Annotated in this window: 104 protein-coding genes and 3 pseudogenes (2 of these 107 only partly in view); 56 read left to right on the forward strand and 51 right to left on the reverse strand. The window is 74.8% G+C overall.

Annotated features, from left to right (window positions below; translation table 11 throughout):
• The 4 genes in view from NXY84_RS21000 to NXY84_RS21015 are tightly spaced (at most 55 nt apart) and all read left to right on the forward strand, a layout consistent with a single transcriptional unit that may run on beyond the window.
• Positions 1-1,018, forward strand: partial view of an alcohol dehydrogenase catalytic domain-containing protein gene (locus tag NXY84_RS21000; RefSeq protein WP_258724974.1) — the 3' portion only. 125 nt of this gene lie to the left of the window's left edge; only the last 1,018 of its 1,143 coding nucleotides appear in the window; its start codon lies off the left edge, out of view; it ends in the stop codon at positions 1,016-1,018.
• A complete protein-coding gene (gene fabG / locus NXY84_RS21005) occupies positions 1,015-1,770 on the forward strand; it encodes a 3-oxoacyl-ACP reductase FabG (RefSeq protein WP_258724975.1) in 756 nt (251 codons plus the stop codon). The genes NXY84_RS21000 and fabG overlap by 4 nt, the downstream gene beginning before the upstream one ends.
• Entirely contained in the window at positions 1,767-2,228 is a 462-nt protein-coding gene (locus NXY84_RS21010; protein ID WP_258724976.1) for a MaoC family dehydratase, read from the forward strand. Before fabG ends, NXY84_RS21010 begins: the two co-directional genes overlap by 4 nt.
• A gap of 55 nt (positions 2,229-2,283) precedes the next feature.
• Positions 2,284-2,664, forward strand: a complete 381-nt coding sequence (locus tag NXY84_RS21015) for a DUF6221 family protein (protein WP_258724978.1) — start codon at positions 2,284-2,286, stop codon at positions 2,662-2,664.
• A gap of 141 nt (positions 2,665-2,805) precedes the next feature.
• Here the strand turns inward: NXY84_RS21015 and NXY84_RS21020 are convergent, their stop codons facing one another.
• Positions 2,806-4,029, reverse strand: coding sequence for an acetyl-CoA C-acetyltransferase (locus NXY84_RS21020; protein ID WP_258724979.1), 1,224 nt, complete (start codon positions 4,027-4,029; stop codon positions 2,806-2,808).
• A 64-nt stretch (positions 4,030-4,093) separates the two neighbouring features.
• Positions 4,094-5,443 (reverse strand): acyl-CoA dehydrogenase family protein, encoded by a 1,350-nt coding sequence (locus NXY84_RS21025; protein ID WP_396126349.1) that lies wholly within the window; start codon positions 5,441-5,443, stop codon positions 4,094-4,096.
• Between the two features lie 123 nt (positions 5,444-5,566).
• Here NXY84_RS21025 and NXY84_RS21030 point away from each other — a divergent pair, with 123 nt between their 5' ends.
• From NXY84_RS21030 to NXY84_RS21095, 14 genes are all read left to right on the forward strand, one after another.
• Positions 5,567-6,217: a QsdR family transcriptional regulator gene (locus NXY84_RS21030; protein WP_258724980.1), complete on the forward strand. Its 651-nt coding sequence runs from the start codon at positions 5,567-5,569 to the stop codon at positions 6,215-6,217.
• Complete coding sequence (locus NXY84_RS21035) at positions 6,214-6,621, forward strand: acyl-CoA thioesterase (RefSeq protein WP_258724981.1); 408 nt, start codon at positions 6,214-6,216, stop codon at positions 6,619-6,621. The genes NXY84_RS21030 and NXY84_RS21035 overlap by 4 nt, the downstream gene beginning before the upstream one ends.
• A gap of 105 nt (positions 6,622-6,726) precedes the next feature.
• Positions 6,727-7,668, forward strand: coding sequence for a phosphatase PAP2 family protein (locus NXY84_RS21040; protein WP_258724982.1), 942 nt, complete (start codon positions 6,727-6,729; stop codon positions 7,666-7,668).
• Positions 7,669-7,705: 37 nt separating this feature from the next.
• Positions 7,706-8,413, forward strand: a complete 708-nt coding sequence (locus tag NXY84_RS21045) for a DUF1361 domain-containing protein (RefSeq protein ID WP_258724983.1) — start codon at positions 7,706-7,708, stop codon at positions 8,411-8,413.
• A 50-nt stretch (positions 8,414-8,463) separates the two neighbouring features.
• The gene (locus tag NXY84_RS21050) at positions 8,464-8,889 is read left to right on the forward strand and encodes a MarR family winged helix-turn-helix transcriptional regulator (RefSeq protein ID WP_258724984.1); all 426 of its coding nucleotides are present in this window, start codon (positions 8,464-8,466) and stop codon (positions 8,887-8,889) included.
• Between the two features lie 9 nt (positions 8,890-8,898).
• Complete coding sequence (locus NXY84_RS21055; protein ID WP_258724985.1) at positions 8,899-9,366, forward strand: hypothetical protein; 468 nt, start codon at positions 8,899-8,901, stop codon at positions 9,364-9,366.
• On the forward strand, positions 9,363-9,626 hold the full coding sequence (locus NXY84_RS21060) for a hypothetical protein (protein ID WP_258724986.1): 264 nt from the start codon (positions 9,363-9,365) through the stop codon (positions 9,624-9,626). The genes NXY84_RS21055 and NXY84_RS21060 overlap by 4 nt, the downstream gene beginning before the upstream one ends.
• A 77-nt stretch (positions 9,627-9,703) precedes the next feature.
• Positions 9,704-10,060, forward strand: coding sequence for an iron chaperone (locus NXY84_RS21065; RefSeq protein WP_258724987.1), 357 nt, complete (start codon positions 9,704-9,706; stop codon positions 10,058-10,060).
• Positions 10,061-10,218: 158 nt separating this feature from the next.
• Positions 10,219-10,776, forward strand: coding sequence for a dihydrofolate reductase family protein (locus NXY84_RS21070; protein WP_258724988.1), 558 nt, complete (start codon positions 10,219-10,221; stop codon positions 10,774-10,776).
• Positions 10,769-11,497 (forward strand): TetR/AcrR family transcriptional regulator, encoded by a 729-nt coding sequence (locus NXY84_RS21075; protein ID WP_258724989.1) that lies wholly within the window; start codon positions 10,769-10,771, stop codon positions 11,495-11,497. The genes NXY84_RS21070 and NXY84_RS21075 overlap by 8 nt, the downstream gene beginning before the upstream one ends.
• Before the next feature lie 169 nt (positions 11,498-11,666).
• Complete coding sequence (locus tag NXY84_RS21080) at positions 11,667-12,800, forward strand: phosphotransferase family protein (protein ID WP_258724990.1); 1,134 nt, start codon at positions 11,667-11,669, stop codon at positions 12,798-12,800.
• Positions 12,801-12,811: 11 nt separating this feature from the next.
• Positions 12,812-14,023: an acyl-CoA dehydrogenase family protein gene (locus tag NXY84_RS21085; protein WP_258724992.1), complete on the forward strand. Its 1,212-nt coding sequence runs from the start codon at positions 12,812-12,814 to the stop codon at positions 14,021-14,023.
• 93 nt (positions 14,024-14,116) lie between these two features.
• Positions 14,117-15,721, forward strand: a complete 1,605-nt coding sequence (locus NXY84_RS21090; protein ID WP_396126350.1) for an AMP-binding protein — start codon at positions 14,117-14,119, stop codon at positions 15,719-15,721.
• Between the two features lie 130 nt (positions 15,722-15,851).
• Complete coding sequence (locus NXY84_RS21095; RefSeq protein ID WP_258724993.1) at positions 15,852-15,986, forward strand: hypothetical protein; 135 nt, start codon at positions 15,852-15,854, stop codon at positions 15,984-15,986.
• A gap of 51 nt (positions 15,987-16,037) precedes the next feature.
• On the opposite strand, the gene NXY84_RS21100 is transcribed toward NXY84_RS21095, so the two are convergent.
• Positions 16,038-16,499, reverse strand: coding sequence for a hypothetical protein (locus NXY84_RS21100; RefSeq protein WP_258724994.1), 462 nt, complete (start codon positions 16,497-16,499; stop codon positions 16,038-16,040).
• 281 nt (positions 16,500-16,780) lie between these two features.
• Between NXY84_RS21100 and NXY84_RS21105 the strand changes: the two genes are divergently transcribed.
• The 3 genes from NXY84_RS21105 to NXY84_RS21115 all read left to right on the forward strand — a co-directional run bounded on the left by NXY84_RS21105 (position 16,781) and on the right by NXY84_RS21115 (position 19,702).
• Positions 16,781-17,977: a DUF418 domain-containing protein gene (locus NXY84_RS21105; RefSeq protein ID WP_258724995.1), complete on the forward strand. Its 1,197-nt coding sequence runs from the start codon at positions 16,781-16,783 to the stop codon at positions 17,975-17,977.
• Between the two features lie 109 nt (positions 17,978-18,086).
• On the forward strand, positions 18,087-19,331 hold the full coding sequence (locus NXY84_RS21110) for a low temperature requirement protein A (RefSeq protein ID WP_258724996.1): 1,245 nt from the start codon (positions 18,087-18,089) through the stop codon (positions 19,329-19,331).
• A 5-nt stretch (positions 19,332-19,336) separates the two neighbouring features.
• A complete protein-coding gene (locus tag NXY84_RS21115; RefSeq protein ID WP_258724997.1) occupies positions 19,337-19,702 on the forward strand; it encodes a DUF2568 domain-containing protein in 366 nt (121 codons plus the stop codon).
• Between the two features lie 28 nt (positions 19,703-19,730).
• Here the strand turns inward: NXY84_RS21115 and NXY84_RS21120 are convergent, their stop codons facing one another.
• Entirely contained in the window at positions 19,731-22,904 is a 3,174-nt protein-coding gene (locus tag NXY84_RS21120; protein ID WP_258724998.1) for an efflux RND transporter permease subunit, read from the reverse strand.
• A 166-nt stretch (positions 22,905-23,070) separates the two neighbouring features.
• On the opposite strand from NXY84_RS21120, the gene NXY84_RS21125 reads away from it, so the two are divergent.
• Positions 23,071-23,538, forward strand: a complete 468-nt coding sequence (locus NXY84_RS21125; RefSeq protein ID WP_258724999.1) for a MarR family winged helix-turn-helix transcriptional regulator — start codon at positions 23,071-23,073, stop codon at positions 23,536-23,538.
• 76 nt (positions 23,539-23,614) lie between these two features.
• Here the strand turns inward: NXY84_RS21125 and NXY84_RS21905 are convergent, their stop codons facing one another.
• Together NXY84_RS21905 and NXY84_RS21910 are read right to left on the reverse strand one after the other, a co-directional pair.
• The gene (locus NXY84_RS21905; protein WP_396126409.1) at positions 23,615-23,905 is read right to left on the reverse strand and encodes a hypothetical protein; all 291 of its coding nucleotides are present in this window, start codon (positions 23,903-23,905) and stop codon (positions 23,615-23,617) included.
• 58 nt (positions 23,906-23,963) lie between these two features.
• Positions 23,964-24,467: pseudogene (locus tag NXY84_RS21910) on the reverse strand (helix-turn-helix domain-containing protein); the annotation flags it as partial.
• A gap of 101 nt (positions 24,468-24,568) precedes the next feature.
• On the opposite strand from NXY84_RS21910, the gene NXY84_RS21135 reads away from it, so the two are divergent.
• Entirely contained in the window at positions 24,569-25,351 is a 783-nt protein-coding gene (locus tag NXY84_RS21135) for an SDR family oxidoreductase (protein WP_258725000.1), read from the forward strand.
• Positions 25,352-25,496: 145 nt separating this feature from the next.
• On the opposite strand, the gene NXY84_RS21140 is transcribed toward NXY84_RS21135, so the two are convergent.
• The 14 genes from NXY84_RS21140 to NXY84_RS21205 form a co-directional block, all read right to left on the reverse strand.
• Positions 25,497-26,105, reverse strand: a complete 609-nt coding sequence (locus tag NXY84_RS21140; RefSeq protein ID WP_258725001.1) for a dihydrofolate reductase family protein — start codon at positions 26,103-26,105, stop codon at positions 25,497-25,499.
• Between the two features lie 183 nt (positions 26,106-26,288).
• Positions 26,289-28,322: a sigma-70 family RNA polymerase sigma factor gene (locus tag NXY84_RS21145; protein WP_258725002.1), complete on the reverse strand. Its 2,034-nt coding sequence runs from the start codon at positions 28,320-28,322 to the stop codon at positions 26,289-26,291.
• A 111-nt stretch (positions 28,323-28,433) separates the two neighbouring features.
• Positions 28,434-28,703, reverse strand: coding sequence for a hypothetical protein (locus NXY84_RS21150; RefSeq protein WP_258725003.1), 270 nt, complete (start codon positions 28,701-28,703; stop codon positions 28,434-28,436).
• 17 nt (positions 28,704-28,720) lie between these two features.
• Positions 28,721-30,868 (reverse strand): putative bifunctional diguanylate cyclase/phosphodiesterase, encoded by a 2,148-nt coding sequence (locus NXY84_RS21155; RefSeq protein WP_258725004.1) that lies wholly within the window; start codon positions 30,866-30,868, stop codon positions 28,721-28,723.
• A 237-nt stretch (positions 30,869-31,105) separates the two neighbouring features.
• Entirely contained in the window at positions 31,106-32,398 is a 1,293-nt protein-coding gene (locus tag NXY84_RS21160; RefSeq protein ID WP_258725005.1) for an ABC transporter substrate-binding protein, read from the reverse strand.
• Entirely contained in the window at positions 32,395-33,513 is a 1,119-nt protein-coding gene (locus tag NXY84_RS21165; protein WP_258725006.1) for an ABC transporter permease subunit, read from the reverse strand. The genes NXY84_RS21160 and NXY84_RS21165 overlap by 4 nt, the downstream gene beginning before the upstream one ends.
• Entirely contained in the window at positions 33,510-34,388 is an 879-nt protein-coding gene (locus tag NXY84_RS21170) for a branched-chain amino acid ABC transporter permease (protein ID WP_258725007.1), read from the reverse strand. The genes NXY84_RS21165 and NXY84_RS21170 overlap by 4 nt, the downstream gene beginning before the upstream one ends.
• On the reverse strand, positions 34,388-35,104 hold the full coding sequence (locus tag NXY84_RS21175) for an ABC transporter ATP-binding protein (protein ID WP_258725008.1): 717 nt from the start codon (positions 35,102-35,104) through the stop codon (positions 34,388-34,390). Before NXY84_RS21175 ends, NXY84_RS21170 begins: the two co-directional genes overlap by 1 nt.
• A complete protein-coding gene (locus tag NXY84_RS21180) occupies positions 35,101-35,859 on the reverse strand; it encodes an ABC transporter ATP-binding protein (protein WP_258725009.1) in 759 nt (252 codons plus the stop codon). The genes NXY84_RS21175 and NXY84_RS21180 overlap by 4 nt, the downstream gene beginning before the upstream one ends.
• A 165-nt stretch (positions 35,860-36,024) precedes the next feature.
• Entirely contained in the window at positions 36,025-36,309 is a 285-nt protein-coding gene (locus NXY84_RS21185; protein WP_258725010.1) for a hypothetical protein, read from the reverse strand.
• Between the two features lie 100 nt (positions 36,310-36,409).
• Positions 36,410-37,141: a glucose 1-dehydrogenase gene (locus NXY84_RS21190; RefSeq protein ID WP_258725011.1), complete on the reverse strand. Its 732-nt coding sequence runs from the start codon at positions 37,139-37,141 to the stop codon at positions 36,410-36,412.
• 134 nt (positions 37,142-37,275) lie between these two features.
• The gene (locus tag NXY84_RS21195; RefSeq protein ID WP_258725012.1) at positions 37,276-38,256 is read right to left on the reverse strand and encodes an NADPH:quinone oxidoreductase family protein; all 981 of its coding nucleotides are present in this window, start codon (positions 38,254-38,256) and stop codon (positions 37,276-37,278) included.
• Between the two features lie 5 nt (positions 38,257-38,261).
• Complete coding sequence (locus NXY84_RS21200) at positions 38,262-38,909, reverse strand: TetR/AcrR family transcriptional regulator (protein WP_258725013.1); 648 nt, start codon at positions 38,907-38,909, stop codon at positions 38,262-38,264.
• Positions 38,910-38,919: 10 nt separating this feature from the next.
• Positions 38,920-39,672, reverse strand: coding sequence for an SDR family oxidoreductase (locus NXY84_RS21205; protein ID WP_258725014.1), 753 nt, complete (start codon positions 39,670-39,672; stop codon positions 38,920-38,922).
• 381 nt (positions 39,673-40,053) lie between these two features.
• On the opposite strand from NXY84_RS21205, the gene NXY84_RS21210 reads away from it, so the two are divergent.
• Positions 40,054-40,932: an oxygenase MpaB family protein gene (locus NXY84_RS21210; RefSeq protein WP_258725016.1), complete on the forward strand. Its 879-nt coding sequence runs from the start codon at positions 40,054-40,056 to the stop codon at positions 40,930-40,932.
• A gap of 372 nt (positions 40,933-41,304) precedes the next feature.
• Positions 41,305-42,594, forward strand: coding sequence for an alkaline phosphatase (locus NXY84_RS21215; RefSeq protein WP_258725017.1), 1,290 nt, complete (start codon positions 41,305-41,307; stop codon positions 42,592-42,594).
• Positions 42,595-42,713: 119 nt separating this feature from the next.
• Here NXY84_RS21215 and NXY84_RS21220 read toward each other — a convergent pair whose 3' ends face one another.
• The 3 genes from NXY84_RS21220 to NXY84_RS21230 form a co-directional block, all read right to left on the reverse strand.
• The gene (locus NXY84_RS21220) at positions 42,714-44,270 is read right to left on the reverse strand and encodes a PQQ-like beta-propeller repeat protein (RefSeq protein WP_258725018.1); all 1,557 of its coding nucleotides are present in this window, start codon (positions 44,268-44,270) and stop codon (positions 42,714-42,716) included.
• A 169-nt stretch (positions 44,271-44,439) separates the two neighbouring features.
• Complete coding sequence (locus tag NXY84_RS21225) at positions 44,440-47,187, reverse strand: beta-glucosidase (RefSeq protein WP_258725019.1); 2,748 nt, start codon at positions 47,185-47,187, stop codon at positions 44,440-44,442.
• Positions 47,188-47,451: 264 nt separating this feature from the next.
• Positions 47,452-48,729 carry a glycosyltransferase gene (locus NXY84_RS21230; protein WP_258725020.1) on the reverse strand — a complete coding sequence of 426 codons (1,278 nt, stop codon included), beginning with the start codon at positions 48,727-48,729 and terminating at the stop codon, positions 47,452-47,454.
• 152 nt (positions 48,730-48,881) lie between these two features.
• Here NXY84_RS21230 and NXY84_RS21915 point away from each other — a divergent pair, with 152 nt between their 5' ends.
• Positions 48,882-49,340, forward strand: coding sequence for a hypothetical protein (locus NXY84_RS21915; RefSeq protein ID WP_396126410.1), 459 nt, complete (start codon positions 48,882-48,884; stop codon positions 49,338-49,340).
• On the opposite strand, the gene NXY84_RS21240 is transcribed toward NXY84_RS21915, so the two are convergent.
• Entirely contained in the window at positions 49,309-49,710 is a 402-nt protein-coding gene (locus NXY84_RS21240) for an SRPBCC family protein (protein WP_258725022.1), read from the reverse strand. The two genes, NXY84_RS21915 and NXY84_RS21240, sit on opposite strands and share 32 nt — an antisense overlap.
• 192 nt (positions 49,711-49,902) lie before the next feature.
• On the opposite strand from NXY84_RS21240, the gene NXY84_RS21245 reads away from it, so the two are divergent.
• Complete coding sequence (locus NXY84_RS21245) at positions 49,903-51,417, forward strand: cellulose binding domain-containing protein (RefSeq protein WP_258725023.1); 1,515 nt, start codon at positions 49,903-49,905, stop codon at positions 51,415-51,417.
• Here the strand turns inward: NXY84_RS21245 and NXY84_RS21250 are convergent.
• Positions 51,365-52,336 carry an oxidoreductase gene (locus NXY84_RS21250; protein WP_258725024.1) on the reverse strand — a complete coding sequence of 324 codons (972 nt, stop codon included), beginning with the start codon at positions 52,334-52,336 and terminating at the stop codon, positions 51,365-51,367. The genes NXY84_RS21245 and NXY84_RS21250 overlap by 53 nt on opposite strands.
• 132 nt (positions 52,337-52,468) lie before the next feature.
• Here NXY84_RS21250 and NXY84_RS21255 point away from each other — a divergent pair, with 132 nt between their 5' ends.
• Positions 52,469-53,344 carry a helix-turn-helix transcriptional regulator gene (locus tag NXY84_RS21255; RefSeq protein ID WP_258725025.1) on the forward strand — a complete coding sequence of 292 codons (876 nt, stop codon included), beginning with the start codon at positions 52,469-52,471 and terminating at the stop codon, positions 53,342-53,344.
• 58 nt (positions 53,345-53,402) lie between these two features.
• On the opposite strand, the gene NXY84_RS21260 is transcribed toward NXY84_RS21255, so the two are convergent.
• Entirely contained in the window at positions 53,403-54,050 is a 648-nt protein-coding gene (locus NXY84_RS21260; protein ID WP_258725026.1) for a DUF4870 domain-containing protein, read from the reverse strand.
• 131 nt (positions 54,051-54,181) lie between these two features.
• Here NXY84_RS21260 and NXY84_RS21265 point away from each other — a divergent pair, with 131 nt between their 5' ends.
• Genes NXY84_RS21265 through NXY84_RS21275 form a run of 3 tightly spaced genes read left to right on the forward strand, consistent with a single transcriptional unit; the run spans position 54,182 to position 56,706 of the window.
• Positions 54,182-55,111, forward strand: coding sequence for an ABC transporter ATP-binding protein (locus tag NXY84_RS21265; RefSeq protein WP_396126351.1), 930 nt, complete (start codon positions 54,182-54,184; stop codon positions 55,109-55,111).
• Positions 55,112-55,113: 2 nt separating this feature from the next.
• Entirely contained in the window at positions 55,114-55,878 is a 765-nt protein-coding gene (locus NXY84_RS21270) for an ABC transporter permease (RefSeq protein WP_258725027.1), read from the forward strand.
• Between the two features lie 15 nt (positions 55,879-55,893).
• Positions 55,894-56,706, forward strand: coding sequence for a MerR family transcriptional regulator (locus tag NXY84_RS21275; RefSeq protein WP_258725028.1), 813 nt, complete (start codon positions 55,894-55,896; stop codon positions 56,704-56,706).
• Positions 56,707-56,799: 93 nt separating this feature from the next.
• On the opposite strand, the gene NXY84_RS21280 is transcribed toward NXY84_RS21275, so the two are convergent.
• Both NXY84_RS21280 and NXY84_RS21285 read right to left on the reverse strand, forming a co-directional pair.
• On the reverse strand, positions 56,800-57,036 hold the full coding sequence (locus tag NXY84_RS21280; protein ID WP_258725029.1) for a hypothetical protein: 237 nt from the start codon (positions 57,034-57,036) through the stop codon (positions 56,800-56,802).
• A 39-nt stretch (positions 57,037-57,075) separates the two neighbouring features.
• Positions 57,076-57,714: a VanZ family protein gene (locus tag NXY84_RS21285; protein ID WP_258725030.1), complete on the reverse strand. Its 639-nt coding sequence runs from the start codon at positions 57,712-57,714 to the stop codon at positions 57,076-57,078.
• A gap of 143 nt (positions 57,715-57,857) precedes the next feature.
• On the opposite strand from NXY84_RS21285, the gene NXY84_RS21290 reads away from it, so the two are divergent.
• Both NXY84_RS21290 and NXY84_RS21295 read left to right on the forward strand, forming a co-directional pair.
• Entirely contained in the window at positions 57,858-58,562 is a 705-nt protein-coding gene (locus tag NXY84_RS21290) for a response regulator transcription factor (RefSeq protein WP_258725031.1), read from the forward strand.
• Positions 58,555-59,631, forward strand: a complete 1,077-nt coding sequence (locus tag NXY84_RS21295) for a sensor histidine kinase (RefSeq protein WP_258725032.1) — start codon at positions 58,555-58,557, stop codon at positions 59,629-59,631. The genes NXY84_RS21290 and NXY84_RS21295 overlap by 8 nt, the downstream gene beginning before the upstream one ends.
• A gap of 3 nt (positions 59,632-59,634) precedes the next feature.
• Here the strand turns inward: NXY84_RS21295 and NXY84_RS21300 are convergent, their stop codons facing one another.
• Both NXY84_RS21300 and NXY84_RS21305 read right to left on the reverse strand, forming a co-directional pair.
• A complete protein-coding gene (locus tag NXY84_RS21300) occupies positions 59,635-60,960 on the reverse strand; it encodes a glycoside hydrolase family 3 N-terminal domain-containing protein (protein ID WP_258725033.1) in 1,326 nt (441 codons plus the stop codon).
• A 134-nt stretch (positions 60,961-61,094) separates the two neighbouring features.
• Positions 61,095-61,220 (reverse strand): hypothetical protein, encoded by a 126-nt coding sequence (locus NXY84_RS21305; protein WP_258725034.1) that lies wholly within the window; start codon positions 61,218-61,220, stop codon positions 61,095-61,097.
• A 266-nt stretch (positions 61,221-61,486) separates the two neighbouring features.
• On the opposite strand from NXY84_RS21305, the gene NXY84_RS21310 reads away from it, so the two are divergent.
• The 5 genes from NXY84_RS21310 to NXY84_RS21330 all read left to right on the forward strand — a co-directional run bounded on the left by NXY84_RS21310 (position 61,487) and on the right by NXY84_RS21330 (position 65,562).
• Positions 61,487-62,584: a lytic polysaccharide monooxygenase gene (locus tag NXY84_RS21310; protein ID WP_258725035.1), complete on the forward strand. Its 1,098-nt coding sequence runs from the start codon at positions 61,487-61,489 to the stop codon at positions 62,582-62,584.
• Between the two features lie 121 nt (positions 62,585-62,705).
• Positions 62,706-63,284 (forward strand): winged helix-turn-helix domain-containing protein, encoded by a 579-nt coding sequence (locus tag NXY84_RS21315; protein WP_258725036.1) that lies wholly within the window; start codon positions 62,706-62,708, stop codon positions 63,282-63,284.
• Complete coding sequence (locus NXY84_RS21320) at positions 63,281-64,072, forward strand: SRPBCC family protein (protein ID WP_258725037.1); 792 nt, start codon at positions 63,281-63,283, stop codon at positions 64,070-64,072. Before NXY84_RS21315 ends, NXY84_RS21320 begins: the two co-directional genes overlap by 4 nt.
• A gap of 49 nt (positions 64,073-64,121) precedes the next feature.
• Entirely contained in the window at positions 64,122-64,979 is an 858-nt protein-coding gene (locus NXY84_RS21325) for an MBL fold metallo-hydrolase (protein WP_258725038.1), read from the forward strand.
• Between the two features lie 4 nt (positions 64,980-64,983).
• Positions 64,984-65,562, forward strand: a complete 579-nt coding sequence (locus tag NXY84_RS21330) for a dihydrofolate reductase family protein (protein ID WP_258725039.1) — start codon at positions 64,984-64,986, stop codon at positions 65,560-65,562.
• 79 nt (positions 65,563-65,641) lie between these two features.
• On the opposite strand, the gene NXY84_RS21335 is transcribed toward NXY84_RS21330, so the two are convergent.
• Positions 65,642-66,373, reverse strand: coding sequence for a dienelactone hydrolase family protein (locus NXY84_RS21335; RefSeq protein ID WP_258725040.1), 732 nt, complete (start codon positions 66,371-66,373; stop codon positions 65,642-65,644).
• 253 nt (positions 66,374-66,626) lie between these two features.
• On the opposite strand from NXY84_RS21335, the gene NXY84_RS21340 reads away from it, so the two are divergent.
• From NXY84_RS21340 to NXY84_RS21350, 3 genes are all read left to right on the forward strand, one after another.
• Positions 66,627-67,625, forward strand: a complete 999-nt coding sequence (locus tag NXY84_RS21340; protein WP_258725041.1) for a serine hydrolase domain-containing protein — start codon at positions 66,627-66,629, stop codon at positions 67,623-67,625.
• An 80-nt stretch (positions 67,626-67,705) separates the two neighbouring features.
• A complete protein-coding gene (locus tag NXY84_RS21345; protein WP_258725042.1) occupies positions 67,706-68,065 on the forward strand; it encodes an ArsR/SmtB family transcription factor in 360 nt (119 codons plus the stop codon).
• On the forward strand, positions 68,062-68,616 hold the full coding sequence (locus NXY84_RS21350) for an SRPBCC family protein (RefSeq protein ID WP_258725043.1): 555 nt from the start codon (positions 68,062-68,064) through the stop codon (positions 68,614-68,616). The genes NXY84_RS21345 and NXY84_RS21350 overlap by 4 nt, the downstream gene beginning before the upstream one ends.
• Positions 68,617-68,714: 98 nt before the next feature.
• On the opposite strand, the gene NXY84_RS21355 is transcribed toward NXY84_RS21350, so the two are convergent.
• Positions 68,715-69,875 carry an ALF repeat-containing protein gene (locus NXY84_RS21355; RefSeq protein WP_258725044.1) on the reverse strand — a complete coding sequence of 387 codons (1,161 nt, stop codon included), beginning with the start codon at positions 69,873-69,875 and terminating at the stop codon, positions 68,715-68,717.
• Between the two features lie 339 nt (positions 69,876-70,214).
• Positions 70,215-72,071: an endo-1,4-beta-xylanase gene (locus tag NXY84_RS21360; protein WP_258725045.1), complete on the reverse strand. Its 1,857-nt coding sequence runs from the start codon at positions 72,069-72,071 to the stop codon at positions 70,215-70,217.
• A gap of 436 nt (positions 72,072-72,507) precedes the next feature.
• On the opposite strand from NXY84_RS21360, the gene NXY84_RS21365 reads away from it, so the two are divergent.
• The 4 genes and pseudogenes from NXY84_RS21365 (at position 72,508) to NXY84_RS21380 (ending at position 78,359) form a co-directional block, all read left to right on the forward strand.
• Positions 72,508-73,692 (forward strand): endo-1,4-beta-xylanase, encoded by a 1,185-nt coding sequence (locus tag NXY84_RS21365; protein ID WP_258725046.1) that lies wholly within the window; start codon positions 72,508-72,510, stop codon positions 73,690-73,692.
• A 218-nt stretch (positions 73,693-73,910) separates the two neighbouring features.
• On the forward strand, positions 73,911-75,827 hold the full coding sequence (locus NXY84_RS21370) for an adenylyl cyclase (RefSeq protein WP_258725047.1): 1,917 nt from the start codon (positions 73,911-73,913) through the stop codon (positions 75,825-75,827).
• A 559-nt stretch (positions 75,828-76,386) separates the two neighbouring features.
• Positions 76,387-76,905: pseudogene (locus NXY84_RS21375) on the forward strand (RICIN domain-containing protein); the annotation flags it as partial.
• Positions 76,906-77,072: 167 nt separating this feature from the next.
• Positions 77,073-78,359, forward strand: coding sequence for a family 43 glycosylhydrolase (locus NXY84_RS21380; protein ID WP_258727293.1), 1,287 nt, complete (start codon positions 77,073-77,075; stop codon positions 78,357-78,359).
• Between the two features lie 40 nt (positions 78,360-78,399).
• Here the strand turns inward: NXY84_RS21380 and NXY84_RS21385 are convergent, their stop codons facing one another.
• A complete protein-coding gene (locus NXY84_RS21385) occupies positions 78,400-79,188 on the reverse strand; it encodes a GbsR/MarR family transcriptional regulator (protein ID WP_258725048.1) in 789 nt (262 codons plus the stop codon).
• Between the two features lie 229 nt (positions 79,189-79,417).
• Here NXY84_RS21385 and NXY84_RS21390 point away from each other — a divergent pair, with 229 nt between their 5' ends.
• Positions 79,418-80,080: a DUF4097 family beta strand repeat-containing protein gene (locus NXY84_RS21390; protein ID WP_258725049.1), complete on the forward strand. Its 663-nt coding sequence runs from the start codon at positions 79,418-79,420 to the stop codon at positions 80,078-80,080.
• Positions 80,081-80,357: 277 nt separating this feature from the next.
• Positions 80,358-81,980: a hypothetical protein gene (locus tag NXY84_RS21395; protein ID WP_258725050.1), complete on the forward strand. Its 1,623-nt coding sequence runs from the start codon at positions 80,358-80,360 to the stop codon at positions 81,978-81,980.
• 18 nt (positions 81,981-81,998) lie between these two features.
• Here the strand turns inward: NXY84_RS21395 and NXY84_RS21400 are convergent, their stop codons facing one another.
• The 3 genes from NXY84_RS21400 to NXY84_RS21410 all read right to left on the reverse strand — a co-directional run bounded on the left by NXY84_RS21400 (position 81,999) and on the right by NXY84_RS21410 (position 84,936).
• Complete coding sequence (locus NXY84_RS21400) at positions 81,999-82,964, reverse strand: helix-turn-helix transcriptional regulator (RefSeq protein ID WP_258725051.1); 966 nt, start codon at positions 82,962-82,964, stop codon at positions 81,999-82,001.
• A 119-nt stretch (positions 82,965-83,083) separates the two neighbouring features.
• Positions 83,084-83,689: a response regulator transcription factor gene (locus NXY84_RS21405; protein WP_258725052.1), complete on the reverse strand. Its 606-nt coding sequence runs from the start codon at positions 83,687-83,689 to the stop codon at positions 83,084-83,086.
• Positions 83,686-84,936, reverse strand: a complete 1,251-nt coding sequence (locus NXY84_RS21410) for a sensor histidine kinase (RefSeq protein WP_258725053.1) — start codon at positions 84,934-84,936, stop codon at positions 83,686-83,688. Before NXY84_RS21410 ends, NXY84_RS21405 begins: the two co-directional genes overlap by 4 nt.
• 109 nt (positions 84,937-85,045) lie before the next feature.
• Between NXY84_RS21410 and NXY84_RS21415 the strand changes: the two genes are divergently transcribed.
• Complete coding sequence (locus tag NXY84_RS21415; protein ID WP_258725054.1) at positions 85,046-85,930, forward strand: hypothetical protein; 885 nt, start codon at positions 85,046-85,048, stop codon at positions 85,928-85,930.
• A gap of 68 nt (positions 85,931-85,998) precedes the next feature.
• Here NXY84_RS21415 and NXY84_RS21420 read toward each other — a convergent pair whose 3' ends face one another.
• The 6 genes from NXY84_RS21420 to NXY84_RS21445 form a co-directional block, all read right to left on the reverse strand.
• On the reverse strand, positions 85,999-88,674 hold the full coding sequence (locus tag NXY84_RS21420) for a glycoside hydrolase family 32 protein (protein ID WP_258725055.1): 2,676 nt from the start codon (positions 88,672-88,674) through the stop codon (positions 85,999-86,001).
• Between the two features lie 4 nt (positions 88,675-88,678).
• A complete protein-coding gene (locus NXY84_RS21425) occupies positions 88,679-89,671 on the reverse strand; it encodes a glycosyl hydrolase family 32 (protein WP_258725056.1) in 993 nt (330 codons plus the stop codon).
• A gap of 4 nt (positions 89,672-89,675) precedes the next feature.
• Positions 89,676-90,635, reverse strand: a complete 960-nt coding sequence (locus NXY84_RS21430) for a carbohydrate ABC transporter permease (protein WP_396126352.1) — start codon at positions 90,633-90,635, stop codon at positions 89,676-89,678.
• 2 nt (positions 90,636-90,637) lie between these two features.
• Positions 90,638-91,606 carry a carbohydrate ABC transporter permease gene (locus tag NXY84_RS21435; RefSeq protein WP_258725057.1) on the reverse strand — a complete coding sequence of 323 codons (969 nt, stop codon included), beginning with the start codon at positions 91,604-91,606 and terminating at the stop codon, positions 90,638-90,640.
• A 63-nt stretch (positions 91,607-91,669) separates the two neighbouring features.
• Positions 91,670-92,929, reverse strand: a complete 1,260-nt coding sequence (locus tag NXY84_RS21440; protein ID WP_258725058.1) for a sugar ABC transporter substrate-binding protein — start codon at positions 92,927-92,929, stop codon at positions 91,670-91,672.
• A 138-nt stretch (positions 92,930-93,067) separates the two neighbouring features.
• Positions 93,068-94,099, reverse strand: coding sequence for a LacI family DNA-binding transcriptional regulator (locus NXY84_RS21445; protein ID WP_258725059.1), 1,032 nt, complete (start codon positions 94,097-94,099; stop codon positions 93,068-93,070).
• A 403-nt stretch (positions 94,100-94,502) separates the two neighbouring features.
• On the opposite strand from NXY84_RS21445, the gene NXY84_RS21450 reads away from it, so the two are divergent.
• The 4 genes and pseudogenes from NXY84_RS21450 to NXY84_RS21465 all read left to right on the forward strand — a co-directional run bounded on the left by NXY84_RS21450 (position 94,503) and on the right by NXY84_RS21465 (position 97,751).
• Complete coding sequence (locus tag NXY84_RS21450; RefSeq protein WP_258725060.1) at positions 94,503-94,691, forward strand: hypothetical protein; 189 nt, start codon at positions 94,503-94,505, stop codon at positions 94,689-94,691.
• Between the two features lie 12 nt (positions 94,692-94,703).
• Positions 94,704-95,705 (forward strand): annotated as a pseudogene (locus NXY84_RS21455) (MFS transporter); the annotation flags it as partial.
• Positions 95,702-96,247 (forward strand): cyclophilin-like fold protein, encoded by a 546-nt coding sequence (locus tag NXY84_RS21460; protein WP_258725061.1) that lies wholly within the window; start codon positions 95,702-95,704, stop codon positions 96,245-96,247. The pseudogene NXY84_RS21455 and the gene NXY84_RS21460, both read left to right, overlap by 4 nt.
• A gap of 181 nt (positions 96,248-96,428) precedes the next feature.
• Positions 96,429-97,751 carry an FAD-binding oxidoreductase gene (locus NXY84_RS21465; RefSeq protein WP_258725062.1) on the forward strand — a complete coding sequence of 441 codons (1,323 nt, stop codon included), beginning with the start codon at positions 96,429-96,431 and terminating at the stop codon, positions 97,749-97,751.
• A gap of 162 nt (positions 97,752-97,913) precedes the next feature.
• Here NXY84_RS21465 and NXY84_RS21470 read toward each other — a convergent pair whose 3' ends face one another.
• Positions 97,914-98,282: a hypothetical protein gene (locus NXY84_RS21470; protein ID WP_258725063.1), complete on the reverse strand. Its 369-nt coding sequence runs from the start codon at positions 98,280-98,282 to the stop codon at positions 97,914-97,916.
• A gap of 163 nt (positions 98,283-98,445) precedes the next feature.
• Between NXY84_RS21470 and NXY84_RS21475 the strand changes: the two genes are divergently transcribed.
• Positions 98,446-100,014 carry a choice-of-anchor A family protein gene (locus NXY84_RS21475; RefSeq protein WP_258725064.1) on the forward strand — a complete coding sequence of 523 codons (1,569 nt, stop codon included), beginning with the start codon at positions 98,446-98,448 and terminating at the stop codon, positions 100,012-100,014.
• Between the two features lie 36 nt (positions 100,015-100,050).
• On the opposite strand, the gene NXY84_RS21480 is transcribed toward NXY84_RS21475, so the two are convergent.
• Positions 100,051-100,800 (reverse strand): TetR/AcrR family transcriptional regulator, encoded by a 750-nt coding sequence (locus NXY84_RS21480; RefSeq protein WP_258725065.1) that lies wholly within the window; start codon positions 100,798-100,800, stop codon positions 100,051-100,053.
• Between the two features lie 215 nt (positions 100,801-101,015).
• Positions 101,016-101,456 (reverse strand): hypothetical protein, encoded by a 441-nt coding sequence (locus NXY84_RS21485; protein WP_258725066.1) that lies wholly within the window; start codon positions 101,454-101,456, stop codon positions 101,016-101,018.
• Between the two features lie 133 nt (positions 101,457-101,589).
• On the opposite strand from NXY84_RS21485, the gene NXY84_RS21490 reads away from it, so the two are divergent.
• Positions 101,590-102,297, forward strand: coding sequence for a pyridoxal 5'-phosphate synthase (locus tag NXY84_RS21490; protein WP_258725067.1), 708 nt, complete (start codon positions 101,590-101,592; stop codon positions 102,295-102,297).
• Positions 102,298-102,473: 176 nt separating this feature from the next.
• On the opposite strand, the gene NXY84_RS21495 is transcribed toward NXY84_RS21490, so the two are convergent.
• Together NXY84_RS21495 and NXY84_RS21500 are read right to left on the reverse strand one after the other, a co-directional pair.
• A complete protein-coding gene (locus tag NXY84_RS21495; protein ID WP_258725068.1) occupies positions 102,474-103,334 on the reverse strand; it encodes a hypothetical protein in 861 nt (286 codons plus the stop codon).
• 86 nt (positions 103,335-103,420) lie between these two features.
• Entirely contained in the window at positions 103,421-104,326 is a 906-nt protein-coding gene (locus NXY84_RS21500) for a hypothetical protein (protein WP_258725069.1), read from the reverse strand.
• A 131-nt stretch (positions 104,327-104,457) separates the two neighbouring features.
• Between NXY84_RS21500 and NXY84_RS21505 the strand changes: the two genes are divergently transcribed.
• Complete coding sequence (locus tag NXY84_RS21505; protein WP_258725070.1) at positions 104,458-105,213, forward strand: spermidine synthase; 756 nt, start codon at positions 104,458-104,460, stop codon at positions 105,211-105,213.
• A 22-nt stretch (positions 105,214-105,235) separates the two neighbouring features.
• Here the strand turns inward: NXY84_RS21505 and NXY84_RS21510 are convergent, their stop codons facing one another.
• Entirely contained in the window at positions 105,236-105,841 is a 606-nt protein-coding gene (locus tag NXY84_RS21510) for a hypothetical protein (RefSeq protein WP_258725071.1), read from the reverse strand.
• 23 nt (positions 105,842-105,864) lie between these two features.
• Entirely contained in the window at positions 105,865-106,941 is a 1,077-nt protein-coding gene (locus tag NXY84_RS21515; protein ID WP_258725072.1) for an OmpA family protein, read from the reverse strand.
• 496 nt (positions 106,942-107,437) lie between these two features.
• Here NXY84_RS21515 and NXY84_RS21520 point away from each other — a divergent pair, with 496 nt between their 5' ends.
• Complete coding sequence (locus tag NXY84_RS21520; protein ID WP_258725074.1) at positions 107,438-111,595, forward strand: family 16 glycoside hydrolase; 4,158 nt, start codon at positions 107,438-107,440, stop codon at positions 111,593-111,595.
• A 197-nt stretch (positions 111,596-111,792) separates the two neighbouring features.
• Here the strand turns inward: NXY84_RS21520 and NXY84_RS21525 are convergent, their stop codons facing one another.
• A protein-coding gene (locus NXY84_RS21525) for a protein adenylyltransferase SelO (RefSeq protein WP_258725075.1) crosses the window boundary here: on the reverse strand, positions 111,793-113,138 show its 3' portion. 118 nt of this gene lie beyond the right edge of the window; the window shows 1,346 of its 1,464 coding nt (coding positions 119-1,464); its start codon lies beyond the right edge, outside the window; it ends in the stop codon at positions 111,793-111,795.

Below are 113,138 nucleotides of genomic sequence, written 5' to 3' on the forward strand. Positions count from 1 at the left end.
CGAGGCCGCGGGCGTGTGCCACTCGGACCTGTCCGTCGTCGACGGCAGCCGCGTCCGCCCGGTGCCGATGCTGCTCGGCCACGAGGCCGCCGGGGTCGTCGCCGCGCTCGGCGACAGCCCCGGCGCCGCGCTCGGCACGGGCGTCGACGACCTCGCTCTCGGCGACCGCGTCGTGCTCACGTTCCTGCCCCGCTGCGGTGCGTGCCCCGCGTGCGCGACCGACGGCCGCCTCCCGTGCGGCCCGGGCAGCGCGGCCAACGCCGCCGGGACCCTCGTCGGCGGCGGCACGCGGCTGCACCGCGACGGCTCCCCCGTGCACCACCACCTCGGCGTCTCGGCGTTCGCGTCGCACGCCGTCGTCAGCCGCACGTCGGTCGTACGCGTCGACCCCGACGTCCCGCCCGACGTCGCGGCCCTGCTCGGCTGCGCGGTGCTCACCGGCGGCGGCGCGGTCGTCAACGCCGGACGGCCCCGGCCCGGGGAGACGGTCGTCGTCGTCGGGCTCGGCGGTGTCGGCATGGCCGCGCTGCTCGTGGCCGTGGCGCTCGGGCACGACGTCGTCGGCGTCGACCCGGTGCCGGAGAAGCTCGCGACGGCCGTGGAGCTAGGAGCCGCCGCCGCGCACACCCCCGCCGACGCGCTCGACCGCGGCGTGCGCGCGCCCGTCGTCGTCGAGGCCGCCGGGTCCGTGCGCGCGTTCGAGACCGCGCTCGCCCTGACCTCCCCGGGCGGCACCACCGTGACCGTCGGGCTGCCGTCCCCCGACGCGCGCGCTGCCGTCTCGCCGCTCACGCTCACCGCCGAGGCCCGCACGGTCATCGGCTCCTACCTCGGGTCTGCCGTGCCCGCGCGCGACATCCCCGCGTACGTCGACCTGTGGCGCGCGGGCCGCCTCCCGCTCGAGCGGCTCGTGTCCTCCCGGGTCACGCTCGACGGCCTCGACTCCGCCATGGACCGCCTCGCGGCCGGTGGCGAGCTCCGCCAGCTCCTCACGTTCGACGAAGGGACCACCCCGTGACGACTGCCCGCACCGCCCTCGTGACCGGCGCCGCCCGCGGCATCGGCGCCGCGACCGCCCGCCGGCTCGCCGCCGACGGGTACGGGGTCGCCGTGCTCGACCTGCGCGAGGCCGACGCGGAGGCCACCGCAGCCGCGATCCGGGAGTCGGGCGGCACCGCGCTCGCCGTGGGCGCCGACGTGGCCGACGAGGACGCGGTCACCGCCGCCGTCGCGCGCGTCGCCGACGAGCTCGGGCCGCCGACCGTCCTGGTCAACAACGCGGGGATCCTCCGCGACAACCTGCTGTTCAAGATGTCGGCCGACGACTGGGACGCCGTCCTCTCGGTGCACCTGCGCGGCGCGTTCCTCGTGAGCCGCGCGGTGCAGCAGCACCAGGTCGCGGCGCGCTGGGGACGGGTCGTCAACCTCTCGAGCACGTCGGCGCTCGGCAACCGCGGCCAGGCGAACTACGCCGCCGCGAAGGCCGGGATGCAGGGGTTCACCAAGACGCTCGCGATCGAGCTCGGGCCGTTCGGCGTCACGGTGAACGCCGTGGCGCCGGGCGTCATCGAGACCGACATGATGCGCGCCGTGGCCGACCGCACCGGGGTGCCGTACGCCGACCTGCTCGCCGCGGCCGCGAAGGACGTCCCGGTGCGCCGGGTCGGGCAGCCCGAGGACGTGGCCGCCGCCGTCTCGTTCTTCTGCTCCGAGGGCGCGTCGTACGTGTCCGGCCAGGTCCTCTACGTCGCCGGGGGGCCGCGCGCATGACCGCCATCACCGTCGCCTCGCCCGCGTCCCTCGGCAGCGCCGTGGGGCGGTCCGCCACCGGGGAGTGGCGGGTCGTGGACCAGGGGCGCATCGACCTGTTCGCCGACGCGACCGACGACCACCAGTGGATCCACGTCGACCCCGAGCGCGCCGCCGCCGAGTCGCCGTTCGGCGGGCCCGTCGCGCACGGCTTCCTCACGCTCGCGCTGGTCCCCGCGCTCACCGCCGGGCTGCTCGACGTGGGCGGGACCGCGATGGTCGTCAACTACGGGCTCGACCGCGTGCGGTTCCTGCAGCCCGTGCTCGCGGGGTCGCGCGTCCGGGCGACGACGGTGGTCGAGAGCGCCGAGCCGACCGCGCAGGGCGTGCGCGTGTCGTCGACCGTGACCGTCGAGATCGAGGGTGCACAGCGGCCGGCGCTCGTGGCGCGGACCATCGCGCTGTTCGTGCCGGCCTGACTCGCGCGCCGCGCGCCCGGTCCGGCACACGGTCCGGGGAGCGAGGATGGCGGGCATGGAGCTCACGGACTTCCTGCTCGCGCGGCTCGACGAGGACGAGGACGACGCCCGGGGACGTCGCGCGGCCGGCGCCTCTGCCCGCGCCGGCGCGCCGGTCCTGGCCGGCCCGTCCGGATCGGCCGGCTCGCCGGAGCGGGTGCTCGCCGGCTGCGCCGCGCAGCGGCACGTCGTGGACGCCTACCGCGCGGTCACGGCCGAGAGCGCCGCGGCGGTCGCGGCGGGGATCCCGTTCGTCGGCGTCGACACGCTCGCGGCGGCCGAGTCGACGATGGCGTCGATGCAGCTCGTCGCCGCCTCGACCTACGACCGCGTGCTGCGCTGGTACGCCGAGGTGCACGCCGACCACCCGGACTACCGGGAGGAGTGGCGTCCGTGACGCACCGCCCGGAGAGCGGTCGACCGGGCCGTCGAGGGTCGCCGCCTGGTCCGCTGCGCACGGGAGCGCCGTCCCGTCATCGGCACGCCGGCCGCCCGCGTCGAGGCCCGGACGGCCGCCGCTCCGGCGACCCGCGGCCGCTCAGGAGAGTCGCTCGACCACCATCGCCATGCCCTGCCCTCCGCCGACGCACATCGTCTCGAGCCCGAGCGTCCCGTCACGCTCCTGCAGGCCGTGCAGCAGCGTGCTCGTGAGCCGGGCGCCGGTCATGCCGAACGGGTGGCCGACGGCGATCGCGCCGCCGTGCACGTTGAGCCGGTCGAGATCGATGCCGAGCTCGCGTGCGGACGGCAGGACCTGCGCGGCGAACGCCTCGTTGAGCTCGACGAGGTCGATGTCGCCGATCGAGAGTCCGGCGAGCGCGAGCGCCCGCCGGCTGGCCTCGACCGGGCCCAGGCCCATGACCTCGGGCGACAGCGCGCTCACGCCGGTCGAGACGATGCGCGCGAGCGGCGTCAGGCTGAGCTCGTCGACGACCCGGTCGCTGACCACGACGACCGCGGCGGCGCCGTCGTTGAGCGGGCAGCAGTTGCCGGCGGTGACGGTGCCGTCGGGCCGGAACACGGGGTCCAGGGCGGAGAGCGCCTCGACGGTGACGCCCGCGCGGGGACCGTCGTCGCGCGACACGACCGTGCCGTCCGCGAGCGTGACCGGCGTGATGTCCCGCTCCCAGAAGCCGCTCGCGATCGCCGCCTCCGCGCGGTTCTGGCTCGACGCGGCGTACTCGTCCTGGTCGCGGCGGGTGGTGCCGGTGCGCTGGGCGACGTTCTCGGCCGTCTGACCCATCGCGACGTAGACGTCGGGCAGCTCGCCGTCGTCCCGCGGGTCGTGCCACGTGCTGCCGCCCTTCGCGGACCGGGCGGTGCGCTCGACGGCCTCCGCGAACACCGGGTTGGTCAGGTCCTCGCCGGGGACGAAGTCGCTCGACCCGCGGGCCGCGTGGCTGACCGACTCGACGCCCGCGGACACGAACACGTCACCCTCGCCGGCCTTGATCGCGTGGAACGCCATGCGCGTGGTCTGCAGGCTCGACGAGCAGTACCGGTTCACGGTCGTGCCGGGCACGGTGTCGAGCCCGAGCAGCACCGCGACGACCCGCGCCATGTTCATGCCCTGCTCGCCGCCGGGCATGCCGCAGCCGAGCAGGAGGTCGTCGACGCGTGCGGGGTCGAGCCCCGGCACCTGGTCGAGCGCGGCGCGGACCATCGCCGCGGCGAGGTCGTCGGGGCGCAGGCTGCGCAGCGAGCCCTTGAACGCGCGGCCGATGGGTGAGCGGGCGGTGGCGACGACGTAGGCCTCGGGCATGGCGGGCGGTCCTCTCGTGGACGACGACGGGACGGACGGGCGGTCTCTCAGGGGGCGGTGGCGGTCAGACGAACGCGCTGACCCCGGTGATCGCGCGGCCGACGATGAGGTTGTTCATGTCGCGGGTGCCCTCGAAGGAGTAGACGGCCTCCGCGTCGGCGAAGAACTTGGCGACCCCGTGGTCGAGCACGATGCCGTTGCCGCCGAGCAGCTCGCGGCACCACGCGACGGTCTCGCGCATGCGGCTCGTCGCGAACCCCTTGGCGAGCGCGGCGTGCTCGTCGCCCTGGCGGCCCTGGTCCTGCAGGCGCGAGACCTGCAGGCACAGCGCGATGCTCGCGGTGATGTTGCCGAGGCACTGCGCGAGCCGGTCCTGCACGAGCTGGAACGAGGCGAGCGGCCGGCCGAACTGCCGGCGCTCGGCGACGTACCGGACCGCGGCCTCGTACGCGCCGACGGAGACGCCGACGGCCTGCCAGGCGACCTCGGCGCGCGTGAGCCGCAGCACGAGCGCCACCTCGCGGAACGAGTGGATGTTCGGCAGGCGGTCCGCCTCGTCGACCCGGACGCCGTCGAGCGTGATGTCGGCGTTCTGCACGATCCGCAGCGCCTGCTTGCGCTCGATCTTCGTGGTCGTGAACCCGGGGGTCCCGCGGCGGACGAGGAAGCCCTTGACCTGGTTGTCGGCGACGTCGCGCGCCCAGATGACGACGACGTCGGCGAACGTCGCGTTGCCGATCCAGCGCTTGGCGCCGTTCAGCACCCACGTGTCGCCGTGGCGCTCGGCGGTCGTGCGCAGGCCCTTCGAGGAGTCGGAGCCGGACAGCGGCTCGGTCAGGCCGAACGCGCCGATGAGCTCCCCGCGGCCCATGGGCGGCAGCCACTGCGCGCGCTGCTCGGGCGAGCCGCCGATCGCGATCGAGCTCATCGACAGCCCGCTCTGCACGCCGACGAACGTCGCCGTCGACGGGTCGACCCGCCCGAGCTCGAGCGCCGCCCAGCCGCGCCACACGGCGCTGTTCTCGAAGCGCTGGGTCTCGGGCCAGCTCGCGCCGAACATCCCGAGCTCGGCGAGCCCGGGGATGATCTGCGTCGGGAACTCGGCGCGGTCCCAGTAGTCGGTCGCGATGGGCCGGACCTCGCGCTCCATGAAGTCGCGCAGGCGCAGCGACGCGTCGAGCTCGACCGGGGTGAGCTCGTCCTGGAACGCGTAGAAGTCGGCGGCGAGACGGTCGGTGCCGGGCACGGTGGGTGCTCCGGCGGCCGGGCCGGCCGTCGCGGTCGCTGCGGCGCTCGTCGTGGCGGTCCCGGCCTCGGCGCCGTGGACGACGGCCCCTTCGACGGTGGCGCCGTCGGCCTCGGGCGCGGCGGTGCTCTCCGTGGCGGCGTGGTGCGTCGTGGCGGTGTCGGTCATCTCGGCCCTCGATCGTCGTCGATCGGCGCGCTGCGCCCCGGTGCGCACGCGTCCCCTCGCCAGGGTTGCATCATTCGCGAGACTGTTGCAACCCCCTCCACGACCGGGGTTAGAGTGCGGCGCATGACGGTCCCCACGCACCGGAGCACGCTCGCGCGGGTCGGCACCGCGGTCGCGCCGTCCTGGCTGTCCGAGCGCCTCGAGGACGGCGCGCACGAGGACGCCGTCCGGGCGTTCCGGTTCGCCCGCGAGACGTTCATCGCCGGTGAGCGCATCGACATGGGCCGGCTCGCGGCCCGGCTCGGGGTCGACCGCACGTCGCTGTTCCGCTGGGTCGGCAACCGCGACGCGCTGCTGTCCGAGGTGCTGTGGTCGCTCGCCGTCCCGACCCTCGAGCAGGCCGACGTCGCGACGCACGGGCGCTCCGGCGCCGACCGGGTCGTCGCGATCCTCACCTCGTTCGCGCACGACCTCATCACCGCCGACTACTTCCGCTCGTTCCTGCGCCGTGAGCCCGCGCGGGCCCTGCGCCTGCTCACGACCGACGGCAGCGAGATCCAGCGCCGTTACGTCGCGGTCGTCGAGCAGCTCGTGCGCCAGGAGCTCGGCGACCGACCGTTCGGGCGCGACATCGCCCCGGCCGACCTCGCCTACCTGCTCGTGCGCGTCTCGGAGTCGTTCACGTACGCCGACCTCATCACGGGCGACGCGCCGAGCGCCGAGCGCGCCCGCGCCGCGTTCGACCTCGTCCTGCGCCCCGAGGAGCCCCGATGACCTACGGCCACCACGCACCGTTCCCGACGCGCTGGAACGACAACGACCAGTACGGCCACGTCAACAACACCGTCTACTACGAGGCGATGGACACGACGGTGAACGTCTGGATGATCGGCGCCGGGCTCGACCCGCTGGACGGCGACCGCATCGCGTTCTGCGTCTCGTCGTCGTGCGACTTCCGGGCCCCCGCGTCGTTCCCGGAGCCGCTCGCGGTCGGCCTGCGCGCGGGGCGCGTGGGGACGACGAGCGTCACGTGGGAGCTCGGCATCCTGCGCGCGGACGACCCCGAGCCGATCGCGACCGGGCGGTTCGTGCACGTGTTCGTCGACCGGGACTCGCGCCGCCCCGCACCGATCCCTGAGCCGATCCGCGCGGCGATCGAGCGGGACCTCGTGGTCTGACGCGCAGCCCGGGACCCGCACGTCGGGCAGCTCGGCGTCGGACCACCGACACGCCGACGTCTCGTGGCTGTGGCACCCGGCAGGAGTCCTCGACAGACTGGCGCCGTGACCACGGGACCCAGGACGGTCGAGCGGGAGCAGGGCACCAGGCCGTCCGGACGCGACCCGCGGCGTCGCTGGTGGGTCCTCGTGGGCGTCGGGACCGCGGTGCTCCTCGCCTCGTACGTCGGGTTCGTGCTGACCGCGCCGGGGCAGGCGCTGGAGAACGCGGCGCTGCGCGGGGCCGACCAGGTCCCCGAACGGAGCCTCGCCGAGTCCGACCAGGCGCTCGCCGGGATCACGGTCGTCTCGCTGGGGCTCGCGTGCGTGCTCGTCGCGGTCGTGGGGCTCGCGCGGCGCTCGGTGCCGCTGGCGGCTGCGGCGGTCGGGACGATCGTCGCCGGGCAGGTCGTCACCCAGGGCCTCAAGCGCGTCGTGCTGCCGCGCCCGGCGCTCGTCGAGGCCTCCGAGGCCTACACCGGCAACAGCTTCCCGAGCGGACACACCACGATCGCGCTCACCGTGCTCGCCGCGGCGCTGCTGCTCGCGACGTGGCGCACACGCGGCGTGGTGATGTTCGTCGTGGCGTCCTGGGCGGTCGCGATCGCCGGGTACACGTTGGAGTCGAAGTGGCACCGCCTCAGCGACACGCTCGGCTCGGCCGGGGTGACGCTCGTGATCGCGTCGCTCGCAGCGCTGTGGCTGCACCGGCGCGGGCTCGTGCGTGCGGTCGAGCTGCCGCGCCACCGCGCCCGGATCGTTCTCGTGGTCGCCCCGCTCGCTCTCGGCGCGGTCGTGTCGCTCGCGCTCGGCGTGCTCCTGCTGGTGGCGTCGAGCGACGTGCTCGGGCGCGACCCGGTCGTGGAGTACAACGTGTACCTCGCGCTGCAGTCGCTCGCCGCCTTCGGGTCCGGCGCGACCGTCCTGCTGCTGTGGTGGAGCTGGCACCGGCTCGAGGTCGTGGCGCCCTCACGCCGGGCAACCGCCGTGCCGGGCGACGGTGCATGAGACGCCGTCCTCCACCGCCCCGGGGCGGTGAGCGCGCGTGCTGGACAGCCTGATCCTCGGGGTCCTCGGCATGGACGTGTTCGCCGTGGTGCTCGTCGTCGCCCGGTCACGGGCCTTCCGCACGCGGCTGTACCGCCCCATGCTGCTGAACGTCGTCCTGTGCGCGGCGCCGCTGGTGGTCCTGGTGCTCGGCTGGGGCGCGGCACTCGTCGTGCGCGTCGCGGGGGGCCCGGACTGGGCGATGTGGGCGGTCGCCGGTGTCACGACGCTCGTCTGGCTGCTCCTCCTGCCGAACGCCGGGTACCTCGTGACCGAGCTCAACCTCAGCCACCGCCGCGAGGGCGACGGCGTGCCGATGTGGTTCGACATCGCGCTCGTCATCAGCCTGGCGATGGCCGGCGTGCTCACCACGGTGCTCAACGTGTTCACCCTGCACGCCGGCTACGCGATCCTCCGGCACGGTGACCACGCGGCCGGGCTGCAGACGGCCGACGGGCGCGTCGTGGTCGGGGTCCTGCTGCTCCTGGTGTCGCTCGGGATGTACCTGGGCCGGTACCTGCGCCTGAACAGCTGGGACGTGACCCACCCGCGCGCGCTGGTCCGCAGGCTGTACGGCCACGTGGTGACCGAGCGGCACGCGGGTGCGCTCGTCGGGTTCTGCGTCACGCACACCGTGTTCTTCGCGCTCATGTACCTCGTCGTCGTCGGGCCGGTCGTCGCCGGGCTCGTCGCGGTGGAGCGGTGAGCACGGACGGCGGATCGCCCCGCGCGAGGACCCGCGCCTAGCCTGCTCGCATGGCCCAGGAGCTCAGGTTCAGTCCCACCGTGACGCTGCTGACGGTCGGCAGGGTCTGGGATGCGGCCCTCGCCGAGGCGCTGAAGCCGCTGGGCCTGACGACCCGCAAGTACGGGCTCCTCGGCCACATCCGCGGGACGCCCGGGATCTCGTTCAGCGAGCTCGCGCGGCGCTCCCGGATCACGGTGCAGAGCGCGCACACCGCCGTCGCGGCGTTCACCGCGGCGGGGCTCGTCGAGGACGCCACGGCGCACGCCGGGAGCGCGTCGAGCCTGCGCGTCACCGAGGCGGGCGAGCGGCTGCTCGCGGACGCCGGCGCGCGGGTCGCGGCGCTCGACGCCCGGATGGCCGAGGCGCACCCGAGCCTCGTGGACGCGCTGCGCGACGACTTCGAGGCGACGGTGAGGCGCGCCACCTTCAGTTAGACTGAAGGTATGGAACGCTTCCTCCTGGCGGCGCACGTCGTCGCGGGCATCCTCTTCGTCGGGCCCGTGGCCGTCACCACGAGCCTCTTCCCGCGCTACGCCCCGGTGCCGGCCGGCGCCCACGCCGCCGCCGACGACGGCCCACCCCACGACGGTCGCAGCGCCGCCGTCGCGCACGTCCTGCACCGCGTGACCCGGCTGTACGGGACGCTCGCGCTCGCGGTCCCGCTCGTCGGGCTCGTGCTCGCGGCGGTGCAGGGCCGCCTGACCGAGGTCTGGATCGTCGCGGCGATGGTGCTCACGGCGCTCGCCGGCGGCCTGCTCGCCCTGCGCATCACGCCGATGCAGCAGGACGCGCTGCGGACCCCGGACGACGGCACGCGCCTGCGATCGCTGCGCGGGCTCGCCGGGGCGTTCAACGTGGTCTGGGTCGTCGTCGTGGTGCTCATGGTCGTTCGGCCGGGACACGACGCGTGAGGCCGCTGCTGCGCGCGCTCGAGGTGCTGTCCGCGCTCGAGACCGTGACCGTGCTCGTGCTGCTGGGCAACCTCGCGACGGTGCACGCGGACGCGGTGACGTCGACGCTCGGCCCGGTGCACGGCTCGCTCTATCTCGCGGTGGCGACCACCGCGCTGCTCGGCCGGGACCTCCTGCCGCGCACGCGCGTCCTGGCGCTGGTGCCGGCGGTCGGTGGTGTGCTGACGCTCGTCAACGTCCGGCGCGAGGCGCGCCGGTGACCTCGGCGCGGGACCCTGGCGAAGCGGCGCCCGTGCTCGGCACGATGGGACGCACACCCTCGCAGGGAGAGGCAGCCATGACGACGCCCGCCGACCACGACGCCTACATCGCCGCGGCGCCCGAGCCGTTCCGGCCCGCGCTGACTCGGCTGCGCGCGCTCCTGGCCCGCGCCCTGCCGGACGCGGAGGAGATCGTGGCCTACGACATGCCCGGGTTCCGGGTCGACGGCTCGGTCGTCGCGAGCTACGCGGCGTTCAGCAAGCAGTGCGGGCTGTACGTCCTCCCGGGGGCCGTCTCGGCGCTCGCGGACGAGATCGCGGCCGCCGGCCTGAAGGCGACCAAGACCGGCATCACGTTCACGCCGCGCAAGCCGATCCCGGACGACCTCGTCGAGCGGCTCGCGCGGACGTCGCGGGAGGACGTCGGGGCCTGACGGCCGGCCACACGAGGCTCCACGCCCGGCCCCCGCCCGGCTCACGCCCTCGGCAGCACCACGACCGCGTGCGAGGGGGTAGCGCGGGCGGCACAACTGCGTCTACCGTAAACCGTATCCGGCGGACGCAGAGGTCCGCCCCACGGAGAGGGCCACCCATGCGCACGACCGTCGCCACCGTGTACGCCTCGCTCGACGGGGTCATCGACCACCCCGAGAAGTGGTCGCTCCCGTACTTCAACGAGCAGGCCGCCGCCTACCAGACCGAGCTGCTGAGCCGCAGCGACGTCCTGCTGCAGGGCCGGCGGACGTACGAGGGCTTCACCCCGTACTGGAACAGCCCGTCGGACGACGCCTACAACCACCGGATGTACGAGATCCCCAAGCTCCTGGTGTCGCGGACGCTGACCGAGGGGACCTGGCACAACACCGTCACCGTCACCGACGACCCGGTCGCGGCGGTCGAGAAGCTCCGGATCGACGGCGACGGCCACATCCTGACCTACGGGTTCGGGTCGATCGCGTACGCGCTGGCGGAGGCGGGGCTGCTCGACGAGGTGCACGTCTGGGTGCACCCCGTCCTGGCCCGGACCGCCGACCCGGAGGACCTGCTCTTCAGCCCGGGGGACCAGCTCCTCCGCTTCACGCACGCCGGGGCGACGACCCTCGACACCGGCGTCACGATCCTGCGGCTCGTCGCGGAGCCACGTGCCTGACCGTCCCGACGACGCCCGCACCGCCCCGCACGAGGGCCTCGCCCGGCTGCTCTGGGGCGAGCCCGTCCTCCCGGCGCGCGGGCCGCGCCCCTCGCTCGACCTCGCGCGCATCGCCGCGGAGACCATCACCGTGGCGGACGCCGACGGTCTGCACGCCGTGTCGATGCAGAAGGTCGCGGACCGCCTCGGCGTCTCGAAGATGGCGCTGTACCGGTACGTCGGGAGCAAGGACGAGCTCGTCGCCGTCGCGGTCGAGCAGGCCGTCGGCGTGCCGCCCGAGGTGGGGGCGGACGACGACTGGCGGGCCGCGACGGCGGCGTGGGGGGCCGAGCTCCGGGAGACCTGGCTCGCGCACCCGTGGCTCCCGGCAGCGACGATCGGCAACCGCGTGATGGGGCCGCGCGAGATCGCGTGGAGCGAGGCCGCCGCAGCGGCGCTCGCGAGCAGCGGGCTGACGGGGGACGCGCTCCGGGCGGTCATCACCCTGCTCTTCTCGCACACGCGGTCGACGCTGTCGCGCGAGCTCACGGGGACGCAGTACTGGACGACCGCCGACGACGTCGGGGCGGAGATGCGCGTGCTGCTGCGCGAGAGCGGCTCGGCGTTCCCGCGGATCCGCGCGGCGGAGGCCGCCGGCGTCGCCGGGTTCGACACGTGGCGCTTCGGCCTCGACGTGATCCTCGACGGCGTCGCGGCTCGGGTGCCCGACGCACGGGGGTAGCCCCCGCGTCGCTGAGCCGCTCGGCCCCGCGGCACACCGCACCGCACCGCGCTGCCCTCACCGCGCGGAGCAGAGCGAGCAGGGCCGAGCGTCACCAGGCATACCGACTGTCCGGTATGCTGCTCGGGACGGGCGCCGGCGCCCGTCCCGAGCACGGAGGTGGCAGCGCATGACGCAGCCGGTCCCGGACACCGCCGCCGCGGCCGTCCCCGCGCTGCCCCAGCCGCCCGCGCTGCGCACCCCGGACCGCTCCCGGCCCGCCGACCCGCCCGGCCTCGACGTCGCCCGCCTCGACGCCTGGCTCCGCCGCACGCACCCCGACCTCGCGACCGGCGAGCCCCTGCGCGCGACCCTGTTCGCGGGCGGCCGCAGCAACCTCACGTACCGGGTCGACGGAGCGCGCGTCCCGCTCGTGCTGCGCCGACCCCCGCTGGGCCACGTGCAGGAGACCGCGCACGACATGGCCCGCGAGCACCGCGTGATCCACGCGCTCGGCGGCACCCGCGTCCCCGTCCCCGCGACCGTGGACCTCGTCGACGACACGGACGGCAGCGCCGGGACGGGGACGCCGTTCTTCGTCATGGAGCGGGTCGAGGGCGAGGCGATCTCCGACCCCGCGCAGAACGCCGCCTACTCCCCCGCCGAGCTCCGGGCCGTGAGCCTCGAGCTCGGGGAGCTGCTCGCCGAGCTGCACACCCTCGACCCCGCGTCCGTCGGGCTCGCGGACCTCGGCCGCCCCGACGGCTACCTGGGCCGGCAGCTGCACCGCTGGGGCCGGCAGTACGACGGCTCCCGGTCGCGTGACCTCCCCGCGCTCGACGCGCTGCAGGAGCGCCTGCGCGAGCACGTGCCCGAGACGGTGCGGACGGGACTCGTGCACGGGGACTACCGCCTCGACAACGCGCTCGTCTCCCGGGCGGGCGGCGTGCACGTCGCCGCCGTGCTCGACTGGGAGATGGCCACGCTCGGGGACGCCGCCGTCGACCTCGGCATGCTCGGCCTGTACTGGGACATCCGCCGGATCGCGCCGCCCGACGGCCTGACCGCGAGCGCCGTCGACCCCGCCGCGGGGTACCCGGACTTCGCCGAGCTCGCCGACGCGTACGCCGCCCGGCTGGGCTCGCCGGTCCCCGACCTGTCCTGGTACCGCGCGTTCGCCGCGTACAAGCTCGCGGTGATCCTCGAGGGCGTGCACTTCCGGTTCAGGGCGGGCGAGACCGTGGGCGAGGGCTTCGACGCGATCGGCGCGATGGTCCTCCCGCTGGCCGACGAGGGCCTCGCGCGCCTCGACGGCGCGAGCTGAAAGGGGCGGGCGTGGACTTCGCGTACGACGAGCGGACCCGGGACGTCCTCGCGCGCACGCGCCCGTTCCTCGACGAGCACGTCCTGCCCGCCGAGCCGGTGCTCGACGCGCAGGTGGCCGCCACGCCGGACGAGTGGGGCCCGCGCCCGGTGGTCCGCGAGCTGCAGGAGGTCGCGCGGGCGCAGGGCCTGTGGAACCTGTTCCTGCCCGGGCCGCGCGGCGCGGGGCTGACGAACCTGCAGTACGCGCCGGTGGCGGAGGCGCTCGGTCGCAGCCCGCGCCTGGGTCCCGTCGCGACGAACTGCGCGGCGCCCGACACCGGCAACATGGAGCTCCTCGCGGAGTTCGGCACCCCCGAGCAGCAGGAGCGCTGGCTCGAGCCGCTGCTCGCCGCCGAGACCCGCTCGGCGTTCTGCATGACCGAGCCCGGCGCCGCGTCGTCGGACGCCACGCAGATCGCGACCCGCATCCGCCGCGACGGCGACCACCTCGTCGTCACGGGCCGCAAGTGGTGGTCGACGGGCGCGATGAACCCCGGCGCGACGCTGCTCGTCGTCATGGGCGCCACCGACCCCGACGCGCCGCGGCACCGGCAGCAGAGCATGGTGCTCGTCCCGCGCGACACCCCGGGCGTGCGGGTCGTGCGCCCGCTCACCGTGCTCGGCTACGACGACCGGGACCACGGCGGGCACGCCGAGATCGCGTTCGAGGACGTGCGCGTGCCCGCGTCGGCGCTGCTCGGCGGCGAGGGCGACGGGTTCGCGATCGCGCAGGCCCGGCTCGGACCGGGCCGCATCCACCACTGCATGCGCGCGCTCGGCATGGCGGAGCGCGCGCTCGACCTCGTCCGCGAGCGCGCCGCGTCCCGCTCGCCGTTCGGCCGCCCGCTCGCCGAGCAGGGCGTCGTCCGGGAGTGGGCCGCGGAGTCGCGCATCCAGGTCGAGGCGCTGCGGCTGCTCGTGCTCAAGACGGCCTGGCTCATGGACACGGTCGGCAACCGCGCGGCGATGACCGAGATCCAGGCGATCAAGATCGCGGTCCCGCGCGCGGTGCAGCAGGTCGTGGACCGCGCGATCCAGGTGTTCGGCGCGGCCGGGCTCTCCGACGACCAGCCCCTCGCCGCGATGTACGCCGCGGCGCGGTCGCTGCGGATCGCCGACGGGCCCGACGAGGTCCACCTCTCCTCGCTCGGGAAGGCGGAGCTCCGACCACGCCCGACGTGACGGACCCCGCTCGACACGACCGCACCGCACCGCTCGCCCCGCACTCCCCCGCCGAAGTCACGCCGAAGTCACCGCACGCGAAGGGACCCCGAGATGACCGCCGAGCTCGACCCGATCCTCACCGGCCCCGGCCACGGCACGCTGTCCGTCGCCGCGATCCTCGCCGAGACCGCCCGCCGCCACCCGGACCGGGTCGCGTTCCACGTCGGCGACGCGGCGCTGGCGTACGGCCCGCTGTGGGACCGCACGCGCGCGTACGCCGGCGCGCTGCGGGACCGCGGCGTCGGCCCGGGCGACCGCGTCGCGATGCTCGTGCCGAACGTGCCCGACTTCGCGCGCGTCTACTACGCGGTCCTGTCGCTCGGCGCGGTCGTCGTGCCCGTGCACCTGCTGTTCAAGGCGCAGGAGATCGAGTACGTGCTGGGCGACAGCGACGCGACGCTGCTCGTCGCGGCGGCCCCGATGCTCGGTGAGGCGCTGCCCGCCGCGGCGGCGGCCGGCGTCCCCGTCGTGACCGTCCTGGTCCCCGACGCGCACGTCGCCGCGGTCCCTGCGCCCCGCCTGGAGGACGAGGCCGACGCCGCCGAGCCGGTCCGCACGTACGCGTCGGTGAACCCGCTCGCCCCGGCGACGGTCCTGTACACGAGCGGCACGACGGGCCGTCCCAAGGGCGCGGTCGCCTCGCACCTGGCCCTCGTCGAGCAGGTGCACGTCACGCTCCTCGACACCGCGGACGTCCAGCCGGACGACGTGGTCTTCGGCGGGCTGCCGTTCTTCCACACCTTCGGCCAGTCGGCGGTGCTCAACACCGCGTTCCGCCGCGGCGCCGCGATCGTGCTGCTCCCCCGGTTCGACGCCGACGAGGCGCTCGCGCTGCTCGTCAAGCACCGCGCGACCGTGTTCACGGCCGTCCCGACGATGTTCCTCGGCATGGTCCAGGCCGCCGCGCGCACGCCGGACCGGCCGCCGCTCAAGTACGCGGTCTCGGGCGGCGCCGCGCTGCCGGTCGCGCTGCTCGAGGCGTTCGCGGCGGCGTTCGGCGCCGAGGTGCACGAGGGCTACGGCCTCACGGAGACGGCGCCGACCGTGTCGTTCAACTACGTCGGCGAGCCGATCCGGCCGGGCACCGTCGGGCGACCGCTGTGGGGCGTCGACGTGGAGATCGCGGACTCCGAGGTCGAGGGCCGGATCGAGCTGCTCGGGCCGGGCGAGCTCGGCGAGGTCGTCGTGCGCGGGCACAACCTGTTCAAGGGCTACCTGGGCAACCCGGAGGCGACCGCGGCCGCCGTCGTCGACGGCTGGTTCCGGACCGGCGACCTCGGCACCGTCGACGCCGAGGGCATCGTCACGATCGTCGACCGCAAGAAGGACATGATCGTCCGCAACGGCTACAACGTGTACCCGAGCGAGGTCGAGGACGCGATGGTGCGCCACCCGGCAGTCGCGCAGGCCGCGGTGTTCGGCGTCGCGGACGAGGCGCACGGCCAGGAGGTCCACGCCGCCGTCGTCCTCATGCCGGGCCGCACCGCGACCGCGCAGGAGATCGTCGACTTCACGCGCGAGCGGATCGCCGCCTACAAGTACCCGCGCGTCGTGCACCTCGTCGAGACGCTGCCGCTCGGCGGCTCCGGCAAGGTGCTGAAGCGCGAGCTCGTCGCGCAGTACTCGACGCCGACCGGCGAGCGCGTCCCGGGCTGACCGGCGCCCGCTGAAGGGGCGCACCGACAGGGCCTGTCGGCGTCGCGGCGCGCGCCGTAGCGTCGTCGCGAGCCGGCCGCACGCGCACCACCCCGGCGCGGCCGGCACCCGTACCGCGAAGGAGTGCCCGATGAAGATCGTCCCCAGCTCGGCCGGCGACCCGACCGCGACCGGCAGAGGTCCCGCCGAGTGGTTCACCCGCAGCGTGTACATCGACGCTGTCGCCACCCCCAGCCCGCCGTCGCGGTCTGGGGCGAGCACGTGACCGACGCGGAGTACGCGGCGGAGCCGGAGGGGCGCTGAACGCCAACGCGGGTCAAGGCCCGAGGTGAGGCACGCTCGCACGGCCGGGCTGGTCGCGCGGGCTCCCCCGGAGCGCGGACACCACGCCACCCGCCGCGGCGGTCAGCCACCCGACGAGCCCGCCGGCGAGCAGCATCCCCGGCAGGAAGGTCTGCGGCCGGTACGGGGAGTCGGTGCCCGGTTCAGGCAGTGCCGTGGTGTGGGCGTAGACCACGAGCCACGCGCAGGTCAGGACCGTGCCGGCGACGAGAGCGGTTCGTGTCGCCCTCTGCACGCGAGTGCGCGGTTCCCGCCACACGGGGCGCAGCAGCGATCGCCGGGTGCGGACCCGGTCGACCGCGGAGACGGCCATCAGCACGAGCCCCGCGACCAGGAGCGCTTCTCCCGAGCGGTCCAGCAGCGTGTCGACCACGCTCGACCTGAGCCCACCGCCGGCCGCTCGCAGGTCCCCGCCGTAGACGAGAGCCGTCTGCACCCTCGTCAGTCGACCGAGCACCCACGCGCTCAGCGCGCCTCCCAGGCAGGTGAGTCCGAGGCCCAGAGCCCGGCTGTCGACGGCCTTCACCCCCACCCCCTGGCGACCTCGTGGACCGGCGAGCGACCACCGTCTCACGTCGGCCGAGCACGGGGGCGGCGTCCGTCGACCTGGGTACGGCGCGCCGCACACGTCATCAGAACGACCGACGACGGTGGGCGACCCACCGCGCCAGGGTCGTCGTCGTGCCCGACGCCCCGCTCCCCGGAGGTGCTCCGACGATGCCCACCGCCCTCGCCGCGCCCACGACCACACCCGCCCGGATCACGTCCCTGGACGTCCTGCGCGGCGTCGCGATCCTGGGCACGTTCGCCTCGAACGCGTGGCTGTTCGCCCACCCGGGCGGGCCCACCGCCTGGTTCGCCGGCGGCGGGCCGGCGCCGGACGTCGTCGAGACGGCGCTCCGGACGCTGGCCAACGGCAAGTTCCTCGCCCTGCTCACGCTCCTGTTCGGCGTCGGCATCGAGCTGCAGTACCGCTCGGCGGTGCGTCGCGGCGCGCGGTGGCCGGGCCGGTACCCGGTGCGGGCGGGGATCCTGTTCGTCGAGGGGCTCGTGCACTACGTGCTCGTCTTCGAGTTCGACGTCCTCATGGGGTACGCGGTCGCGTCGCTCCTGGTGGCCTACCTCGTGGGGCGCAGCGACCGGGTGGTGCGCGCGTGGATGGCGGTGGTCGGCGGCCTCTACCTCCTCGGCATCGGGGCCGTCACGGCGCTGCTGCTCGTGCTGCCGGGTGGGCCGGAGGTGCCGGAGCCGGCCACGGCGTCCACGGCGAGCTGGTGGGCGCAGGTGCTCGTGCGGCTCGACAGCGCCGGGCTCTACCGGATCGAGCTCGTCCTGATCGTGCCGTCCGCCACCGTGCTGTTCCTCCTGGGGTCGCGGCTGGTGCGCGCGGGTGCCCTCGCCGACACCCCGGACGGCGAGCGCATCCGCCGCCGGCTCATGGTGCTCGGCTTCGGGGTCGGGGCGCCGCTGAACCTGCTGACCGCGTTCGCCGGCCCGGCCTGGCTGCTCGTCGACCGGTACGTGCTCCCGCCGCTGATCGCCCTCGGCCTGCTCGGGCTGATCACCGGCATCGTCCTGCGCAGCCGCGGCGGTGCACCACGGCGCGCGGTCGCCGCCGTCGGCCGGACCGCGCTGTCCTGCTACGTGCTCCAGAACGTGCTCGCGAGCGTCCTCTGCTACGACTGGGGCCTCGGGCTCGCCACCCGGTTCGCCGACGCGCGGCCCTGGTGGGTGGTGGGTCTGTGGGCCGCGGTCTCGCTGGCGCTCGTGCTGTTCGCGACCCTCTGGCTGCGTCGCTTCGAGCGCGGACCGCTCGAGCTGGTCGTGCAGCGGGTCTACGCCCGGCCCGCGCGGCCTGCGCCGTCACCCACCGGAGCCGGGCTCGCGGACGCGGTCCGGCAGGAGCACCACTGACCGGTCGCCGCGCGGGCCCGCAGGTCGCTCCGGGGTGATGCGCGACGGTCCGGCACCGCTACGTTGGGTCCGATTCGTCCCGATCCCCCCGAGGAAGACGGTGACCCGGATGGTCGAGGCAACGGCGCAGTCCGGCTGGTCGAGGTTCGCCCGGGTCCGCGGGACCGGCCCGGGCCACGGTGTCACGACGCTCGAGCTGTTCTTCGACCTGGTGTTCGTGTTCGGGTTCGTCCAGGTCACGCAGCTGCTGAGCGACGAGCCGACGGCGACGGGCGCCCTGCGCGGGCTCGTCGTGTTCGCGCTGCTGTGGTGGGTGTGGTGCTCGTACGCGTGGCTTGGCAACCAGGCGCAGGCCGACGAGGGCACCGTGCGGCTGACGATGCTGCTCGCGACCGGCGTCATGTTCGTCATGGCGCTGACCATCCCCGAGTCGTTCGTCGACCTGCCCGGCGGGCTCTTCGGACCGCTCGTCTTCGCGGGCTGCTTCGCCGCCGTCCGGCTGCTCCACCTCGCGAGCTACCTCGTCGCGGCCGGGGACGACGCCGTCCTGCGGCGGCAGATCCTCACGACGGCGGTCCCGGTCGTCCTCGCGAGCGGGCTGCTCGCCCTCGGTGCGGTGCTCGGGCCGCCCGCGCAGACCTGGGTGTGGGCGCTGGCCCTCGTCGTCGACTACGTCGGGATCTGGGTGACGAACACCGCCGGCTGGCGGCTGCACAGCGCCCGGCACTTCGCGGAGCGCTTCGGCCTCGTCGTCATCGTCGCGCTCGGGGAGTCGATCGTGTCCGTCGGGGTGGGCGTCGCCGAGCACGCCGTCTCGTGGCCGGTGATCGTCGGCTCCGCGTTCGGCATCACGACCGTCGTCGCGATGTGGTGGCTCTACTTCGACGTCGCGACCCACGTGGGCGAGCACGCGCTCGCGCAGGCCGACGACGCGGGGCGCAGCCGGCTGGCGGCGGACGCCTACACGTACCTGCACTTCCCGATCGTCGGCTCCGTGCTGTTCGTCGCGCTCGGCCTCAAGAAGGCGATGAGCTACGTCTCGGACCCCGAGCACCACACGCTCAGCGAGCCGTTGAGCGGCATGCCGCTGCTCAGCCTCTACGTCGGGGCCGCCGTCTACGTCGTCGGCCACGCGGCCTTCCTGCGCCGCACCGGTGGCCGCTGGGCGGTCCGGCACCTCGTCGCCGCCGGGGTCGTGCTCGCGCTGCTCCCGCTCGCCGCGCGCCTGCCGGCGCTCGCGGCGATGGCGCTCGTCGCGGCGGTCCTCGCCGGCCTGGTCGTGCTCGACCTCTCGAGCCTCGGGCAGCGACGCGACCAGATCCGCCACGGCCACACGCCGGCCCCGGCGGAGTGATCCCGGTGCCCGCGCCGAGGTCTCCCTCGCCCGCCGACGTCGGTGCCCTCGCGGTGGCGGCGTTCGCGGGTGAGCTCGTCCTGCTCGTGCTCGTCGCCGTGTCGGGCTGGCGCGCGGGCGGCGGTGGGCTGCCGTCGGTTCTGCTCTCCGTGGCGCTCGTCGCAGCCGTCGTGACGGTCTGGGGGCGGTGGGTCGCGCCCCGCAGCCCGCGTCGGCTCGGCCGGTGGGGACGCTGGCGGGTCGTCAGCGCCCTCGTGCTCGCGAACGTGGTGCTCGCCGCCGCGACGGAGGGGCCGGTCGTCCCGGCCGTCCTCCTCGCCGGACCGATGTCGTGGCTCTTCAGCCGCCCGGAGCGCGCAGAGCCCGCCTGACCCGGCGGCGGGGTGCGTCCGCGGCGCGCTAGTCGCGCACCGCAGCCACGGCGTCCGGCGTCGCCGACTCGTCCGCGGCCGCCGCCGGGGCAGCGTGCCGCCCCGCCCGCCGAGCCGTCCGCCGGTCCGCGCGCCGCTCCTTGCGCCGCTCGACCAGCACGTACAGCGCGGGGACGACCAGCAGCGTGAGCAGCGTCGACGAGATCAGGCCGCCGATCACGACGAGCGCGAGCGGCTTGCTGATGAACGCCCCGCCGCCCGTGAGCCCGAGGGCCATGGGCGTCAGCGCGAACACCGTCGCGAGCGCCGTCATGACGATCGGGCGCAGGCGCTTGCGGGCACCCTCGCGCACGGCGTCGTCGAGCGACCGGCCGCGCTCGCGGTACTGGTTGATGAGGTCGATGAGCACGATCGCGTTCGACACGACGATGCCGACCAGCATCAGCGCCCCGATCAGCGCCGGGACCCCGAGCGGCGTCCCGCTGACGAGCAGCGCGGCGATCGCACCGGTCGCGGCGAACGGCACCGAGACGAGCAGGATGAGCGGCTGCACGAGCGAGCCGAACGTCGCCACCATGACGACGTAGACGATCGCGATCGCGACGAGCAGCGCCAGGCCGAGGTCCGCGAACGCGTCCTGCTGCTGGCTCGCGACGCCGCCGACCTCGACGTCGACACCGGCCGGGAGGTCGAGCCCGTCGACCGCAGCCTGGAGCTCAGCCGTGAGGGAGCCGACGTCCTGGGTCGCCGGGGTGACCCGGACCGTCGCGGACCGCTCGCCGTCGACGCGCGTCACCGACGTCGGCACCTGCACGGCCTCGACCGCGGCGACGTCGGTCAGCGGCACGAGGCCCTGCGCCGACGGGACGACGAGCGCCTCGATCCCGGCGCGCGTCGCGGGCGCGGCGCCCGAGGACACGACGACCTCGAGCGGGCCGTCGCCCAGGTCGAGCTCGCCGATCGTGCGGGCGGGGTTCATCGCCGCGGCGACGACACCCGAGACGACGGTCTCGGAGAGGCCGAGCGCGGCGGCCGCCTCACGGTCGACCGTGACCTGCAGGACCTCCTGCTCGCCCGCGAGGTCGTTCGCGACCTCCGCGGCTCCCTCGACGTCGCGGACCGCGTCGTGCACGGACTCGGCGGCCGCCGCGAGGTCGTCGCGGTCGGTGGCCCGGACGGCGATGTCGACCGTCGAGGAGCCGAAGCCGCCCTCGCTGCCCGCGACGTTGATCGCGGTGACGGGCGCCGCGACGAGCGGCTCGACCGCCTCGCGGACATCGTCCTGCGCGGCCACCCCGTCGGCGTCGCCGTCGAGCGTGATCGCGAACGACGCCGAGGGCGTGCTGCCGCCGCCGCTGAACGCCGCCGCGGCCGCGTCGCCGGTGCCGACGGTCGTCTGCACGCTCTCGACCGCGTCGACCCCTGCCAGGGCGTCCTCGACCTCGCGCGCGGCCGCGTCCTGCGCCGCGAGCGACGTGCCGACCTCGAACCGCTGCGTCACCGTGACGGTGTTCTGTCCGCTGTCGCCGATGAAGTTCGTCTCGAGGCGCGGCACGAGGCCGAGGGTCCCGACGAGCACGACGACGGCGACGCCGATCGTGACCCAGGGGCGCCGCAGCGCCGCGGCGAGCGACGGCACGTACGCGCGCTGCCACAGGCCACGCCGCTCCTTCGCCTCGGCCGCCTCCCGCGCGCTCGCAGCGCCGTCCTCGGTGCCGTCGGCGCTGCGCGGCGAGCGCACGAACCAGTACGCCAGCACCGGCACGATCGTCAGCGCGACGAGCAGCGACGCGAGCATGGCGATGGCCACGGTCACGGCGAACGGCCGGAACAGCTCGCCGACCATGCCGCCGACGAGCGCGATGGGCAGGAACACCGCGACGGTCGAGATGGTCGAGGCGGCGATGGCCCCGCCGACCTCGCGCACCGCGGTCAGGATCGCGGCGGTCTTCTCCTCGCCGTAGGACAGGTGCCGCTTGATGTTCTCGATGACGACGATCGCGTCGTCGACCACGCGCCCGATCGAGATCGTCAGGGCGCCGAGCGTGAGGATGTTGAGCGTGTACCCGGTCGCGTTCATGACGATGAACGTCACCGCGAGCGACAGCGGGATCGACACCGCGGAGACGAGCGTCGAGCGCAGCGACGCCAGGAACACGAGGATCACGACGACCGCGAACACGAGCCCGAGGCCGCCCTCGGTCGCGAGCCCCTCGATGGACTCCTCGATGAACGGCGCCTGGTCGAACACGACCGCGGTGCGCGCGCCCTCGGCCTCGAGCGCGGGGCCGAGGTCCGCGAGCACGTCCTGCACGGCGTGCGAGACGTCGACGGTGTTGCCGTCGGGGGTCTTGGTGATCGCGACGCCGAGCGCCGGGGAGCCGTCGAGCCGCGAGTACGACGTCGGGTCCTCGGGGGTGACCGTGACGGTCGCGACGTCGCCGAGCGTGCCGGCGCCGAGCGGGAGGGCCGCGAGGTCCTCGACGGACCCGAGGCGCGAGCCGGCCTGCACCGAGTAGGTCCGGTCGCCCTCGGTGAGCGTGCCGACGGGCAGCACGACGCCGTAGTCGGCGAGCAGGTCGGGGACGGCGGTCGGGTCGACGCCCGCGACGGCCACGCGCGCGGCGTCGAGCTCGACGAGCACCTGGTCGGCGGTCCCGCCGGTCACGGCGACCGTGCGGACGCCCTCGATGTCCTCGAGCGCGGGCACCACGACGGTCTCGATGGTCGCGGCGAGCGCGCTCGTGCCGGAGTCGCCGCCCTCGTCGGACGCCGCCGCGAGCTGGATCACGGGCAGGTCGTCGAGCGAGCCGGTGATGACGGTCGGCTCGACGTCCTCGGGCAGCTGGGTCTGCAGGCGCGAGATCGCGGTCTGCAGGCGCTGCGTCGCGGCGTCCAGGTCGGTGCCGTACTCGAGCTCGATGGTGGTCAGGCCGAGCCCCGTCGAGGCGGTCGACGTGATCGCCTCGATGTCCGGGATCGAACGGACCGCGGCCTCCACGGGCTCGACGACCCCCTGCTCGACGACCTCGGGCGAGGACCCCGGGTAGACGGAGACGACGACCGCGACGGGCAGCTGCAGCGACGGGATGAGCTCCTGCTTGAGCTGGCCGACGCCGAGGACCCCGAAGACGGCGATGGCGAGCGTCGCGAGCGCGACGACGGCGCGGTTCGCCAGGGACAGTCGGGCGAGTCGGAACACGGGAGGCCTCCAGGGGCACGACGGCGCACGGGACGTGCCGGCAGACGACGGGCGGACGACGGGCGGACGACGGGCAGGGCGGACGGGGCGGTCGACGCGCGGCATCCTCGGCGCAGTCGTTAGCCTAACGCGAAGCATCCCGCCGGTGTTCCCGTAGCCTCGCCCCATGACCGACGATCCGCGCGCCGACCTCGTCGCCCAGTTCGCCGAGGCGCACGCGGCCCTGGACGACGCGTTCCTCACGTCCCGGCTGCGCCCGCTGCTCGAGACCACGCTGACCGTCCAGCAGCTCCGCGCGCTCGGGCTCGTCGCGACCGGCGGCGCGACCACGACGCACGCGCTCGCCGAGGCCCTCGACGTCTCGGCGGCCACCGTCTCCGGGATCGTCGACCGGCTCGTCGGCGCCGGCATGGTCGAGCGGCACACCGACCCGCACGACGGCCGCGTGCGCCCGCTCGCCCCGACCGACGCCGGCACCGCGACCCTGCGCCACCTGCTCACCTCGCCCATGGACGACGAGATCCAGGTGCTCGCCGCGCTCGACGTCGACGACCTGCGGGCGCTCGTGCGCGGCATGTGGGCGCTGGCCGAGGCGGCCCGCCGGCTCGTGCCGCAGGCCCCGCCCACCGCCTGACGAGCCCGTCCGACCGGGGCGGGCGAAGCCTCGCCTCCGACTTGCTCAGCCGCCCGGGGCAGGCAGCCGCGGGCCGCTACCCCGAGCCGCCCGCGAACTCCTGGGTCCCGAGCACCCGCAGCAGGCGTAGCTTGCCCTCGGCCTCGCTGCGCGGCGCGGCGGTGAGCACGAGCAGCGTCTGCGAGCCGTCCTCGGTGAAGAGCGCCTGGCAGTCCACCTCGACCGGCCCGACCTCCGCGTGGACCAGCACCTTGTGGTCCTCGAACCGGCGCGCGACCTCGTGCGCGTCCCACAGCCGCTCGAACTCCGGGCTCCGGCGCAGCAGCTCGCGCACGAGCTCGCCGGCCGGGGAGTCGGCCCCGCTCACCCCGTACGTCACCCCGCAGCGACGCGACCTGCGCGCGGCTCTGCCGGTCCCGGTCGTCCTCGGGGTAGTGCAGTCGCTCGGTGTCCGGGTGCACGAACCAGCGGTAGATGCTGCTGCGCTCCCAGCCGGTCAGGCCGTCGACGTCGCCGAGCAGGGCCCGCGCGAGGTCGTTCTGCACGAGCGTGCGGCCGAGCGCGTCGAGCACGAGGGCCGGGGTGTCGGTGAGCCGGTCGAGCACGCGCAGCAGGCCCGGCGCCACGTAGTCCTCGGTCGCCGCGCGGTCCGGCGGGCTGTGCCCCGCGACCCGGTACAGGTAGTCGCGCTCGTCCGGCGTGAGGCGCAGCGCCCGCGCGAGCGCGGCGAGGATCTGCGTGCTGGGCTGCGGTGCGCGCCGCTGCTCGAGGCGGGCGTAGTAGTCGGTCGACATGACCGCGAGCTGCGCGACCTCCTCGCGGCGCAGACCGGGGGCCCGCCGGCGCACGCCGGGGCCGAGGCCGACGTCACCGGGCCGGAGCGCCTCCCGGTGCCGCAGCAGGAAGTCGGCCAGGGCGTCGCGGTCCATCCGTGCAGTATCGACGCGGCGGCGCGGCCCGAGCCAGGGATCGCCGGTCCCCCGATGAGCGCTCCCTGGTGGGCCCGGCGCGCCCGGCCAAGACTCGGAGCATGGACATCACCGGAAACACCGTCTTCATCCCCGGCGCCACCAGCGGGATCGGCCTCGCCCTCGCGCTCGCCCTGCACGCCCGGGGCAACGAGGTGATCATCGGGGGCCGCCGCACCGAGCTGCTCGCCGAGATCACGGCCGAGCACCCCGGCCTGCACGCCTACGCGATCGACACCACGGACCCGGTGAGCATCGCGACCGTCGCCCGGCAGGTCGTCGCCGCGCACCCCGACCTCAACGTGCTGATCCCGATGGCGGGGGTCATGCGCGTGGAGGACTGGACGCACCCGGCGGGCTTCCTCGCCTCGGCGGAGCAGACCGTCACCACCAACCTGCTCGGCCCGGTCCGGTTGATCGCCGCGTTCGTCGAGCACCTGCTCACGCGCCCCGCCGCGACGATCATGACCGTCTCCTCGGGCCTCGCGTTCACCCCGCTGCGGGCGACCCCGAGCTACAACGCCAGCAAGGCCGCGATCCACATGCTCAGCGAGTCGCTGCGGCTCCAGCTCGCCGGCACGAGCGTCCAGGTGCTCGAGCTCGAGCCGCCGTCGGTCGCGACCGACCTGATGCCCGGCCAGCGGGACAGCGCGATCGCGATGCCGCTCGACGACTTCGTCGCGGAGGTGCTCCAGCTCGTCGAGACGCAGCCCGACGCGACCGAGATCCAGGTCGAGAACGTCAAGTTCCTCCGCTACGGGGAGGCCCGCGGCGACTACGACCAGGTCGTCGCGACGATCAACGCCCACGACCCGCACGGCACGGCGGACGCCGGGGCGGCGTGACGCGGCGGCCGAGCGCACGACGGCTCGGCCGGGTGTGCGTGCACGACCGGCCGAACCGTGCGGTCCGAGCCGTTCGCCCCGGAGCCGCCCCCGCTCCGGCGTCCTGTCCGCGGCCCGCGCGCCCCGGGCCGGCTCGGCGCGCCTCTCAGCCCTCCGCGCCGCCCGAGTCCGCCGTCTCGTCCGGCGCGGCGGGCAGCTCGGCGGGCGCGTAGACCAGCCGCACGACGCCCGTCGGGTAGACGTCCGAGCTCACCAGGCGCAGCGGGTAGATCGCGTCGCCCTCGTCGAACAGCCGCTCGCCCTTGCGGGCCGCGACCGGGTGCACGAGCAGGCGGAGCTCGTCGACCAGATTCGCCGCGAGGAGCTGCCGCACGACCGAGACCGACCCCGGGACCACGATCTTGCCGAGGCCCGGCTCGGCCTTGAGCGCCGTCACCGCCTCGACCAGGTCGCCCTGGGCCTTCTCGACGTTGCGCCACCCGAGGTCGTGGCTCCCGCGCGTGGCGACGACCTTGCGGGTGTCGCCGAGCGTCTTGGCAAACTCGGCATCCTCCCCGCCGGCGGCCTCCCGGTCGGGCCACGCGCCCGCGAAGCTGTCGTACGTGACCCGGCCGAGCAGCAGCACGTCGGCACCCTCGTAGTCCTCCCCCACGGCGGCGCCCATGCGCTCGTCGAAGTACGGGAAGTGCCACGCCGGGTCGATCTCGACGACGCCGTCGAGCGAGCTGAACAGGGTCGAGACGATGGTTGCCATCCGGCGTTCCTCCAGGTCCTCGCGCCCGCACCGTGCGGACGCTCCCGCATGAGACCGTACGGGGCGGCGGTCCTCATCGGTCCGCCACGATCCACGTCGGCCGACCGTGTCGGCGGCCGGTCTCGACGGGCTCGTCCCGGACGCCTCCCGACCCCGCGCGGCACCCGTCCGCTCGGACCGTCCTCACCCCGCCGCGCGGTACGCCCGCCCGGCCTCGGTCGGCGTCGCGGCGTCGGTGTACAGCCCGAACGCGGCGCTGTCCCCGACCGCCGGCAACCCGAACCACGCGTACCGCTCGACGTAGGGCCGCGCCTCCATGCCGGCCGTCGAGCCCTCGATGAACGCGGCGAGCTGCGGCCCGGTCGGGTACCGCGGGCTCCCGCCGAAGTTCATCAGCCCGTACTCGGTGACCCAGACCGGCAGCCCGTAGCGCTCGTGCACCGCGTCGACGTACCCGAGGAAGTGCCCGACGGCGGCGTCGCTGAAGTCGGAGCCGTACCAGTGCAGCGTGATGAAGTCGACGCGCCGGCCCTCCGCCCGCGCGCCGGTCATGAACCGGTCGAGCCAGCCGCCCGGGGTGTCGCCGCCCCACGCGACCGCGGGGCTGCCGAGCCGCATCCCGGTGGCCTCGAGCCGGGGCCAGGCCGCGAGCGCCTCCTCGACGCTCATGCCGGACTGCTCGGCGAGGTCGGGCTCGTTGAAGCCCAGCAGCGTCGTGCCCTCGGCGGCGGCCCGCGCGAGCGTCGCGTCGGTCACGGAGTCGCGCCCCCAGATCATCGGCACGAACTCGACGCCGTCCGGCCCGGGCATGCTCGCGTTCGAGTCCGACCAGTTGTAGTACCAGCCCGCGCCGACGTCGCCGAGCGCCCCGCTGATGCCGTCGAACTGCCAGGTCGCGACGCCCTTCTTGGCCGACGCCGCGGCGACGGGCGCCGGTTCCGGGGCGGGCGGCGCGGGCTGCTCGACGGGCGGCGCCGGGGTCTCGACGGGCGGCTCGAGGACCGCGGGCGGGACGAGCGCGGGGTCGGGCGCGGGTGCTGTCGGCGTCGGCGCCGGCTCGCTCGGGGCCGGGGACGACGTCGCCGCGACCACGGTCTCGGGTGCCGGCTCTCGCTCGCCGACGGCCACCGCGGTCCCGACCCCGGCGACCGCGGACGTGGTCAGCGCCGCGACGAGCACGCCGCGCCCGACCCGCGTGCCCGCGGCGACCGCGAGCTTGGCCGCGAGCCCGTGCCCCGGCGCCGCGTGCGTCCCCGCGTGCCCGAGCGCGCCTCCCACGGACTGCCCGGGCGCCTGCGCGAGCGCCGCGGCGTCGACCGGCGTCGAGCCCGGCGGGACGACCGACGCGTCGAGCGGCGTCGAGCCCGGCGGGACCACCGACGCGTCGACCGTCGGCGCGGGCGATCCACCCGGCGCGACGGCGGGCAGGCCCGGGACCAGCCCGTCCCGCAGCACCGCCAGCGTGAGCGGCACCGGCACGAGCCCGAGGCCGACGAGCAGCCGGTCGGCCGCGACGAGCCCGTGCCACGCGGGCGCGCACTGCAGGCACTCGCGGGTGTGCCGCGCGACGCGCTTGCGCCACAGCGGCGCCGGGCGCCCGTCCCACCCGGCGGTGACCGCGAGCAGCTCGGCGCACGGCGGGGTCGCGGCGAGGGCCCGGACCACGACGCGCGCGGTCTCGAGCTGGCCCTTCATGCGCTGCACCCGGACCGCCGCGTGCGCGCGCGTGACGTCGAGCGCGTCGACGATCTCGTCGCGGGTGAGCTCGCCCGACGCCTCGAGCCACCACAGCGCGAGCAGCTCGCGGTCGTCCTGGTCGAGCCAGCGCGTCGCCTCCGCGGTCTCGCGCCGCTGGCCGGAGAGCTCGAGGCGGACGATCGCGAGGTCGGTGAAGTCCGCACCGGGGTCGCCGTCGACCCCGTCGTCGGGCAGCGCGTCCGGGGCCGCCCCCCGCGCGCGGTGCCGGTCGCGCACCTGCCGGACGGCGATCGCGACGAGCCAGGACCGGAACGCCTCGGGGTCGCGCAGGTCGCCGAGACCCCGCAGCGCGCGCAGCATCGTCTCCTGCACCACGTCGTCGACGTCGGCGTGCCCGCGCAGCGCCCGACCGACGACCGAGTACACGAGCGGCAGGTACCCGGCGACGAGCCGGTCGACCGCCTCCGGGTCGCCGGCGCGCGCGGCGACGACCGTCCCGGTGTCCGGGGTGGGCTGCATGGTGGGACCTCTCCGTGGGGCATCGATCATCGCGCGGTCCGGGGCGTGCACCGGCCACACGGAGGGAGACCACCCGGACGGGGGCGGATAACGGAAACGTCCGCCGCGCGGTCAGCCCTCCTGCGGCACGGTCCCGTCGTCGTCCGCCCGCCCGTCCGACGCGTGCCGCTGCTGCCACGCCCACGCGAGCAGCCACGCCCCGCCGGCCACCGCTGCCCAGGACACGAGGCGCACGCCGCCCCACGTGAGGAACCCGAGCAGGTCGTGACCCCACTGCCCCTGCTGCGGCCGCCAGTACGCCAGCACGAGCGCGAGGAGCACCAGCAGCACGCCCCCGGCTCCCGCACCCACAGCCCGAAACCCCGTCCGTCCCCTGGTCATGCGGGTGAGTATGCCGGTCACCACGGCCCCTTGAGCGCGAACCGGCTCTCCCACGCGACCGCCTCGGCGGGCTCAGGCCGGGCGAGCAGGAACCCCGTCGCCGCGTCGGCCCCGACGGCGGAGATCGCGTCGAGCTGCTCGGGCGTCTCGATGCCCTCCGCGATGACGTGCGCGCCGATCGAGTGCGCGAGGCGGACGATGCCGTCGACGACGGCCCGGCCCTTGGGCGTCCCGGTCGCGAGCACGAACGAGCGGTCGACCTTGATGACGTCGACGGGGGCCTGCGCGAGGCGCGAGAGCGAGCTGTAGCCCGTCCCGAAGTCGTCGATCGCGACGGCGACCCCGAGGCGCCGCACGGCCTCGAGGTGCGCGACCAGCCGGCCGTCGTCCATCGCCTGCTCGGTGACCTCGATGCCGAGCCGGTCGGCGGCGACGCCCGCCTCGTCGAGCCGGCGCGCGAGGAGGTCCGCCAGGCCGGGCAGCGCGAGCTGGCGCGGCGAGACGTTGACCCACACGCGCACACCGGGCCGGTCGGACCACCGCGCGATCTGCTCGACCGCACGAGCCACGACCTGCGCCCCGAGCGCCACGATGAGCCCGGACTCCTCGGCGACCGGGATGAACTCCGCCGGCGGCACGAGCCCGGGACCGCGGCCGCTCCACCGGGCGAGCGCCTCGACGTGCGCGACGCCGGGGCGGCGCCCGAGGCCGAACGCCGGCTGGTAGTGCAGCACGAGGCCGTCGCCGGCGGTGAGCCCTCGCCGCAGCTCGAGCTCGGTCGCGACGCGCTGGACGGTCTGCTGGTGGAGGACCTCGTCGAACCACGTGAACCCGTCGCGCCCGCCGGCCTTGACCCGGTGCAGGGCCGCGTCGGCCTCGCGCAGCAGCGTGTCGATCTCGTCGGCCCCGTGCGCGTGCGCGAGGCCGATGCTCGCCGTGACGGGGAGCAGCGTGCTGCCGATGACCACGGGCTCGTCGCCGGAGTCGACGATGCGCCGCGCGAGCGCCTCGGCCGCGGTGGCGGACGCCCCCGGCAGGACGACGACGAACTCGTCGCCGCCGAACCGCGCGAGCAGGTCCCGCGGCCCGATGAGCTCGCGCAGCCGCTCCGCGACGGCGCTGAGCACCTGGTCCCCGGCGACGTGGCCCAGGGTGTCGTTGACGAGCTTGAACCGGTCCAGGTCGATGAACAGCAGGACCAGGCCGGGGGCGGACGCCTCGCCGTCGCCGAGCCGGCGGACCTCGCGCAGCAGACCCCAGCGGTTGAGGAGCCCGGTCACGGTGTCGTGCGTGGCGTGCTCGGTGAGCACGCGCTGCGCCTCCTCGGCCGCCGCGCGGGCCTCCTCCGCGGCGGCGCGGGCCGCCTGCTGCCGGGCGAGCAGTTCCTCGCGCTCCCGCTGCGCGGCGTGCCGCTCGACGATGTCCCGGAAGTACACGCACATGCCGCCGCTCGGGAGCCGGTGGGCGCGAACCTCGCAGCGGATCCGCTCCGGCCCGTAGGAGCCCTCGAACTCGACGGGCTCGCCGGTCGCCAGGACGTGCCGGTACGACACCTCGAGCCGGGAGCCGAGGAGCTGCGGGAAGACCTCCCAGAAGACGCGGCCGAGCACGTCGCCGCGCTCGACGCCCATGATCCGCTCGCCCTGCCGGTTGACGTACGAGAACCGCCAGTCGTCGTCGAGCGCGAAGTAGCCCTCGCTGATGGTCTCGAGCAGGTCGATGACGGTGGCCGCAGCACGCCGCGCGTCCTCCGCGCGCTCGACGGCCTCGGCGACGTGGGTCAGGTCCCGGAACAGCACGATCGCGGTGTCCGCGGTGACCACGGCGGAGGACAGGTCGACCGGGAACGTCGACCCGTCGGCCCGGCGGGCCCGCAGCTCGCCCTGGAACCAGCCCTCGGCGTTGCGGACCGCCACGGCGCGCTCCCAGCGCTCGTCGGCTGGGTCGATCACCCCGACCCGGCCGAGCCCGCGGAGCTCGGGCTCCGAGCGCCCGAGCATCCGGCAGGCGGCGGGGTTGGCGGCGAGGATGTCGCCCCTCGGGCTCGTGAGGACGAGCCCGTCGGTGCTGCGCTCGAACAGCGCGGCGTACGCCTCCGCGTGCACGTGCCACGCGGGTGGCGAGCCCGCTCGCTCGTCGCCCTCGTCCGCGGCAGCGCCGGACATGTGACCCCCCAGTCATGTCCCCGGCGCGCACGAGCTCCCCGCGACCGCGCCCCCCGGAAGCGCCCGAGGACGCCCCGCGGCCAGGGGCGGGACGCCCACGGCCTGCCTCAAGGATGCCGCACGCGGGCACGACCGTCCGCCGGTGCGGGGTCGCGGGCAGCCGCGACCCGGCACGGGAGGTGCGCCGCAGGGGTCCGGGGAAGCGCAGCGACCGAGCGCGACGGCCGCCCGCGCTGCTCACGGCTGGGGCACGCCCTCGTCCTCGAGCGGCACCGGCTCGCCGTCGAACGGGGTGACCGGCCCGTCGCCCCGGTCGGTCGTCCACGTGCTGCCGACGTAGTCCTGCACGCCGTCGTCGACCACGGTGATGCCCACGCCGCCGAACGCCGCGTGGCTGTCCGCCGAGAACTGCAGCGGCACGATCCCGTTCCCCACGACGTCGCCGGACTCGAGCGCCTCGACGAGGCTCTCGCGCGTCGGGTCCTCCCCGGCCCGGGCGAGCGCCTCCGCGAACGTGTACGCCACGGACATCCCGTAGACCGTGTTGCCCGTGAAGGGGGCGCCGTCGTTGTACTCGTCGTTGACGCGGCGGAACAGCTCGACCCAGGGGTCGTCGGGGCTGAACGGCAGGTAGTTGGTGCTCACGAAGCCCTGCAGCAGGGCCGGGCCGACCTCCTCGCCGAGGTAGCCGACGAGCGTCGGGTAGTCGCCGCCCGACGACGACGAGACCCACTGCGCGCGGTAGCCCATCTTCGCGGCGGTGCCGAGAGCGAGCGCCGTGAAGCCGTTGACGGTCGCGAGGAAGTTCACGGTGCAGCCGGCGGCCTGCATCGCGCCGACCTGCGCCGTGACGTCCTGGTTCGAGACCGAGTACGTCTGCGTGCTCGCGAGCTCGCCGAGCACGGTGGTCAGGCCCGCCGTGAAGTCCGTGCCGAAGTCGTCGTCCTGCCCGAGGACGCAGAACACCGCATCGTCGTACGTCTCCTGCGCGTGGTGCGCGAGGACCTTGCCCTCCGTCACGTAGTCGGCGTTGAACGCGAACGTCCACGGGTGCGCCTCGGGGTCGTCCCACGCGGGGCTGCCCGACGCGACGAACAGGTCGGGCACGCCGTTCTCGTTGAGGTAGTCGACGACCGAGCCGTGCGTGGGCGTGCCGAGGCCGTTGACGACCGCGAGCACCTGGTCCTCCTGCACGAGCTCGCGGACGACGGTCTGGGTCGTCGCCGGGTTGTAGGCGTCGTCCTTGACGACGTACTCGATGGTGCGGCCGTGGATGCCGCCCTGGTCGTTGAGGTAGTCGAAGTACGCGGAGGCGGCCGCGGAGATCGACGCGTACCCGGCGGCGGCGGGCCCGGTCAGCGGTGCGTGCGTGCCGATCGTCACGGTCTCCTCCGCGACGCCCGGGGAGGCCGCGGGCGTGCTGCAGGCGGTGAGCGGCACGACCGCGACGAGCGCGAGGGTGCCGGCGGTGCGGGCCAGGTGCGTGCGCGTGGGGCGCGTGCGGGTGCGGAGCTGCGACATCGTCGTCATCCCTCGGTCGGTGTGCGGACGGGTTCTCTGGGGGTGCTGGGGGTGGTCGGGAGGGCGGCGGGCGGGTCGTCCGTGGGCCGGGGCGCGGCTGCTCCCCGGAGGGAACGACGGGTGCGACGCCGGGCACGGGCCGCTGTCAGCGCGCCGGCGAGACCGCCCGGTGCGCCCGCGACGAGCACGATGAGCAGCAGCCCGAAGACGAGCGACGCGAGCGTCCCGTCGAGGCGCTGCACGACGGCGGCGGGCAGCGGCAGGGCGTCGGTCGCGGCGCCCACGAGCCAGGGCAGCAGCACGACGAGCACCGCGCCGAGCGCGGCACCGAGCAGGCTCCCGAGCCCGCCCACGACGACCGCGACGAGCAGCAGCAGCGACAGCGCGAGCGGGAACGCCCCGGGCGAGACGGACTGCGTGACGAACACGAGCACCGCGCCGCCGAGGCCGGCGGTCACCGCGCTGGCCGCGAACGCGAGGACCTTGACCCGCGCCGGCACGATCCCGGCGAGCGCCGCCGCGACCTCGTCGTCCCGCACCGCGCGCATCCGCAGCCCGGCGCGCCCGTCGCGCAGCAGCACGAGCCCGGTGACGGCGACCGCCGCGACGGCGAGCGCGACCCACGCCTGCCACTGCTCGAGCGCGATCAGGCTCCGGAGCGGACCGGGCACGCCGTCGAACGCCGTGCGCACGCCGCGGTCGCCCTGCAGCGCGGGCACGCTCGCGGCGACCGCCGGCACGGCGACGACGAGAGTGAGCGTGAGCCCGGCGAGGTACGGCCCGTGCAGCCGCGCCCCCGCGAGCCCGAGCAGGAGCCCGACGACGCCGGACACCACGACGGCCCCCGCGACACCCCCGAGGAACCGCGCGACGCCGTCGACGCCGGCCCCGGTCAGCGCGTTCACCGTGAGCGCGTACCCGTAGCCGCCCGCGGCCATCAGCGCGGCGTGCCCGAGCGAGAGCTGCCCGCTGAGCCCGACGAGCACCGTCAGCCCCGCCGTCGCGCACAGGTACGCGGCGACGAGGGCGAGCTGGTAGTTGCGGAACGGGTCGAGCAGGAACGTCGCCCCGATCGCCAGCACGAGCCCGCCCGCGGCGAGCAGGAGCGTCCGGCGCGCGCTCATGCGAGCCTCGCCTCGGCCTGGGCGAACAGCCCCGACGGTCGCACCAGCAGGACCACCACGAGCAGCGCGAGCACCGCGACGGGCGCGAGCGTCGAGCCGAGGTACCCGGTCACGACGCTCGTCACGACCCCGACCGTGAGCCCGCCGAGCAGGGCGCCGCCCGGCGAGTCGAGCCCGCCGACCACCGCGACGGTGAACGCCGAGACGAACAGCATGTCCGCCGCGTGCGGGTTGAGCCCGAGCTCGTTCGGCACCGCGAGCAGCGCGGCGAGCGACGCGGCGGCCGCAGCGAGCACCCACCCGAGCGTCCGCATCCGCGCGACCCGCACCCCGAGCAGCCGGGACACCTCGGGCTCGAACGCCGCCGCGCGCAGCTGCAGCCCGAGCGACGTCCGCACGAACAGCAGCCGCAGCGCGCCGAGCAGCCCGAGCGCGACCACGACGACGAACAGGTCGTAGGGCGAGAGCAGCGGCACCCCGCCGACCTGCACGGGCCGGTCGCTGAACGGCGGCGGCACGGGCTCGTGCTCCTGCCCGAACACGATGCCGAGCAGCGACTGCAGCACGACGACGAGCCCGATCGCGAGGATCACGCCCGAGAGCGGCGAGCGCGGCGACGCGAACCGCAGCACCCCGCGCTCGACGACGAGGCCGAGCAGGCCGCCCGCGACGACGGTGGCGACGAGCCCCCACCACCAGCTCCCGGTCACCCCGATCACGGCGACCCCGACGTAGACGCCGACGACGGCCATCGCGCCCGCCGCGAAGTTGACGATGCGCGTCGCCCGCCAGATCAGCACGAGCGAGAGGGCGAACAGCGCGAGCACCGTGCCGCGGGCGACCCCGGTGCCGAGCAGGAACACGAGCCGGTCCATCAGAACCCCAGGTAGGCGTGTCGGAGGGTCTCGTCGCCCGCGAGCTCGACCGCGGGGCGGTCGGCGACGACCTCGCCGAGCCCGAGGACGACGCCGCGGTCGGCCACGGACAGCGCGCCCGCGACGTTCTGCTCGGCGAGCAGGACGGTGAGGCCGGTGCGGTCGCACAGCTCGCGCAGCACGCGCATGATCTGCGCGACGACGAGCGGCGCCAGGCCGAGCGACGGCTCGTCGAGCAGCAGCACGCGGGGGCGGGCGACGAGCGCGCGGGCGATCGCGAGCATCTGGCGCTCGCCGCCCGAGAGCTGGTGGCCGAGGCTCGTGCGGCGCCGCGCGAGCGGCTCGAACAGCTCCTCCATCTCGGCGAGCGCGGCGCGCAGGTCCGCGGGGTCACGCCGCCACAGCCCGCCGAGGCGCAGGTTCTCCTCGACGGTGAGCTCGGTGATGACGCCGCGCCCCTCGGGCACCTGCGCGAGCCCGGCGCGCACGCGGTCCTCGACGCCGACGCCGGCGAGGTCGCGCCCGTGCAGGTGCACCGTGCCCGCGGTCGGGGTGAGCAGCCCGGACACGGTCCGCAGGAGCGTCGTCTTGCCGGCGCCGTTGCCGCCGACGAGCGCGACCACGGCGCCCTCGTCGACCTCGAACGAGACCCCGTGCAGCACGGGCGCCCCGCCGTGCCCGACGACGACCCCCCGCAGGGCCAGCGCCGCGGTCACCGGGTCACCTCGATCCCGAGGTACGCCGCCGTCACTGCCGGGTCGCGGCGCACGGCGTCGGGGAGCCCGTCGGCGATGACCCGGCCGAAGTCGAGCACCACGACCCGGTCGCACACCCCCATGACGAAGTCGACGTGGTGCTCGACGAGCAGCACCGCGCAGCCGCGCGAGGCGACCCGGCGGACGGTCGCGTCGAGCTCGGCGATGTCGGCGGCACCGAGCCCGCCCGCGGGCTCGTCGAGCAGCAGCAGCCGGGGTTCGGCGACGAGGGCGCGGGCGAGCGCGACCCGCTTCTGCTCGGGGTAGGGCAGCGCGCCGACGGGGAGCGCGGCGCGGTCGGCGAGGTCGAGGTCGGCGAGCGCGCGCCGGGCGCGGTCGGCGGTGCTGCTGCCGGGTGCGCCGCCGGGGGTGGCGAGCGCCCCGACCTCGACGTTCTCGAGCACGCTCAGCCCCGGGAACAGCCCGAGCCCCTGGAGCGTCCGGGCCACGCCGGCGGGCGCGAGGCCCGACGCGCTGCGCGCGGCCGGGCGCCCGGCGACCGTGATCGTCCCCGCGGCGGGCCGCACGAGCCCGCACACCGCGTTGAACACGGTCGTCTTGCCGGCGCCGTTGGGTCCGATGAGCCCGACGACCTGGCCGTCCGCGACGTCGAGGTCGACGTCGGTGAGGGCGGCGAGCCCGCCGAAGCGCACGGTGAGGCCGCGCACCTGCAGTCGCATCGCACCCGCGTGGGCGGGCGTCTCCAGTCCGGGCATCGGCACTCCGTCGTGTCGGCGTGGCCCGACTGTACAACGGAAACCGACTAGACGGTATGTCCGATACGCAATGCTTTTTCAGGGCCTGCTTGGCCCGCGGTGCACAAGGGACGCGTCCGCTGTGCACGGCGACCTCCGGTGGGAGAGCAGCGAGCGAGGCAGCGCTCAGTTCGAGGTGATCGGCGTCCACTCGCGGCTGTCGTGCCAACGGAGCCGCGCCTGACCCCACGGGTCCGGATGCCAGGCTGCGCCCGCTGCGATGTCGGCCGCGCGCTGCGCTTCTGCCGCGCGCTGCGCCTCCATCGCCATCTGCCTCGCCTGCAGCTCGACCTGCGCTCGCATGATGCGCGTCTGCTCTGCGAGCTCGCGAGCCGCGCGCTTGTTGTGCTTGCGCGACTGGTTGGTGTTCACGACGACCGCCGCGCCAGCCGTCTTCTTGATCAGTCCCACGAGCCGGACACTACCGAGTCTCCGCTGCGGCGAGCGGGTGAAGTGTGCATCCGACCCGGCCGCTCCGAGACCGCCGAGCAGAGATCCTCGGCCCGTCGGCTCAGGCGTGCGGGACGCCCGCGATCATCCCGCCGTCGACGACGAGCTCGGTGCCCGTCACGTAGGCGGACGCGTCACCGGCCAGGAACAGCACCGCACCGACCACGTCGTCGGGCACCGCGGGCCGCCCGAGCGGGATCCGCTGGAGCGTGACGTCGAGCCGCTCCGTCATCGGGGTCAGCACGAAGCCCGGGTGCACCGAGTTGACCCGGATGCCGTCCGCGCCGAGCTCGACCGCGAGCGACTTGGTCAGCCCGCGCACCCCGAACTTCGACGCGACGTACCCGTGCAGACCCGCGTCGCCGCGCATCCCCTCGACCGAGGAGATGTTGACGATCGAGCCACTCCCGGCCGCCTTCATGACCGGCACGACCGCACGCACGCCGAGGTACGTGCCCGTGAGGTTGACCGCGATGACCGCGTCCCACTTCTCGCGCCCGTACCGCTCGATGCGCCCGGCGTTCGCGATGCCGGCGTTGTTGACCAGGACGTCGACGCCGCCCAGGCCGACGGCGACCTCGACCGCGGCGGCCCAGTCGTCCTCGGACGTGACGTCGAGGTGCACGAACCGCGCGCGCTCCCCGAGCTCGTCGGCGAGCGCCGCGCCCTCGTCGTCGAGCAGGTCGCCGACCACGACGCTCGCCCCGCGCTCGTGCAGCGCGCGGACGTACGCGGCGCCGAGGCCGCGGGCTCCGCCGGAGACGAGGGCCACCCGTCCGTCGAGCTCGGTCATCGTCGTCTCCTCGGGATCGGTGGTCGGGTGGACGGGTGCCCGGCGGACGGTGCGGGCGGTGCGCTCGGTGGGACGCCGGTCCGGCGGGGCGGTCCGCGGCGGACCGGCCGGGCCACCGGTCAGGGCCGGGCCGGTCAGCTCCCCACGCGGACCACGAGCCGCCCCGTGGTGCCCCCGGCGGCGAGCCGCGACACCGCCTCGTCGGCCGACTCGAACGGCACCACGTCGCTGACCTGCGGCGTCACCGCTCCGCTCGCGGCGAGCACCGTCAGCTCCTCGTGCGCGGCCGCCACCAGGTCGGGCCGCACGCGTGCGTAGAGCCCCCAGTGCAGGCCGTGGACGGTGTAGTTCTTCACGAGCAGGTGGCCCGCGCGGACGTCCTGGATGGTCCCGCCCGCGAAGCCCACGACGACGATGCGGCCCTCGAACGCGACGCACCGCGTCGACGCCGCGAACGCGTCCCCGCCGACCGGGTCGTAGACGACGTCGGCGCCCGCGCCCCCGGTCTCGGCGCGGACCACCTCGGCGACGTCCTTCGCGGACCGGTCGACGACGACGTCCGCCCCGGCGGCGCGCGCCGCGTCGGCCTTCGCCGCGCTGCCGACGACCCCGATCACGCGGGCCCCCGCCGCGGCCCCGAGCTGGACGGCGGCGGTGCCGACCCCGCCCGCGGCGGCGTGCACGAGCAGCGTCTCGCCGGACCGCAGCCCGGCCCGGCGGTGCAGGCCGAACCAGCCGGTCTGGTAGGCGATCGTGAACGCGGCGGCCTGGACGTCGTCGAGCGCGTCCGGCGCCGCGAAGACCTCGGACGCGTCGAGCACCGCGAGCTCCGCGAGCACCCCGATGCGCGAGCCGGTCACGCGCTGCCCGACGGCCACGTGCGTGACCCCCGCGCCGACCGCGAGCACCTCGCCGCACAGCTCGATGCCCGGCACGAACGGCAGCGGCGGCCGCACCTGGTACTCCCCGCGGGCGAGCAGCACGTCGGGGAAGTTGACCGCGACGGCGCGCACCCGCACGAGCACCTGCCCGTCGCCCGGCACCGGGTCCGGCACGTCGACGAGCCGCAGGACGTCGGCCGGCTCGCCGTGGGCCGCGACGTGCCAGGCGCGCACGGCGGTCAGCCCTCGGTCGAGGCGGTCGCGGCCGCCGGTGCGGCGAGAGTGGACGCGAGCGGGAGCGCCGACGCGGACGACGCCGCGATCGACACCAGGAACAGGTCGGTGAGCTGCTGAGCGAGCACGGTCTTGTCCTCCGGACCCTCGGGCTTGTACCAGTGCGACAGGTAGTGCACGTCGGAGAAGAAGTGCGCCACGAGCACCGCGACCGGGATGTCGGTGCGGTAGAGCCCCTCGGCCTGACCGCGCTCGACGATGCCCGCGAACGTGTCGTGGTACGCCCGGCGTCGCCGCGTGACCTCCTGCTGCCGCGGCGCGGAGAGCATGTGGGCGCTGCGGAAGAACACGGTGCCCTCGAGCAGGAAGTCGACGGACGTCTCGATCACGTCGACGCACACCGCGCGCAGGGTCTCGGCCGTCGGCTCGCCGCGCGCCACGATCGTCGTGAGGCGCTCGGTCTGCAGCGACAGGAGCCGCTCGTAGATGCCGAACAGCAGGTCGTCCTTGGACTGGAAGTAGTGGTACAGCGCGCCCTTGGTGACGCCCGCGGCCTCGACGACCTGCTGCACGGAGGTGTTGGCGTAACCCTGGGACGCGAAGAGCTCGACCGCCGCCCGGGTCACGTCGTCCACGACGCTCGTCTGCTTCATGCCGACGTCCTCACCCCATCGGCGCCACAGAGGCGCCCCCGTCGACCACGAGCGTCTGCCCCGTCACCCAGGCGGCGTCGTCGGACAGCAGGAAGGCGGCAGGCCCCGCGACGTCCACGGGGTGGCCGAGCCGCCCGAGCGGGTAGCGCGCGCCGACCTCCGCCTCGCGGCCCTCGTAGAGCGCGGCACCCAGCTTCGTGCGGACGACGGCCGGTGCGACGGCGTTGACGCGGACCCGGGGCGCGAGCTCGACGGCGAGCTGCGCGGTGAGGTTCATCAGCGCGGCCTTCGAGACCCCGTAGAACGCGATGCCGGGGCTCGACGAGAGCCCGGCGACCGACGCGGTGCTGAGCACCGACGCTCCCCCGGCCGACCCCAGCCCGGCGGCGACGGCGTCGCGGGTCCACTCGAGGGCGGCGACGACGTTGACTGCGAGGATCTTGTGGATGGCGGCCGACTCGATCTCCAGCGCCGGGCCGTAGACCGGGTTGATGCCCGCGTTGTTGACGAGGTGGTCGATCCGGCCGAACCGCTCGACGGTCGCGGCGATCGTCGCGGCGCGGTGCTCGGGGTCGTCGGCCTTGCCCGCGACGCCGAGCGCCCGGTCGGCGCCGAGCGCGGCGACGGCCTCGTCGAGCGACTCCTGCTTGCGGCCGGTCACGACGACCGACGCGCCCTCGGCGACGAGCCGCTCGGCGATCGCCAGCCCGATCCCCCGGCTCGCGCCGGTGACCAGGGCGACCCTGCCCTCGAACCGCTGCATCGGTGACCTTCCGCTCGCCGTCGACTCAGACAGACCGACCAGCCGGTATGTCCGAGCCGAGAGTACACGACGGGCGGTCGCGTGGAAGGGACGCGACACCGGAGGAACCCCGCGCTCACCTCCACCCGGCGCTGCGTCGCTAGCGGCACGGGCACGACCGGCCCGGAGGCGCCCGCGGGTGGGAGCGGCTGGTACGAGGGATGACCGGACGGCCGGCGGCGTGCCACACCCGTCCACCGGGTCCGCACAGGACCCCTCCCGGTTCCCCCCGCCCGCCGACGTAGGGTGACGGCCGGGCGTGTGGTCGACGGCGCCCCTGGCACGGGGAGGCCGCGTGGGACGGACGAGCGCGCACGCGCGGGGACGCGCCGAGGAGGGTCCGTGCCGCCGCTGAGCACCTTCTTCCCCGCGGCACCCGAGCGCGGGCTGCCCGGCGACCCGGGGCTGTTCGGCCCCGGCTCGGCGGCGTGGCGCATCGGCCGCGAGCGCGTCCTGCTCGCCTCCGGCCCGGCCGCGCTGCTGCTCCAGGTCGCGCACCCGCTCGTCGCGGCGGGCGTCGCGGCGCACAGCGACTTCGCCGGCGACCCGCTGACCCGGTTGCGCGGCACGCTCGACGCCGTGCTCACGGTGACGTTCGGCGACAGCACGCAGGTGCGGGACGCCGCGCGCCACGTCGCCCGCCGGCACCGCGTCGTCCAGGGGACCCTGCCCGTTGCGACCGGTTCGCTGCCCGCGGGCACGCCGTACCGCGCCGCCGACCGCGACCTGGGGCTGTGGGTGTTCGCGACCCTCGTGTGGACGTCCGTCACCGTCACCGACGGGTTCGCCCGCCCGGTACCCGGCGCCGAGCGGGACGCGTACTACCGGGACATGCGCCGCGTCGCGCACCACTTCGGCGTCCCCGACGCCGTGCTCCCCGACGACTACGCCGCGCTCGAGCGGTACGTCGACGACCAGGTCGAGCACGTGCTCGCCGTCGGGCCGACCGCCGCCCGGCTCGCCGCGCAGATCCTGGCCCCCGACCCGCCGCTCGTCGCCGCCCCGGCACGCCCGCTCCCCGCCCTGCTGGCGGCCGGCGTGCTGCCCCCGGCCGTCCGCGACGCGTACGGGCTCCCGTGGCGGCAGCGTGAGCGCCTCACGTTCCGCGCCGCCCAGGTCGCGACGCGGCGTGCGCTGCCGCTGCTCCCCGCGCGGCCCCGGTACTGGCCGCACTACCTCGTCGCGACCGACCGCGTGCAGCCGGTCGACGACCGCACGTAGGGCGCGTCCCCGGGCGACGCGGCGCGGTCCCCGGCCGGACGACGGCCCCGGGCGCTCGCCGGCCGCCGCGTCTCACCGCGCCCTGCCCGCCGCGACGAGCCGCACGCCTCCCGATCGGGCACCGTCCGCCCGCACCAGCCGCACCGGTTGACCGCGACCGCGCCCCGGGGTTGTGATCGAGACCAGGCCGCGCCCGGTGCAGAGCCGCACCCGCGCGACCGCTCGTCGTGCCGTCGCCGCGCGCTGCGGGGAAGCAGCCCCCGCCCGTCCAGCCGCGCCCCCGGCCGACCGACCGGCTCCGCAGGAGCCCACGCGCGGCGGTCCGGCCGCCGCGCACACCACGGTGGACGGTGCGGCTGAAGGGTGCAGGCGATGGGGACGAGGGGACGGGCGCTCGTGGGCGCCGCAGGGACCGCGGCGGTGCTGGCGGTCGGGCTGACGACGGCGGGGTCGGTGACGGACCGCGGCTACCCCGGGCACGGCGAGCAGCGTGCGCGGAACGTGATCCTGATGGTCGGCGACGGTCTGAGCATCGCGGCGCGCGACGCGACCCGGCTCGCGACCGTCGGGCAGGACGGGCAGCTCGCGATGGACACGCTCCGGTACGCGGGGTGGACGTACACCGACTCGGCGGACCCCGAGGACGCGGTGACCGACTCCGCGGCGGCCGCGACGGCGTTCGCGACGGGCGTGCGGACGTACAACGGCGCGGTCTCGGTCGACCTCGACGGCAACCCCGTGACGACCCTGCTCGAGCGCGCGAAGGCCCTGCGCAAGGCGACCGGCCTGGTGACGACGTCGCAGGTCACCGACGCGACGCCCGCGGCGTTCGGGGCCCACGTGCCGAACCGCTCGGACCAGTCCGAGATCGCCCGGCAGTACGTCGAGGAGACCCGGCCCGACGTGATCCTCGGCGGCGGCGAGGACTGGTGGTACCCCGTGGGCGACGAGGGCGTGTTCGCGCCCGCGCCCGACGACCCGGCCGAGATCAGCAAGAGCACGATCGGCAACCTCGTCGAGCGCGCCCAGGACACCGGCTACACGTACGTGAGCTCGGCCGAGGAGCTCGCGGCCACGGACGCCGACCGCATCCTCGGGCTGTTCGCGAACGAGGAGATGTTCCAGCAGCGGCCCGAGGGCGAGGGCGACGTGTACGACCCGCTCGTGCCGCTGGTGGACATGACCGCCAAGGCGCTCGACGTGCTCGCGCAGGACCGGCACGGCTTCTTCCTCGTCGTCGAGGAGGAGGCGATCGACGAGTTCGCGCACCAGAACAACGCCGAGCGCACCATCCAGGCCGGGCAGGCGCTCGACGAGACGGTCGCGCTCGCGCAGGAGTTCGCGGCGCACCACCGCGGGACGCTCGTGCTCGTCGTCGGCGACCACGAGACCGGCGGGCTCGCGATCGAGAACGTCGACCCGGACGACGAGTCGGGCGACCCGGAGAACCCGAGCCCCGACGTCACGCAGAGCCTCGAGGACGGCCCGTTCACGATCGCGGGCAGCGACCTGCAGTTCACGGTCGACTGGACGACCGGCGGGCACACCGGTGCCGCGACGCCGCTCACCGCAGAGGGCCCCGGCGCGGAGCGGCTCGCCCGCGCGCAGCACGCGACCGACGCGCACGACGTGGTCGCGGACCTGATGCAGAGGCGGTGGTAGGTCCGCCCTCAGCGGCCCGGCCCGGCCCGGTCCGGCCCGGTCCGGTCGGTTCCGGCGCGGCCCAGCGCGAGCGGGGCCGGGCTGGGCCGGGCCGGGCCGCGCCAGGTCACGCCGTGACGTCAGCCCAGCACAGCCCGGTTCGAGCCGCCCGATCCCCAGCCGAGCACCACGCGGCCGATGACGACCACGTTCTGGACGTCCCCGGGCACCTCGGCCGTCCACGCCAGTCGACCGTCGGAGAGCGTGAACGCCTGCATGACGGGCGGCCCGCTCACGCGCTGGCCGACGACCGCGAGCACGCGGCCGTCGGTCACGAGGGTCGCCGTCGAGGACGTCGACAACAGCGACGCGGCCGCCGGGGCCTCGCTCGTCCAGCGCGTCGTCCCGTCGGCCGGGTCGAGCGCGACGGCCCCGAGGGCGCTCGCGACGTACAGCGTCCCGTCGAGCAGCGCCGCGTCGTCGACCCGCACGTCGGACCGTGACCAGCGCACGCGCGACGTGCGGGCGTCCCACGCGTCGACGCCGTCGCCCGAGCGGCCCGGGAGCAGCAGCAGGTCCGGGTCGGAACCGTCGTCGACCGAGAGCTGGAGCGGGAACCCGCCGGGCATCACCGTGCCGGTCCCGTCGTCCGCGAGCACCTCCGGTGCGTCGCCGCGGTACGCGTGGCGCAGGACGTGCCCCCGGACCGCGGTGAGCGCGCCGGTCCCGTCGCCGTCCGTGTCGGGCAGGTACGTCGCCTCAGGCGTCCCGTCGGGGGCGATCCGGACCCCGCCGTCGCCGGCGTGCACCAGCACGGCATCGCCGACCGGCGTGAGGAACGGCGTGCCGTCGCCGCCCACCTCCGTGTCGGACGCCGTGGCGGTCCCGGGCGGGGTGGTGTGCGTCCACGCCTGGTCCCCGGACCGGGCGTCGTGCGCGCGGACCTCGATGCTCGCGTCCGCCTCGACGCGGGCCGTCACCACGAGGTCCCCGAGCACGTGGAGCCCGGTGCCGACCTCCTCGGGCGCGCGGCGCACGACCTCGCCGTCGGACGCGTCGAGCACCACGAGCTCGACGCGGCTCGGCACCGGCGCCGGGTCGTACCCCTCGACCGCCTCGTCCTCCGGCGGCGGTGGCGCGGGGACGTACCCCGAGCCCACGAGGCACACGAGCAGCCGCTCGTCGGACAGGTGGCACGGCACCCGCGGGACGTACGGCGTCCCGGCCGCGACGGGGTCTGCCTCGCCGAGGCGGGAGGACCACGCCTGCTCGCCGGTCCGCGGGTCGAGCGCGACCGCCGACGGCACGCCGGCCTCGTCGAACCGGGCGCCGACGCCCCGACCGTCGGCGTCCTGCCGCGGGCCCCACAGCACGCGCAGCTGCTCGTCGTCGGGGCGCCACAGCACCCCGAGGTCCGGGGAGAGCGGCGCCACGACTCCCGGGACGTCCGCGAAGCGCGCGTAGGCCGCCCGCTCGCGCGCGTCGAGCACCGCCTGCGTCCCGGCGAGCCCGGCCGCCACGACCAGCGCGCCGGCGACGACCGTCCTGGGGCGCAGCCACGAGGGCCGCCCGGCGACGCGGCGGCCCGCGGCACCCGCGCGGCCGACGCCCTCGCTGCCGGCGTCGGGCGCAGACCCCGGCGGCTCGGTCGTCGCGTCCTCGACCAGCTCGACCTCGACGTGCGGCTCCCGGCTCACGGCTCCCCCTCCGGCGCGGCAGCCCGGCGCGTCGGTGCGCCGGCGGTCCCGCCCGCACAGGCTCTCACCTGCGACGGGACGCGCGGGAGGCCTTCCGGGGCCGGACCGCCCGACGCGCGTCGAGGGGCGGCCGCCGCGACGTGCGACGACCGCCCCTCGACGAGAGGGCTCACGGCAGGAGCGCGCTGCCCCCGATCCGCAGCGAGCCGGTCAGCCGGACGTCCGTCGACGACGACCCGACGAAGACCGGGATCGTGCCGCGCGGCGTCTGCCACCGGTCACGGTCGACGTCCCAGTACGACACCGACTCCGGGCTCAGCGTCACGGTGACCTGGCGCCGCTCCCCCGGCTGCAGGGTCACGGTCTCCCAGCCCGCGAGCACCTTCGGCGCGCTCTCGACCCGGCGGGTCGGCAGGTTGCCGACGTAGACCTGCACGGTCTCGGTGCCCGCGACGGTCCCGGTGTTGCGGACCGCGACGCGCACCCGCAGCTGCGCGCCGTCGCCGTTCTGGCCGCCGCCCGCGTTGATGCTCGTGCGCAGGTTGCGGTAGTCGAACGTCGTGTACGAGAGGCCGTGGCCGAACGGGTACTGCGGCTCGATCTCGAACTCCTCGTAGCCGCGGTAGCCCACGTAGATGCCCTCGGAGAACTGCTGGTCGAGCCCGTCGCCCGGGAACTGCTCGGGCGAGCTCGTCGGCGTGCTCTCCTCGTCCACCGGAAGGCTGATCGGCAGGCGGCCCGACGGGTTGACGTCGCCGAACAGGATGCCTGCGAGCGCGTTGCCCTGCTCCTGGCCGCCGAACCACGAGTGCACGATCGCCGGGACATTCCCCTCCCAGTCGGACGTCTGGATCGCCCCGCCCGTCGACGTGACGACGATCGTGCGCGGGTTGGCCGCGGCGACCTGGCGGATCAGCTCGACCTGGCCGTTGGGCAGGTCGAGGTCGGGCTTGTCGCCGCCTTCGCTCGAGTAGTCCCGCACGACGACGACCGCCGCCTGCGAGCTGCGGGCGAGCGCCGCCGCCTCGAGGGCCTGCGGTGCGACGACACCCTCGGGCGTCGTCCAGCCCAGCTGGAACACCGCACCCGCGTCGGTCCCGCCCGGGCCGTTGTTGACGAACTCGACCCGCAGGTCGCGTGCGACACCGGCCTCGAGCTCGACCGCAGCGGTCGTGGTCGTCGGCGTGGACTCCCCTGACGGCGTGGCGGTGAGCACCGGCTCGTCGTCGAGGTAGACCACCGCGCTACCCGTCGTGGTGACGGCGAGCTCGTACGTCCCGGTCGTCGGAGCCGTGAGCTGCCCCGTCCACCGGATCGATGCCCCCATGGAACGGTCCTGCACCGGGAAGTGCGGGGACTGGGCATTGAAGCCCTCGAACAGGAAGAACCCCGCGTTGATCGCCGCGTAGGGGTCGGTGCGATCCGCGATCGTGCCGGTGAAGTCGTCCGAGGAGAAGTACTCGGCGCGCAGACCCGCGCCGTCGCCGAGCGCCGAGGTCAGGAAGTCCGACGGGATCGGGTCCGGGCCGGGAATCAGCGCCGCGGACGTGACCGGGTCCGAGCCGGCGACGTGGCGGACCTGGACGCCCGCACCCACGCGGTCCTGGATGCCCTCGAGGGGGCTCACCGTGTAGGTCGGCTTCACGAGGGCGCTGCCGCCGCCCGCGACGACCGAGTCCGCGTCGGCGCCGATCACCGCGATGGAGCCGACCGAGTCCGTCAGCGGCAGCGCGCCGCCGTCGTTCTTCAGGAGCACCATCGCGCGCTCGGCGACGAGCCGGGCGAACCGCCCGTGCTCCGCCTCGGGCAGCGGCTCGATCACCGGCGGGTGGTCGAACAGCCCCAGCCCGAACATCGGCCGCAGGATGCGCAGCACCGCGTCGTCGATCCGCGACTCGGGGACCTGCCCGGAGCGCACCGCGTCGAGCAGCGGGCCGCAGAAGTAGCAGGTCCCGGGCCCGACGTCGGGCGTCGTGTTGCCCGGCATCTCCTGGTCGAGGCCCGCGTTCGCCGCCTGCACGGTGCTGTGCGTCGCGCCGTAGTCGCTCATGACCCAGCCCTGGAAGTCGAGCTGCTCCTTGAGGATCTGGTTCAGCAGCTCGTCGCTCTCGCACGCCCACACGCCGTTGACCTTGTTGAACGCGCACATCGCCGAGCCGGGGCGGCCCTGCTCGATGCCGATCGCGAACGGGCGCGTGTAGATCTCCTGGAGCGCGCGCTCCTCGACGACCGCGTTCCCGCCCGACAGGCGGTTCTCCTCCTGCGTGTAGACGTTGTAGTGCTTGATGTCGGCGACGACCGGGTGCTGCTGGATGCCGCGGATCACGCCGGCGGCCATCGTGCCGGACAGCAGCGGGTCCTCCCCGAGGGCCTCGAACGCCCGGCCGGCCTGCGCGACGCGGGCGATGTCGACCGCGGGCGAGAGCAGCACGTTGTGCCCGGTGCGGAACGCCTCGTCGCCCTCGACGTCGCCGTACTGCTGCGCGAGCTCCCGGTCCCACGTCGCCGCGAGCGCGATCGGCGCGGGGAGCTGGGTGGCCTCCTGGTCGTTGACGTCCGGGTTGGCGATCCGCACGCCGGCGGGGCCGTCCGCCATGGTGAGCGCCGGGATGCCGAGGCGCTCGATCGGGCCGTTGTAGAACCCGTAGTAGTTGTTGAGCTCGCCGTGCATCATGTTGACCTTCTCGTCCAAGGTCATCCGACGCAGCAGGTCACGGGCGCGCTCGGTGTCCTCCTCGGACTCGTCCCACCACCACGTCGTGGGGAACGACTGAGGCTGCAGCCTCTCGGCGGTCGCGGCCTCGCGATCGAGGTCGGGGGTGGCCGCGGACGCGGCGCCGGCGGAGACGACGAGGGCCGCCGCGGACAGGGTGACGACGACGCGCAGGCGCGCGGAACTGACTCGTGCAGGTGGCATGGACACACTCCCTCGGGTGCCGCCGCGGGAGCGTCGAGGCTCCGTTGCCCCGTTGCGTGGGACCCCGCGGCCCGGTCCAGTAGTTCACCCGTTCGGGTTAACGTCAAGGGACAACTCGGACACGTGACCGACTCCCGAGCACGGTCTCCGGGACGGCCGGCGCACCTCCACGGCGGTCACCGGGCCGCGGACGCGACGAGCGCCACCTCGTCCCCGTACGCGCGGGGCACGAGCCGGGTCGACGCCCGTGGCCCGAGGACGGGGTCAGCGGTCCAGGTGCGCCTCGAGCCGGTTCGCGGCGGCCCGGGCACCCCCGGCCGCGCGCAGCTCGCCGCCGAGCCGCGCGGCCGCCGCCCGGTGGCGCGGATCACCGAGCACCCGGCGGACGGCGTCCCGGACGGCGCCCGCTCGCGGCGTCCCCGTCCGCAGGTCGACCCCGGCGCCGTGCCACCCGACGCGGGCGGCGATCTCGGGCTTGTCGAGGTCGCCCCCGGCCACGACGAGCGGGACGTCGTGGCGCAGCGACTGGAGCACGCCGCCGTAGCCGCCGTTCGTCACCACGACCGACGTGCGCGGCAGCAGGTGCGGGTACGGGACCATCGGGGCGACGCGGGCGTTCGCCGGGAGCGGCCCCGGCAGCGGGTCCGTGCGGTGCCCGAGGCCCACGACCACGAGCACCTCCTCGTCGGCCAGCGCCTCCAGCGTCGGCAGGATCAGGTCGTGCGGGTCCACGTTCGCGGTCCCCTGCGTCACGTGCACCACGGGAGCGGTCGCGTCCACGACGTCCGCCCACCACGCCGGGAGCGCCGTCGGGCCCGGTGCGGTCCCGTCGTCCGTGAGGTCTCCGACGAACCGGACGTGCGCGGGCAGGTCGCTGCGCGGGTAGTCGAGGCCCGGGACCCCGGCCGCGACGACGAGCTCCCGGGAGAACCACATCGTCGCGAACGTCTCGCGGTCCGGCGCCAGGCCGGCCTCCCGGCGGGTCCGCTGGTACGCCCGCGTCAGCAGCGTGGTCCCCGCCCCCGAGGCGGCGCCCAGCACCGCGTCGCGCACGCGCCCCGGCACGCCGCGGGCCGGGGTCAGGCCGAGCCCGGTGGGCGGGATGCCGGGACCGGGCGGCCAGTACGCGATCGGGGACACCGTCGCCCACGGCTTCCCGAGGTGCTCGGCCGCGAACCGGGTGCAGAGGGCCATCGGGTCGCCCGCCAGCAGGTCCCACGGCTCGCGCGCGTGCTCCGCGACCAGGTCGGTGCACTGGGCGGGTGCGGTCCCCAGGAACAGGTCCTCGAGGTTCACGAGCACCTGGCGGAAGCCCTTGCGGTCCCGCATGCGGGGGAACGTCGCCGCCAGGTTGCGCTCGTCGAGGTCCGGCGGCGCGGCCCAGGGGACGACCCGCGCACCGACCTCGGCGAAGGTGCCGGTGTACGACCGGCCGGTGTGCACGCGCACGTCGTGACCCCGCCGGACCAGCTCCGCGGCCACCGCGCGGACCGGGCGGGCGTGCCCCGCGAACGGCATTGCCGTCATCATGATCGACGCCACCGACCGAGCATCGCAGAGGACCACGGCACGGCGCCCCGTCACGCGCCGGAACGGCTCAGAGCCCGACCCGCGCCATCCCGGCCTGGTCGTACCGGGGGCTCGGCACCGCCTGGTCGACGCTCCGCCACCCCGCGTCCGACGACTGGCTCACGCTGACCGAGCGGCCCTCCCACCTGCGGATCCGTGGAGGCCGGTCGCCGCAGAGCGCGGTCGGCGCGAGCCTCGTCGCGCGCCGGGTCACCGCCCCGCGGGTCGGGTTCGAGGCGAGCGTCGACCACCGGCCCACCGCCTTCCAGCACGCCTCGGGCCTCACCGCGTACGACAACGCACGCACCTGGTACTTCCTGCACGTCACCGCCGACGACGACGGGCGGAACGTGCTGCGGCTCGCGGGGTGCGACCGGGGCGCGCTCACGCTGCACCCGGACGTCGTCGGGCTCGACGGCGACGGCCCGGTGCGCCTGGGCCTCGACCTCGACGGCGGGCGGCTGACGTTCCGGCACCACGGGCCCGGCGGACGAGCCGCCTGCCCGCGAGCGGGACCGGTGCCCCGGCGTCGTGACCCGACCAGGGGGCCCGTCAGTCCGCCGCGCCCTCGAGCACCCGCTTGAGCAGGTCCAGGTCCGCCCGCACCGCCGCGACGTCGCGTTCGAGGTCGGCGTCGGACATGCCCGGCGACCGGCGGACCGTGAGGACGACCTCGGTGCCGTCGCCGTCCGGCAGAGCTCGCAGCGGCACGTGCACGGTCTCGCCCGTGGGGGTCACGACGTCGTGGTCGAGCACGCCGAGCTCGTTGTGCGGCGTGAAGGTGATTCGCGCGCGCCCGCCGGGCGTCTCGACGAACCACCGGCCGTCCTCCTCGGTGACGCCGCCGCCCAGGCCGGGCGCCCACCGGGGCAGGTTCGCCGGGTCGACGACGAACGCGTAGACGTCGGGCACGGTCCGGTCGATGTGCACGCTGAGGTGCCGGGAGTCCGTCATGCGCCGATCGTGCACCGAGGCACCCACGCGCGCGAGGGTCCGGGCGGCCCCAGGTCCAGGTCGCCGTCATCGAAACGCTTCGCATGTCCCCGCCGGCGCGCTGACCAGGTACGAAGGAGCTCCGAGCGGCGCACCGGCGCGCCCGGTCACGAGTCGCGCGCGGGCTGTCCCCTCGCGCCGAGAGGAGACGACGTGCGCCCTGCACGTGCCACCGTCGCGCTGACGGCCCTGCTGGCCCTGGTGGGCACGGCCGCGCTGCTCCCCGGGTCGGCCGTCGCCGTCCCGGCTGCCGCTCCCCCGCCGGACCTGCAGACCACGACCCACACCGCCGGCCGGGTCACGCCCCGCGACGGCGCGCTCGCGTTCAGCTGGCCCGGCGTCTACCTCGAGGGCCGCTTCCGCGGCACCGGGGTGGGCATCGTGCTCGACGACCCGGCCGCCGACTACGACGTCGCGATCGACGGGCGCACCGTGCAGACGCTGCGGGCGCCGGTCGCCGGGACGCGCTGGGTCGAGGGGCTCGCGGACGGCACGCACACGGTGCGCGTCGTGAAGCGCAGCGAGAGCCCGTGGGCGACGAGCACGTTCGGCGGGTTCGTCGCCGCGCCCGGCGGCCAGGTCCTCACCGCACCGGCGGACCGCCCGCTGCAGCTCGAGCTCCTCGGCGACTCCTACACCGCCGGCTACGGCAACGAGTCGACGACCCGCGAGTGCACGGGCGACCAGGTCAACCGCACGACCAACGCCGACCTGAGCTTCGGGGCCCTCGCCGCACGCGAGCTCGGGGCCGACTACCAGCTCAACGCCTTCTCGGGGCGCGGGATGGTGCGCAACTACGGCGGCGGCGAGCCCGGCACGAGCTACCGCACGTACGCGGACCGCGCGCTGCTCGCCACGGCCGACGACGTGTGGGACCGGCCGGCGAGCTGGACCCCCGAGGTCGTCGTGGTCGGGCTGGGCATCAACGACTTCTCGACGCCCGTCGGCTCGGGCGAGCAGTGGACCACCGAGTCGCTGCGCACGGAGTGGGTGGCGGCGTACCACGGCTTCCTCGACAGGCTCCGCGCGGAGCACGGCCCGGACACGTTCCTCGTGGTCAGCGCGACCCCGTCGGGCGGCAGCGCGCAGGCCGAGCTCACCGAGCAGGTCGTCCGCGAGCGCAACGCACGCGGTGACGACCGGGTGGTCCGCTGGTTCTACGGCGCCCAGGGCCTCGACCTCCTCGGCTGCCACTGGCACCCGTCGCTCGCCGACCACCGGGTGATCGCGCAGGAGCTGACGGCGTTCCTCCGCGCGCTCCCGCTCGACGGCGGCCCGACCCCGACGCCGACGCCCACCGCGACCCCGACGCCGACCCCCACCCCGACCGCGACCGCGACCCCCACGCCGACCCCGACCCCCACCACGGCTCCCGCCGGGTGCGCGGCGACGCTCGCCGTCGGCTCGGCCTGGCCGGGCGGCTACCAGGCGTCGGTCCAGGTCACGGCCGGGCGGGCGCCGATCGGCCGGTGGCAGACGACGTTGACCCTGCCCTCCGGCGGCGCGGTCGCGACGTCGTGGTCCGGCGACCTCACGACGTCGGGCAACACGGTGACGGTGCGGAACGCGGCGTGGAACGGCGCGCTCGGGGCGGGCGCGTCGACGACCTACGGCTTCATCGGCTCCGGCGCGGCACCGACCGGTCCGGTGACGTGCGTGGCGGGCTGACGTCGACCCCGACGCCGAGGTACCGCACCCCCGTCAGCTCCTCGGCCGCCGACCACAACCGGCGGCCGAGGGCCGGGTCCGCGGCCTCGCGCCCGAGCCGGGCCTCGGCGACCCTGCCGCGCGTCTCCCCCCACCCCGCGGGACCGAAGAACTGCCCGCCGCGCACCCCCGGGGCGGTCGCGGCGTGCAGCTGCGGCAGCGCGCCCTGCTCGACCCGCTGCGTGGCGAGCAGGCCGACCGAGGAGATCAGCCTCCCGACCCGCGCCCGGTGCTCCCACGCACGCGGGGTCAGGTTGGTGCGGGTCAGCCCGGGGTGCGCGAGCACGCTGACAACCGGCGACCCCACGGCGCGCAACCGGCGGTCGAGCTCGACGCCGAACACGGTGGTCGCGAGCTTCGACCGCCCGTAGGCGCGGGCCGCGCGGTAGTCGCGCTCGTCCTGCAGGTCGTCGAGGTCGAGGTGCGCGGTCCGGTGCGTGATCGAGCTGAGGCTGACGACCCGCGCCCCGCGGCCCGCCGTCAGGGCGCCCAGCAGCAGACCGGTCAGCGCGAAGTGGCCCAGCATGTTGGTCGCGAGCTGCAGCTCGAGGCCGTCGACGGAGGTGCGCCGCGGCCCGAGCAGCACGACGCCGGCGTTGTTGACGAGGAGGTCGACACGCGGGTGGTCGGCGGTGAGCCCCGCGGCGAACGTGCGCACCGAGTCGAGCGACGCCAGGTCGAGCTCGCGGACCTCGACGTCCCCGGCGATCCCGCGCGCCACCTCGTGGCCCGCGGCCGTGCGGCGGACCGCCAGGACGACGTGCGCGCCGTGGCGGGCGAGCTCGGTCGCGGTGACGAGCCCGAGGCCCGAGGTGGCTCCGGTCACGACGGCGACGCGGCCGGTCTGGTCGGGGATGCGGTCGGCGGTCCACGCGGTCACAGGGTGCTCCAGGGGTGTCGTCGCGGGCGGGACCGCCGACGCTAGGAGCGGCGCGCGCAGGTTCCGTCGTCCCCGGTTCCCTAGGTCCAGCAGACCTCCCCGGTACGCGCGGCCGGGTCGCACACTGGGGGCATGAGCCACCCGTACGCCCGCGAGCTCGGCGACTTCCTGCGCGCCCGGCGCAACCGGCTGCACCCGCGCGACGTCGGGCTCGAGCCGGGCGGTCGCCGCAAGGTGACGGGGCTGCGGCGCGAGGAGCTCGCCCTGCTGGCCGGGCTGAGCACCGACTACTACCAGCGCATGGAGCAGGGCCGTGAGGTGCGCCCGTCCGACGACGTCCTCGACGCGCTCGCGGGCGCGCTCGTGCTGGACGACGAGGAGCGCCGGCACCTGTTCACCCTCGCCCGCGCCGCGCGACGGCCGGTGCCCGCGCGCGTCGACCACGGCCCCGAGCGGGTGCCGGACGGCACGCGACGGCTCCTGCGCGCCCTGGCCACCCCGGCGCTCGTCCTGGGCCGGCACCTCGACCTGCTCGACTGGAACCCGCAGGCGGAGGCGCTGCTCGGCGACCCGGCCGGGTACCCCGCCGACCGGCTCAACATGCTCCTGCTCGTGTTCGACGACTCACGCACCGGTGACCGCACGTGCGCGGACTGGGAGCGGCAGGCGCTCGACTACATCGGCATGATGCGCGCCGCCGTGGCGACGGACCCGACCCACCCGCGTGCGACCGCCGTCGTCGGGGAGCTCACGATCCGCAGCGCCGAGTTCCGGCGCCTGTGGGCCCGGCACGACGTGCGGGAGTCCGTCAGCGGGACGAAGACGTTCCGGCTCCCCGAGGTCGGTGACGTCGTCCTGCACTGGGACACGTACCCGTTGCCGGGCAGCCCCGGACCCGTCCTGCTCGTCTTCACCGCGGAGCCCGGCAGCGCGGACGCGGACCGCCTCGACCTGCTGGCGTCGCTGCACGCGACCCGCTCGGCCCGCGGGGACGCGCACCGCGCCTAGCGGCCTGGCCGGCGGGGCGTCGGCGTCGGCGTCGGGCAGGGACCCGGCGGCACCTCCGTCAGGTTGCCGACGGGCTCTGCGTCGCACGGAAGAACGGCACCGCCCGGGGCACGTAGACCTCCCCGCGCGCGGTGCGCGTCAGGCCGAGGACGGTGACCACGAGGTGCGCGACGCTGAGCACGGGGATCGCCAGGAGGAGGAAGAGCGGCCACGGCACCGTGCCGGGGTCGGGTGTCTCGGGCTGGGTCGCGACACCCAGGACGATCGTCAGCGCGACGCTCAGCACGACGCCGAGCGCGTACGTGAGCCCCCAGTTCGCGGCCCCACGCGCGTTCTCCGCCGCGAGCGCCGACCGCTTGCGCTGCCCGGGGTAGGCCGCCGCCATCGCGATGCCGGCGATCACGGCGCTGACGAAGGGGACGGGCAGCCAGGCGAGCAGGCCCAGCAGGTAGGACGTCCGCCCGGTCGCCGTCGGGTCCCCCTGGCCGGGTGCGTGGCCGGCGCCACCGTGGCCGGGTGCGTAGCCGGCGCCGCCGGGGCCGGGTGCACCGGGGTACGCGCCCGTCGGGCCCGGCGCGACGATGCCCGCGTCCTGCATCGCGAGGTCGGCCTCCTCCGGGGAGAAGCCCTGCCGCAGCAGGTCGTCGCGGAGCTTCTGCGCCTCACGGCTGGGCGGACGGGACGGGGAGGCTGCCTCATCGGTCACGCCGCGGAGCCTAGCCACCCCGGACGGAGCCCCGCGACGGCAGCCCTTGACCTTGACGCAGGGTCAACCCCCGACGCTGGTCGCAGAGGGTCCCCGCCGGGGACCACGAGCACGTCGAGACGGAGCGGAGGATGGCGATGCCCATCGAACGCCAGCGGTTGGTCCACGCGGTCGAGCGGACGGACGCGGAGGGCGGAGGGCGGCTGACGACCACCCGGGCCGTCGACGGTCCGGCGATCCGGGTGCGCGGCCTGCACAAGTCGTACGGCGACCTCGAGGTGCTGCGCGGCGTCGACCTCGAGGTCGCGCGCGGCAGCATCGTCGCCCTGCTGGGATCGAACGGGGCCGGCAAGACGACCCTCGTGCGGATCCTCGCGACGCTCCTGCGCGCCGACGCGGGGACGGCCACGGTGCACGGGTCCGACGTCGCGACGCAGGCGGCGCACGTGCGGGAGTCGTTCAGCCTGACCGGCCAGTTCGCGGCCGTCGACGGGATCCTCAGCGGGCGCGAGAACCTCGTGCTCGTCGCGCGGCTGCGGCACCTGGCCGAGCCGGGGGCCGTCGCGGACTCGCTCCTCGCGCAGTTCGGCCTCACCGAGGCGGGCGCCCGGCGGGTGTCCACCTACTCCGGGGGCATGCGCCGGCGCCTGGACATCGCGATGAGCCTCATCGGCGACCCGCCGGTGATCTTCCTCGACGAGCCGACGACGGGACTCGACCCCGAGGCGCGCGTCGAGGTCTGGCAGTCGGTCCGCCGGCTGGCCGAGGGCGGCACCACGGTGCTGCTCACGACGCAGTACCTCGAGGAGGCCGAGCAGCTCGCCGACCGCATCGCGATCCTGCACGAGGGCCGGATCATCGCGGACGGCACCCTCGCCGAGCTCAAGCGGCTCCTGCCGCCGGCCCGCGTCGAGTACGTCGAGAAGCAGCCGACGCTCGAGGAGGTCTTCCTCGCGGTCGTCGGGAACGGCGCCGCGCACGGCGGCACCACGCGCCCCGGCTCTGCGCCCGACGGCGCCCCGCACACCACCGGCACGACCGACACGACCCCCCGGAGCTGACGATGACCACCACCCACGCCCTGGCCGACACCGCCGTCCTCACCGGACGCACGCTGCGGCACGTCACGCGCAGCGTCGACACGATCGTCACGACGGCGGTCACGCCGATCGCGATGCTGCTGCTGTTCGTCTACGTGCTCGGCGGGGCGATCGACACCGGCTCCGGCTCGTACGTCACGTACCTGCTCCCGGGCATCCTGCTCGTCACGATCGCGTCGGGCGTCGCGTACACCGCGTTCCGGCTGTTCTCCGACCTGGAGAGCGGGATGTTCGAGCGGTTCCAGTCCATGCCCATCGCCCGGTCCGGCGCCCTGTGGGCGCACGTCCTGACGTCGCTCGTCGCGAACCTGATCTCGCTCGTCCTCGTCGTCGCCGTCGCGGTGCTCATCGGGTTCCGCTCGGGAGCGGGGGTCCTCGCGTGGCTCGCGGTGCTCGGCATCCTGCTCGTGCTCACGCTCGCCCTCACGTGGGTCGCCGTGATCGCCGGCCTCACCGCGTCGTCGGTCGAGGGCGCGAGCGCGTTCTCCTACCCGCTGATCTTCCTGCCGTTCGTCAGCTCGGCGTTCGTGCCGACCGCGTCGATGCCCGGTCCGGTGCGGTGGTTCGCGGAGAACCAGCCCGTGACGTCGATCGTCGACACCATCCGCGCCCTGCTCGCGCAGCAGCCGGTCGGGACGGAGATCTGGGTCGCGCTCGGGTGGTGCGTCGGGATCCTCGTGGTCGCGTACGTCGGCGCCATGGCGGTCTACCGCCGGAAGACCGCCTGAGGGAGCCTGGGACCCGTGCTCACGATCAGCCAGCTCGCGGCGTACGCCGGGGTCACCGTCCGGGCGGTGCGCCACTACCACCAGATCGGGCTGCTCCCCGAGCCCGGGCGGGACAGGTCCGGCTACCGGACGTACGACGCGGCCGCCGTCGTCCGGCTCATCCGGATCCACACCCTGGCGGACTCGGGCGTGCCCCTGGCCCGGGTGCGGGAGCTGCTCGACGCGGGGCCGGACGAGTTCGCGGCGGGGGTCCGGGCGATCGACCGGGGGCTGCAGGCCGAGGTCCGGCGGGTGCAGGCGACCCGGCGGCGGCTCGCGAGGCTCGCCGCCGGGGACCACCTCGCGCTGCCGCAGTGCGTCGTCGACTACCTGGACCGGGTGCGTGCCCTCGGCGTCGACGAGGCGTACATCGAGATGGAGCGCGACAGCTGGATCATGGTCGCCGCGCAGGTGCCCGACCAGATCGACGCGATCATCGCCCAGAAGCACACGGAGCTCGACGACCCCGACATGGTGCGGTTCTACCAGCTGATCGGGGGTGCACTGGACTGGTCCGCGGACGACCCGCGCGTCGTCGAGGTCGCGGACGTCCTCGAGCGCCTGATGATCCGCGCCGTCGCGGCGGGCAACGTCGGGACCGACGAGTTCGACGACCAGTTCGTCGACCTGCTCGACACGACCATGCTCGCGGCCGCGCCGGCCGCCCGGCGGCTCGTCGAGATCCTGCGCGAGCGCGGCTGGAGCGGCTGGACCCGGATCGAGCGGGTGCCCGCCGACCGGCTCCCCGCGCCCTCGACCGTCCCCGCGGGGCCGCCCGAGGTGTGCTGACCGGCTGACCTACGCGCGGTCCCCGGAGCCGCGCCGCGCGTGCTCCACCGTCTCCGTCCAGCTCACGAGGTACGGCAGGCGGCGGTGCCGTGCTCAGCTCTCCGTCCCCGAGGTCGCCGACCCGACCAGCCGCTCGACCGGCACGGTGTCCGTGCGGTGCGCCAGCGGGAACGGGTGCGCGCGGTGGTGCTCGAGCAGGAGGAGGACGAGCCCGTCCTCGTCGGGCACCTCGGCGTACGGCCGGACCGAGCCGCGCTCGTGCCGGCTCACCTGCCACGACCCGTCGGGTCGGCGCTCGGCGGCGAAGTCCGGGTCGGACCCCCACGCCACGCGGCCCTCGTCGGCGCGGACCCGCCCCGGACTCCGCCGTCACGCCCGCGGCGTCGACGACCCTGTGACCCACGACGGCTCGCTGCCGTCGTGGGCGCGCGGGGGCAGCTCGCCGTCCGACGGCGGGCCGAAGCGCATCGGGGAGCCGATGACCGCCGCGCCCGCGAGCAGCGCGAGCACCGTCCCGGCAGCGCACACCCGCACGAGGACGGCCGGGGTCCTCGCCCCGAGCCGGCGCCGCGCGCGCGCCAGCACGCCCAGCCCGGCCAGGCCGCCGGCGGTGTTGACGACCAGGTCCGTCGCGTCGGCGCTCCCGACGGCCAGCGCGTACTGCGCGACCTCCAGCCCCACGCTCGTCGCGGCGACGACGCCCGCGACCTGCCACCACCGCCACGCCGGCGCGAGCAGCCCGAGGTAGACGCCGAGGGGCAGGAAGATCAGCGCGTTGAGCACGACCTCGGGGAGCTCGCTCGGGCCGGCGTCGGCCGTGGCGACGAACGGGACGAGCTTGAGCACGCGCACGGCGTCGTCCCCGACCCACGGGACCTCGAGCTTCCACAGCACCGTCCAGCCGAGCAGCACGAGGTAGACGAGGAACAGCGCGACCAGCGCGACGTGCGCCGGCCGGGGCGGTGCGGCCGTGCCGTCGTGGCCGGCCTGCGAGGTCGTGGTCGTCATGGGGTCGCGGTCGTCATGGGGTGGTGGGCGTCCGTTCGTCGTGGGTGGTCCGGTGGGAGCACCAGCCGACCCGGTCGCGCGTTGCCCGGGCGTTCGCGGATCTGCATACGCCCGCGATACCCGGCCGCTCGTAGCATCGAGAGGTGCGTGTGCTGATCGTCGAGGACGAGCCCTACCTGGCCGAGGCGGTGCGCGACGGCCTGCGCCTCGAGGCGATCGCGGCGGACGTCGCCGGCGACGGCGACACCGCGCTGCACCTGCTGAGCGTCAGCTCCTACGACGTCCTCGTCCTCGACCGCGACATCCCCGGGCCGTCCGGCGACGAGGTCGCCGCGCACGTCGTCGCCTCCGGGAGCGGCCTGCCGATCCTCATGCTCACCGCCGCCGACCGGCTCGACGACAAGGCGTCCGGCTTCGAGCTCGGCGCAGACGACTACCTCACCAAGCCGTTCGAGCTGCGCGAGCTCGTGCTCCGGCTCCGCGCGCTCGACCGCCGGCGCGCGCACCACCGACCGCCCGTGCGCGAGCTCGCCGGCCTGCGCGTCGACCCGTTCCGCCGCGAGGTCTACCGCGACGGCCGCTACGTCGCCCTGACCCGCAAGCAGTTCGCCGTGCTCGACGTCCTCGTCGCGGCCGAGGGTGGCGTGATCAGTGCCGAGGAGCTCCTCGAGCGGGCCTGGGACGAGAACGCCGACCCGTTCACCAACGCCGTGCGCATCACCGTCTCGGCGCTGCGCAAGCGGCTGGGCGAGCCGTGGCTCATCGCGACCGTGCCCGGGGTCGGGTACCGGATCGACGACTCCCCCGCCGTGCCCCCACCGCCCCGGACCGGTCGGCACGATGGATAGGGCGCCGGGCCTGAGCGTCCGCCTCCAGCTCACCCTGAGCTACGCCGGCTTCCTCGTGCTCGCGGGGGCCGTGCTGCTGACGCTGGTCTGGCTGTTCCTCCGGGTGCCCACGTTCCGGGCGCTCGGCGGCTTCGCACCCTCGCACCCCATGCTGCTGCGCGAGTTCCTGCCGGCCGCCGCCGTCGTGCTCGCGTTCCTGCTGCTGCTCGGGCTCGTGGGCGGGTGGCTGCTCGCCGGCCGGATGCTCGCCCCGCTGGCCCGCATCACCGCCGCGACCCGCCTCGCCGCGACCGGCTCGCTGTCCCACCGGATCGCGCTCGAGGGACGGGCCGACGAGCTCCGCGAGCTCGCCGACGCGTTCGACGCGATGCTCGAGCAGGTCGAGGCGCGGGTCGCCGAGCAGCGGCGGTTCGCCGCCAACGCCTCCCACGAGCTGCGCACCCCGCTCGCGATCTCGAAGACGCTCCTCGAGGTGGCCCGCGACGACCCCGGCGCCGACACCGCCGAGCTCCTGGAGCGGCTCCGGGCCGTCAACGCGCGCGCGATCGACCTCACCGAGGCGCTGCTCCTGCTCAGCCGGGCCGACCAGCGGTCGTTCGCCCGCGAGCGCGTCGACCTCTCCCTGCTGGCGGAGCAGGCCGCCGAGACGCTCCTGCCGCTCGCGGAGGAGCGCGGGACGACGCTCGAGACGACCGGTGACGTCGCGCCCACCGTCGGGTCCCCGCCGCTCCTGCTGCAGCTCGTGACGAACCTCGTCCACAACGCGATCGTCCACAACCTCCCGCGGGGCGGCACCGTCGCCGTCCGCACCGCCGCGCGCCCGGGGTGGACCACGCTCACGGTCGAGAGCACCGGGGAGCGGCTCGCCCCCGAGCTCGTCGCGACGCTCGCCGAACCGTTCCGGAGGGGCACCGGGCGCGTCCGCGCCGACGACGCGGGCGTCGGGCTGGGGCTGGCGATCGTGGCGAGCATCGCCCGCGCGCACGGCGGCGGCCTCACGCTCACGCCGCGCGCTGCGGGCGGGCTGCGCGTCGCGGTGCGCCTGCCCACGGCTCCCGCGTCCGGCTGACCGTCACGGGGTCGGGGTCGGGAGGGCGACCGGCGGCGCGAGCGTCGGCAGCGTCACGTCGAGGCAGGACATCGCGACTGGGTCACCGCCCGCGAGCGCCGTGACCCGCGCCGCCGCCTCCGAGAGCCGCTCCTCGGGGAGGCGGCCGGTGCGCACGGCGTCGACGAGCGCGTCGCGCATCCGCACGGCGTGGCGCCCGTCGGTCGTGAGCACGGCGTCCGCCCCGGCGCCGACGGCCTCGACGGCGGCCGCCGGGAAGTCCCACCGCAGGTTGACCGCGCCCATGCCCACGGAGTCGGTGATCGCGACGCCCTCGAACCCCATGTCGCGCAACAAGGCGTACGCGCGCGGGCTCACGGACGCCGGCCGGTCGGGGTCGAGCGCCGCGTACTGCAGGTGGTTGAGCATGATCACCGGAGCGCCCGCGTCGATCGCGCGCTGGAACGGCAGCAGGTCGGTCGCCGCGAGCTCGTCGACGGTCGCGGTCACGAGCGAGGACCGCGCGTGCGAGTCGACGGTCGAGCGTCCGTGCCCGGGGAAGTGCTTCATGGTGGGCGTGACCCCGGCGTCGGCGAGCCCTGCGGCGTACGCGAGCCCGTAGTCGGCGGCGGTGGCCGGGTCCGCGCTGAACGAGCGGTCACCGATGACTCCCCCGGCCGGCCCGTCGTCGAGGTCGAGCACGGGCGCGAGGTCGAGGTCGACGCCCACGCCCGCGAGCGCCGTGCCCGTCTCCGCCGCGCGCTCCCGCACGGCCTCGGGAGCGTCGCGCTGGGCCATGCGCCGCGGGGACGGTCCCGCGCCGACGACGTCCCGCATGAGCGCGACGCGGCCCGACTCCTCGTCGGTCGAGACGAGCAGCGGGCGGCCCGCGGCGGCGCGCAGCCCGGCCGACAGCGCCGCCACCTGGGTCGCAGTGCGGACGTTGCTCTCGGACAGGAAGACGCCGCCGACGCCGAGGCCGACGACCTCCTGCGCGAGCGGGTCGGTGGCGGAGCGGACGCCGGGCAGGCCGACGACGAGCGTCGCCGCGGCCCGCTGCTCGAGCGGCGCGGGGGTGCACGTGGGGGTGGGGGTCGGCGTCGAGGTCGGCGTGCGCGTGGGCGCGGCCGCCGCGAGATCAGGCGTCGGGCTGGCCGCGACGGGCTCGTCGGCCCGGTCGGCGAGCGCGGCCGTGCCCACGGAGCCGGCACCGAGGCAGACGACCGCGAGGGACGCGAGCGCCACGGCCCGCAGGCGCCCGGCCCACCGCGAGGGACGCGCGTGCCGCGGGGCGGCGTTGCCCGGGACCGGGACCGGGGCCGGCCCGGCGGGCGGTGGGGGTGGCGTCACCGGGGCAGGCTATGTCGGGGTCCGGCGGCCGGCCTCCCGAGCGGGGCACGGTCACCTGGGCGAGGAGCGGCACCACCCGATCGTGCGGGGGCGTCGGCGTGCGCCGGCTCGTCGCCGGGCGGCGAGGTGCCGGGTCACACGCTCAGGAGCTCGTCCACGACCCCGGGCCACCACCAGCCGTCCGCGAGCGCCTGCGGGTCCGCGCGGCGCATGGTCGCGCGCTGGTCGGCGACGAACGCCTCGTCGTCGTGGCGGCTCACCAGCCCGCCGTCCACCGCGTCCACCCGGTCCTGGACCGCGTCGGCGCACAGGAGGAACCGGAGCGCCGTCGGGCAGCCCGAGCTCGCGCAGCACGGGGCTCGCCACCGGGGGCAGCCCCGACGCGCTCGCCCCCGGGTCGGGGTAGGTCGTGAGCCGCGCCCCGGGCCACTGCTGCCGGTGCCGAAGCGTTTCGTCTGTTGCCGCCCACCACCGCGCGACCGGATGGTGCTCCTACGTTCGCTCAGCCCTGTCCCGGAGGGGGACCATGTCACGCCTCTCACCTTTCCGCCGCGTCGCCGCGGCCGTCAGCACCCTCGCGATCGGCACCGCGATGGTGGTCGGGTCTGCCGTCCTGGCCGGGCCCGCCGCGGCCCACGGAGCCGTCTCCGACCCGCCCACGCGCATCTACGGCTGCTGGGACCGCTGGAAGTCGAACCACGCGGACCCGGCCATGCAGACGCAGGACCCCGCCTGCTGGGACGCCTGGCAGGCGAACCCGAACGCCATGTGGAACTGGAACGGCATCTTCCGTGAGGGCGTCGCCGGCCGGCACGAGCAGGTGATCCCCGACGGCAAGCTCTGCTCCGCGGGCAACCCGATCTACGCGGCGGCCGACACCCCGGGCGCCTGGCGCACGACCCCCAAGCCGTACGACTTCCGGCTCACCGTGACCGACCCGTCCAACCACGGCGCGGACTACCTGAAGATCTACGTCACCAAGCAGGGCTACGACGCCAAGACCGAGCCGCTGACGTGGGCCGACCTCGAGCTCGTCACGACCACGGGCCGGTACGGCACCACGAGCCCGTACGTCGCCGACGTGAGCATCCCGCGCGACCGCCGCGGACACCACGTCGTCTACACGATCTGGCAGGCCAGCCACCTCGACCAGCCGTACTACCAGTGCAGCGACGTGACCTTCGGGGGCGACGGCAGCACCCCGACGCCCACGCCGACCGTGACGCCGACGCCCACGCCCACCGTGACGCCGACGCCCACCCCGACCGCGACGCCGACGCCGACCGTCACCCCGACGTCGACGCCGACGCCCACCGCGGGCACGGGCGGCTGCACCGCCGCGTACACCAAGCGCGGCGAGTGGACCGGCGGGTTCAGCAGCGAGGTCCGCGTCACGGCCGGTGCCGCGGCGATCCGCGGCTGGCAGGTGGCTCTGACGTGGCCCGACGGCCAGCGCGTCACCAACGTGTGGAGCGCGAGCGGCTCGACCACCGGGTCCACCACGACGGTGCGGAACGAGAGCTACAACGGCAGCCTTGCTGCGGGCGCCGGCACGAGCTTCGGCTTCAACGGCTCGTGGACGGGCAGCAACGGCAACCCGTCCGTCACCTGCACCGCGCTCTGACCTCCTGGCCGACAGCGCACGACGCACGACGAGGGCCGCACGTCTCCGGACGTGCGGCCCTCGCGTGCTTCCCGCGGCCGACGCCCTTGACAGACTTTCTTGTCAAGAGCACGGTGGGACCGTGCAGGACATCGAGGTCATCGAGAGCCCGGAGGCGGCCGCCGCCGCGCTGGACCCCGTCCGCGCCCGGCTGCTCGGCGAGCTGGCGGTCCCGGCGTCCGCCGCCGGGCTCGCCGCACGGGTCGGCATCACGCGCCAGAAGGTCCACTACCACCTCACGGCGCTCGAGGCGCACGGCCTCGTCGAGCTCGCCGAGGAGCGCCGGCACGGCGGGATCACCGAGCGCGTGCTGCGGGCGTCGGCCGCGTCGTACGTCGTCTCGCCCGCGGCCGTCAGCGCGTCCGCGGCCGACCCGGACGCCAACGCCGACCACCTCTCGGCGGGCTACCTCGTCGCGCTCGCGGGCCGGCTCGTCCGCGAGGTCGGCGCCCTGGCGCGGCGCGCGGGTGCGACGGGCCGGCGCCTGCCGACGATGACGATCGACACCCGGATCGGCTTCCGGTCCGCCGCGGACCGTGCCGCCTTCGCGGACGAGCTCACCGCCGCGGTGCTCGACCTGGCCGCGCGGTACCACCACGACGACGGCCGCCCGCACCGGCTCGTCGTCGCCGCCCACCCCGTCCCCGAGGAGCGCCCATGAGCACGACCCCGGACGTCCCGTACCGCCTCGAGCTCAGCGTCGAGGTCCCCGGCACCCCCGAGCAGGTCTGGCAGGCGATCGCCACCGCGCGGGGGCTGAGCGCCTGGTACCTGCCGACCGAGCTCGAGGAGCGCGTCGGCGGCGCCGTGCGCTTCACGATCGGCGCCGCGATGGGCGCCGACGCGGAGGTCACCGGCTGGGAGCCGCCGCGCCGCCTCGCGTTCGACGAGGACTGGGCCGGCCTCATGGGCACGGACCCGGAGACGCTCAGCCCGCTGACGTGCGAGCTCGTCGTCGAGACGCGGTCGGGCGGCACGTGCGTCGTGCGCATCACGAGCAGCGGCTTCGGGACCGGGGCCGACTGGGAGCAGGAGTGGTGGGACGAGCTCGCCCCGGCCTGGCTGCCCTACCTCGACAACCTGCGGCTGTACCTGACGCACTTCCCCGGCCAGCAGGCCACACGGCTCGAGGCCACCGCCGAGCTCCCGGGGGACCCCGACACCGTCTGGTCGGCGGTGCGGGACGCGCTCGGGCCGGTCGCCGAGGGTGCGACGGTCGAGCTGCGCGGCACGAGCGGGACGGTCGCACGGGTCGGCGAGCGGCAGGCGCTGGTCCGGCTCACCGCGCCCGTGCCCGGGATGCTCACCGTCTTCGCGGACGGCCACGGCGACCACCCCACGACGGCGGGCGTGCGGGCGTACCTGTTCTCCGCCGACGCCGCGGAGTACGTGCGGCGCGAGGAACCCGCGTGGCGGGCCTGGCTCCAGAGCCTCGCCGTCCGCGCCTGAGGGCTCGGCCCGTGCCGCAGCCACCCACCCCACGACGAGAGGAACGACCGTGCTGACCCAGGTTGCGGAGGGCGTGCTCGTCCACGAGAGCGCGTTCGTGCAGAGCAACGCCGTCGTGGTCCGGGGCCGGGACGGTGCGCTGGTGGTGGACCCCGGGATCACGGTCGCCGAGCTCGACTGCCTCGCGGACGACCTCGAGCAGCGCGGCGACCCCGTCGTCGCGGGCTTCTCGACGCACCCCGACTGGGACCACGTGCTCTGGCACCCCCGGCTCGGACCGGCGCCACGCTGGGCCACGGCCCGCGGCGCGGACACCATGCGCGACCTCCTCGCCGACCCGGGCACCCTCGCGCGTGTCGCGGAGCACCTGCCGCCCGAGATCCACGGCCAGGTGCCGCTGGACCTGTTCGGGCTCCTCACCGGCCTGCCGGTCGGGGCGACGGAGCTGCCGTGGGACGGCCCGCGGGTCCGGGTCCTCGAGCACCGCGGGCACGCCGCAGGGCACGCGGCGCTGCTCGTCGAGGACCGCCGCGTGCTCGTGGCCGGCGACATGCTCTCCGACGTCTTCGTCCCGATGCTCGACGTCGAGGTCGCCGACCCCGTCGGGGACTACCTCGCGGGGCTGCGGCTGCTCGAGGACGTGGCCGGTGACGTCGACGTCGTCGTCCCCGGTCACGGGTCCGTCTGCCGGGGCGAGGAGGTGCGTGCCCGCATCGAGCTCGACCGCGCCTACGTCCTCGCGCTGCGCGACGGCCGTGACCCCGACGACCCGCGGATCGGCCCGTCGGCGCAGGCCGGGTGGGAGTGGGTCGTCGGCATCCACGAGTGGCAGGCCGAGCAGCTCGCCCGCCGGGACCTGCCCGGCTCGGGGTCAGGGCACGAGCCCGCGCCGGCCGGGAGCCGGTGACCGCATGGCCAGGCTGGTCTACCTCGCGGTCGCGTCGCTCGACGGGTACGTCGAGGACGCGTCGGGCGCGTTCGACTGGGCGGCGCCCGACGACGAGGTGCACGCGTTCGTCAACGACCTCGCGCGGCCCGTCGGCACCTACCTCTACGGGCGGCGCATGTACGAGACGATGGCGTACTGGGAGACCGCGAGCACCGGCGACGACGTGCCCGCGCCCGAGCGCGACTTCGCCCAGATCTGGCGAGCGGCGGACAAGGTCGTCCACTCGCGCACGCTGCCCGCGCCGACGACCGCCCGCACGCGGCTCGAGCGCCGGTTCGAGCCGGCCGACGTGCGGCGGCTCGTGGACTCGGCCGCGAGCGACGTCGCCGTCGGCGGCGCCGACCTCGCCGGTCAGGCCCTCGCCGCCGGGCTGGTCGACGAGTGCCAGCTCGTCCTCTGCCCGGTCGCGGTCGGTGCTGGGAAGCCGGTCTTCCCAGTGGGCGTCCGCGTCGGGCTCGAGCTCGTCGAGGAGCGCCGCTTCCGCGCCGGCGCCGTCTTCCTCCGGTACGCGGTGCCTCGGACCGGCCGGCCGGCGACCTGAGCGCGGTCACCGGCCGACCGGCTGCTCGCTCAGGCGCGCGCCACCGCCCGGGCCGGTCCCCGGGCGCCGCGACCGTCGGTCACCGCCCGGCCCGCAGGTGCCGGTCGAGGAAGCGGCACGTGTCCTCGAGCTCGAACCGGGGCGTGCCGAGGTGCCCGCCCGGGTTGGCGTGCAGCGTCTTCTCGGAGCTGCCGAACGCGTCGAACAGGTCCAGCGCCCGTTCGCGGGGGTTGCCCTCGTCGTCCCACTGCAGCAGGAGCAGCAGCGGGGCGGCGACCCGGCGCGCCTCCTCGCGCTGCGCCCGGGGCACGTAGCCGCCGGCGAACAGGCCGAGAGCCGCGATGCTCGGCTCGACGACCGCGAGCCGGATGCCGAGGGCGGCCCACCCGCAGTACCCCACCGGGCCGCCGACCTCGGGCAGCACGCGGAGGGCGTCGAGGGCCGCCCGCCAGTCGGGCACCGCGCCCACGACGAGCGGGCCGACGAGCGCCTCGAGGAGCTCGTCGACCGGCTGGCCGGCCCGGACAGCCCGGCTCAGGTCGGCGCGGGCCTGCTCGTCCGCGGGTGAGCGGGGCCGGTCGCCGCACCCGGCCGCGTCGATCGACGCCACCGCGTAGCCGTGCTCCGTCGCCGTGTACCGGGCGCGGGCGACGAGCCGGGCGTCGTTCTTGGGGAGCCCGTTGTTGTGGGCCATGAGGATCAACGGGGCCGGCGCGGGGCCGGGCGTCCACAGGGTGACGGGGATCTCGCCGAGGGTGAGCTCGCGTTCGAGGACGCCGTCGTCGAGTCGCTGCTCGGAGATGAGTCGCATGGTCGTGCCTCTCGGGGTGCGCTGCGGATGGCGCTCCCGGACGACCTACCGCCCGACCGTGACCCCACAGGGGAGCACCCATGTCGACACTGAATCCACGGGTACCACCTCCTCGACCTCCGGCACGGCCACCCGGACGGTAGCAGCGCGTCCCGTCGTCCGCGGACGGCTTTTTCACGGGCGCGCGCCCCGCCCGTGCACGCCGAGAGCGAACCACGGCCCGGGCGCCGCACCCCGCCGCGAGGATGACCGCATGACGACCCACCCGGAACCGACCACCGACCCCGACCTCGCCGCGCGCGTGCGGCGCCTGCTCGGGAGGCGCCACCCCGTCGTCGGCGTCGCGACCGTCACGCCCGGCGGCAGGGCGACCGCGCTCCTCGGTGCCGGCCCCGACGCGGACCTCGAGCTCGGGTCGGTCTCCAAGGGCGTGACCGGGCTGCTCTACGTCGACGCGCTCGAACGGGGCGAAGTCGCGCCGTCCGCGACGCTCGCCGACCACCTGCCGCTCGGCGGGACGGCGGTCGGCGCGGTGCGGCTGGCCGACCTCGCGACCCACCGTTCCGGGCTGCCGCGCCTCGCGCTGGGCACGCAGGTGCTCCGGAGCACCGTCGCGCTGTGGCGGCACGGCACCAACCCGTACGGCGAGACGCTCGACGAACTCCTCGACGCGGTGCGCGCCGTCGAGCCGGGCGCCCCGAAGCCGCGGTACTCCAACCTCGGCTTCGAGCTGCTCGGGCACGCCGTCGCGTCCGCTGCGGGCACCGCGTACGCCGACCTGCTGCGCACGCGCGTCGCGGAACCCCTCGGCCTCGACCCGTTCTACGTCCCGGCCACGCCCGACGACCTCCGTCCGGGCGCGCTGCTCGGGCGCAGCCGCCGCGGCCGGGTCCAGGAGGCGTGGACCGGCGAGGCGCTGGCGCCGGCGGGCGGCATCCGCTCCTCGCTCGACGCGGCCGCCCGCCTGACGGCGGCGCTGCTCGACGGCTCGGGCGCGCCGGGGACCCGCGCGCTCGACCCCGTGGCACCCCTGGGGCGCGGCGCGCAGATCGGGGCCGCGTGGGTCGTGCTCGACGCGCGCGGCCGCGCGGTGACCTGGCACAACGGCGGCACCGGGGGCTTCTGCTCGTGGCTCGGTCTCGACCGCGCGGCCGGCACGGGGGTCGTCGTCGTCTCGGCCACGGCGGCGTCGGTGGACCGTGCCGGGTTCGCGCTGCTCGCTGAGCTCGGCACGCCTGCTGAACGTCGCTGACCCCGTCCTGCGTGCGCACGACGACGGCCCCACCAGCCGGTGATGCTTGACGCATTCCCATATCGGCATACGATTGCCGCATGGCCCGCGCAGCGACGACGTCCGACGTCTTCAACGCCATCGCCGAGCCGCAGCGCCGCGAGATCCTCGCACTGCTGCGGGACGGCGAGCGGGCCGTGACCGAGCTCGCCCAGGAGCTGGGGCTGACCCAGCCGGGTGCGTCCAAGCACCTGCGCGTGCTCCGGGAGGTCGGGCTCGTGCGCGACCGCAAGGTCGGCAAGCAGCGCGTGTACGGGCTCGACGCCCGCGGGCTGCGACCGGTGCACGCGTGGACCGGCGGGTTCGAGCGGTTCTGGAACGAGAGCTTCGACCGGCTCGACGCGTACGTGCAGGAGCTCGAGCAGGCAGCGCAGGAACCTCAGGAGGAGGAGCAGCCATGAGCACGACAGGACACGCAGCCCCGACGGCGGCGGCACCCACGCCGGCCGCGTCCGCGGAGCACGCGACCACGGAGTCCGTGCCCACGCCGTCCCCGACGGCGGACCGCGAGGTCGTCGTCTCCCGGGTCGTCGCCGCGCCACCCGAGCGGGTGTTCGAGGCGTTCACCGAGGTCCGGCACCTGTCCCGCTGGTGGGGGCCGGACGGGTTCACCACGACGACGCGCGCGTTCGAGTTCCGGGTCGACGGCGAGTGGGACTTCGTCATGCACGGGCCGGACGGGACGGACTACCCCGAGTGGATCTCCTGGACCGAGATCACGGCACCGGAGCGGATCACGTTCCGCCACGGCGAGCGCCGGGACGACCCGAACGCCTTCGAGTCGGTCCTCACCTTCACGCCGGACGGCGCGGCGACGCGGGTCGAGCTGCTGACGGTCTTCCCCACCGTGGAGCTGCGCGACGAGGCGGTCGAGAAGTACCACGCCGCCGAGGGCGGCCGGCAGACCCTCGGCAACCTCGCGGCCTACGTCGCCGAGGGTCTGCCCGGCTGAGCCGAGGACGGTGCAGCACCGCGCCGGTGCCCGCTCGGGCCGGAACCTGCGACGGCTCCGGCCCGAGCCGGTGAGGGCTCAGTCGACGTCCGGGCCGCTCAGGCCCGACGACGCCGGCGCGCGAGCAGGACGAGGCCGGTGCCGAGGAGCGCCGCGGTCGAGGCGAGCGCCACCACGGGCACCACCTCGGACGGTCCCGTCGCGGCGAGCGCGCGGACGTCCCGTCCCGCGACCCGCGGACGCGGCGTCGCGGTGCGCGTGGCCTGAGGAGCCGCTGCCTGCGGGGCAGTGGCCGGCGCGGCCGGTGCCGGTGCCGCGGGCGCGGGCGCGGCGGGCGCCGGTACGGCAGGCGCTGCGGCCGCCGCCTTCGCGTCGAGCTCGCGCGCCACGTGCTGGCCGGTCGCCAGGAACTCCCGCAGCTCGGCGGGCGTGTCGGCGAGCGCCGCCTGCGTCGCCGCCCAGAGGGCCGGGCTGGAGGTCTCGGTGATCCCGGCGAGGATGCGGGCGGCCGCGAGCCGGTCGTCGATCGCGCGGGCTGCGTGCTGGCCGGTGGCGATGAACTCGCGGAGCTCGGCGTCGGTCCCCTCCAGGGCCGCCTGCACCGCTGCGAACAGCGTGGGGCTCGTGGCCTGGTCGATCCCCTTGAGGATGCGCGCGGCCGCGAGCCGGTCGTCGGCGGCGCGGGCTGCGTGCTGGCCGGTCGCGAGGAACTCGCGCAGCTCGGCGCGTGTGCCCTTCAGCGCCTTCTGGGTCGCGGCGTACAGCAGCGGGCTCGTGCTCTCGTCGATGCTCCCGAGGATCCGCGCGGCTGCGATCCGGTCGTCCGCGGCACGTGCCGCGTCCAGGCCGGTCGCGAGCAGCTCGGAGAGCGCGTGGGGGTCGTCGCTGTCCAGGGCCTTCTGCGCGGCCTCGTAGACAACCGGCCCCGCGCCCTCGAGGAGCGCGAGGACGCGCAGGCGCTCGTCGGCGTACCACGCGTCCTTGTGCCCGCCGTCGACGAAGGCCCGGAGCTCCTCGTCGGTCCCGGCCAGCGCGAGCCGCGCCGCCACGGGCGTGTGCAGGCCCGGGCCCGCCGCGAGGACCTCCGCCCAGGCGCGGTACTCCTCGTCCGTCGTCCCGTCGAACCCGGCCTCGACGAACGCCCGGAGGTCGGCGGTCGGGTCCGCCGCCGCGGTGGCGGGCGACATCCCCGCACCGAGAGCCAGCACGAGCATCACCACAGCAGCGCTCAGCGAGCGCATCACGTTCCGCACCAGCACACATCCCTCGTCGTCCGCGGTGGGACGGCGGCACGGCGCCCCTGCGGACGGCCCCCAGCCCGCGCAGACCCTATCGCGGCGCGACCCTTATGCGAGGTTCGTCCCGGCGACGGGACGGTGACGTCCGCGCGGCGTCACGGTGACCTCCGGTCGGCGCGACGAGGACGTCCACGCGGCGTGGCGGCGACGCCCAGGCGGCGGCGCCAGGACGTCCGGGCGACGCGCCGACGGGACGGTCCGTCACGTGGCGGACCGTCCCGTCGGCGAGGGCGGCACCGACGCCGCCGGCGCTCGGCCGGGTGCTGACGTCGAGCCGCCCTCGCCGGCGGACGCCTCCCGTCACGACCTCGGTCGCGGCGGTTCCCTCAGCTCGAGCGCGGCGACGGCGTCGACGAGGGCGGACGTCGCCTCGTTCACCTTGGCCTGGGAGCCGCCCCTGACGAGGACGGCCTCGGCGCGGCGCAGCGCCTTCTTCACCTCGGCGACGCTCGTCCCGGTGTACGTGCGGCCGCGCAGGTCCAGCGCCTCGGCCGCGGCGACGGTCTCCGTGAGCGCCGAGGCGTCGGTGATCGGCCTCCGGACGCCGAGCCAGCGCTCCGGGTCGGCGACCGCGGCCGCCCCGAGCTTCTCGGAGAAGTCGCTGTTGAGGATCAGCGGGTTGTGCGTCGACCGCCAGCTGAGCTCGTCGGTCAGGCCCCAGAACGTGACGCGGTCGATGTCCGTGGAGTACGCCTTGTAGACGGCGAAGTACTCGGCGAACCGCTGCGCCTGGATGGCCTCGAGCTCGGCCCGGTGGGTGATCTTCCCGACCCAGTACGTGAACTCGTCCCGCGAGATGCGGTCGGCGACGGTCGGGTCGGTCAGGTCGCGGTAGAGCGCCCGGTCCTCGCCCTCCGGCTGGCCGTTCCACGCCTCCCAGACCTGGAGGTCGAGCTCGCTGATGTCGGCCGTCATGCCGGCCTCGATGATGAGCTGCAGGGACCGCTCGACCGAGGCGGTGTCCGAGCACGCGCCGGGGCGCCACTCCTCCGCCGCGTCGTCGGACAGCCCGGGCAGGCGCGTGTGGTCGGAGCAGGCGAAGGCCGGCGTCTGGTTGAGGTAGTTGTGCGACTGGAGCCCGATCGTCTCGACGAGCAGCCGGGGGTCCTGGGGGTGGTTCGCGGCGTACCGCGCGTTCAGGTCCTTGGCCATCGCGACGATCGCCTCGGCCTTGCCCTCGGACTGGAAGACGTTGAAGTCGTTGTAGACGAGCCGGACCTCCGGCGCGTAGGTGCGTGCGAAGACGAACGCGTCGTACAGGAAGTCGGCCGGGCTCTCGCCGGCGGAGGCGTTGAGGCCGTTCGCGTAGGCCGTGTACCAGAGGGACGACCCGCCGTTGGGGCCGCCGCGCAGGAAGTCGCGCCAGTCCTGCGTCTGCGGGTCGAACTCCTCGAGCCCGTCGACGAACGCCTCGTTGACGACGTCCCAGGAGACCGCCCGGCCCTGGAAGTGCGTCAGCACCTGCTCGATGTAGCGCTCCATGTTGGAGCGGGCCTGCTCGCGGGTGCCGCCGGTGGGGCCGCTGTTGAGCCTGGCCGGGGACTGCCCGTGCCAGACGAGCACGTGGCCGTGGACGTCCATGCCGCGCGCGAGCGTCTCGTCGACGAAGGCGTCGGCGGCCGCGAAGTCGAAGGCGAAGTCGCCCGTCTCGGGGTCGATGTTGTCGTTGGGCAGCAGCTGGTCCGGCTTCATGGCGTTCTCGGCGGTCATGACGTCGTAGTGCCGCTCGACCGTCGCCTCGTTCGGCGACCCGGGCGCGTACGTCTGCGGGCCCGACCAGATGTTGCCCATGTCGAAGTGGTCCCGGTAGACGTCCTTGAGCGGCGCCATCTGGCGCCGGAACGTGGTGTCGAGGACGACGTCGCCCGCGGGCATGGTGAAGGAGTCGACCCGGGCGCCGATCCAGCCGAGCTCGGCGGACGTCCACCCGCCCCACACGCGCGAGCGGGCCGGGGTCGCCGTGAGCTCGACCGTCTCGCCGGCCTCGTAGCTGCCCTCGCCCGTGACCGTCCCGCGCCCGGCGACGTGGATCTCGACGTCGTACGTCTCGTCGGCCACGGCGCCCTGGGCCGGACCGGCGAGGCCGACGGCCGCGAGCACGAGCGCGGTGGCCGCCCCCGTGACCCGTGCGGCCCACCGCCGACCGTCCCCCAGCACCGCCTGCGGTGCATCGTCACCTCGTCGTGCGGCAAGCCTTCTCATACCGGATTCCTCTCGCTGTCCCGCTGGGGTCCGGCGCTGCGGCGACCAGCTCCGTGGCGCCACGTCCCGGCCACGTCCCTGGCACCGGGCACCCGCACGTCGCTGTCGTTGCCGCATCACGGCGCCGCACCCGAACGCGTCCCCCGCGCTCCTACACCGGTGTAGGAAACCGTTATCGACGAGGGACGAACCTGTAACCCGAATGGGTGACACCGTAAGGACGGCTCCGGGACCCGTCAAGGCGACCACCCCGAGGAGCGGCGCGCAACGGCCGCGACAGCGCACGGCGATCGGGGCCCTCGACCGCGGCCAGAGCGCTCGGTTAGCGTGGATCCGCCGCCGTCACGGAACACCGACGGACCGAGCAACGACGCTCCGGGGGGCACCACCCATGCGTATCCACACGTCCCGCTCCGGCCTGAGAAGGTCGCTCCTCGTCCTCGCCTTGATCCCCCTCCTGCTCGCCGGTGGCGCCGGCACGGCCGCCGCCACCGCGGAGGTCGAGGGCGGCGAGGACACCCGCTCGTCCCGCTGGGGACCGCACGACTGGCGGCTGCCGCTCCGCCTCGCCGCACCGTGGGACTTCCGGATCGGCACGGCCGTCGCCGGCGGCGGTCACCACGTCGACCAGCCCTACCCCGACCCGTTCCCCAACGACCGCGAGTACCGCCGCATCCTGGCGCGGGAGTTCAGCTCCGTGTCGCCGGAGAACCAGATGAAGTGGGAGTTCATCCACCCGGGACCGGACACCTACAACTTCGGCCCGGCCGACGACATCGTGCGGTTCGCGCAGCGTCACTGGCAGGGCGTGCGCGGCCACACGCTGCTGTGGCACAGCCAGAACCCGGAGTGGCTCGAGCAGGGCGACTTCTCGCCCGAGGAGCTGCGGGCCATCCTCAAGGACCACATCCAGACGGTCGTCGGCCGGTACCGCGGAGCGGTCTACCAGTGGGACGTCGCCAACGAGATCTTCGACGAGAACGGCGCGTACCGTTCCGAGGAGAACATCTGGATCCGCGAGCTCGGCCCGGAGATCGTGCTCGACGCGTTCCGCTGGGCGCACGAGGCGGACCCCCGGGCGCTGCTGTTCTTCAACGACTACGGCGTCGAGAGCGTGAACGCCAAGAGCGACGCGTACCACGCGCTGATCCAGGAGATGCAGGCGCAGGGCGTCCCGGTGCACGGCTTCTCGGTGCAGGGTCACCTCAGCCTGCGCTACGGGTTCCCGACGGACCTGCGGGCCAACCTGCAGCGGTTCGACGACCTGGGGGTCCAGACGGCGGTCACCGAGATCGACGTCCGTATGGACCTGCCGGAGGGCGGGCAGCCGACGGCCGAGCAGCTCGCGCAGCAGGCCTCGCACTACGACCAGGCTCTCGAGGCCTGCCTCGCCGTCGAGGGCTGCCGGTCGTTCACCGTGTGGGGCTTCACCGACAGGTACTCCTGGGTGCCGGTGTTCTTCCCCACCGAGGGCGCCGCGACGATCATGACCGGCGACTTCGAGCGCAAGCCGGCGTACTACGCGCTGCGCAGCACGCTCCTGGACGCGGCGTGGGGGTGGTGGCACCACCGCTGACCGCTGATCCGTGCCTGACGCAGTTCGCGCGGCGGGCCGTCGTCGCGCAGGCCGCCCGGCGAACCGCGTGACGCGGGCCCCCGCCGCCGACGTGCGCCCCCGCCGCGCCACTTTCGTGTCTGGTTTCTGTCCAGTGAGTAAGCCCGTCCCCTAGGCTGCCCGGCATGGTGACTCGATTCACCAGGACAACCCACCTCAAAGGGGAGGACCGGATCCGCATGACACCGCTCCGCGCACCATCCGCCGCCGGCGCCACCGCGCCCCGCACCCGACGACGGGTCACCACCGTCGTCGCCCTGGCCGCCGCCCTGTCGACCGGCGCCGCCGCGCAGGCCGCGCCCCCGGAGCGGCACGGCTCCACCACCGACCTCGGGCCGAACGTCGTCGTGTTCGACCCGAGCATGCCGGTGAGCGAGATCCAGGCGACGGTCGACGAGATCCACGCCCAGCAGGTCGACAACGAGATGGGCTCGGAGCGCTACGCGCTGCTGTTCGAGCCCGGCACGTACGGCACGGAGACCGAGCCGCTGCAGATGCAGGTCGGCTACTACACCGAGGTCGCCGGCCTCGGCGCCTCCCCGTCGGACGTGACGATCAACGGGAAGATCGAGGTCTACAACCGTTGCCTCGAGGACGGCGGCACGAGCAACTGCCTCGCGCTGGTCAACTTCTGGCGCACGCTGGGCAACCTCACGCTGCAGATCGACGCCGCCGGACAGGACGGGTGCCGCGCGTCGGCGAACTTCTGGGCCGTCTCGCAGGCCGTGTCGATGCGCCGCGTCGCCGTGACCGGCGGCAACCTGTCGCTGCAGGACTACTGCACGGCCGGCCCGCAGTACGGCTCGGGCGGCTACATCGCCGACTCGTCGACCGAGTTCGTCGTCAGCGGCTCGCAGCAGCAGTGGCTCACGCGCAACAGCAGCGTGACCGGCTGGTCGAACGGCGTGTGGAACCAGGTGTTCTCCGGCGTCGAGGGTGCGCCCGACGACGCCGGCTTCCCCACCCCGCCGTACACGACGCTCGACACCACGCCCGTGAGCCGGGAGAAGCCGTACCTCGTGGTCGACGCACGCGGGCGGTACAGCGTGCGCGTCCCGTCGGCGCAGCGGGACACCCGCGGGGTCTCGTGGGCCGACGGCACCGCGCCGGGTCGCACGATCCCCCTGCGCGACTTCTACGTGGCCCGGCCGTCCGACTCCGCCCGGACCATCAACAGCCAGCTCGCGCGGGGCAAGCACCTCCTGCTCACGCCGGGCGTCTACTCGATCGACCGCGGACTCACCGTCAAGCGCGCCGACACCGTGGTGCTCGGCCTCGGCCACGCGACCCTCACCGCCGTCGGCGGCGCCGTGCCGCTCACGGTCGCGGACGTGCCCGGCGTCGTCATCGCCGGCGTGTCGATCGACGCCGGCACGGTCAGCTCCCCGGCGCTGCTCCGCGTCGGCAGCGAGCGCGGCTACGGTCACCACCGCCGCGGCGGGCACCACGGAAGCCACCAGCAGGCGAAGAACCCGACGACGCTCAGCGACGTCTACCTGCGCGTCGGCGGCCCGCACGTCGGCAAGGCCGAGGTCGCGCTCGAGGTCAACAGCGACCACGTGCTCATCGACCACGCGTGGGTCTGGCGCGCCGACCACGGCGCGGAGGGCTTCAGCGGCGACACCGAGCGCTGGAACACCAACACCGGCCGCAACGGCGTCGTGGTGAACGGCGACCACGTGACCGCGACGGGGCTCTTCGTCGAGCACTTCCAGGAGTACAACACCATCTGGAACGGCGAGGACGGCACCACGGTGCTGTACCAGAACGAGCTGCCGTACGACCCGCCCACGCAGGCCGACTGGCAGCACGACGACGTGCTGGGCTGGGCCGGGTACAAGGTCGCCGACGACGTCACGACCCACCAGCTGTACGGCGGCGGCGTGTACGTCTTCAACCAGAACAACCCGTCGATCCGCACGACCAACGGGTTCGAGGTCCCCGAGACCCCCGGCGTGCGCCTGCACCACATCATGACCGTCAACCTCAGCGCCGGGACGATCGACCACGTCGTCAACGGCATCGGCGAGGCGGCGACGTCCGAGGAGGGTCACATCGGGGTCCCGGTCTACGTGAACGACTACCCGCTGCCGTAGCGCGGCGGTCACTACGACGGGTGCACGTCCCCCGGGGACGGCGCGCTCGGCGGTCCGGTACGGCCGATGGGGTCGGGGCGCTGCTCCGGCCCCATCGGCGTGCGCCGCCTGGGCGGGGTCGCCGGTCGGGTCGCGCACTCGCTCCGGGGGCCATGCCCTGGGTGGGCGATGGCCACCCTGAATCGTTTTGTACGCGTGGCTGGTTGGGGTCCCCGTGCCACAGTGTCGTTCTCGCGGATGTTAACGCTCACACCGGCAGGGCTCGGTCGGGCGGCACGCATCCGCACCGCGCAGCCGCAGCAGGAGAGAGCGATGACCGACGACGACGTCGACACGCAGGACGGGCCGAGGAGCGCCGGGGCCCGGCCGGGACCGCCCGCACCGGGACCACGCGCACCGCACCCGCCCGCACCGGCTGCGGGCGGCTCTCTGCCTCGTGCTGAGCCTGGCCGCCTCCGGCGCGGTCGCGGTCGCCGCAGCGCCGGCCGCCCCCGCCGCGACGCCGGACACGACCGCGACCTACGTCCTCGTCAACCGCAACAGCGGCAAGGCGCTCGACGTGTACGACTTCGCGACCAGCGACGGAGCCCGGATCACCCAGTGGACCCGCGGTGACGGCGTCAACCAGCGCTGGCAGCTCGTGAGCTCGGGCGACGGGTACTACCGGATCCGGTCCCAGCACTCCGGCAAGGTCCTCGACGTCTCGGGCCGGTCGCTGGCCGACGGCGGCCCGGTCGTGCAGTGGACCGACACGAACGGCACGAACCAGCAGTGGCGGCTCCAGGACACCACCGACGGGTACGTCGCGCTGATCAACCGCCACAGCGGCAAGGCGCTCGAGGTCCAGGGCGCGTCCACGGCAGACGGGGGGAACGTCGTGCAGTACAGCAGCTGGAACGGGACCAACCAGCAGTGGCTCCTCGCCCGCGTCGGCGGCGGGACGCCCACCCCCACCACGCCCCCGACGGGGACCTTCACGAACCCCGTCGTCTGGCAGGACTTCGCCGACGGCGACATCGTCCGCGTCGGCGACGCGTACTACTACTCGGCGTCGACCATGCACTACTCGCCCGGCGCGCCGATCCTGCGGTCCTACAACCTGGTGGACTGGGAGTACGCCGGCCACTCGGTGCCGCGGCTCGACTTCGACGACGCCGGGTACGACCTCACGGCGGGCGCAAGTACGTCAAGGGCATCTGGGCGTCCACGCTGGGCTACCGCCCGAGCAACCGCACGTACTACTGGATCGGCTGCACGGAGTTCAACCGCACGTACGTCTACACGGCGTCGGCGGTCGACGGGACGTGGACCAAGAAGGCGCGGCTCCACCAGTGCTACTACGACGCCGGCCTGCTGGTCGACACCGACGACACGATGTACGTCGCGTACGGCAACGGCACGATCAGCGTCGCGCAGCTCAACGCCGACGGCACCGCGCAGGTGCGGGCGCAGCCCGTCTTCCAGACCCCGGCGAGCGTCGGTACCCTCGAAGGCGCCCGGTTCTACAAGCGCGGCGGCTACTACTACATCTGGCTCACCCGGCCGGCGAACGGCCAGTACGTGCTGCGCTCGACCTCCCCGTTCGGGCCCTACGAGATGCGTCAGGTGCTGCTCGACCTGCCCGGCCCGATCCCCGGCGGCGGGGTGCCGCACCAGGGCGGCCTGGTCCAGACGCAGGCCGGCGACTGGTGGTACATGGCGTTCACCGACGCGTACCCCGGCGGTCGGGTGCCGACGCTCGCGCCGATCGGCTGGAGCGCCGACGGCTGGCCGACCGTGCAGACCGTGAACGGCCGGTGGGGCGCCACGTACCCGCGGCCGAACATCCCCACCACCAGGACGGTCGCCCCGATGACCGGCCGCGACACGTTCACCGGTCCGGCGCTCGGCCACCGGTGGGAGTGGAACCACAACCCCGACACGAGCCGGTTCAGCGTCGGGAACGGGCTGCGGCTGCAGACGGCCACGGTGACGAACGACCTGTACGCCGCGCGCAACACCCTCACGCACCGCATCCAGGGCCCGTCGTCGACGGCGACGATCGAGCTCGACCACTCCGCCATGGCCGACGGTGACCGGTCCGGCCTCGCGCTGCTGCGGCAGTCGTCGGCCTGGATCGGGGTGGTCCGGGCCAACGGCGCCACGCGCGTCGTGATGACCGACGGGCTCTCCATGAACAGCTCGTGGGCGACGACCGCGACCGGGGTCGAGCGCGCGTCGGCCGCCCTCTCCGGCGGGCGGGTGTGGCTGCGCGCGACGGCGGACATCCGGCCCGGCTCCGGGCGCACGGCGACGTTCTCCTACAGCACCGACGGGACGACGTTCGTCCCGCTGGGGCCCGGGACACGGGTGCAGCTCTGGGACTGCAACGGCGGGACGAACCAGCAGTGGACGGTGCAGGGCGACGGGACGATCCGGGGCGTGCGGTCCGGGCTGTGCCTCGACGTCGACCGCAACCTCACGGCGAACAGCACCGCGGTGCTGCTGTGGCACTGCACGGGAGCGGCCCACCAGGTCTGGTCGCGACGGTAGGGCCGAGCCGCGCACCGCGTGCCGGTGCGCGGCTCCCCCCTTACCTGGCCGTGGCGGCGTCCCCGGGCGGGCTCGGCTCCGGGTTCCCTGCACCGAGCGGGTCGGCGTCAGCGGGTGGCGCCGCGCCGGCCGAGAGGAGGTCCCGTGCCTGCTCGGCGGCGTGGGCGATGCGCTCGCCGACGAAGTCCATGAACCGGGCCATGTTCTCCAGCCGGACGCCGGCCGGGGTGTCCCGCCCGAGGAGGCGGACGCCCTGCCGTGCGGTGTCGGCGATCTGGGCGTTGGACCGCGCCGCGGCGATCATCGCCTGGTACCAGACGTCCCCGTCGGCGACGTACCGCTCGCGGCGGCCCTCGGCGCGCTGCCGGACGACGAGGCCCTGGCTCTCCAGGAGGGCGATCGCCTTGGAGACCGACGCCGGGCTGACGTGGACGCGCTCGACGAGCTGCGCCGCAGTGAGGCTGCCCGCGTCAGTCGTGTAGAGGCAGGTCAGCACCCCCGCCGCGATGCGCGGCAGCCCCGACTGCATGAACAGCGTGGTGAACGTCTCCTCGTACTCGCGCACGGCTGCCGCGTCACGGCCGTGGGCCTGCGCGGGCGTGCGTGACCGGCCGGGCGGCACCTGCCGGCGCTGTCGGGCGCGGCGTTCGGTGGCGCGGTGGGCGAGGTCGGCGCGGTAGGCGGTCGGCCCCCCGTTGCGCAGGACCTCGCGCGTGATGGTGGAGGTCGGACGACCCAGCCGGCGCGCGATCTCCGCGTAGGGGAGGTCGCCGGACACGCCAAGAGCGATCTGCTGGCGTTCCTGCTGCGTGAGCCTGCCACCCGGCACGTGATCCTCCTCGGCTGCGAGCGTGCGCCCACCTTAGCGTTCACCCGCATCAGATGCAACGTTCTGGCACGCCGGCGTTGCGTTGATTTCGAGACAGTTGCAACGATATGTAGGCTCTCACCTGCAGCATCGGTGTGTCGGTGCAACTCGGAGTCTTGCCCTGCAGGTGAACGCACCGTAGCGTTTCCGGTGTCAGAAAGATTCGATCCCAGTCCAGGAGCTGATCCCGATGCAGACCTTCGCCACCCCGACCACCCTCTCCCTGACCCTCGACGTCCCTGCCGGCCGGGTGACGCTGATCGCCACGGACCGCGCCGACGCCACGGTCCAGGTCCTTCCCGCGGACGCCTCGAAGAAGCGCGACGTGACCGCCGCGGAGCAGACCGAGGTCGAGCTCACCGACGGTGCCCTGCGGATCACGACCCCCGTGAAGCACCAGGCGATCGGCCCGTCCGGCGCCGTCGACGTGACCGTCCAGCTCCCCGCCGGCTCCCACGTCGAGTCGAGGGACGGCGCCGAGCTCCGCGGTGTCGGCCGGCTCGGAGACGTCCGGGTCACCCGCTCATACGGCGCCATCACGCTCGACGAGGCCGAGAGCGTCCACCTCGCGGCCCTGACCGGCGACATCTCGGTCGGCCGCCTCACCGGCCCTGCCGAGATCAGCACCGCGAAGGGCGACATCCGCATCGCGGAGGCCGAGCGCGGCACGCTCGTGCTGAGCACGCAGCTCGGCGACGTGTCGGTCGGTGTCGCCGCGGGGGTCACCGCCTCCCTGGACGCCGGCACCGCGCACGGACGGGTGCGCAACGCGCTCACGAGCACGGGCGGGGCCCCGGCGCTGGAGATCCACGCGACCACCGCCTCCGGGGACGTCGCTGCGCACAGCGTGTGAGGACGGCTCCGCCGACCGCGACCCCGACCTGGTCGCGGCGGCAGCGCGAGCGCGGGGCCCGCGGACGGGGTACGGGCCGGTCCCAGCCGGCTGCCTCGGGCGTGCCCCGCGAGCCCGGCACGGGCCGGCTCCGGGTCCCGGTCGACCGGGTCGCCCGGGGTGGGTGTGCCCGTTCAGGCGCCCGACGTGCCCGAACGTGCGCGGGACGCGGGCACGGGAGCGGGAGGCACGCGGACGACAATCGAGGGGACGAGCAGCACTCACCGAGGAGGCGTGCATGCGCGCGTTCGGCCCCCAGCGCACCGCACACCCCGCGCCGGGGCCCGACGCCCGGCGCGAGGACCCGGAGGTCGGCCTGGTGCACCTGCAGCGCCAGGCGGGCAACCGCGCCGTCGCCGCGGCCGTGGCGCGGCTGCACACGGGGGCCGGTGCCCCGGTGGTCCAGCGCGAGCTCTCCGACGACGAGGCGCTCGAGGCCACCCGCAGTCTCCCCGCGCCCGTCCAGAGCGGGAACGGCGGTGGCGCGCCGCTCGCGGACGACGCGCACCGCCGCGAGTTCCTCCGAGCAGGCCGCGAGTGGTTCGGCTCGCACGACGCGACGATCGCGCACTTCCGGGCGATCAGGGCCACCGCGGCCCCTGGCTCACCCCAGCTCCACCCCGACGCCGCCGCGCGGCTCGAGGCCGCGGCCGCCGAGGTGGGCGGACGCGTGCCGGCCAGCTCGACGGCGTTCGCGCTGCGCTCGCGGTTCACCGCGGCGACCCACCTGGGCGGGGCGTCGATGCACACGCTCGGGTACGCGATCGACTACGACGCGTACAACATGCCCAGGATCGGGCGGACCGAGACCGCCGAGCTCGTCGCGACCGTCATGGGCGCCCCGAGCAACCTCCGGCTCGGCGAGTACAGCGCCCGGCGCGGCGTCATCGAGCGCACGGGCGACGCCACGGCGTCGGCCGCCGCAGCAGCGGCCGCGGCACCGGCGCCCGCGACCCCGGACGGCGCGGCAGCCGCCGCTCCCGCACCGACCGACGCCGGACCGGCGGCGGCGGGACCAGCCGCGACCCCTGCCGACCCGGCCTCGGCGGCGCTGCTCGCGCGGATCCCCGTGGAGAGCGCCCGCCTCTCCGCGACGTCCACCGGCTTCCAGGGGAGCCTCGGCGGCCAGGGGGCCGCGTTCCTCGAGCTCCGCACGCGGTACTTCGAGGCCGCGCCGGCCGACCGTCCGGCGATCCTCGCCCAGGTCCCGGCCGTGATCGCGCCGTGGACGACCGCGATCACGACCGCCGAGCAGGCCATCGGCACCGCGGCACAGGCCGCCGGCCTCACGGCGGCGACGATCCCCGCCGCGCGGGCCCTGTCGACGGAGGTCACGCGCCTGCAGGCGATCCCCCGGGAGGTCGCCCGGCAGCGGCGGCCGCGCGGAGCCGGGCCGGAGCCCGTCGCCGCGGAGCTCACCCGCCTCGCCGGCTTGGAGCGGACCGCGGGCGTCGACCCCGCGGCACCACCGCCGCCGACGTACGACGAGCGGACCGCGCGCGTCGTCGCTGCCGCCGCCGCACGGGTCACGCTCCTGGAGCCTCTCGTGGGTGCGCGCGAGCGGCTCGCCCGGCTGACGTCGCTGCGCGGCCTCCTGGGGCGCGCGGACTTCCTGTTCGGCGCCGCGAACCGCCCGCGCGGCGGCGCGCGACCGGGGACCGACCGGGTCGTGTCGTCGCCGTCGATGGCTCAGCTGCTCGAGCACGGGTTCTACACCACCGGCACCGGCCAGGACGGGCACGTCAGCGTCGACTTCCTCGTCGCGCTCGCCCGGCACGGGTTCGACATCGGTGGCGCGTGGGGCGGGGAGAGCACCGACTCGATGCACATGGAGCTCGTCGTGCACCGCCCCACGGGGTGAGGCGGGGCGCGCCCTACGTCACGCCGGCGTGCTCGTGCCCGGGACCGCCCGGGCGTAGCGGGCCGCGAGCACGCGGAGGTGCTCCACGAGCTCGGCCGGCTCGTCGACGTGGAAGTCGAGCCCCAGCATGCCGATCCAGACCGCGACGACCTCGACGCTGTCGCCGCCGGTGACGAGCACGCTGCGACCGTCCGCGAGCGCCTCGACCGTGCCGACCGCCGGGTTGATGCGCGCCAGGACCTCGTCCGCGGCGGCGTCGACCGTGACGCGGGCGTGCACGGCCCAGCCCGCGCGGGCGACCTCGCGCACGGTGAAGTCGGTGACGTCCTCCGGGAACGGGACCGGCGCGAACCGTCGCCCGCCGGGCGTCCGCAGCTGCAGCCAGTCGACGCGGTAGGGCGCCCACTCCCCCGTCCGCGGCTCACGCGCGACGAGGAACCAGCGGCGCTGCCACGCGACCAGGCGGTACGGCTCGAGCTCGAGCCGCTCGTCGCGGAAGTGGACGCGCAGCCCCTGGTGGTCGCGGATCGCGTCGGCGACGGCCGCGAGCGTCGCGGGGTCGACGGCGGGGTCCTCGACGTTGGAGTCGGTGTTCTCCGGCCCGCTCGCGCTCGCGTCGCGGATCGACGTCAGCCGACGGCGCATCCGGTCGGGCATCACCTGCTCGAGCTTCGTCAGGGCGGAGCGCGCGGGCTCCTCGAACCCGGCGGTCGCGGTCGTCCGGCGCAGGCCCACGGCGACGGCGATCGCCTCCGCGTCGTCGAGCAGCAGCGGGGGCAGCCGGGCGCCGGGACCGAGCCGGTACCGCCCGCCCGGCCCGCGCACCGCGCCGACGGGGTACCCCAGCTCGCGGAGCCGCGTGATGTCGTTGCGCACGGTGCGGTCGGTGACGGCGAGCCGCTCGGCGAGCTCGGCACCGGACCAGTCGGGCCGCGACTGCAGCAGCCCAGCCTCGCCGAGCGGGACAACGCGCGGATCGAGCACTGGTCGGAGCACCCGCGTGGCGGGCACTACGCGGCGCTCGAGCTGCCCGAGGACGTGGTCGCGGACCTGCGCGTGTTCTTCGGCTGAGGCGCGGCGGAGCGTCGAGGTCACGAGCGGACCTAGAGCCAGCCGAAGCGCTCCGCGACCGCGACCGCCTCCGCGCGGGTGGCGGCGTTCAGCTTCGCCTGGGCGGCGAGCAGGTAGTTGCGCACGGTGCCCGGTGCCAGGTGCGCGCGCCGGGCGATGTCAGCGGGAGGCAGGTCGAACGAGGCCAGGCGCAGCACCTCGAGCTCACGAGGGCTGAGCGGGCACGCCGGGGCGCTGAGCGCGTCGGCCGCCAGGCCCGGGTCGACGTACCGCTCGCCGGCGTGGACGGTGCGCAGCACGCCCGCGAGCGTCGCGCCCGACGTCCCCTTGGTGACGAAGCCCCGCGCGCCTGACTCGAGCGCGCGGCGCAGGTGCGCCGGGCGGCCGCGGCCGGTGAGCACGACGACCCGGCACCCGGGCAGCGAGCGCGTGATCTCGGCAGCGACCGCCACGCCGTCGAGGCCCGGCATCTCCAGGTCGACGAGCGCGACGTCCGGGCGGTGCGCGAGCGCGGCGGCGACCGCGGCCGGACCGTCGGCGGCCTGCGCGACGACGTCGAGGTCGGGCTCGAGCGCGAGGAGCGCGGCGACGGCGGAGCGGACGAGCTCCTCGTCGTCGGCGAGCAGCACGCGGATCACGGAGCCCCGCCCTCCGCCGTCACCGACTCGCCGCCGGCCACCGGCGCAGCGGCGGCCACCGGCACGCTCGCTCGGAGCAGGAACTCGTCCCCGCGCCTCTCGGCCCGCAGCCGCCCGCCGGCATCGGCCAGGCGGGCCGCCGCCCCGTCGAGCCCGGAGCTGTGCGCGTCGGCCGTCCGCGCGTCGACACCGTCGTTGCGGACGGTCAGGACGGCGGTCGCGCCGTCCGCCCCCGTCGCGGCGCCCCGCTCGTCCGCGGCGTCGACGCCGACCTCGACCCGGCACCACGTCGCGCGGCTGTGCCGGAGCACGTTCGTCACCGCCTCGCGGAGCACGGGCGCCAGCCGGGCCGCCGCGTCGGGAGGCAGGTCCGCGGCCTCGCCGACCACCGTGCACCGCACGCCCGCCGAGTCGAGCACCTGGCGCACGGCCGCGACCTCCTCGTGCAGGTCGACCGTGCGGTAGGCGTGCACCGCCTGGCGGACCTCCGCGAGCGCGGTCGTGGCCAGCCGCTGGATCTGGCCGGCCTCGTCCCGGACGCCCGGGTCACCCGCGGGCAGCCGCGCGACGAGCTCGGCCTTGAGCGCGATCACCGTGAGGCTGTGCCCAAGCAGGTCGTGCACGTCGCGCGCGAACCGCAGCCGCTCCTCCCCGGCGGCCAGGCGGGCGCGGGCGTCGCGGCCGGCGTCGGCATCGAGCAGCAGCGCCCACATCCAGACCGGTGCCCAGTTCACGGCCGCGACGGACAGGCCGATGGCGCCGGTCACGACGAGCGCGTGCACGGGCGACCCGCCGACCACCCCGGCGACCACGACGCTCACCGCGGTGCAGACGGACGCCACGACGACGACCCACCGCCAGGTCACGAGGAGCGGCGCGACGCCGACGACCCCTGCGCCGACCCACGCCCACGTCGCCCACCTCCCGGGACCGACCGGCGCGACCAGCGCGAGCGACGCCACGGCGGTGCCGACGAGGGCGAGCGTCCACGCGCGGCGCGTGCGGGCCGGTGTCCACGGGGTCACCGCCCCGTGGACCGCACCGGCGGACGCCACCGTGAACGCCCCGATGCCCAGCGCACCGAGCACGACCCAGAGCGGACGGCGCTCCTCGAGCAGGCCGATCCCGGGCATGACGAGACTCGTGCACACGGTGGTCGCGAGCCAGACCAGGACGAGCACCCGCGCACGGCCCAGCCGGCGGTCGCGCGGGGCGGCCGACCACGGCGACGCGGCAACGATGCTCACACGCGTGATGCTAGGCGCGGCGGGCGCACGGCGGACCCGTGCGATCCGCACCGGATCGGATGCGCCCGGCCCGGGGTCCGCGGGCGCCGACCGGCCGGAGCGTGGGGCCATGACCACGACACACGCACCCACGCAGCACGCACCCGAGCAGCACGGCAGCGCGGCGACCGCGCCACGCCCACCTCGGGGGCCGGCCGCGACCTTCGCCCTCCATCTCGGCGGCATGGCCGTGGCCATGCTCCTCGGGATGCTCCTGCTCGCCCCCGTCGCGACGGCCCTCGCCGGCGCGGCCGGGTGGGACCTCGCCGCCGCCGGCCCGGAGGCTGCGGCGCTCGTCATGGCGACGACCATGACCCTCGGCATGGCCGTGTGGATGGTGCACCGCGGGCACCACCTGCGGGCGGTCGGCGAGATGTCGGCGGCGATGGTGCTGCCGTTCGCGGTGGGCCTCGCCCCGTACTGGGCGGGCCTGGTCTCCGCGGCCGACGCGCTCGTCGCCGGGCACGTCCTCATGCTCCCCGCCATGGCGGGGACGATGCTGCTGCGCCGGTCGGAGTACACGGGCGGGCACGTGCACGCCCCGGCGCGCACGGCGGCGTGGCGAGCGGTCGAGGCCGTCGCGCACCGCTGGCCGACGCTCCTCGCGCTCGGCCTGACGTTCGACTCGTGGCTGCGCCCCGGCATCCCGCCCGCGTGGATGCTGGCCGTGCTCGGCGCGGAGTACCTCGTCATCGGGGCGGTACGGCGCGAGTTCCACCGCGACCGGCTGCTCGCCGCGCACGTCGCCGGGCTCGTCGTCTACCTCGGGCTCGCCGCCGTCGCGGCCACCGCGCCGGTCGCGGTCGCCGGGCCTGTCGTGGCCGCGGGGTGGCTCCTGCACGTCGCCTGGGACGTCGCCCTGCACCGCGCCGACCGGGTCACGTGGCGCTGGTTCGCCGAGGCGTGCATCGTGATCGACCTGGTCGTCGGGGTGACGGTCCTGCTGTCGCTCTGACGCGCGCGACGGCGGCCCGGACCTGCTCGGTCCGGGCCGCCGCCGTGCGCGCGTCTCGCGCCGTCAGGTCACGGCCGGGCGGGCGGGGCGCTGCTGCCGCTCGGCTCAGGCGCCGGTCGCGAACCGCTCCAGCTCGAGGCCAGGTGCCACACCTTCATGTCGACGAGCCGGGCCCGCCCCCCGGTCGAGAAGAGCTCGACGCCGTCGCTCCCGCGCGCGGGCAGCACGAGGTCGGTGATCGCGACCCGCCCGCCGTCGGCGAACACCTCGACCGACGACCGGTCGACCAGCACCCGCAGCGTGACGTTCCCGTACGCGTCGGGCTCGAGCGGTGCGCGCTCGATGCTGGGGAACGCCGGGCTGAACCCGACGTCGCCGGAGAGGGTGCGGTCGACGTAGAGCTCGCGCCGCTCGACGTCGTAGCCGATGACGGTCCGCTCACCCTCGCCGACCCGGACGTGCAGGCCGAGCTGCTCGGCGTCGCCCGGGCGGAACGTGGCCTGGATCTCGAGCTGGTCGCCCGAGGCCCGCTGCGTGACCGGCGTGACGCCGGGCTCCAGGGTGGTGCGCTTCACCGGGACCGCCCCGTGCCGCAGGGACCGGAGCTCGGGAACCGGCGCGGACCGCAGGCGCGGCTGCCCGTCGGTCGTGACGAGGGTCAGGTCGCGGGGCTCCGACATGGCGCTGCGCCACGGGTCGGTGGGGACGGCGTTGGCGTACTGCCAGTTGCTCATCCAGCCGATCATGATGCGGCGGTCGTCGGGCACGCCGTTGAACGTGACGCCGGCGTAGAAGTCCCGCCCGCGGTCGAGCCAGTGCGCCCGCTGGGTCGCGGACAGCGCCGGCTCGTCGGCGAACGTGAACTGGTCGGCGAGGACGTGCCCCCAGCCGCCGGTGCTGTTGTCGACGAGCTGGATGCGGACGCGCTGCCCGACGAGGTCGCGCACGTCCCAGCCGGTCCAGTCGAGGGTCTCGCTGCTCGGGCCGGTCGCGGTGCGCACGACCTCGTCCCCGACGAGCAGGTTGACCGACGTCTCGACCGACACGGGGTGCGACGCCTCCGGCGAGAACATGATGTGGTCGGCCAGGACGTGCCCCCACCCGCCGGTGTTGTTGTCGACCACCTGGATCTGCGCCTGCTTCCCGACGAGCGCCGACACGTTCCACGCGACCCAGTTCAGGGCCTCGCTGTCCTGCCCGGTCGCGGTCTGCACGACCTCGCCGTCGACGACGAGGTTCACGGCCGTCGCGTCGACGCCCTCCCCGGTGTACGGGTGGTAGCCGCCGCCGACGAGCAGGTTGATCCAGCTCTGCTCGATGGTGAATGTCGGTGAGGTGACGGTGCCCGTGGACGCGTCGTGGTCGGTGAACGTGTTGACGAGCTGCTCACCCTGGTACCCGCTCACGGCCTGCTGGTCGCCGATCGTTCCCGGACGCGGGCCGTCCTCGGCGAAGTCACCGGTGGCCGTCCAGCCCTCGCCCCACGTGCTGCCCTCGAAGTCGGCGAGCACGGTGCCCGGCGGCAGCGTCGGGTCGAGCGTCGTCCCCTCGACCCGCGGGTGGTTCCCGCCGCCGACGAGGAAGTTGAGGTGGTCGCCGGTCACCGTGACCTCCGGGGACGTGAGGGTCCCCCGGGCGCCGTCGCCGCCGTGGAAGCTGTTGGCGAGCTGCGCGCCCTCGAACCCGGCGACGCCGGCCTGCCCGGGCAGGTCGCCCGAGCTGGGGGCGTCCCCGAACGCGGTGCCCGTGGCGGTCCAGTCGCCGTACGTCGCGCCCTCGAAGCCCTCGAGGACGGCGCCCGCCGGCGGGGTGTAGGTGGGCGGGTCGTCGGACGTGAACGTGGTCCCGTCGAAGTCCCCGACGAAGTACTGCGTGCCCGAGCCGCCGGCGATCCCGCCGGGGTTGAGGCTCACGACCATGACCCACTTCACGTTGCCCGGGTCGCCGTCCACGGCGAGCGGGAACAGGTCCGGGCACTCCCACGCGCCGCCGACGGCGCCGGCCGGGCCGAAGTCGCTGAGGTGCGTCCACTCCGTGAGGTTCGTCGACCCGTAGATCGCCACCTTGTGCTCCGGGGCCCGCACGACGACCATCCGCCACTCCTGCGCGGGCTCGTGCCAGAAGACCTTCGGGTCGCGGAAGTCGCGCGAGCCGATGTCGAGCACCGGGTTGCCGTCGTGCTTGGTCCAGGTCTGCCCGTCGTCGGTGCTGTACGCGAGCGACTGCGCCTGGATCCCCGGCAGCGTGGGGTGCATCTGCGTGTACGCGCTCGTGTAGACGGCCACGAGCGGCGGGTCCTCCGGGGTGCCGAAGCCCGAGGTGTTCCCGTGGTCGACGACGACCGACCCGGAGAAGATGTCCTCGATCGGCTGCCCCTGCTCGTCGAAGCCCTGGCCGATCGCGACCGGCTGCTCGGTCCAGTGCACGAGGTCCGGCGACGTCGCGTGCCCCCAGCTCATGTTCCCCCACGCGTTCCCGAACGGGTTGTGCTGGAAGAACAGGTGGTAGACGCCCTCGTGGTAGACGAGCCCGTTGGGGTCGTTGAGCCAGTTCTGCTGGGCGCTGAAGTGGTACTGCGGACGCAGGTCCTGGTCGTACGCCGGGGGCGGCCCGGGCCGCGACGCGGCGGCCGGCCCTCCGGGCGTCAGCGCCACGGCGAACGCGACGGCCGAGGCGACGGCGAGCAGCCGTCGTCCGGTGCGACGGCGTGGAGCCGTGCGGGTGTGCTGGTGGTTGCGGTGCATGTTGCTACTCCCCCGTGAGCCGGTGGCGCGCGTGCGGCGCCGTGCCGGAGCTGATGTCGTACCCGGCGAGCACGAGCCGCTCGCCGTCCCAGGTGACGGGCACCGGGTCCCCGATGCCGCCGACGAAGGCGCCGTCGTCGCCCTCGTTGCGGAACGCCATGAGGTTCCACCGCCCGGCGCGGTCCTCCACGAGGCGCCCGGCGTACCAGCGGTGGTCGGTCAGCCGGGTGGCGCGCCCGACGTCGAACGGCCCGGTGGGCGAGTCGACCGGCAGGCTCCAGACCCCGCCGCGGTCGTCCGTGGCCCGGCGGGCGTCGGACAGCTCCGCCCCCAGGCAGCTGAACAGCAGCACGAGCCGGCCCTCGACCTCGACGAGCTGGAGCACCTCGAGCTGCCCGAAGCCGGTGTCCGGCTCGCTGAGGGGCGCCCGGACGTCCCAGTGCTCCAGGTCGGCCGAGACCGCGTGCCCGACGACCCCGCGGCCGCGCAGCTCGCCGTCACGGGCGCGCGCGGTGAGCAGCATGTGCCACTCGTCGCCCGCGCGGAGCACCCAGGGATCGCGCCAGGTCTCGTTGTCCCAGGTCGAGTCGCCGAGCTTCTCGTACCAGGTCGGGTCCGCCTCGAGGACGGGGGCGCCGGTGTCGCGGGTCCAGTGCACCAGGTCGCGGGACCGCGCCACGGAGATGCGCTGGACCTCGGGCCGGGCCCGGCTGCAGCCGGTGTAGAAGAAGCGCCAGTCCCCGTCGGGGCCGCGCAGCATCGACCCGGTCCAGATGGCCAGGTCGTCGAACGCGGGCCCGTCGGAGGGGACGAACGCGTCGGCGAGCTCCGTCCAGGTGCGCAGGTCGTCGGACACCGCGTGCCCGACGCTCGCCCGCAGGTGGCGGCGCTCGGGGTCGATCAGGGCCCGGGAGGCCTTGAGGTAGAACGCGTGGAACTGCCGTCCGTCGTCGACGAACCACATGTCCCAGGTCCAGGCGTCAGGGAGCAGGTGCATGTCGTCAGCCCTTCACGCCGCTGGACGCGATCGAGTTGATGAACGAGCGCTGGAACGCCAGGAACAGCGCGAGGATCGGCACGGTGATCATCGAGGCGTAGGCCATGATCTGGCCCCAGGAGACGTTGAGCTGGAAGAAGTACTGGATCCCGACCATGACGGGCCGCAGCTCCTCGGTCTGCACGACCATGAGCGGCCAGAGGTAGGAGTTCCACGCCGGCAGGAACGTCAGGATCGCGACCGTGGCGATCGCCGGTCCGGACAGCGGCATGATCACCCTGCGGTAGATGCTGAACCACCCGGCCCCGTCCATGCGGGCCGCCTCGTCGAGGTCCTTCGGGATGCTCGAGAAGTACTGGTAGAAGAGGTAGATCGAGAACGCGTTCGCGACGAACGGCAGGACCTGCACCCGGTAGGTGTCGAGCCACCCTGTGGTCATCGCCAGGGAGAAGCCGTTGACCTCGAGCCACGGCAGCTTGTTGACCCACCAGACCAGCGGCAGCGCCAGGGTCTCGAACGGCACGATGAGCGTCGCGATGATCGCCGTGAGGGCGAGCTGCTGGCCGCGCCAGCGCAGGCGCGACAGGGCGAACGCGGCCATCGAGTTCACGACGAGCCCGAGCACGACGGTGATCGCGGCGATGCCGACGGAGTTCAGCAGGAACCGCGCGAACGGGACGCGCTCGAAGACGCCGGCGTAGTTCTCCAGGGTCAGCGCCCCGACGGGCACGAACGCCCGCCAGCTCGTCAGGTCGGCGAAGATCTGCAGGTCCGGCTTGAACGACGACACGAACATGAACAGCAGCGGCAGGGCGAACACGAGCGCGAGGAGCGCGCGCCCGACCAGCACCCCGACGGTGGCCCGGCGGGAGCGGGCGCGCTTGCCCGCCCGTGCCGGGACGGTGACGCCGCGCACGGCTCTGGTGGCGGGGACGGCGCCCGCGGTGGGGACGGTGGCGGTCATCGTCAGACCTTCTCCCGGGTCAGGTAGCGCTGGATGGCGGCCACGACGAGCACGAGGACGAAGAACACCAGGGAGATCGCCGACGCGTAGCCGGTCGCGAGCTGCTGGTAGCCGGTGCGCACGGCCATGAAGACGACCGTGGTCGTGGAGTCGAGCGGGCCGCCCTGGGTCATCACGCTGATCTGCGTGAACAGGCTCAGCGCCGCGATCGTGATCGTGATGAGGATGAACGTGCGCGTGGCGACGAGGCTGGGCCAGGTGATGTGGCGGAACCTCTTCCAGCCGGTCGCGCCGTCCAGCGCGCCGGCTTCGTACAGCTCCGCGGGGATCGTCTGCAGGCCCGACAGCCAGATGAGCATGTGGAACCCGACGGCCTGCCAGATCGACATCACGATGATCGCGCCGAGCGCGGTGCTCGGGTCGTTGAGCCAGTCGATCGGCGTGTAGTGCCCGAACGAGACCTTCGAGATCAGCTGGTTGAGCAGCCCGTCCTCCTGGTACAGGAACCGCCACAGCAGCGAGACCACGACCATCGAGGTCACGACGGGGACGAAGTACACGGTCCGGAAGAAGTTCGTCCCCCGCACCTTCGCGTTGACGAGCAGCGCGAGGACCAGCGCGAGGCCGGCCTGGAGCGGCACGACCACCAGGGCGAAGACGAGGGTGTTGCGCAGCGACGCCCAGAACACGGGGTCCTGGCTCAGGGTGACGAAGTTGTCCAGCCCCACGAAGCGGGCCGGGCGCGGGGAGATCAGCCGGGCGTTGGTGAAGGCGAGAGCGAACGCCAGGCCGACCGGCACGAGCAGGAAGACCGTGAGCAGGAGGCCGGCGGGGCCGACCATCCACGACGCGGTGCGCGCCTCGTGCGAGCGGGCGGACGTGGCGCGCCGGTCGCCTCGCTGGAGGAGGCCCCGGCGGGGGCGGGTGGCCGCGAGGGCGCGGCCGGGCGCGATCGAGCTGGAGGTGGTCATGACAGTCCTGTCCCCGAGCCGAGCCCTGGTGTGCCGGGGGTGCCGGCACACCGGGGCGCGACGTCAGAAGGCGTAGTCGTCGTTCCGCTGGATGTCGGTGTCGATGTCGGCCGCGGCCTTGTCGAGGATCTGCTGGACGTCGCCACCGGAGAGGATGTCCGCCACGGCCTTCTGGAACGTCGAGGAGATGAACGGGTACGCCGGGGTCACGGGGCGCACGAGCGCGAAGTCCTTCGCCATGTCGCGGAAGACAGCCGCCTTGCCGCCCTCGGCGTAGTCGGGCATCGCGGCCGCGGCCTCGTCGGTCGCGGGGATGACGCCCAGGGTGTCGGCGAACTCGACGACGTAGTCGCTCTGGTGCGCGAAGTCGAGGTAGGCCTGCGCCGCTGCGGGGTCGTCGCAGCCCGAGGTCATGCCCCACTGCCAGGACCCGCCGCCGATCTTCGGACCCTCGCCCAGGTCCGGCGGCGGCAGCACGACGGCGTCGTCGCCGAACGCCTCGGTCACGGTCGGGTTGGCCCAGCTCCCGGAGTACAGGATCGCGCTCTGGCCGTTGACGAAGTCGGCGGTCGCGTCGCTCCCCGACTTCGCCGACATGTAGCCCTCGTCGACGAGCCCCTGCATCCACTCGCCCCACGCGACGGCCTCGGGCCCGTTGAGGACGCCCTCGGCGCTCGTGTACGTCTCCCGGTCGACGAGGTCCCCGCCGAAGCTCTGCAGGAACGGCGAGTACGCGTACGGCAGCCACTCCCCGGTCCCACCGGTCCCCAGGTCCAGGGGGTACGGGAACTGCCCGGTGGCCTTGAGGTCCGCGAGGACGTCGGCGAGCTCCTGCTCGGTCCACGGCTCGTCCATCGTCGGGATCCGCGCCCCGACCGACTCCAGCACCGACTTCTTGCTGTACATCGCGAGCGCGACGTCGTAGTGGCCGTAGGTGTAGACCTGCCCGTCGACCGTGCCCACGGTGCTCTCGAGCTGGCCGTCGAAGGTCCCCTCGGGCAGCTCGAGGGGCGCGAGGTAGCCGGCCCAGGCCCAGTTCGGGACGTTCGGCGCGTCGATGTCGACGATGCACGGGAGCTTCTTCGCCGACGCCGCGGCGACGACCGCGTCGTTGTACGACGCCTGCGGGAACGACTGCAGCTCGACGGTGTACTCGTCCTGGCCGGCGTTGAAGTCCGCGACGATCTTCTCGTCGATCGCGAGCTCGACGTCGTTGCCGCCGTTGTGCGTCCACAGGGTGATCGAGCCGCCGCCAGAGCCCCCCGACCCGCCGGAGCCGCCCGATCCCCCCGAGCACGCCGCCAGGGTCGCGGCGCCGGTCACTACTAGGCTGGCCGCCACGAGGCGACGGATGGTGTTGCGAGACACGAGTTCCTCCAGATCACTGCTGTGGATCGACGGTGGTCCTCGAGGGCGCGCTGCAACGCACCCTCGTGGTGATCGGTGTCGCCTCCCCGGGTGCTACCGGGGAGGCGACGTCACCGACGCCCGGTGCACCACCGGGCCTCGGAGGTGGGCGGTGCGCCGCGGCGGCGTCTGGCCGTCGGGTGCGTCGACGAGCACGTACAGCTGCTCGGCAGCCCAGGCACCCATCTCGTGGTGGGGCAGGGCGATGGTGGTCAGGCCGGGCGCGACGGACTCCGCGAGCAGCTCGACGTTGTCGAACCCGACGATCGACAGGTCCTCGGGCACGCGCAGGCCCAGGTCGGCGGCCGCGAGGTAGACCCCGAGCGCGACCTGGTCGTTGAAGCCGAACACCGCGGTCGGCCGGTCGGGCCGGTCGAGCAGCTCGCGAGCGACGGGACGTGCCGCGACCGCCCGAGGCTCGGAGCGCACGACGGGGACCGCGCTCGCGGGGATCCCGGCCTCGGCGCACCGGGCGAGGAAGCCGGCGGGGCGCTCCGCGCTGGCGGGGATCTCGTCGGCGTCGTTGACCATCGCGAGGCGGCGGTGGCCCGCCGCGAGCAGGACCTCGGCGGCGTCCCACCCGCCGGCGAACTCGTCGGGAGCGACCCAGGAGACGTCCTCGTCCGGGCACTCGGCGTTCAGGACGACCACCGGGACGCCCGCGAGCTCGGGCGGGAGCTCGACGACCCGGTGGTACATCGCGGCGTAGAGGATGCCGTCCACGCGCCGGTCGAGCAGCGCCCGGACCTCGCGGCGCTCGAGCTCCCGGTCGTATCCCGAGTTGGTGAGCAGGACGATGTTGTCGCGTGCGCGGGCGACGTCCTGCGCCCCCTGGATGAGCTGCCCGGCGAACGGGGACGTGGCGATCTCGTCGGACACGAAGCCGATGGACTGCGACCGCTGCGTGCGCAGGGTCCGCGCCGCGGCGTTCGCCGCGTACCCGAGCTGCTCGGCGGCCTCGCGGACACGGTGCCGCGTGTGCTCGGGGATCCGGCGGCCGGGCACCTTGTTCAGGACGAGGGAGACGGTCGTCGTCGAGACGCCTGCCGCTTCCGCGACGTCCTTGATCGTGATGCGCCGTTGCATGAGATCCCCATTGATCAATCGTTTGACCGCTGTGATCAAACGATGTACCGGATGTCCGGAGATGTCAACAGTCCCGAGCGCCCGGTACCGCCGCTGCCGTGGGCGTCGGCGCCCGCGCCGCGGGTTCCGGTCGCGTGCCGCGTGCCGCGTGCGGCGTGCGGCGTGCGGCGTGCGGCGTGCGGCGTGCGGCGTGCGGCGTGCAGGGGTGTACCCCTGGTGCACCCCTCCCCAGGGACTCCTCCCCCCGCCTCGGCATGCCTAGCGTCGTGAGCACGGACGCGGTCGGCCCGGCCGGCGTCCCCACCCGGCCGGTCCGCACCGCAGGTCGCGGAGCCGCCCCGCCCCCGGCCCCCGCCCGTCGGAGTGACGACGCCGGACCGACGAGCCCCAGGAGACACCCGCCGTGAGCCTCACGTACGCCGCCCCCGCTCCCCCGGTCGCGAGACCACCCGCCGACCGGCTGCCGTGGCGTGCCCTGTCGGTGCTCGCGCTGCTCGGGTTCCTGCTCGTCTCCACCGAGACGATGCCCGCCGGCCTGCTGCCGCTGATCAGCGCCGGGATGGGCACCTCCGAGGGGATCGCCGGTCAGTAGGTCAGCGCCTACGCGCTCGGCACGATCGTGGTGACCGTCCCGGCGATCGCCCTGACCCGCGGGTTCCGGCGCAAGCCGCTGCTGCTGCTGGGGGTCGTCGGGTTCGTGCTGGCCAACGTCCTGACCGCCGTCGCCCCGGACGTCGTGCTCGCACTCGTCGCCCGCTTCGTGGCGGGCGGCTTCTCGGGGATGCTCTGGGGGCTGCTCGCCGGCTACGCCGTCCGGATCACACCCCCGGCGCTCACCGGCCGAGCGCTGTCCCTCGTCGCCGCCGGCGCCCCGGTCGGCATCGCCTTCGGGACGCCGCTGGGCACCTGGCTCGGCACGACGTTCGACTGGCGGTGGTCGTTCGGTGGCCTGGCCGTCCTCACCGTCGTCGTGCTCGCGCTGGCGGCGATCCTCGTGCCGGACGCGGCCGGGCAGCCCGCGGCCACCGGGCTGCCGCTCGCCCGCGTCGTGCGCATCCCGGGCGTCGCGGCGGTGCTCGCCGTGATCTTCGCCTGGATGCTCGGCAACAGCACCGCCTACACCTACGTCGCGCCCTACCTGCGCGACGCCGGGTCCGGGGTGTCCGTCGAGCTGCTCCTGCTCGTCTTCGGGATCGCCTCGATCGGCGGGCTCGCCCTGACCGCGGCGCTCGTCGACCGTCACCCGCAGGCCCTCGTGCTGGCGTGCACCGCCGTCTTCGCCGCCGCCGGCGTGGTCCTGGCCCTCGGCCATCGCTCGCCCGTCGCGGTCTACGTCGCGGTGGTGCTCTGGGGCGTCACCTTCGGTGGTGCGTCACCTCAGCTGCAGCGACCGCTCAGCGCCGTGAGCGGGGACGATGCCGACGTGGCGAACGCGTTCCTTCCCGTCGCGTTCAACCTCGCGATCTTCGCCGCGGGCGTCCTGGGGGCCGTCCTGCTGGGCGCGGCCGGCGGGCTCGTCCTGCCGCTGGCGATGACCGTCTTCGGCGTCGTCGCCCTGCTCGTCGTGGTCGCGTCCCGCCGCTCGGTCTACCCGGGCGCACGATGAGCGCGACCGCGCGCCACGGCGGTCTCGCCGTCGCCCTCGTGCTCTCCCTCACCGCGTGCACCGCCACGCCCGAGCCGACAGGACCCGCGATGACCCGTCCACCCGCCGAGCCGGCCCCGACGGCGACTCCCGCACCCGACGGCACGCCGGGGCCGGCCGAGCCCACCGCGCCGACCCGGGAGACGGCCCTCCTCCTCACGATCGGTGACACCACCGTGCCGGGGCGGCTGTGGGACAACCCGGCCGCGCACGACCTGGCCGCCCGGCTGCCGCTGACGCTGACGTTCGGCGACCACGGCGCGGTCGAGAAGACGGCGCGGCTGGACCCGGCGCTCACGATGGACGGCATGCCGGCCGGCGACGACCCCGGACCCGGCGAGATCGGCTGGTACGCCCCGTCCACGGACCTGGTCCTCTACTACGGCGACGTCGGGTACTGGGACGGGATCGCCCGCCTGGGCACCGTGGACCCCCGCGGCGTCGCGCTGCTCGCCGAGGGCCCGGAGGTCGTCACGGTGACGATCGCGCGCGCCGACGACTGACCCCGATCGCGTCGCCCGCGGCCGACCGGTGCTCGCGCGGCCGTCCGCCCCGGCCGGCGACCGCGCCGGAGCGACCGCGGGGGCGACCGCGGGGGCGACACGCTTGCCCGATCGCGTGGTCCGCACGCGGACGGTCCGACGGACCCTTGGCAGCCTCGCCGGCCGTCGCCACAGTGGTGCCATGACCACGGCCGACACACTCCCCGCCACCTTCGAGGGCGAGGTCCTCGTCCCCGGCTCGTCCGCGTACGACGCCGCGCGCACCGTCTGGAACGGCGCCGTCGACCGCCGCCCGGCATACGTGGTCCGGTGCGCCGGCAGCGACGACGTGCGTGCTGCCGTGCGCGTCGCGCGCGAGCTCGGCCTGCCGCTCGGCGTCCGCGGCGGTGGGCACAGCGCCGCGGGGTGGGCCGTGCCGGAGGGCGGGCTCATGATCGACCTGTCCCGGATGCACGGCGCGGCGGTCGACCCCGCCGCCCGGACGGCGCAGGTGCAGGGCGGGGCGCTGCTCGGGTCGCTCGACGCCGCGGCTCAGGCGCACGGGCTCGCGACGACCGCGGGGATCGTGTCGCACACCGGCATCGGTGGGCTGGCGCTCGGGGGAGGCGTCGGCTGGCTCGCGCGGCAGGTCGGGCTGACCTGCGACAACGCCCTCGGGTACGAGGTCGTGACCGCCGAGGGCGAGCTGGTCCGCGCGACGGCCGACGAGCATCCCGAGCTGTTCTGGGCCCTGCGCGGCGGCGGCGGCAACTTCGGCGTCGTAACGCGCTTCGACCTCAGGCTGCACGACACCGGGACGCAGGCGCTCACCGCCGAGGTCGACCTCGACGCCGGGCGCGGGCTCGACGCGCTGCGGACCTGGCTGACGCGAGCCCACGAGGCCCCTCGGCGCGCGACGCTCTACGCGGAGGTCCGTGCCGGCGGGCCGCTCACGCTCGGCCTCGTCTGGGTCGGCGCACCCGACGACGCGGCGCCGCTCGTCGCCGGGCTCGACGGCCTCGGCACCCCCCTGGCCCGCCGGGTCACGGCCCTCCCCTACCTCGACCTGCAGCGGCGGTCGGACGTCGGGGCGGCGCACGGCTACCGGCGCTACGCGAAGAGCCACTACGTCCGGGAGCTGCCGGACGCGGCGCTCGAGGCGTTCCTCGCCCACACCGAGGCCGACGTCGGTGCGGCGAGCCTCGTCGCGTACGGCGGCGCCATCGCGGACGTCGAGCCGGGCGCGACGGCGTTCGCGCACCGCGACGCGCGGTTCGAGTACGGCGTCGGTGCGCGGTGGGAGGACCCCGCCGACGACGAGCGCCACGCCGCGACGTGCCGCCGGCTCGCCGCGACGATCGAGCCCTGGAGCGTGGGGGTGTACGTCAACGCGCTCGGCGCCGAGGGAGCCGCCGGGGTGCACCGGGCGTACGGGGCCGCGACCTACGGCCGCCTCGCGCAGGTGAAGTCGGCGTGGGACCCGGAGAACGTCTTCCGCCTGAACCAGAACATCCCGCCCGCCTGACGGCCGCGCTCACCGTCGACCCGAGCACCCTGCCCCGAGTCGTCGCGTGCCGTCGTCCCGCGCCCCCTGCGCGTGAGCAGCCCGCTCGCGACGAGGGCTGCGGTCCGGCCGGTGCCACCCGACCGGCTCGCCCCCGACCTGACGTCCGACGCCGCGGCTGTCTCAGCAGCGGGTCGCGGGCGAGCGGAGCGGCGGGGTGCCGTAGAAGTTGGGGTTGTAGACCCACATCTTGCCCTCGTACGTGTTGACCGCCCACCAGATGTTGCCGTGGGCGTTCGTCATCCAGCAGTTCAGCGCCACGTACTGCGAGACGGTGATCCCGGCCCGCTCGACGACACCGCAGCTGGCGTAGGGGCCGGACCGCAGCGGTGCGTCGATCTCGACCTCGGCGGACCCGCCGGACCTGTCGGGCGTCAGGTGACCGCACGAGTCGGCCTGTGCCGGTGCGGCGCCGACCGCGCACAGCGTCGCGGCGAGCGTCGCCGTGATGAGTGCGCCGGCCAGTGACTTCGTCCGAGACTTGATCGCCATGATGTGATCCCGCTCCCCTGATGCGTGGTCGTGACGTACGTCCGTGCACCGCATGATGTCCTGCGCGGGCGGTTCGCGCGCGCGATGCGGCTCGGGTCGACCCGGGCCGGCGCCGCGCGGGGTGGGTCTTGCCCCACCGCGGCGCGGCTGCTTGCATCGTCGGATGTGGCGACACCGAGGTCGGGGGGCCGGGACGCTCGCGGTGGGCGTCCTCGCGATGGTGGCGCTCGCCGCACCCGCGCGTGCCGACGTCCCGCCGGTCAACCCGGTGACGCTGGGGACCACGCCCGCGGCCAACGGCGGTTTCACGGTGTTCGTCGAGGGCGACACGCTGCTCGCCGCCGACGAGTCGGAGGGCTCGATCGCCACCGGCGGGAACCTGGCGTTCACGTCGACGTACAACGTCGCGTTCCAGACGGACATCACGGCGACGGGCGGCATCGGTCTGCTCGTCGGCGGTGACGTCGAGTGGCCGGCCGACCAGGACGTCCTGCGGGTCGAGCAGGGCGAGATCCGCGTCTTCGGTGACCCGGTGACGTTCGACCTGCGCGACACCGACCAGAACGGCGTCCCCGACCTGGCCTGGCGCCTCGTGCCCGAGGGCGCGGCCTACGAGTCGGCGCCGCGGGTCGAGGGCCGGATCGTGCAGGATCCCGCCACCGTCGACGACCCCGTGCCCGGCCTGGACTTCACCGCCGCGTTCACGCGATACCGCGCCCTGTCGACGGCGCTCGCCGCCTGCCCGGTCAACACGCGGCTGCTCGACGCCAACGGCAACCCCGTGACCCTGCCCGCGCCGCCGGGCACCAACGCGGTCGTCGAGATGACGCCGGGGGTCACGAACGTCCTGACGATCAGCGGGCCCGACCTCGCGAGCCTCTCGACGCTGTCCTTCTCGCTGCCGCCGACGGCGGGCACCCCGCTCGTGGTGAACATCCTGGGCGACCAGCTCGACGGCCGCGCCCCGCAGCTCGCCGGCGTCGGCGGGGCGCAGGCGCCGTACATGCTGTGGAACCTGCCCGAGGCGACGTCGGCGCGGTACACCGGCGCCGGTGCCGTCGAGGGAACCGTGTACGCCCCGTTCGCGGACCTGTCCTGGGACACGACGATCAACCTCCAGGGCAACGTCATCTCCCGGAGCTTCGAGCACGCCACGGGCGCGGCCGGCGCCGCCCCCCGCGAGCTGCACGACTTCGCCTTCGCCACCACGGTGTCGTGCGCGTCCGCGACCGGATCGCTCACGCTCGTCAAGCAGACCGCCGGCGGCGGACCGGCCGCTCCCGAGGACTGGACGCTGAGCGCCGACGGTCCCACGCCGGTGTCGGGGGCGACCGGAGACCCGGCCGTCGTCGGCGTCCCCGTCACCCCCGGGGACTACGTGCTGTCCGAGTCCGGCGGTCCGGACGGGTACGCCCCCGGGACGTGGACCTGCGACGACGGGACCCTCTCGGGCGAGACCCTCACGGTGGCGGCCGGCGAGGTGATCGTCTGCACCGTGGTCAACACCTGGCTCGGCGGACCGACGCCCACACCGACCCCGCCCGCTCCGACGCCGCCGGCTCCGACCCCGTCGCTGCCCCCGGTCGTCGACCCCGGCACACCCGGCGCGGGCTCCCAGCTCGCCGCGCTGCCGGCGACGGGAGGCCCGTCGGGCCCGACGCTCGCCCTCGCGCTCGGTGTCACCGCCCTGGGCGCGGCCGTCCTGGTCCTTCGGCGCCGCGCCGGGAGCTGATCCCGCGCGCCTCCCCGGCGACGAGGACCGCTCGCGTCAGGTGCGCGGCTGATCGGGCTCCGGCTCGTCCTCGACGGTGGAGGCACGCAGGTCGTGCACGAGCGCGAGCACGTCGTGCACCGCCGGGCGCAGCGGCCGCAGGCGCGAGAGCCGGACCAGCCGGTCGACCAGCGGGGCGGTCCGGCGCACCAGGTGACGGGTCCTGCGCTGCCTGCGGCTGGTGTCGTGCACCCAGAAGAGGGTCACGCCCATGTGCGCGAGCCAGAGCAGCTCGGGCAGCTCGGCGAGCAGACGCTCGTCGGCCTTGAGGTCGCTGCCCTCGACGACGGCCCGGTAGATCGCGGTCGAGGCCTCCCGGGGCCGGCTGCTCTCCGCGCTGAACGGGTTGAGCGGGCTCGTCGGCTGCGCCGCCACGGCGAAGAACCGTCCGGCGAACTGGTGGTACGCGGCCGCCGCCTCGAGGAACGACTCCTCCGCGATCCGCAGCCGCGAGGGGAAGTCGCGGACGCCGACCAGGCGCTCGAGGGCCAGGTCCCGGTGCTCCTGCTGGATCCGGTCGTAGAAGCCCTGGACCAGGTGCTCCTTGGAGGCGAAGTAGTAGTACGCGTTGCCGAGGCTGACGCCCGCCTCCGTCGCGACGGCACGCATCGTGGTCTTCTCGTAGCCGCGCTCCTGGAACAGCGCCAGCGCCGCCTTCTCGATGCGGGCCCGGGTCTCCTCGCCGCGTCGGGACGGGGTGGCGTCGGCCGGGGCGGCGCTCGGGGGGTCGGTCGGTGCGGCGGTCATGCGCTCAGCACGACCCCTCGGGCCCGACACGCTCCGTGGGCGTCACTGTGCTGCCTCCGCTCCCGGACGGGTCCTCGTCACCCTGCGCGTCACCCTATCTCCGCGTGGCGGTGACGCCCGTGGCGCCGGCGGCAGCCACCTCGCCCGGTCCGGTGCCGCGGGACGCGGAGCCGGTGCGGACGAGGGGCGCCACGAGGGACCGACGATCGCGGGGGTCACGCGCGCGGGACGAACGGGTTCCCGTAGGCAGGAGGCGCCGTCGGCCCACCGTGCTGCCGCGACGGGTCGTAGGCGCCGTGCGGCTGGTCGGGGACGAAGCGGTGGCGGCGCACCCGGCTCAGGACGAGGACGTTGGCGAGGTGCAGCGCGCCGAGCAGGAGCGTCACCGCCCCGAGCTTGGAGGCCAGGGCCTCGATGGCGTGCTGGGCCGAGGTGACCGGCTCGCCCACCCGGAGCATGAGCGAGACGAACCCGAGGTTCACGAGGTAGAAGCCGACGACCAGGAGCCGGTTGGTCGCGGCGGCCACCTTCTCCTCGCCGTGGAAGACGTCGACGAGGAAGACCTCCCCGTTCCGCGTCAGGGTCCTGGCGACCCAGACCGTCAGCGCGACGCTGACCGCGATGTAGCCGAGGTACGTGAGGACGGTGGGATTCATCGGGTCGCTCCTGGGCAGGGCGTCAGCCGAGTGGTCGTCGGCCAGTTGAACGTGTTCAACACGTCCGACGCTAGTCGCGGTCTTGAACATGTTCAAGTGACGCTGGTCACGGCGGACGCACGCGTACCGTGCTGTGCAGGCGATCGACGCGATGGCGCCGTCGATCGCGCCCCACCCGGAGGTCGAGGAGGCGCAGATCGTGGGTACGCAGTCGCACACCGCTCAGACCCTGTCCGGCGACCAGAGCCTCGTCCTGCCGGAGTTCGACCAGCCACCGACCGACCCGCTCGAGCTGCTGGGGCGGTGGATCAGGTCTGCCGAGGATCGAGGGGTGCGCGAGCCTCGGGCTGCCACGCTCGCGACGACGGACGGTCGCACGGTGTCGAGCCGAACCATCCTGGTGAAGGACGTCGCCGACGGACGGATCCTGTTCGGGACCCAGCTCGGCAGCCGCAAGGGCCACGACCTGGGCCGCGTCCCCCACGCCAGCCTGACGTTCTACTGGCGCGAGACGCTCCAGCAGCTCAACGTCAGCGGGCCGGTGTCCAGGCTCTCCGACGAGGAGTCCGATGTCCTGTTCGCCGGTCGCACACGCGAGGCTCAGGCTGCGGCATCCGTGTCGGAGCAGACCCAGCCTCTCGCGGACGAGACCGTGTTGCGGCGCGGCGTCGAGGCCGTGCTCGAGACACCGCACGACATCGCACGACCGGCCGGGTGGGCGGGTTTCGCGCTCGTGCCCGAGCACCTCGAGTTCTGGCACGGGCGCGCCGACCGGATGCACCGTCGGCTCGCCTACGCCAGGTCGAGCGCGGGTTGGCGCGCGGAGCGGCTCCAACCCTGACCACCCCCGGTCCTGAGTCCGGGCGGACCGAGCCCCTACGGGCGGCCCGGCTGGCGGTCACCCCACGTTCACGGGGAACGCCGCTCCGGTAGCGGTAGGCCGCGGGCCCTCCCGCTCGGGCGCGCCGACGCTGCACCACCGGGCAGGCGAGGACGCGGGCGCCCGCGAGGGCGGCGTCACGGGCGTGCGCACTGGCCGCTGCGCGTCCCGGCGACGGCGAGCCGGTCCCGCAGCACGACGCCGCGCGGCCCGGTGTTCCCGGTGCAGACGAGGTCACCCGCGACGGCGAGGTCACCCAGCACGACGGTGTGCGGGTTGTCGACGACCCGTACCGACCCCGCGACGGACGAGTGGCACCGCAGCCGCCGCTCCTCGCCGACCCGCGACCAGCCCTGGACGCCCGCGACGGTCAGGTCGCCCCCGACGACCCCGCGGCACACCAGCACGTCGGTCGCGCCGGTCGAGGTGAGGTTCCCGGTGACGGTGGTGCGGTGCGCGATCAGCCGTCCGCCGGTCGCGTCGAGCGAGCCGCCGACGAGCACGTCCCAGAGCCGGAGGGTGCGGGTCGTGTCGACGTCGACGTCCCCGGTGACCGTGACGGCCCCGAGCGTGAGCTCGTCGGCGGTGCCGCGCACGCTTCCGCCGACCCACGAGTAGGCGATCGCCGGCGCGACCGTCCCGGACGTGGCCACCGAGACGTCGCCATGCACCTCGGACTCGCGCACGTACGCGGGACCCGCCACGGCCAGCTCGCCGTGGACGCCGCTCCGATGCATGTCGAGGTCGCCGTCGGGGAGCACCGTGAGATCGCCGACGACGTTCGAGTACAGCACGCTGCACCCCGCGTCGGCGATCACGTGGCCACGGACCATGACGTCCCACACGGTCCCCTCGGGGTTCTCCCGCATGAGGTCGCTGCACAGGTACGTGGGCAGGTCGGGCGCGGCGGCGACCGGCAGGGCGGGTGCGGCGACGAGCGCTGCCGCGAGCGCACCGACCGCCAGCGCGCGACGGGACGGGGAGGTGACGGGGTGCACGGGTCCTCCGGTGGGCTGGTCGGGTCGCGTGGTGGCGGGCAGGTCGTGGGCGCTCCGCCGCCGGGGCGACGGTGCGGCGGCGTCGCTCAGTCGCACGCCGGAGAGCGGGTGCCGGCGACGACGAGGGTCTCGTGCTGCACGACACCGAGGCGGCCGGTGTTCCTCGCGCACGTGAGGTCGCCGGTCACGTGCAGGTCGCCGAGGATCACGCTCGACGGGTTGTCGAGGACGTGCACCGACCCGCCGACGGTGGTGCGGCAGTACTCGGTGCGCTCCTCACCGACGCGGGACCACAGCCGCACGCCGCGCACGGTCAGGTCACCGCCGACGCCCGTCCGGCACACGAGCACGTCCTGCGTCGCGGCGGCCGTCACCGAGCCGTGGAGCGAGGAGTCGTGGACGACGAGCCGGCCGCCGCGCGCCGTGAGGTCGGTGTGCACGAGGCTGTCCCGGACGCGGGTGACGACGGTGGAGGTGACGTCGACCGACCCGAGCACCGCGGAGCTGACGAGGGTGAGGTCGCCGGTCGCGCCGCGCACGTCGCCGCGGACCCGCATCCGCTCGAGGGTGACGGTCCACTCGGCGCCCTCGAACCCGCCGGGCTCGTCGCCGGTGGCGACGAGGACGTCACCGTGGACGGTCGACGTGTCGAGCCACGCCCCCTCGCCGAGCTCGACGTCGCCGTAGACGGTCGTGCCCGACATCGAGACGGTCGGCCAGGTCGCGGGCCCGTCGGCCGAGCGGACGTCACCCAGCACCGTCGACCCGTGGAGGTGCACCGCCAGGGCGTCGGGCAGGACCACGACATCGCCCGTGATGTAGACGCCGGCCGTCGTGCAGGACGCGTCCACCACGAGGTCCCCGTCGACGGTCCGGTCGTGGACGAGGTCCCACTGCTGGTCGAAGGTGAGGGAGCTGCACAGCACCGCAGGTCGCGCGCTCGTCGAGGCGCCGGCGGCGGGTGACCCGGCCAGGGCGAGGGCCAGGGTCACGGCTGCGACCGCGACGGTACGACGTGTCGACCTGCTCATGGTCCCCCCCAGGCGCTGGCGGCGTCGACGACACCCCAGTATGCGCCGCGGGGAGGTCCGACCATCCCACCGCTCCGGCCTAGGCTGACCGGATGCCCGAGCAACCAGCACGACGTCCGCGCGTGGAGGAGCTCGCCTGGGAGCCGACGAGGATGGGCGACCTCAGCCTGCGTCGGCGCGTGGACCCGGTGACCAGGGCCGACGTGCTCGAGATCAAGCTGGGCGACGAGTTCCTCATGTCGAGCCTGTTCACGGTGGCCGAGGAGGAGCTCGCGCGGCTCGGGCTGGCCATGACCGGGGTGCCCGCCGAGGGTGGTGCGGCTCCGCTCGACGTCGTCGTCGGCGGTCTCGGGCTCGGGTACACCGCGCTCACCGTGCTCGAGGACGCGCGCGTCGGCTCGCTGGTGGTCGTCGACGCGCTGGCGGAGGTGATCGGCTGGCACCGCGCCGGCCTGATCCCGGCCGGCGCCGTCCTCACCGCCGACCCGCGCTGCCGGCTGGTGCACGCCGACTTCTTCGCCGCCCTCGCGTCCGACGACGGTCTGGACCCCGGCACGCCCGGCCGCCGGTGGGACGCCGTCCTGGTCGACATCGACCACTCGCCCCGCCACGTGCTCAACCCCCGCCACGCGAGCTTCTACACGCCGGCCGGCCTGCAGCGGCTGGGCGAGCACCTGAAGCCGGGCGGCGTGTTCGCGCTGTGGTCCAACGACCCGCCGGACGACGCGTACCTGGAGCTCCTCCGCACCCTGCTGGTCGACGTCCGGGCGGACGTGGTCGCCTTCCCGAACCCCTTGCAGGGCCGGGACGCCACCAACACCGTCTACCTCGGGCGCGCGCCGGGCTGATCCCCGGGTCGTCAGAGCCGGCTCACTCCCGGTCGACGGGAAGGTCCTCGATCAGCGGGAACCCGGCGAGCTCGAGGTCGACCGAGCGGGTCGCCGGGTCGAGCGCCGGGAACGTCGCGGTGAAGAGGAACGGGGTGGCGGCGTCGACCTGCTCGGACAGGTCCGAGCACAGGCACTCGACGGTCTCCTCGGGGGCGGTGCTCAGCGCCGCGAGGGTGGGCTGGTACCGGATGCTCTCCGCGGGGACCTGCAGGGCCAGGCCCCGCACGTCGTGCGCGAGGCGGACGTCCGGGCTCAGGTACGTGCTCGACACCTGCAGGTCCCCGTCGCCGAGGTACGTCAGGCGCAGCACGAGCGTCGTCGCCTGGTCGTCCGCGGAGATGTCGACGACCTCGAAGCGCGCCGGCGTCGGGACGTCCTGGTAGGCGAGCTCACCCTCGACCGAGCGCAGCACCTCGTCGTCCTCCTGCGCGGAGACCGCCTCGATGAGCTCGGTGGCGGTCCAGTCCGGCTCGCCCGACGGCGTGTCGACAGGCGAGGGGGCGTCGTCCCCGGTGCAGCCGGCGACCAGGAGGACGGACGCGAGGACGACCACCGCGTGCCACGGCGCGCGGCGTGCAGCACGCACCCGACGTGCCTGCCGGATGCCGGTCACTGGCCACCACCCGTCACCTGGTACACCACGGTCACGCGTCGGTTGGCCTGCTTGCCGTCGTCGGTGTCGTTGCCGGCGATCGGCTCCGACTCGCCCTTGCCGACGCTCACGAACGTCACACCACCGCCGGACGCGGGCTCGAGCGACTCCCGCACCGCGAGGGCGCGGTTCTCCGAGAGCGTCTGGTTGAACTCGTCGGTCCCGTCGGCGTCCGTGTGCCCGGTCACGAGCACCTCACCGGTCCCGCGTGCGGCGATGTCCGCCGCGAGACCGGCCAGCACGGTCTCGGCCTGCGAGCCCGGGTCCGTGGCACCCGACGCGAACAGCACGTTGGTGTCCAGGGTCACCGCGACCTCCTGCGGGCTCTCCTGCGCCTGGGCGATCGCCTGGAGGTCACCGGAGCGACGCAGCAGCGTCCACGTGACGGCGGCCGGGTCCGCGTCCGCCAGCTCCGCGCCCTGGGGCACCTTCGGCCAGCCTGCGCCGAGCAGGGGCGCCGGCTCGTCGCTCACAGGCTCCAGGGCGCCGTCCTCGACCGGGATGCCGGGCACCATCGTCCCCGACGGCATCCGCACCTGCACCGTCGTCGTGGTCGGGGGCAGCGCGGGGAACACGGCCCAGCCGACGACGAGCGCGCCCCGGTCGGTCGACAGGTCCCGGTTCCCGGTCGCGAACGTCGAGTCGGCGTCCCGCAGCGGGGTGGACATCGTCGTGGACGCGACGTCGACGAGGCCGAGCTCCGTGGCGTACGCGGGGTCGTAGAGGCTCGCGGACGTCTCGAACACGCTCTCGGCGAGGAGGTCCTCGTCGGCGTCCGGCGCGACACCGAGGGAGTAGTAGAGGGCCGTGCCCCCCTCGACGCGGCGAACGCCGTGCACGAAGCCGACGACCTCGGGGCTCCGCGGGTCCCACCCCTTGCGGAACGTGAAGGAGCCCAGGACCGGCACGTCCTGCCCGTCGACCACGACGACACCCGAGGGCACGCCGTCACCGGGCTCGGACGCCGCGGTCGCCGGCAGGGCCGCCGGGAGGAGTGCGCCCGCGAGCGCGAGCACGCCCACCCGCCTCGCCACACCGTGAACCGTCATGAGCTCCCGCCTCTGGTTGTGCGCGCACGCGGCGTCCGCGCGAGACCGCCCGCGACCTCGGCGGCAGGCCGCGCCGTCGTCCTCCGGTCGTCGAGGAGCTCGAGGCCCGATCCACTGTAGGCGCCCTCCGACCCACACCACCCTCCGATATATGTGGAGCTACGTGTAGATGTTGGCGCGCAGATGACGACTTTTGCTTGACGCCCGACAAAAGGGATCCCTACGGTCAGCTCATGGTCGACGGCGACTCACCGGAAGCTCCGGGTGCCCTGCTGCTGCAGGACGGTTCCTGCCGCAGCGGGGGGGCGTCACTGCTGACGCCGGAGCCGAGGCGGTCGACCTCGCGCGGTTCACCGTGACCGACCCGCGACCGGCCCTGCCCGCCACGTGGTCCACCCGGCGCTGCCGCTGCGCAGACGCCTCACGCGAGGGCCACCTCGCACCGCACGTCCCCAGGACGACCACCCTTCAAGGAGGAAGAGTGCGACCACGAACAGCTCGACGCCCCAAGGCCCTCGCGGCCCTGCTGGGCCTGTCCCTGCTCGGTTCGGCGGTGACGGCGACAGCCCTGCCGGCGGCCGCAGCCGACGACGACCTGCCACCCCAGCAGCCGGGCGTCACCCTGCGGACCTACGCCCTGGGGGTGGCGCAGCAGTCGATCTGCCAGATCCGGCCCGGCACGACCCCGAACGTCGACAAGCACATGGCGACGATCGACTGGACGACGCCCGAGGAGTTCGGCGCAGCGGACAACTTCCGCTCCGACGTGATCGCCACCCTGCACACCGCCGTCGCCGGGGAGTACACCTTCCGCCTCACCAGCGACGACGGGTCCAGGCTCGTCGTCGACGACCAGCTCGTGGTCGACCACGACGGCCTGCACGAGGCGATCCCCAAAGACGGCGTGATCACGCTGGCCGCCGGCCACCACGACCTGCTGGTGGAGTACTTCGAGGCCGGCTTCGACCAGGGCCTGCGCCTGGAGTGGCGCACGCCGGACGCGGACGCGTTCGTCGTCGTGCCGTCGTCGGCCCTGAGCACGGACCGGGACGTCGTGCGCGTGACCGCGCCCGGGACCAAGTCCTGTGCGGGGGACAAGGACACCCCGGGGGACGGGCTGCGGCTGGATGCCGTCCACCCGAACTACACGCTCACCGACCTGCTGCCGGACGGCTTCGAGCCCATGGTGTCGGCGCTCGACTGGACCGAGGAGGGCGACCTCGTGGTCGTCACCGCAGGGTCCGTGAGCCCGAGCGGACCGGTGCCGGACCCGGAGCCGGGCGAGGTGTTCGTGCTCAGCGGCGTGACGGGTGAGACCGACGCCGAGCAGGTGACCGTGACGAAGGTGGCCACCGGGCTGCTCAACCCCATGGGCGTAGCCGCCGTCGACGGGTCCCTCTACGTCTCGGAGCGGGACCGGCTCACGGAGCTCACCCCGGACACGGACGGCGACGGCCTGCTCGAGCACCGCACGGTGGCCGAGTGGCCGTACGGCGGCAACTTCCACGAGTTCGCCTTCGGCCTCCTCCACGACGACGACTACTTCTACGTGACGCTGTCGGTCGCGATCGACAACGGCGGCGCGACGACGGACCCACAGCTGGCCGAGAACCGCGGGACGAGCATCCGGGTCGACCGGGAGACGGGCGAGATCCACTACGTCGCCGGTGGTCTGCGGACCCCGAACGGGCTCGGCTGGGGTCCGAAGGGCGAGATGTTCGTCATGGACAACCAGGGCGCCTGGCTGCCGTCGTCGAAGCTGCTGCACATCGAGCAGGACCGGTTCTTCAACCACTACACGAACCCCGCGGGACCGTTCGACGCGAACCCGGTGACCAAGCCGGTGCTGTGGCTGCCCCAGAACGAGATCTCGAACTCGCCGAGCAACCCCGTGCTGCTCGAGGAGGGGCCGTTCGCCGGTCAGATGCTCTTCGGTGACGTCACCTACGGCGGGCTGCAGCGGGCGTTCCTCGAGGAGGTCGGGGGCGAGTACCAGGGAGCAGCGTTCCGCCACACCGCCGGCCTCCAGGCCGGCGTGAACCGGACCGTCGTCGGCCCCGACGGTGCCGTCTACGTCGGCGGGATCGGCGAGGCGGGCAACTGGAGCGAGTCGGGCAAGCTCGACTACGGGCTGCAGAAGCTCACCCCGAACGGGACGAACGCCTTCGACATGACGTCGATGAGCGTCACGGAGGAGGGCTTCGACGTCCGCTACACCCAGCCGCTGTCGGAGGAGACCGCGCAGCGGATCACGCAGGACGCCGAGGCCGGCTACGACGTGCAGCAGTGGCGCTACGTGCCCACGCAGCAGTACGGCGGCCCGAAGATCGACGAGGAGGTGCTGCTCGTCACCGGGGCGGAGGTGTCCGAGGACCGGCGGACCGTCCGCCTGACCGTCGACGGCCTCAAGCCGGACCGCGTCGTGCACCTGCGTTCGCCGCGGCCGTTCACCGACGCCGACGGTGACGAGCTCTGGAGCACGGAGGCCTGGTACACGCTCAACACCATCCCCGGTTACGTGGCCCCGGACGACCTCGGCTACCACGAGGCCGAGGAGGCGCAGATGCTCGGCGGCGCCTCCATCGCGATGGACCACAGCGGCTACTCCGGCTCCGGGTTCACCGCCGGTCTCCAGGCCCCGGGCGCCTCCGTGACCTTCACGACCCAGGTCGACGAGGCCGGGACCGTCCCGGTCCACCTGCGGTACGCCAACGGGCCGAACCCCTTCCAGGGCACCAAGCGCATGTCGCTGCACGTCAACGGCGTCGAGGTCGACCCGGTGGAGTTCCCGAGCACCGGGGACTGGAAGACGTGGCAGACCCTGACCCGCGAGCTGGACCTCCGTGCGGGATCCAACACCATCTCCTTGCGCTACGAGGAGGGCGACGACGGGAACGTCAACATCGACGTCCTGCGGGTCGGTGCGGACCCGGACATCTGCGCACCGGAGGCGCCCGAGGACGGCTACACCCCGCTCTTCGACGGCACGCTGGCGAGCCTCGACGGCTGGCGCATGGCCGGGCCCGGCGGCTTCGGCCGGCAGGCCGACTGCACGCTGCGCACCCAGGGCGGTCTGGGCCTGCTCTGGTACACGGCGCAGGAGTTCGGCGAGTACACGCTCAAGCTCGACTGGAAGCTCGTGAAGGACGACAACGGCGGCGTGTTCGTCGGCTTCCCGAACCCGGGGAACGACCCGTGGGTCGCCGTCGAGCAGGGGTACGAGATCCAGATCGACGCGAGCGACGAGGCCGACCGCACGACGGGCGCCATCTACACGTTCCAGGGGGCGGACGCCGCCGCGGTCGCCCGGGCGCTCGAGCCGGTGGGGCAGTGGAACGCCTACGAGATCGAGGTGGCGGGCGAGACGATCCGCGTGCACCTCAACGGTGTGCTCGTCAACGAGTTCACCAGCACCGACCCGGCGCGTGACCTGTCCTCGGGCTTCGTCGGCCTGCAGAACCACGGTGCCGGCGAGGCGGTCTCCTACCGCGACGTGCGGATCCGCAGCACCTCCTCGTCCGGGACGTACGAGCTCGAGGACGGTGAGCTCGACGGCGGGGCGGAGGTCGGCACGGAGCACGCCGGGTACTCCGGCTCCGGCTACGTGCAGGGCTTCCAGACCCTCGGGGCCGGTGTCGCCACGACGGTGGACGTCGACGCCGCGGGCACGTACCCGGTGACGCTCCGCTACGCGAACGGCCCGCACCCGTTCGACGGGCCGAAGACCGTCTCGCTGCACGTCGACGGCACCGATCTCGGGCAGGTCACCCTGCCGAGCACCGGGGAGTGGTCGGTCTGGTCGAACGTGACGGTCGACGTCCCTCTGCAGGAGGGCGGGAACACCGTCACGCTGCGCCACGAGGACGGGGACGACGGGAACGTCAACCTCGACCGGCTGCGGGTCGGCGAGGGGGTCGCGGCCTCACCGCCCGTCACGACGGCAACGGTGAGCCCCGAGCCGGTGGACGGGTGGCACACGGTCGAGCCGATGGTGACGCTCGCCGCAGAGGACGCCGACGGCGTCGCGTCGACGCAGTACCGGCTCGACGACGGCGACTGGCTCACCTACGAGGGGCCGTTCACGGTCCCCGGGGAGGGTGAGCGCACCGTCGCTTTCCGCTCGACGGACACGCGCGGTGCCGTCGAGGAGCCGTCGACCGTGGTCGTCGCGGTGGACACGGTCGCACCCCAGGTGGCCTTCTCCGGCAATGCCGGGAGCTACACGGTCGACCAGCGGGTCACCGTCGGCTGCGCGGCGACCGACCCGGAGCCCGGGTCGGGGGTCGCCTCGACCACGTGCGCAGACGTCCAGGTCCCGGCCTGGACGTACGGCCTCGGCACCCACGCGCTCACCGCCACGGCGACCGACGTCGCGGGGAACGTGGGCGAGGGCGCCACCGAGGTGTCGGTCACGGTCACCTTCCGGTCGCTGCGGTCGCTCGTGAACACCTTCAGCGACCGCTGGGTCACCACAGCGGTCATCAACAGCACGCTGCTGCAGGCCGAGCACACGCGGAACCCCACCGCACGCAGGATGCTCCTGACGGGCGTCGAGCGGCACATCGCGCTGCAGGTCGGCAAGGCCTTCACGGCCGAGGAGGCGGAGGTGCTCACCCCCCTGGTGAGGGCGCTGCGCTGAGGAGGCGGCTGACGAGTCGGCGGGAGGAGCCCGGCACCGGACCCGGGCTCCTCCCCCGACCGCGTCCTCGCCGGGCGGACGTTCCCAGCCGTCCGGCACGGGAGCGGCTGCCCATCGCGTCTCGGGCAGGCACGCGTGCCGCGCGCTCGTCGTCGTCCCCGTCCTCGAGGTCGACGTGCTCGTGGACGGTAGCGCCGTCAGGTGCCGCAGAAGGTCCGGTAGGCGCCGAAGTCCTCGGGGGCGGGGGCGGCGTAGCGCTCGAGGCCGGCTCGCTCCTCGAAGGGAGCCGACACGGCGGCGAGCAACCCGTGGAGCGGATCGAGGTCGCCCGCGACCGCGGCGTCCAGCGCCTCCTCGACGAGGTGGTTGCGGGGGATGTAGACGGGGTTGACCCGGTCCATCGACGGCGCGTCGGGGGTCAGGGCGAGCCACCGCGCCAGCCACCCGTCGAGCGCCGCAGCGTCCGGGACCAGGCTGCGCACCGGGTCTGCGTCGCCGCGAGCGGCCGAGGCGAGCCGGCGGAAGAAGGACGTGTGATCGACGCGCTCCTCCTGCAGGAGCGTGAACAGGTCGTCCACCAGCGTCCCCGTCGCCGCATCGTCGGAGCCCTCCGGCAGGCCGAGCTTGGCACGCATGCCGGCGGACCACGCCGCGCTGTACCTCACCCGGAAGGTGCTCAGCGCCGCCGTGGCCAGCTCGACGGCCGCCTCGGCGTCCTCGTGCAGCAGCGGCAGGAGGGCCTCGGCCAGGCGAGCCAGGTTCCACTCGGCGATGACCGGCTGGTTGCCGTAGGCGTAGCGGCCCTCGGTGTCGATGGAGCTGTAGACGGCCGCGACGTCGAAGGCGTCCATGAAGGCGCACGGCCCGTAGTCGATGGTCTCGCCGGAGATCGTCATGTTGTCGGTGTTCATGACGCCGTGGACGAAGCCCACCAGCATCCACCGGGCGACGAGGGCCGCCTGCGCGGCGACGACCGCCTCGAGGAGGGCGAGAACCGGGTTCTCGGCCTCCGCAGCGGCCGGGTGGTGGCGGGCGACGGCGTGGTCGGCGAGGCGGCGCAGGAGGTCGACGTCCCCGGTGGCCCGGGCGTACTGGAAGCTCCCCACGCGCAGGTGGCTGCTCGCCACGCGGGCGAGCAGCGCGCCGGGCAGCATGGTCTCGCGGCGCACCGGACGGCCGGTCGCCACGACGGCGAGGGAGCGCGTCGTCGGGATGCCGAGCGCGTGCATCGCCTCGCCGAGGACGTGCTCACGCACCATGGGCCCCACGGCGGCGAAACCGTCGCCGCCTCGGGCGAAGGGCGTCGGGCCGGACCCCTTGAGGTGCAGGTCGCGCACGTCACCGCCGACGTCGACGAGCTCACCGAGCAGCAGCGCGCGCCCGTCACCCAGGCGCGGGGAGAAGCCGCCGAACTGGTGCCCGGAGTAGGCCTGCGCGACGGGCCGTGCGCCGTCCGGCACCCGGGCGCCCACGAGGAAGGCCACGCCGTCCTCGCTCCGCAGCCACGCCGGGTCCAGGCCCAGCTCGGCGGCCAGCGACTCAC

The sequence above is a fragment of the Cellulomonas sp. NS3 genome (assembly GCF_024757985.1).
Lineage (GTDB): Bacteria > Actinomycetota > Actinomycetes > Actinomycetales > Cellulomonadaceae > Cellulomonas_A.

Excerpts from the sequence above, each read along its gene's own strand:
- NXY84_RS21370 (WP_258725047.1), top strand. The coding sequence starts at position 73,911 with ATGACACCGCTCCGCGCACCATCCGCCGCCGGCGCCACCGCGCCCCGC.
- NXY84_RS21070 (WP_258724988.1), top strand. The coding sequence starts at position 10,219 with ATGCGCACGACCGTCGCCACCGTGTACGCCTCGCTCGACGGGGTCATC.
- NXY84_RS21285 (WP_258725030.1), bottom strand. The coding sequence starts at position 57,714 with ATGACGACCACGACCTCGCAGGCCGGCCACGACGGCACGGCCGCACCG.
- NXY84_RS21240 (WP_258725022.1), bottom strand. The coding sequence starts at position 49,710 with ATGACGGACTCCCGGCACCTCAGCGTGCACATCGACCGGACCGTGCCC.
- NXY84_RS21475 (WP_258725064.1), top strand. The coding sequence starts at position 98,446 with ATGTGGCGACACCGAGGTCGGGGGGCCGGGACGCTCGCGGTGGGCGTC.
- NXY84_RS21125 (WP_258724999.1), top strand. The coding sequence starts at position 23,071 with ATGACCGACGATCCGCGCGCCGACCTCGTCGCCCAGTTCGCCGAGGCG.
- NXY84_RS21485 (WP_258725066.1), bottom strand. The coding sequence starts at position 101,456 with ATGAATCCCACCGTCCTCACGTACCTCGGCTACATCGCGGTCAGCGTC.
- NXY84_RS21150 (WP_258725003.1), bottom strand. The coding sequence starts at position 28,703 with ATGACCAGGGGACGGACGGGGTTTCGGGCTGTGGGTGCGGGAGCCGGG.
- NXY84_RS21190 (WP_258725011.1), bottom strand. The coding sequence starts at position 37,141 with ATGACCGAGCTCGACGGACGGGTGGCCCTCGTCTCCGGCGGAGCCCGC.
- NXY84_RS21050 (WP_258724984.1), top strand. The coding sequence starts at position 8,464 with ATGGCCCAGGAGCTCAGGTTCAGTCCCACCGTGACGCTGCTGACGGTC.
- NXY84_RS21295 (WP_258725032.1), top strand. The coding sequence starts at position 58,555 with ATGGATAGGGCGCCGGGCCTGAGCGTCCGCCTCCAGCTCACCCTGAGC.
- NXY84_RS21225 (WP_258725019.1), bottom strand. The coding sequence starts at position 47,187 with ATGCCACCTGCACGAGTCAGTTCCGCGCGCCTGCGCGTCGTCGTCACC.
- NXY84_RS21180 (WP_258725009.1), bottom strand. The coding sequence starts at position 35,859 with ATGCCCGGACTGGAGACGCCCGCCCACGCGGGTGCGATGCGACTGCAG.
- NXY84_RS21390 (WP_258725049.1), top strand. The coding sequence starts at position 79,418 with ATGCAGACCTTCGCCACCCCGACCACCCTCTCCCTGACCCTCGACGTC.
- NXY84_RS21155 (WP_258725004.1), bottom strand. The coding sequence starts at position 30,868 with ATGTCCGGCGCTGCCGCGGACGAGGGCGACGAGCGAGCGGGCTCGCCA.
- NXY84_RS21200 (WP_258725013.1), bottom strand. The coding sequence starts at position 38,909 with ATGAAGCAGACGAGCGTCGTGGACGACGTGACCCGGGCGGCGGTCGAG.
- NXY84_RS21435 (WP_258725057.1), bottom strand. The coding sequence starts at position 91,606 with ATGACCACCTCCAGCTCGATCGCGCCCGGCCGCGCCCTCGCGGCCACC.
- NXY84_RS21160 (WP_258725005.1), bottom strand. The coding sequence starts at position 32,398 with ATGACGACGATGTCGCAGCTCCGCACCCGCACGCGCCCCACGCGCACG.
- NXY84_RS21035 (WP_258724981.1), top strand. The coding sequence starts at position 6,214 with ATGACCTACGGCCACCACGCACCGTTCCCGACGCGCTGGAACGACAAC.
- NXY84_RS21330 (WP_258725039.1), top strand. The coding sequence starts at position 64,984 with ATGGCCAGGCTGGTCTACCTCGCGGTCGCGTCGCTCGACGGGTACGTC.
- NXY84_RS21505 (WP_258725070.1), top strand. The coding sequence starts at position 104,458 with ATGCCCGAGCAACCAGCACGACGTCCGCGCGTGGAGGAGCTCGCCTGG.
- NXY84_RS21020 (WP_258724979.1), bottom strand. The coding sequence starts at position 4,029 with ATGCCCGAGGCCTACGTCGTCGCCACCGCCCGCTCACCCATCGGCCGC.
- NXY84_RS21065 (WP_258724987.1), top strand. The coding sequence starts at position 9,704 with ATGACGACGCCCGCCGACCACGACGCCTACATCGCCGCGGCGCCCGAG.
- NXY84_RS21090 (WP_396126350.1), top strand. The coding sequence starts at position 14,117 with ATGACCGCCGAGCTCGACCCGATCCTCACCGGCCCCGGCCACGGCACG.
- NXY84_RS21145 (WP_258725002.1), bottom strand. The coding sequence starts at position 28,322 with ATGCAGCCCACCCCGGACACCGGGACGGTCGTCGCCGCGCGCGCCGGC.
- NXY84_RS21030 (WP_258724980.1), top strand. The coding sequence starts at position 5,567 with ATGACGGTCCCCACGCACCGGAGCACGCTCGCGCGGGTCGGCACCGCG.
- NXY84_RS21460 (WP_258725061.1), top strand. The coding sequence starts at position 95,702 with ATGAGCGCGACCGCGCGCCACGGCGGTCTCGCCGTCGCCCTCGTGCTC.
- NXY84_RS21425 (WP_258725056.1), bottom strand. The coding sequence starts at position 89,671 with ATGCACCTGCTCCCTGACGCCTGGACCTGGGACATGTGGTTCGTCGAC.
- NXY84_RS21365 (WP_258725046.1), top strand. The coding sequence starts at position 72,508 with ATGCGTATCCACACGTCCCGCTCCGGCCTGAGAAGGTCGCTCCTCGTC.
- NXY84_RS21480 (WP_258725065.1), bottom strand. The coding sequence starts at position 100,800 with ATGACCGCCGCACCGACCGACCCCCCGAGCGCCGCCCCGGCCGACGCC.
- NXY84_RS21430 (WP_396126352.1), bottom strand. The coding sequence starts at position 90,635 with ATGACCGCCACCGTCCCCACCGCGGGCGCCGTCCCCGCCACCAGAGCC.
- NXY84_RS21420 (WP_258725055.1), bottom strand. The coding sequence starts at position 88,674 with ATGCACCGCAACCACCAGCACACCCGCACGGCTCCACGCCGTCGCACC.
- NXY84_RS21095 (WP_258724993.1), top strand. The coding sequence starts at position 15,852 with ATGAAGATCGTCCCCAGCTCGGCCGGCGACCCGACCGCGACCGGCAGA.
- NXY84_RS21265 (WP_396126351.1), top strand. The coding sequence starts at position 54,182 with ATGGCGATGCCCATCGAACGCCAGCGGTTGGTCCACGCGGTCGAGCGG.
- NXY84_RS21395 (WP_258725050.1), top strand. The coding sequence starts at position 80,358 with ATGCGCGCGTTCGGCCCCCAGCGCACCGCACACCCCGCGCCGGGGCCC.
- NXY84_RS21025 (WP_396126349.1), bottom strand. The coding sequence starts at position 5,443 with ATGACCGACACCGCCACGACGCACCACGCCGCCACGGAGAGCACCGCC.
- NXY84_RS21170 (WP_258725007.1), bottom strand. The coding sequence starts at position 34,388 with ATGGACCGGCTCGTGTTCCTGCTCGGCACCGGGGTCGCCCGCGGCACG.
- NXY84_RS21415 (WP_258725054.1), top strand. The coding sequence starts at position 85,046 with ATGACCACGACACACGCACCCACGCAGCACGCACCCGAGCAGCACGGC.
- NXY84_RS21080 (WP_258724990.1), top strand. The coding sequence starts at position 11,667 with ATGACGCAGCCGGTCCCGGACACCGCCGCCGCGGCCGTCCCCGCGCTG.
- NXY84_RS21255 (WP_258725025.1), top strand. The coding sequence starts at position 52,469 with ATGAGCCACCCGTACGCCCGCGAGCTCGGCGACTTCCTGCGCGCCCGG.
- NXY84_RS21055 (WP_258724985.1), top strand. The coding sequence starts at position 8,899 with ATGGAACGCTTCCTCCTGGCGGCGCACGTCGTCGCGGGCATCCTCTTC.
- NXY84_RS21310 (WP_258725035.1), top strand. The coding sequence starts at position 61,487 with ATGTCACGCCTCTCACCTTTCCGCCGCGTCGCCGCGGCCGTCAGCACC.
- NXY84_RS21335 (WP_258725040.1), bottom strand. The coding sequence starts at position 66,373 with ATGCGACTCATCTCCGAGCAGCGACTCGACGACGGCGTCCTCGAACGC.
- NXY84_RS21215 (WP_258725017.1), top strand. The coding sequence starts at position 41,305 with ATGGGGACGAGGGGACGGGCGCTCGTGGGCGCCGCAGGGACCGCGGCG.
- NXY84_RS21205 (WP_258725014.1), bottom strand. The coding sequence starts at position 39,672 with ATGCAGCGGTTCGAGGGCAGGGTCGCCCTGGTCACCGGCGCGAGCCGG.
- NXY84_RS21110 (WP_258724996.1), top strand. The coding sequence starts at position 18,087 with ATGGTCGAGGCAACGGCGCAGTCCGGCTGGTCGAGGTTCGCCCGGGTC.
- NXY84_RS21105 (WP_258724995.1), top strand. The coding sequence starts at position 16,781 with ATGCCCACCGCCCTCGCCGCGCCCACGACCACACCCGCCCGGATCACG.
- NXY84_RS21135 (WP_258725000.1), top strand. The coding sequence starts at position 24,569 with ATGGACATCACCGGAAACACCGTCTTCATCCCCGGCGCCACCAGCGGG.
- NXY84_RS21345 (WP_258725042.1), top strand. The coding sequence starts at position 67,706 with ATGGCCCGCGCAGCGACGACGTCCGACGTCTTCAACGCCATCGCCGAG.
- NXY84_RS21465 (WP_258725062.1), top strand. The coding sequence starts at position 96,429 with ATGACCACGGCCGACACACTCCCCGCCACCTTCGAGGGCGAGGTCCTC.
- NXY84_RS21320 (WP_258725037.1), top strand. The coding sequence starts at position 63,281 with ATGAGCACGACCCCGGACGTCCCGTACCGCCTCGAGCTCAGCGTCGAG.
- NXY84_RS21470 (WP_258725063.1), bottom strand. The coding sequence starts at position 98,282 with ATGGCGATCAAGTCTCGGACGAAGTCACTGGCCGGCGCACTCATCACG.
- NXY84_RS21010 (WP_258724976.1), top strand. The coding sequence starts at position 1,767 with ATGACCGCCATCACCGTCGCCTCGCCCGCGTCCCTCGGCAGCGCCGTG.
- NXY84_RS21270 (WP_258725027.1), top strand. The coding sequence starts at position 55,114 with ATGACCACCACCCACGCCCTGGCCGACACCGCCGTCCTCACCGGACGC.
- NXY84_RS21350 (WP_258725043.1), top strand. The coding sequence starts at position 68,062 with ATGAGCACGACAGGACACGCAGCCCCGACGGCGGCGGCACCCACGCCG.
- NXY84_RS21015 (WP_258724978.1), top strand. The coding sequence starts at position 2,284 with ATGGAGCTCACGGACTTCCTGCTCGCGCGGCTCGACGAGGACGAGGAC.
- NXY84_RS21165 (WP_258725006.1), bottom strand. The coding sequence starts at position 33,513 with ATGAGCGCGCGCCGGACGCTCCTGCTCGCCGCGGGCGGGCTCGTGCTG.
- NXY84_RS21340 (WP_258725041.1), top strand. The coding sequence starts at position 66,627 with ATGACGACCCACCCGGAACCGACCACCGACCCCGACCTCGCCGCGCGC.
- NXY84_RS21140 (WP_258725001.1), bottom strand. The coding sequence starts at position 26,105 with ATGGCAACCATCGTCTCGACCCTGTTCAGCTCGCTCGACGGCGTCGTC.
- NXY84_RS21445 (WP_258725059.1), bottom strand. The coding sequence starts at position 94,099 with ATGCAACGGCGCATCACGATCAAGGACGTCGCGGAAGCGGCAGGCGTC.